Genomic DNA, 115343 nt, shown 5'->3' with positions numbered 1-115343 from the left:
CCTAGAAGATAACGTCAATGCACAGCGTGGCAAAGGGGTTTTTAACGCAAGCCTAGAGGGTTTGCAGCAGTTGAATGAGCTGGGTTATGGCATGGCCGGTTCGGATCTAGTGATTAATCTGGTGTATAACCCACAGGGGCCTGTGTTGCCGCCGCCGCAAGCGTCTTTGGAAATCGCCTATAAACAAGAACTTGAGTCCCGTTATGGTATTCAATTTAATCAGCTCTTTACGTTAGCGAATATGCCAATTCAGCGTTTCGGTAGCATGCTGCTGTCTAAAGGACTCTTTAAACCCTACATGGAGTTATTACGAAGTTCATTTAATGCGAGTACCTTAGATGGCTTAATGTGCCGTTCGTTGATTTCGGTCGATTGGCAGGGCTATGTATATGATTGTGACTTTAACCAGCAATTAAATATGCCCTTAGGAGATCAATCCGACGCTATTCATTTGTCTCAGCTGTTTGATCAGATGATGCAAGATCAACCTATAAAAATAGGTGATCATTGTTATGGTTGTACTGCGGGTCAGGGTTCTAGCTGTGGTGGTGCTTTAAGTTAAAGCGCGCTACATGATTGAGATGTTTTTATCTCATAGGAGTTGCCAATGAAACGCCTTGTTATTATCGGTTTGTTAGTCCTTGTTGGTGTGATTTGGCTTCAAGGGGGCTTTTCATTACTTACGCTTGAAAACTTAAAGGCGCAGCAGCTGGCGCTGCAAAGTTGGACAGATCAAAACTTCTTGGTCAGTAGTGCAATTTTCTTCCTTGTTTATGTGGCAGTTACGGCCCTGTCTATTCCTGGGGCTGTGGTGATGACTCTGGCGGGTGGGGCTCTGTTCGGGCTGCTGTGGGGAACGGTGCTGATCTCCTTTGCATCTACGGCAGGGGCTTCGTTAGCCATGTTGGCGTCCCGTTATCTAGTAGGTGATTGGGTGCGCAAGCGCTTCTCCTCACACATCAATACTATTGATGAAGGCGTTAAAAAGGATGGCCCTTTTTATCTCTTTACCTTGCGACTTATACCGATCTTTCCCTTTTTCCTTATCAATTTATTGATGGGATTAACTCAAATGTCTGTTAGAACATTTTGGTGGGTCAGTCAGCTGGGTATGCTTGCGGGGACGCTGGTTTATGTTAACGCCGGTACCCAGTTGGGTAAGCTTGAATCGCTATCGGGGATCTTATCTTTCCAACTGCTCGGTGCGTTTGCCTTGCTTGGGCTGTTCCCGTTTATTGCGAGAGGTATTGTCGATTGGGTCAAGAGCAAGCAGGTGTACGATGGCTGGGAAAAACCCCGCAGTTTTGATCGTAATTTGTTGGTTATAGGTGCCGGTAGTGGAGGGCTTGTTAGTGCTTATATCGCTGCCGCGGTCAAAGCTAAAGTCACCTTGGTAGAAAAGCATAAAATGGGGGGGGATTGCTTAAATACGGGTTGTGTACCCTCCAAAGCACTCATTCGTGCAGCTCACCAAGCTTATGAGATACGCCAAGCGCATAAGTTTGGTATTCAGGTGGCAGAACCGGAGATCGACTTTAAGCGCGTTATGGCTCGTGTGCATGAAGTCATTGATGCTATCGAACCTCATGATTCGGTCGAGCGCTATACCGGCTTGGGTGTTGAAGTTATCGAGGGTGAGGCCAGTATAGTTTCACCTTGGGAGGTTCGCGTGACGCGAGCGGATGGCAGTTCTGAGACGATTAGCGCCCAATCTATCGTTGTCGCTACAGGGGCAAAGCCGCGTATACCTAATTTGCCAGGGCTAGAACAGTCTCACTTTGTTACGTCCGATACTCTTTGGCAGCTGACTGATTTACCCAAACGGCTTCTGGTGCTGGGTGGTGGCCCTATCGGCTGCGAACTCGCTCAGGCTTTTCAGCGCTTGGGTAGCCAAGTATCACTGGTACAACGGCAAAATACTTTGATGCCTCGTGAAGATGCTGAGGCTCAACAATTGATCGAACGTCGTTTTGTTGATGAAGGTATCACGCTGTACTTAGGTAAAGAAGCAAAAGCGGTTGTTGTGCGTGAGGGCGTTTCGTACCTGCAAGTGTCAGGCAGTGGCGAAGAAGAAATCCCCTTTGATTGTTTACTGTTAGCACTTGGGCGTGAGGCTAATACAACGGGTTTTGGTTTAGAGAGCCTTAATATTGATATTCGTGAAAACGGTACGGTATCGGCGAATGCTTTTTTACAGACACGTTTCCCGAATATCTATGTATGTGGCGATGTAACAGGCCCTTACCAATTTACGCATGTAGCAGCACATCAAGCGTGGTACGCTGCTGTTAATGCACTCTTTGGAAGCTTTAAACGTTTTAAGGTGGACTATCGCGTGATTCCATGGGCGACTTTTACCGATCCCGATATCGCCCGAGTTGGGCTGAGTGAACGTGAGGCGAAGGAGCGACACATCCCTTATGAGGTTACCCGCTATGGCATCGATGATTTAGATCGGGCGATTGCTGACGGTGATAATCATGGTTTTGTTAAGGTACTGACAGTACCGGGTAAAGACAAAATTTTAGGGGTTACTATTGTCAGCCGGCATGGCGCGGAACTTATCGCTGAGTTTGTGCTGGCTATGAAGCAGGGCATTGGTATGAATAAATTGCTTGGGACAATACATATCTATCCAACCTTTGCCGAAGCCAATAAATATGCTGCGGGTGAGTGGAAGCGCGCTCATGTTTCCCCAAAAATACTACATGGATTACAACGTTATCATCAGTGGAGAAGAGGTCGTTAATGGATGAGTCCTTATTTCGCTTGGCGATTTTTGGCGGTGTTTTTCTACTGTGTATGGTAGCAGAATTCGCACGACCTAAGCGCCCTTGGCGGGAGTCAAGGTTGCGCCGTTGGCTGATTAACTTGGGGCTGATCCTCCTGAACACCGTGTGTGTGCGATTAACATTAGGTGCGTTGGCGGTTACCGCTGCGGTTTGGGCGGAGCAGGAGAATGTGGGTTTGTTTCGCTGGTTTGCACTGGAAGGTCCTATGGCCCATATATTGGGCTTTATTATTCTTGATGCTGCTATCTGGTTCCAACACTGGTTAAGCCACCAATGGTCTTGGTTATGGCGGTTGCATCGTGTGCATCATATGGATTTGGATTTGGATGTCACAACGGCGCTTCGTTTCCACCCCATTGAAATTATTCTGTCATTGCTTTACAAAGCAGCACTCGTTATTTTGCTCGGTGTTGATCCGCTAACTGTTTTGGTATTCGAAGCAGTGCTTAATGCGGCGGCTATTTTTACGCATGCAAACATCCGCCTTCCAAGCGGAGTCGATCGTGTACTTCGTTGGCTGGTGTGTACGCCAGATATGCATCGTATCCATCATTCAATCTATCCAAATGAGACCAACAGTAATTACGGATTCTTCTTATCGGTATGGGATCGGATCTTTAAAGTCTATAGTGTGGAGCCGAAAGACTCACCCGAAACCATGGTGCTGGGTTTAGAAGATTATCAGCACCAACAAGAGCTGGGTCTCAAAGCACTGTTGGTATCCCCATTCAACTTTGAGCTGAAAAAGACCTTACGTCGTGAGTGACCCCCAGCTTTCTATCATTATTCCTGTATTGAATGAATCAGCGATCATTGAGGAAAAGCTTGTTTCTCTTCAGGTATTACGCCCTTGGGCTGAAATCATTGTCGTGGATGGTGGGAGTCACGATAGCACACCTGAACTTGCTAAGCCTTGGGTTGATCACCTTGTTATCAGCTCACCGGGGCGTGCGCGGCAAATGAACAATGGGGCAGCCTTGGCAGCGTCTCCTTATCTGCTATTTCTACATATCGATACCCGCTTACCGTGCGATTTGAAAAACTTAGAGCGTGCCATGCAAGAGCAAGTGGTTTGGGGGCGCTTTGATGTGGTAATCCTCGGAAAACATCCTATGCTGAAGGTAATAGCTAAAATGATGAACGTCCGATCTCGGGTAACAGGGATCGCGACGGGTGATCAGGCGATCTTTGTAAAGCGCACGGCCTTTGCGATGGCACAAGGATTCCCTGATCAGCCTTTGATGGAAGATATTGAGTTTTCAAAGCGATTAAAAGCGTTGCAAAATCCACGATGTATTCGTGAACCGGTCGAAACATCTGGGCGGCGCTGGGAACAGAAGGGTGTATTAAAAACAATTTTTTTGATGTGGTTTTTAAGATTGGCTTATTGGATTGGGTGTTCTCCCAAAACATTAGCCATGCTTTATGGATACCGGGTAGATGAAGAAGGAGATTCTGAATGTCGACGCCTTTAATCATCTTTGCTAAGGCACCCGAGCCTGGTCATGTGAAGACCCGCTTGATACCTGCAATTGGGAAAGAGAATGCAGCTCGGCTGTATTGCGAACTCTTAGACTACACTCTGTCTGAAGCGATGAGCTCGGATTGTTTTCCGGTTTATCTATATACGGCGGGAGAGCATAACCATCCTTTTTTAGATGAGATGATGCAAAAGTATTCCCTCATTCACCGTGAGCAGCAAGGTACTGGATTAGGCGAGCGTATGTACAACGCACTGGCTGAGGTGGGCGGGGGTGTTTTAATAGGCTCTGATTGCCCCGATATTACCGCTGACCTGCTGACACAGTGCGCTAATGTGCTCACGTGTAAAGATGGCGTGTTCTTGCCAACTGAAGATGGTGGTTATGCCTTGGTCGGTGTTAAAAAACCACATAAGGCTCTCTTTGAGGGTGTTCACTGGAGCACTGATAGAGTAATGATGCAAACCAGAGAACGACTCCGCCTCCTTAACTATACTTGGAAGGAACCTAAGGTACTTTGGGATTTGGATTGTCCTGAAGATCTGGAACGCTACATTAAGTCCCGCCAGTCATTCACAATGTCTTAGTCGATTTTTGCGTTAAAAAGTGAAGATGTAATCTGTTTATTCTTGCTCTGTGGACTAGACTAGTTAAGAGAAAACAAGAGAAGTGGGATCATATATGGATATTCGTTCGAGACTCTCATATGTATTATGGTTGAACATTATTATCGGTTTTTCCATGATCGCTTTCTCTGCGACTGCCTCAGAGAAAAAGATTTCAGATTTACAGTTTCGTCAGTTAGTGTCCAGCTTAGATCGAGCTGCCACTGAGCCTTTAGGTGAGCCCGTTCGTATAGCGATTATTTATCCGGGTTTACAAGAGTCGGACTATTGGCAGCGTAGTATTAAGGCACTACGAGGGCGATTAGATGATCTAGATATTCCGTATTCATTGGATATTCGTTTCTCCAAACCCTACGTGGAGTCGGATCTTCAGGAAACACAAATTTTAGAAATACTTGAGAAAGACCCTGACTATCTTATCTATACCATCAACAGTCACCGCCAACAGCGTATTGTTGAGTCTCTATTAACGCGCGCGCGCCCCAAGCTCATTATTCAGAACCTAACACAGCCTATCGCAACATGGTTTGATATTCAGCCACTTATGTACGTGGGTTTTGATCATGCGCAAGGTGCTCGTTATCTTGCAGAACACTTTAAAGCTACATTCCCCCAGAACACGCCTTATGGAATTTTGTTTTGGGGAGAAGGCGTGCTCAGTGAGCAAAGAGGCGGAGTATTTGAAAACAATATCGGCGATTACCACGATTTAAAAGTTAGTTATTTTACGGATGCCAGTCGGGAAAAAGCGAAACATGCGACGCTAAATATGCTGGCCGACTACCCCAGTATTCGGTACATCTACGCCTGCTCAACAGATGTCGCTTTGGGGGCACTGGATGCTTTGCAAGCAATTGGGCGTGATGACGTATTCGTTAATGGTTGGGGTGGAGGAGAGGCTGAACTGAAAGTGCTCAAGCAGGGAAAGCTAGATATCGTTTTGATGCGCATGAATGACCAAAGCGGTATTGCAATAGCGGAAGCGATACGACTTGATATGCATAATGTTCAAATCCCTCAAGTCTTTGCGGGGGACTTTCATATTATAACGACAGATATGCCGACTAAGACTATTGATCAGCTAATAGAGCAAGCTTTTATCTATTCAGGGAAACCGGAGCTTTGATGATTCGATTCAGAACGCTGATCTTTCTGGTCTTTTTGGCAGCCATTATGGGATTTCTCTCCATTTTTGCTTTTAATGCCTATATGTCTAGCAAAGAGATTCTGAAAGATGAATCCCAACTGTTTCTGTCTCGAAGCGCACACGCTATCGTTAATGAACTGGATGCCCACTTACGCCTCATGGGTCAAGAACTGCTTACGTTGAGTACAAAGGACAATGTGCTCCGTGCTCTAGAAAAGCAGTCGGAAACTGAGCTGAGAGAGTGGGTAATGAATAGCACTGAAGCTGCTTCGCAGAGCCGCTATCAATTTGCGTTGTTTATCACGCTTGATCGCCAACATTGCTATTTAATCAGAAGTCGATTGGTTGATATTGGCCCTCAGCTCTGTCGCCAACTTTATGAAAATTATCAATTAGCCGCTTCGGGTAACTGGCGATTATTCAGAAATGGTGGGCAGGTATTAATGGCAAAGGATTATCTGCTCAGCGATGATAATCACGAAGTGATAGGTCGTTTAGTTGGTGGAATCAAATTATCGAATAACACGCTTCTACTCAATCAGCTTGTGAACCGCTCAACTCAAGCCATTTCAAAAACGACGCTGATCTATGAAGGCATACCTATCACAGAATATCATCCCAAGCAGACTAGTGAGGGAGATGAATACCAGTCCTTACCTGTATCGATAGACAAGTATGGAAAAGGGTTAATACTGCAGGTTGAATCTGAAGGCGATAGCCTTCGCTCATTAGCTCAGCAATTATGGCAGTTGTTAATGGTCGGTGTGCTAACGGGTTTGCTTGTCAGTGGCTTAGCTGCTGCCTACTTATCGTCTGTTTTAGACAAGCATCTACAGCGCTTCATTAATGGAGTGCAAAACTTTTCGTCTAAGGGGCATGCAACCCAGTGGCAACCAAGCCGGATTAAAGAGGTAAATTACCTTAGAAAAGAGATTGATATCATCGTGGATGAGTTGCTCAAGCGGCGATCTGACCTGAAAGATGCTAATCAGCGGTTAAGCAAAGCACTTGATGAAAAGCGTCTTATTTTACATCAGTTGATTAAAAGCCAAGAGCAGGAGAGAAGCCATCTTGCTCAAGAGCTCCATGATGAACTTGGCCAATTGCTGACTGCTGTCAGGGTTGAGGCGTTTTTATTAGAACAGGAGTCCCCCGAAGGTAGCCCTTCTATAGCCCATAGCGCGAAAATTAAAGCGCTGGTGGCTGATATGTATGAAACGGTGTATGACCGAATAATGGCATTGCGCCCAGTAGAGTTGGATACGCTGGGTTTATCGCAGTCTATCCAACAAATACCGACATTAAATAGTTTACGTCAAAGCGGTGTTGATGTTTGTTTGGATATAGAGGAGGTGAATATGCCTATAGGGACTGATATTCATCTCTACCGTATTGTTCAAGAAGCATTAACGAATGCCTTAAAACATGCTATGGCTAAGCGTGTCTCAGTGAGTTTGAAGAAGCATAAAGAGGCTATTGATCTGGTTATTTCAGATGACGGCCAAGGGTTTCCTTTAGATCAACTAACCAATGAGGCTCATATTGGTTTTGGGTTGCTAGGCATCAAAGAGCGATGTGAATATATGGGTGCACAACTAAAAATCACCTCAGAGCAGGGTGTGACTATTCACTTACGGATAACGTTAAAAGGCTGAGATTGTCTATTTTTTGATCTAAAACAAGTCGCATTTTTAACTATTAAGGTAGGATTCCTCAATCAAAGAGAGGCCTCATGACTAAAGAGGTCTTTTTTATATCTAAAAATTTATATAATTTTAAGATATAAGTTAATTCCTAAAAGCTTAGAGGTGCCCTTTGGACTTTGAATTTCTCCTATCGCGTTTTGGTGAGGCTGGCACAACGGCATTGGGTGGTTTGGTATTAGGCGCTTTATTTGGTGTATTTGCCCAACGTAGCCGATTTTGTTTAAGAGCGGCTGTTGCCGAGTTTGCTCGGGGAAAAATTGGTGAAAAGGTTGCGATCTGGTTGCTGACTTTTTCAGCAGCCGTTGCGGGCACCCAAGCACTGATTACGTTAGGGGAGTTAGACATATCGGATTCAAGGATGTTAGCCAGTTATGGCAGTTTATCCGGTGCGGTTCTTGGCGGGTTAATGTTCGGTGCTGGTATGGTGCTGGCACGCGGTTGTGGTGCTCGGTTGCTAGTGCTAGCGGCAACGGGTAATTTGCGAGCGCTCTTTTCTGGTCTTTTATTTGCGGCAGTAGCCCAAGCTTCTTTGCGTGGGGTGTTAGCACCTGTCAGAGATAATTTAGCGGGAGCATGGTTACTGCATAATGATGGAGGTTTAGAGCTTATCTCTTTTTTAGGGTGGGGAACTTATACCGGTATCTATGTCGGCTTGGCATGCATGCTCGTCGCTGTTTTTTATGGTATTCGAAATCGTTTGCGCCTATGGGCCTGGGTTGGCTCTTTAGGGGTCGGTACGATGGTGGTGGCTGGCTGGTGGTTTACTTATCACCTTTCTTATCAGACATTTAATCCCACCCAAGTTGAAAGTATGACTTTTACAGGCCCATCAGCAGATACGTTGATGTATCTTTTAACGCCCGGCGGAGCTGACCTCGACTTTGATGTTGGCTTAGTACCGGGCGTGTTCCTTGGCTCTTTCTTAGCAGCACTGTTTTCTAAAGAACTGAAACTGCAAGGTTTTCAGGATGGGAAGAGTATGGTTAGGTACATTGTAGGTGCAGTTTTTATGGGTATGGGAGGTATGTTGGCAGGAGGTTGCGCAGTAGGGGCAGGATTAACAGGAGGTTCTGCATTTTCTATTACAGCATGGATTGCCTTGGCGGCTATGTGGGCAGGGGCTGCATTAACCGATGCTATTGTGGATCGTGAATTACTTCGTAAGAAAAATAGACAGGCTGAGGATAGCCACAGTAGCCAATCAGTCGGCTCGATTGCTACACACTCAGTAACTTCTTGAAGGCAGCCAATTGACATTTTTGTTTGAGCCTTTAAGCTAACCATCAACATCACGGATGATGGAGAAAAAAATGTTCAGGATGATGGTTTCCCTACTTGTCTTATGTTGGTCTGTTCAGGCCTTTGCGCTTCGTTTATCAAATGGTCAGTTGCTCTCTTCTGGTGATGAGGTCTCAAAAGTTTATGAGCATCTTGGTAAACCGATTACAAAATATAAAACGAAGGCTCGTTGCGGATCAGGCAGAACGTGTTCTGTGACCCGCTTAGTCTATCGATTCGATGGCCGAAAGTGGTTTATAGATACCAAAAACGGAACGGTAGTGAATATCAAGTGGACCTACCGTTAATGTCCTAGTAGCTTTTTGAGTGCTGCCTGTTCACTTTCGATCATTTGCTGCACGTAGGTACGGCCGCAAAACGTAGCTAGAAATTGCGAAAGCTTAGGCCAGCGAGCGCCGTCTAGTTGCTCCCCAGAATGCTTAAATGAAATTAGCTGGCTAGCAATGGCTATATCCGCGAGGGATAAGCTGTTACCAACAAAGTGGTTGCCAGATAGCTCCTCTTCTAAATAGTCGAATAAGGGAGGAAGCTTTAAATCGACCGCTTTGCGAATGCGTGTTTCATCAGGCTCACCGCCAGAAAGTCGCGTCAGTACGCGCTCCTTGAAAGCTGTAAACGTGGTTAAGGGAGCTAGCTCATAGTCAGCATATTTCTCGAACCACGCGCAACGGGCTCTTAAGTAGGCATCTTTGGGTATCAACGTTGTTTCAGGGAATTTATCCTCAAGAAAGTGGCAGATAACCGCAGAATCAGCGAGTGTTTGCCCATCAAACTCAAGAGCGGGAACACGCCTCAGTGGGTTAAGTGCGCTGTAATCATCAGGTGTTGCGTAGGGAACGATCATTTTACTATCGTACTCTACTCCTTTTGTCTCCAAAAAAAGGCGGACTTTACGAACGTAAGGAGAGAGTGGAGCACCATAAATTTTAGGCTTCATAAAAGATCCAAATGTTTATTATTTTTTCTATGGTAGGTGTTTTCCTTTATCCTGACTAGATGCCTCAGGAAGATTATCGGGATCATTGAGTTCGGTATTAGCCTGCTCGGGATCGGCAGAATCTGGTTGCTCAGAAGGTTCAGCGATATTGTCCATATGTGTGCGCAGCTCGTAGAGTTGCCGGTCAAGCTGCTGTCGATAGTCCAGTTGTTCCAACGCATTTAAGCAGTTCTGGTATTGATATAAAGCGACGCTTGCACCGCGAGTTTGCTCACACTCTATTGCATCAAATAACATGCCTTCGATTTTGAGCTTTTCATAACAAATTTTTGCATATTTGAGTTGCTCATGTATGACTTTTTTGTTGGTTTGGGCAGACTGTTTTAATAACCCATTTAACCACTTAGCGAGTAGTTTGATGGCTGAAGTCGCTTTTAGCGCGGCCGCCCTATCTGAACAGAGTGTCAGAGATCCAGCTGGATAGTTATAGTTTGCAGGTGGAGAGGACATCGCTTGCTGACAGGCTTGTAAACTGGTTTGGGTATGGGAGGAGTGATCTAGCTCCAGAAGTCGTTTCCATTGCAGCAACATATACTGATGAAGAAAGCGATAGAGTGACTCAGTCATGAAAGGCCCTGTTAACCCCTCAACTAGCTCCTGAACTGTTCTGATTTCTGATCGGATGGCTTGAGTTATGGCTTTCTTTTGCTGGCGTTGGTTTTCTAATCCTTGAATGACGAATGCAGTACCTGCAAGGGCTCCGATTACTGCAACGATAAGCATGCCGGTTTCAGCTGAGGTCATATTCAGTACACTTAACTCATAAAAATAAAGTAATTGATTTTATAGGAAAAAGGTTTGAAAAAAACGCTTGACGATCTTTTTAATCGAGCATATTATACGCCCCGCATTTGAGGCAATGCCTCTTTGTGATTACGTCCCATTCGTCTAGTGGTCTAGGACACCGCCCTTTCACGGCGGTAACAGGGGTTCGAACCCCCTATGGGACGCCACTTTCTTAAAGAAAGTATTGCGGGAATAGCTCAGTGGTAGAGCACAACCTTGCCAAGGTTGGGGTCGCGAGTTCGAACCTCGTTTCCCGCTCCAATTCTTATACGTCCCATTCGTCTAGTGGTCTAGGACACCGCCCTTTCACGGCGGTAACAGGGGTTCGAACCCCCTATGGGACGCCATTCTTTAGCAATAGTTACATATTCGCGGGAATAGCTCAGTGGTAGAGCACAACCTTGCCAAGGTTGGGGTCGCGAGTTCGAACCTCGTTTCCCGCTCCATACTTGGGTTGATACAACTGTCATTTCGCACATCTGCCTGATTTTTATCTATACTAATCCAACGAGTTCAGAGTGTTTGCTATGGAGTAATGGTGAGATTAGTTCAGTTTTGTTTATATTGGGTTTTATTTTGCATTGTCTCGCAGGCCCATGCTGAAAATATTTGCTCAACTTCAGGAAGCTCTGCTAACACTGGATATTTATACGACTCCGGCGGAACTACTGCAAATTATAACAATAATGAAAGCTGTGGCTTTCTGATACAGCCAGGGGGGGCTGGCACGGTTACATTAACTATTTCTGCGGCCTCAATAGAAACTGGATATGACTACCTTTATCTATATGACGGCACGAGTGCCGCTGCACCACTAATCGCTCAGATCACAGGTACAACGACAGGTACATACTCTGCTTCTTCCGGAGCTATGTATATCCGTTTTGTTAGTGACTACATCATTACTGCACCGGGATTTAGGTCTAGCTGGGCATTTACGCCTTCTGGCCCAGTTGTCATACCCGCCCCTAGAGCTGATTGGCACCTAGATGAGCTATCTTGGACCGGCACACCCGATGAAATTAAAGATTATAGCGGTAACTCCTTTCACGGTCAGGCAGGAACGACCCTAAATACTGATGCTGCAGGCGTTGTGTGTCGAGCAATAGATTTCACTCCGGACACATTAACTGATTTTATCTCTTTAGATTCTGCTGCTTTTCATGGTCAAGATGAGATGTCATTCTCTGTTTGGGGTAAGACATCTGAACGTAATACACAAGCATTGCTCTCAGCTTTTGGGCCGGATCATGGTAATGAGTTGCTGCTATGGTTTGATAGGAGTAACTATTTCCAACCGTTGGTGAAAAACGACTCTTTTAGCATAGGCGCTAACGGTTTTGCAGTCACAGACTTTGCTGATAACCAATGGCACCATTTTGTCTATACCAGACGAGCGGATAAAAACTGCCTCTATATTGATGGTGCACTTCAAGGTTGTAGATATGGCGTTGCTCAAGGTCCATTAAATCTGTCCCCTGGCAGCGTTGTGATGGGTCAAGAACAAGATGCATTGGGTGGTGGTTTTGATCTAAGTCAGGACTGGGATGGTTGGATTGACGAGCCCATGCTGTTCTCAAGTGAACTTAACACGCAACAGATTGCCGAGATTTACAATAATCAGCGAGCGGGGAATAACTATGATGGAACCCCGAGACATTGCATTCTTCCGGCCCCTGTTGTCAATTACCACATGGATGATTGCAACTGGTCCGATAATCAGGATGTTGTAGATAGTGGGCCTAATAGTTTGGATGCATACTCTGTCAATGGTGTGATATCTACAGTGGGAGGTCAAGTATGCGGTCTGGCTCAGTTTGATGGTGTGGATGACTTTATTCGTTTACCGGATAACGGGCTGCTTGATTTATCAACGAGTCTCACTGTGACAGCGTGGGTCAAGTTAGATGCAATCCCGACGGAGCTAAAAAGCTTCATATCTAAAGATACAAACTATGAAATTCATATCAATCAAAATCGCCAAATATATTGGTGGTGGAATGATAGTAATGGTGTGACACGAAACTTAACGTCTAGCGCTCAAGTGAGTGTTGGCCAATGGCATCATGTGGTAGTGACCTATCAACCAGATCAGCAAATCATCTATTTAGATGGGGTTGAAGTGGCTCGTCAATCATATCCCGATGGTTTGGTCATAAATAATCGGGAGTTGCAGATTGGCCAAGATCAAGGTGTTGCTGCGCGCTTTTTCAATGGTGATATTGATGAGGTTAAAGTTTTTGATGTGGCGCTAACTCCCTTTGAGGTCGAAGATATTTTTGCTAATGAGCAAGCAGGAAGAAATTACGATGGCAGTGTCAGGCCCTGTAATTGCACACCGCCACCATCAGTTGATCATTACTCCGTGTCTCATAGTGGTTCTTTAGTGAGTTGTTTAACTGAGCATGTGACCTTTACCGCTCATGATAGTGGAGACTTAGCCGTTGATGCAGAAGATGCGTTACTGCAAATTTCGACGAGTACAAGTAAAGGGCGATGGTTGTCCGTTATAGCGGGTAGTGGAGTATTAACGGACTTAGGTAATGGGCAAGCGACCTATCAATTCCCGGATAATGGCGAGACAAGCGTTACTTTGGCGTTCTCTTACCCTTCTCTGGCTACTGATCCAGAGTTGGTTAATTTTGATGTAAGCGATGGCACAGCAACCGATAAGCGCGATAGTAATCATGCTGAAGATTTGAATTTAAGTGTTTCCGATTCAGGCTTAGTGTTCGATGTGCCGGATACGGAATCTTGTCAATCATCTGTGACGGTTAATGTGAGTGCGGTCAGAACTCAGCCGGAGACATTGAGTTGCGGCAGTGCCGTTGCAGGAAGTCGAACAGTTAACTTTTATAGTCAATATCTGCAGCCTAGCTCGGGTACTGAGCCGGTGCAAATAACAAGCAGTGGTAATAGTTACATCGTAGCAGGTACTGCTCCTGGTACGCCAGTTACGATGAACTTCAATGCACAAGGTGTTGCATCTATGACGGTGCGTTATGCAGATGCAGGCCGTATGGGGCTTTATGCATCGCTAACCGCAGGGCAAAAAATCCTGACAGGGTCGGATGATTTTGTAGTCTATCCAGCACAATTGACGGCGCAAGCGACAACGCCAAGTGGTGCGCTTTTGCATAATGGAAGTAGTGTCGGAGGGATCACTTGGGCTGCGGCAAATCCTTTTAACTTAAAAGTATCCGCGCAGTGTGCGGATGGGCGGCTGACGTCTAATTATCAGCCCTCCCAGGCAGAAATAGGTGCCCAGTTGCTTTTACCTACCCTAGCTGTTGGTGGGAGTTCTGGTAGTCTGAATCTGGCGGCTTCAAGCTTAACTGTGGCCGATAGTGCTTCTTGGCTCAATGTCTCTACCGACTTTAGTGGAGGGGAGTTACTCGATACTGCGGTGACGTACTCAGAAGTAGGGAGTCTGCAATTATTCACACGAGATACCAACTATTTTGGGCATTTGATTGCAGTGATGTCGACCCCTTTGGGGCGATTCATACCTTCGCATTTTGGGCTGGCAGCAAATTCACCGCAATGGCAATCTCATTGTGGTATGAATCAATTTAATTATCTGGACAAGCGTATTGCCTATCAAGACGATCCTGAATTGACGGTGACGGCTTTTAACGCATCAGGTGTACGCGTTAACAACTACGGGGCGGCTTTATGGAAGTTGTCACCTCAATGGTCAAGTAGAGCTTACATTGATAGGAGTACTGCAGCAGCAACCTTTAGTGATGTTATTAATGCGACAGGGGGAAGCTGGGGTAGTTCTGATCAGAATTATGATGGCATTGGTCTGAATCGCTTATCGGGTGATGAGATTATTTATCAACGCGTGGCGCTAGAGGCTCCTTTCAGTGGTATAACGGATTTATTGGTTCCTTCTCCTGACTTAACAGACAGCGATGGTGCTTGTTACCGAGTAGATTCAGATGGTGATGGTGATTGGCTAGAAGAGAGTTGCAGTGATTACACGGTCAGCAGTATACCGGTGTGGGAGCTGCGATTTGGGCGACTTCATCTATCCGATGCCTATGGTCCAGAAACCCAGATTCTGCCAGTGCCTTGGTCAGTGGAATACTATGATGGTAATGACTTTGTAACGAATACTCTTGATAGCTGCACTTCGTGGCTAAATAGTGAAGTCAGTTTTATTGATCAAATGGGGTCGTTGATGGCTGATGGAAGCACGTCACCATCCTTTGCCTATCCAGCAAGCGACTTTAGGGTCGATGTTGGGGATGCTGGTTTACAGATGAGTGCGCCAGGGGAGGGTAAAAATGGGACTATTGGGCTTGGAGTAGATCTATCCCGCTTACCTTATTTGCGCTATGACTGGAATGGTCTTGGTGGGTTTGATGATGATCCATCTGCAGATATTTACTTTGGGAAATACCGTAGCCACGATAAGGTGATTTTCCAGCGACATCAGTAACTTTTTTCTTGACAGCTGAAGGTCGAATCAATAATATTTGCGCCTCCTCAATGAGGTACAGCGTCCCATTCGTCTAGTGGTCTAGGACACCGCCCTTTCACGGCGGTAACAGGGGTTCGAACCCCCTATGGGACGCCACTTTCTTAAAGAAAGTATTGCGGGAATAGCTCAGTGGTAGAGCACAACCTTGCCAAGGTTGGGGTCGCGAGTTCGAACCTCGTTTCCCGCTCCAATTCTTATACGTCCCATTCGTCTAGTGGTCTAGGACACCGCCCTTTCACGGCGGTAACAGGGGTTCGAACCCCCTATGGGACGCCACTTTCTAAATTTTCCAAAACACTAGCCCATATTTAGATCTTTCCTATACAATAGTACGCTAATATACTGACACAATTATGCAACATCACGAGGGAGTGTAGTGGCGCATAAACTTTTCATTTTTTTATCACTCGTTTCTTTCACGTTGGCTTCCGGCATTCGAGCAGATGTAATCATCGCTAATAAGGATGTGGTATCTGGACATTTGTCACGTGAGTTTCTTCGTTCAGTATTTACGCTGCGCTCGACTCATTGGGATGACTCAAGTGCTATCCAAGTGTTTGTTATGCCGGATAATCACCCGTTGCACCGCTCATTTGTAAAAAAACATTTATGTATGCTTCCGTACCAATTAAGAATGATTTGGGAGCGTTCTACATATAGTGGCTTGGGTCGTGCACCTGCGCTCGTTGAGTCAAGGGAGGAGATGTTATTAATGATTCGGACAACTCGAGGAGCTATTGGTTATATAGACTCCATCGGTATGCCGCTACCTGAAGGGATAAAGGTTATTGAGGTTGATTAGGTTACGTTTTTTTGTAGGTATATTTAAATGTGCGCTAAGCTTCGTTCTCAGAATGAAATGACCTAAACTAACCGCCATACGATGCTTTTCTGAACGGGTCATTTGTAAATTTGGTGTGACGTGTCAATAGAGCTATAACGTCTGTATATTTAAAGCGCTTTTGCTCTAACGGGAATTTAGGAGGGTTGATGAAAAGAGCTTACTTTGTCAGCCTACGGCACAAAATCTTTTGGCCTCTGATTAGCATCATCTTTATTTCACATATGTTTATTTACACCGCTTTGTCGAGTCAAATCGATCAACATTTTGCTAATACACAATTAGAGTTACACAAGCGCAATCTCAAAGCACTTAACGGTGCAATGACGACTTCGTACCACAAATTATTGGAAGTAGCTCAGACGATCTCCCTCTTGACTCAGGCGGTTGGGAAGGACCAGTTCCCCCGTCATATTGAAAAAGTTCTGGAAAGTAATTTCTCACTATTTCAGGCTCAGGGCATGCTTGATAGCGCAGCCTTATACGGGGCTGATGGGCAACTTATTTATGCCTGGGGGGATACGAGCGAACGGGAAACCTCTGCCATTCGTGCAGTGCTGGAAAATGAGTTTCCTGTCAGGGGTATGGGGTGTCAAAGCCACTGCTTCCGGTTTCTTGCTATTCCTCAACTGACAGATGGTAAAGTGAATACGGTAATGGTCCTTGGGCGGCGTATGCATGATATGTTGCTGGATTTTAAGCAACTGACCGGGGTTGATATTGGAATTGCAAAAGCTAGTCAGGGGTCTTGGTCTGATGTTTCAGGATGGCAACTGAATTTTGGGCAGATGACACAACGAAACAGAAATCTTCAAATTCTCAATATCCTGAGTAAAGATGTTGTGGGCTTTGAGATGGATAGTTTATATAGCGTAGAAGCATTTGGTAAAACTTACGATCTGTTTTTTACGGTGCCAGAGAGTGTACAAAGTAATGAGTCGATATGGGTACTGATATCAGAGCAAATCTCGAAGCCGAGCTTTTTCTACTCTCCTTACGGCCGATTGCTGTTTGTGTTACTGCTAAGTGCTTTTATATTGGGTTTATCTGCTTATTTTTTGTCATGTTATTTGGTGCGGCGTATTAATAGAGTCCAACAGCTGGCTCTAACTCATAACGTATCTGAACTATCTCTCAATAAATATCTTGATGAAACGGATGAACTTTTAGATAACTTAGCGTCGATTTTTGCTCAAACAGAGGTGTTACATCAGAGAGTATCTTCAGCTGAAAGCCGATTTGAAGACACGTGTAGCGCCCTGAATAAAGAACAGGAACTGCTCACCAATTTAATGGACAATACTCAAAGTATTGTTCTGACTCAAAATGCTTCTGGACATATCGTATCTTGTAATGAGTTTGGTGTAAGGGAATATGGTTGCCAAGGTGAGATAGTGGGTAGCTCCTTTAGTGAGCTATTTCTTGCTGGTGAATATAACAGCGTAACGAAAACACTATTAGAACAATTCTACCTTGGCCATGACACACTCATACGACAAGAAAGCCGAAGTTTGTGTCGTGAAGGCGAGTATCATTATCTCTCGTGGATTCACTCTTTCGTACATTCTGATGATGGCAATAGACAGCCTTTAATTTTATCGATTGGAATTGATGTTACTGAGAAGCGAAAAGCCGAAGAGCGCTTAGCTTGGCTGGCTTTTCATGATCCGGTTACCGCCATTGCAAACAAGCGGCTTTTTTTGGAGCAATTGCCTGAAATGTTGCTGACCAATGGTGAAAGTGGCCGGTCTCTTGCGGTGCTTTGTTGTGACTTTGAGGGTTTAAGGGACTTTTCAATGCCGCTTAGTGCTTCCGACGGTGACCATCTAATGAATAGTGTTACGAAGCGTTTAGCGGGTTGTCTTCGCGATAGGGACCTTTTGTCGCGTTTTGCAGATGATCTGTTCATGATTGTATTGCAAGAGATGAAATGTGTTGAGAATGCTTCACTCGTCGCTCAAAAAATACTATCGGCCTTTAATGAGCCTTTCGTCATATCGGATAAACGGATAGCTTTCGATGTTTGTATTGGGGTGAGTTTGTTTCCTGAGCATGGCAAAACGGTGGCTGAACTTGTGAATAGCTCAGAGGTAGCTATGTATCACGCCAGACAGGGTGGTAAGCGTGGATATCATATATTCACCTCCGATGCTGAAAGCTCCGAAAGTGATCAAAGCTCTTTTATTATGGACTTTTCGAATGCTTTAGAGGCTGAACAGTTACAAATAACCTACCAGCCAGTAGTGGATATGCAATCAGAAAAAGTTGTTGCGGCTGAGGCAAGGGTCTATTGGCAGCACCCTGCAAGCGGCACGCTCGATTGCAACGAGTTTATAGATCACGTATTTGATGCCAGCATGGGGTCTCAGCTGAATGAAAGCATGCTTTTTGAGATCTTTAAACAAAGAAGCCTTTGGCAGTTTGGTCGAAATAAGTCACTTAGAATGGTGATACGGCTGAGTCGTCGACAGTTACAAGATCCAGCCTTGGTTACTACGTTCAGGCGAGGGTTGGCTCTTTATCAGTTGCCAACTGAATCGATTGAAATACGATTGGATGGTGAAGATGTACTAAGCCAGCGGATGCTTTTTCAAGATCTAATTCGCCAAATAGCAGCATTAGGACTTTCGATATCTATTGATAGCAGTAGTCATGAGATTTTGGGCTCTTTTATTGACTCAGGATGCCATAACAAAAGAGTAAGGGTGTCGGTTGATACGCTATTAAACGGTGATAAAAAACAACAAGACTTTGTCAGAAAACTCGTCCTTCTAGGGCGAGAGATGGACATGGTTTTTGTAGCTTCAGGCGTAGTTTCGTCAGAGCAGGTTGCTGAGCTCCTGAGCATAGGATGCACAGAGGGCGTTGGAAGCTATTACTCAACAGCCAGAACGCCAGCGCAATTTTCCGCTTATGTTGAGAGCTTAGACATGTTAGTAACCCCAGAGGCTTAATGGAGTAAGCCTAAGATCAAAGCCCGCTCCCGTGAGTATTCAAACGTTTTTCCACAGCTCTCTGCCTCATATCGCTTCTCGTCGAGTCGCTGAAATTGCTCGATTTCTTCATCGGGCATGTAATGTAAACAGTCCCCTCCAAAAAACCAAAGCAGATCCCTTGGCATTAGTGGTACTAATTCTGGGTAATTTCTAATCCACCGATTAAGCAGTGATTGCCCTGCATCGATATAATTATTCGAGGAGTCACTCATAGATGCAATAAGCGTTCGAAATTGGGTGAGAAACTCATCATCTTCAAAGGCCAAGTCTTCTTTTGTGAAAGGCGAAAACGCTATCAACTGATTATAGGTTTGTTGTAAAAGTTCGAGATGGAACTGGAGGTAATTGTTAGTCATACCGAATAACTCTGTTGTGCTACTTAAACCGCCTAGTTTAACTGATACAATAGCGTCGCAGTGAAAATTTTCTGTGTACAGATTCATCCGGTCAGGTAGGGAGCAGTATGTCGCCACAAGCGCTTTCGGTCACAGGGTTACGCAAAGTTTATGGAAATGGTTTTGAAGCTTTAAAAGGTATTTCGTTTGAAGTGCATCAAGGAGACTTTTTTGCACTTTTAGGCCCTAATGGGGCTGGCAAATCTACGACACTGGGTATTGTGTCATCGTTGGTCAACAAAACCAGCGGTGAGGTGAAAATCTTTGGTTTTGATTTGGACAAGGAGCAAGCGGTAGCCAAGCGTAGTTTAGGTGTTGTGCCTCAAGAATTTAATTTCAATATGTTTGAGAAAGTCGGCGATATTGTTCGTACGCAGGCTGGTTACTATGGTATCGAACCAAAGGTTGCGAAAGAACGCGCTGAATATTACCTACGAAAGTTAGGGCTGTGGGATAAGCGGGATGAGCGGGCAAGGATGTTATCTGGAGGGATGAAACGACGTTTAATGATTGCACGAGCGTTAGTGCACGAGCCAAAGCTGCTTATTTTGGATGAACCAACAGCTGGCGTTGATATTGAACTACGTCGCTCGATGTGGTCCTTTTTGCAAGAGATCAACGCAGCAGGCACAACCATTATTCTGACAACCCATTACTTAGAAGAAGCCGAAAGTTTGTGTCGTAACATAGCGATTATTGATCATGGGCAGATTGTTCAAAATACGTCTATCAAAGCGCTACTACAGCAGCTTAATACGGAATCATTTATCTTGGATATAAAACCGTTGCAGCAGTCAGCTCCGAGCGTTGAAGGATATAACGTTATCCTACAGGATGATCATACCTTAGTGGTGGAGGTTGAAAAGGACAAAGGCTTGAACAGCTTATTTAGCCAGCTGGCAGAGCAGGGTATTGATGTGACCAGTATGCGCAATAAATCTAATCGCTTAGAAGAGTTATTTGTGTCCATGGTTGAGAAAAATCTGCAAGTGGAGAAAGTATGAGCTATCGTGAACTTTGGATCGCATTCACGACTATTGTGATTAAAGAGATACGTCGTTTTACACGTATTTGGGGGCAAACACTGTTGCCGCCTGCGATTACCATGACGCTTTACTTCATCATTTTTGGCAACTTGATAGGCAGCCGAATTGGTGAAATGGGAGGCTTCAATTATATGGAGTTTATCGTTCCTGGTCTGATCATGATGTCAGTGATTACGAACTCTTATGGAAATGTTGTCTCCTCTTTTTTTAGCACAAAGTTTCAGCGCAATATAGAAGAACTATTGGTTTCGCCTATCCCTAATTGGGTCATCTTGTCTGGGTATGTAGTTGGTGGCGTCTCACGTGGGCTAGCCGTTGGGTTGATTGTGACTTTGCTATCATTGTTTTTTACGCAACTGCAGATTCATAACTTATGGGTGACGGTTGCGACGGTTGCTTTGACGTCGGTTCTGTTTTCATTAGGTGGTTTTATTAATGCGATCTTTGCCAACTCGTTCGATGATGTATCGATTATCCCAACCTTTATTTTAACGCCACTTACCTATTTAGGCGGTGTATTTTATTCAATTCAACTATTGCCTGAATTTTGGCAGATGGTATCTCAACTGAACCCAATTCTTTATATGGTGAATACGTTTCGCTATGGAATACTGGGGGTCAGTGATATCAACGTGGCGTTTGCCTTTACGATGATCTTAATATTCACCGCTTTGCTATTTTTTGTTGCGCTAAAACTGCTTAATTCTGGCAGAGGAATCAGACAGTAATGAATGAAGAACAAGCTTTACATGCCTCGCCGTTAGGCAGTGATACCAGTTACGTAAACGAGTATGACCCTAGCCAGCTGTTCCCAATTGAGCGTTCTTTGAATTGGAAAAAGCGGGGAATTGAGCGCAGCTCATTACCGTTTTATGGTGTGGATATCTGGAACGGTTACGAGGTCTCATGGCTGAATTCCAAAGGGAAGCCCTTGGTGAGAATTGCAGCATTCATCATACCGGCAAGCTCTCACAGCATTATCGAATCGAAATCATTTAAGTTGTATTTAAACTCCTTCAACTTGAGTCGTTTTGAGTCAGAAGCGCACGTGATTGCCTTAATGGAAAAGGACTTGTCGCAGGCCGCAGGAGGTACTGTGAAAGTAGAATTTTTTGATCCTGACTCACTGAGTGAGTTCTCTCGCTTTGAAGGAACGTGTTTGGATGATCTGGATATATCGATTGATCAATACGAGCCTGATACGGCACTACTCAAAACAGGCGCGGCCGAGAAAAAAGATGAATCGCTATATAGCCATCTACTTAAATCCAACTGTCCTGTAACGGGGCAACCTGATTGGGCGAGCATTCATATAGGCTATTCGGGAAAAGAGATTGATCAGGAAGGCTTGTTGAAGTACCTGATCTCTTACCGAGAGCATGGTGATTTTCATGAGCAGTGTGTCGAAAATATTTTTATGGATATTTGGAACCACTGTCACCCTAAAAAACTGACAGTCTATGCTCGTTATGTGCGACGGGGTGGTTTGGATATCAACCCCTACCGTAGCAGTGATCAAAACGAACCGACAAACTTACGTTTAAGTCGCCAATAATAAGGAAGCCCTATGACAGCCTTAGAGCTTTTACAAAATCGAGTTTCTTGCCCAGCTTTATGTGGGCCTGGCCCCACGAGTGAGCAGCTGCATGAAATGTATAAGGCTGCGATGAGAGCCCCTGACCATGCTTCGCTTAGGCCATGGCGATTTTTAGAAATAAAAGGAGCTGCACTAGAGCGTTTAGGAGAGCTGTTCGTTAAGGCGGCTAAACATCAGGATGCGGATCTACCTGAAGAGCAGGAGGCGAGGCTTCGTAAAATGCCTGTTCGAGCACCGATGATTTTGGTTGCTGTCGCCAGTATACAAGAGCACCCTAAGGTGCCTGAGTTTGAACAACTGATTACCGCAGGTTGTGCAGCCCATGGCGTTATTCAAGCTGCCTACGCTCAAGGCTTGGGCGCTATGTGGCGTACGGGCGATATGGCTTATGATCCAGTTGTTAAAGCGGGATTAGGGTTGAAAGCCCATGAGCAAGTTATTGGTTTTATCTATTTAGGCAGTGCTTTGCGGTTTCGTGAAGCTAAACCACTTACTGAAAAGGATTTTGTGTCTGAATGGAGATAGTGATATGGCTATAGAGCAGGATCCAAAGGTATTTTTGGAATGGCTAAAAGCAGAGATCCCTTTGTTAAATCATATGGGCATTGAAAAACTGAATTTTAATGGCGAATCGTTAACGATGGCTGCTGCTTTGTCTCCGAATGTTAATGATAAGGGTACCGGCTTTGGTGGATCTTTAGCCACATTAGCAACGATATCAGGTTGGTCGTTGACGACGTTATTGTTAAGAGAGAGAGGCCTTAATTGTGATGTGATGATTCGCGACTGTCAGTTAAATTTTCAGGCACCTGTCACAGATGATTTTATCGCGAAAGTGAGTTTACCCTCGGAATTAGAAGTGGAAGGGTTTCTAGCCAGATTAGCTGAAAAAGGCAAAGCCCGCTTGGGTCTTAACATCGCTATTTTACAGTCAGAGCAGAGCAAATTACTGATGGCAGCCAACTATGTAGCGGTTACACGCACATAGGCACCTAGCTTATCAAGCATAGGTGCCTATCTTATGTCTCTACTTATAGACGCGATGCTTTAGTAATCAGAATGGGTTCGGCAGGCACGTCACGGTGGCGATTTTTAGACGTAGTTTTAACTGTGGCAATGCTATCAACTACATCAAGCCCTTCAATGACTTGACCAAAGACCGCATAGCCTGGATTTCCGCCAGTGTAATTAAGGTTTAGGTTATCAACAAGATTGATAAAGAATTGACTGGTTGCACTATCGGGCACGCGTGTACGAGCCATAGCGATAGTACCTCGTTTGTTACTGATGAGATTAGATGCCTCATTCACAATGGGAGCGCGCCCACTTTTTTGTTGCATATCAGCAGTAAACCCACCTCCCTGAACCATGAAGCCTGGGATAACTCGGTGGAATTGAGTTCCTTCATAGAAGCCCTCGTCTACGTAGGCTAAAAAGTTCTCTACGGTGACAGGAGCCTTCTCAGCAAACAGCTCGATTGTAATATTACCTTGAGATGTTTCAAGGATAACCCGAGGATTATCGGCAAGTGCTATATGGCTAAATATAAACAGTACAGCAGCCATAAATGCAGATCGTAACTTAAAAACCATCGTTCTCTCCTATGAAGTGGTGTTATTTAAAGGCCGAGTTTAAAAGAAAAGTTACGTTTTCGATATAACTAACCGATTTACATCAAATGTAAGTACGCTGTGCGGTATTTTTTCAGATCTCAACTATAGTTAATAGGAGAAGGGAATACAGTCAAGGGCGTTTTTAACGTTGAATGGCAAAGAAAGACTTCGCTTCTAATGTCATGCACCGGTAGGTTGCGACATCAGGTAGTGGTGTCTCGAGTCAAGGTCGATCAAACATAATAACTTAATCTGAGGCCTTCTAGATGAGTAAACTCAAACTCAAACACAAGATGCTTTTGTTGACTATTTTACCCCTTGTCATATCAACAGTTGTTGTCATGTTGGTGGTCAGGCAGCAGCTAGTGGACTTGGGTAATACCGAAATTTCTCATACGCGCTCGGCTATGATGCTATCTAAGCAAGAAACCCTGAAAAACTATATGGATATGGCCTACTCCGCGGTTATGCCGCTTGTTTCAGCTGCATCAGATCCGCAGTCCGAGGAAGTTAAAAAGCAAGCAGCTAACATACTGCGTGAACTCAGCTATGGTGAGAAAAAAGATGGATATATCTTTGCCTATGATTTTGATGGCGTTGGCTTTGCCAACCGACCCAAGCCTGCGTTGGAAGGTAAAAATCTGATCGGGCTTAAAGATACAAATGGCGTTCTTATTATCAAGGACCTCATTGATGCAGCAAAGCAAGGTGGGGGATTTGTAACCTACGTTTGGAATAAACCCTCAAAAAATGCAGATGTTGAGAAACTGAGCTATGCGTTAGCCGTTCCAGGTTTAAACTGGATGATCGGGACGGGGTTTTATATTGATGATATTGACGATGCGGTTGCTGCGGCTCAAAAACGTATCGATGATGAGGTATCCTCTACCATGGTGGTCATTGCTCTGATTGGTTTGGGGATATTGATCTTTTTCGTTTTAGCTTCTCTCTATATTGCGTCTAAAGTGACAAACCCGCTTCGTGAAACGGCAGATGCTCTGATCGATATTAGCCAAGGTGAGGGCGACCTGACCCGACGTTTGGTCGTTAGCACTTCGGACGAGGTTGGAATGGTGGCTCAGGGGTTTAATGATTTTGTTATTAAAATTCAGAATCTCGTTACGGAACTAAAAAGCGGTGTTGAAGATTTATCTCGCTCTACTGGGAAAATGAGTGGGGTGGTTGATAAAACCCACTCAGATGTACAAAGCCAGCGACATGAAACGGCTCAAGCGGCAGCAGCAGTGCACCAAATGGCCGCCGCCGCGCAGGAAGTTGCGGGCAACGCGGTGGGTGCGGCATCAGCAGCCCAAGAGGCTGACGATGAAACCAACAGCGGCCAAAAAGTCGTCGAAGAAACCATTGATGCAATTCAGAAACTCTCTAATGATTTGAACCGGGCCTCAGATGTTATCGGGCAATTGGGTTTGGACGCCGATAAGATTGGTACTGTGGTGAATGTTATTAAAGAGATTGCCGATCAAACAAACCTGCTTGCGTTAAATGCAGCAATAGAAGCTGCACGTGCTGGGGAATATGGGCGTGGTTTCTCCGTAGTGGCTGATGAAGTACGCACGTTAGCTAATCGAACACAGCAAAGTACCCAAGAGATTCAAAATATGATTGAACGGCTTCAGGCGGGTGCTAAAGAAGCGGTAGGGGTGATGGAAACCAGTCGCAAACAGGGTGAATCAACGGTGGAAAGGGCTGCGAAGGCGAGCGATTCACTTAATGTGATTACAGGATCAGTGAGCACAATCACACAGATGAACACTCAAATTGCCAGTGCTGCAGAAGAACAAACGGCCGTGGCAGATGAAATCAGCCAAAGCGTTCAACAGATCGCAGATATAGCCGAGCATGCCGCTGCAAATGCTGATGATTTGTCTCAAACAACTAACGAAATGTCTATGTTGGAAGGACGGCTCAAGCAGATTGTGAGCCAGTTTAAAGTCTAATAGCGACCCCATCAAAAAGGCCAATTGAGTATTTGCTTCAATTGGCCTTTGTGTGTCAGGCTTTAGCAAATAGTCGCGTTAGAAGGAAGCTAAACAATGATGCAGTGGGATAAACTGCTAACTATCAAGCGCCATGGTCATGAGTTAGTAGGACTGCCCGAAGTGGGGCGCAGTCATTTTCATAAGGATCATGATCGGATTGTGTTTTCCAGTGCATTTCGTCGTTTAGGGCGAAAAACGCAAGTTCACCCACTCGCTTTGAATGATCACATTCACACACGTCTGACCCACTCTATCGAGGTAGGTAGTGTCGGTCGGAGTTTAGGTATTCGGGTGGGCGAGTTGTTAGCTGAACGATTGCCGCCTTGGGCGAACTCACATGATATGGGGATGATTGTTCAGTCAGCCTGTCTTGCTCACGATATTGGTAATCCTCCTTTCGGACATGCAGGTGAGTATGCGATTCGAGATTGGTTTAAGCAGCCTCAACATACACGTTTTTTGGAGCCTCTTTCTCCTTTAGAGCGCTTAGATCTTGAAACCTTTGAGGGTAATGCACAGGGTTTTCGGGTTGTAACTTGCATTGAAAACCACCTATATGACGGTGGGCTTCGTCTTACGTATCCAACGCTGGGTACGTTGCTTAAATACCCTTGGACGGCTACGCATGCTACGGGAAAAGGTAAATTCAGCAGTTACCTTACAGAAGTAGAGACCTTAGATAAACTAGGTCGCGAGCTAGGTTTGGTGTCTTTAGGCCAGCACCATTGGTGCCGTCACCCCTTGGCCTACTTGATGGAGGCTGCGGATGATATTTGCTATACCATTCTTGACCTTGAAGATGCGATAGAACTGAACATTCTTACGTTTGACTCGATTAAGCCTATTTTGCTGCAGCTATGCGGGGATGAAGAGTTTGAGGATGCTATCTTCCACTCTCAAGCATCGGCCCGTCGAAAGATCTCGGCGCTTCGGGGTAAGGCTATTGAGAATATGGTTAACTCGGCAGTGAGTGCATTTATTGGCAACTATGATGCGATTATGTCCGGTGACTATCAAGGTGAGCTGTTAAGTGATGGTGATAAGGGTGTGAAAGAAGGGGTCGGGGCGGCTAAAACATTAGCGAAAATGAAGGTTTTCCCCGATACGCGAAAAACTGAATTGGAAGTTGGTGCTTACAGTTGTCTAGGGACTTTATTAGAGGCATTCTGCCACGCCGTTTATGAGCAGCATCAAAAGGGTGGCAGCGAAGATTTGAGCTATCGTAGTGAAAAAATTATCAGCTTAATGAGTATTCATGCCCCAGATCCGAGTTGGTCGTTGTATCATGCTTATATGCGCGCGTTGGATTTTATCAGCGGTATGACAGATAACTATGCTGCCTACTTAGCGAGGCAAATTGGCGGCTTATCACGGTAGAGAAAGGAACAATGGCATCATTACAGGATCAACTTAGTCGATTGGTTTACTCCACAGAGAATGGCGATACGTGCCCAGACTGTCGCCAGGCCAAAGATCGCTGTTGTTGTAGCGAAAATGCTGATGAGGCGCGTCTTGCTTCATTAGATGGTATTGTCCGGATTCGTAGAGAAACATCAGGCCGCAAGGGTAAAGGCGTGACGACGGTGTCCGGTGTGCCATTAGACTCGAATAAGTTGAAACAACTTGCAAAGCAACTCAAGCAACATTGTGGTACGGGTGGGTCTTTGAAAGAAGCTGTTATTGAGATTCAGGGAGATCATCGAGATACACTTAAGGCGTTTCTTGAGAAGAAAGGATATAAGGTTAAGCTGGCGGGAGGCTAGTAAATGCAAAAGAAAAAATGCAAACGTTGTCAGCAAATCAGGGTAGTCGCTATCCTGTTTTGCATGATAGCAGTGTTATTGCTACTCATGATGGGTAAGGCTCAGGCGGAGATTTACCATTACACGGATAGTAAAGGTAAGAAGATTTATGTAGGTAGCTTAAGTAAAGTACCGAGGGAGTATTTGGATCAAATTAAGTTACAGAACCCGTCGGCACAGGTCAGCAATACCAGCCAATTTTCTGAATCTAACAAGAAAGCCTCCTCCTCACTAAAAGGACGGTCTGATCTGCGCCGTTTACAGCGCATGTTAAATATGATGGAAACACCGGTGGTTATTAAGAACAATCAGGTTTTGGTGCCTGTTTCAGTAACCTACCAAGGAAAAAGTACAGATGTGACGCTATTAATGGATACCGGAGCCAGTGGCACGGTGTTTCATCGAGACGCTTTAGAGCGTTTAAATGCGGACAGCGAGTTTTCGGGGTACGCGAGAGTAGCTGGTGGAGGCGTGATTAAGGTCAGTAGTCTTGAACTGGATCGTATCAAAGTAGGGCCTTTTCAGGCGAAAAACATCCGCTCATCGGTGATCGATAATAAAGCACCTGGCGGCGCCTTTGATGGTCTGCTGGGAATGGATTTTTTGATGAATGTTGAATATGAGCTAGATAAGCAGCGGCAGGTGATCATCTGGACACCCAAGCGATACCAAGAGGTATCCGATGCGCTGCAGAAGCTCAGCAGCGCTCAGGAATAGTTACATTAATAGATTTAGAGGGTTTGCTCAGCTAACTTGAGGTCCAGTGTTGCCTTCAGGAGTTTAAATAAACGAATGGAGGCATCGATCTCATCTTTACGATTAGTCAAACTCTCTATATTCAGACCCAATGGAATACCTAGAGGTAAGCAAGCTTCAAGGATTTGCTCCAGATTGCTTCGGCAAACCCGAATAGACTCAGCAAGAGGGTTATGCGCATCCAGAACCCGATAGCGTGTCGCTTCTGGGACAGAGATCCCCAGCCACTCCATAAATTCCAAGGTTTTCGCACTTCCGCAAGGAGTAAAGGTGAGAATCACACGGCGCGGTTCAACCTCTCTTTCTTTGCACTCGCGAGCGTACCGGCTCAGCATATCAATCGTGGCTTGCGCATTGTAAACGGCTTGGGAAACAAAAAAAGTACAGCCTTGATCCCCTTTTTGCATTAAACGTAGATGCTCATCCCCTTTTTTTGCATGGCGTTCTGCAATGGTGACACCACCAAGATTGTAATCGGCACGATGTTCTGCCAACGCTTTATAGGCCTCATTGAGTGATAAACGCACCTCTCCGTCAGATGATGGGCTACCGACCATGACAATATCTCGAATACCATAATGTTCCCATGCCTCTTCTAGCCAGTTATCGAAATCAGCTCGATCTCTTTGTGAGACGCTTTTGTAAGTGATCACTGGATGTTGGGATTTCTCACGAATGATGCGCGAGTATTCACGGGGATCATAGGTTTTCATGAATGGGAAGGGGCGAGGCTTATCCGTGCGGCTGCTCTCATCCTGAATATCGTAGACAATCATACCGTCATAGTCGATGGCTGATAGACGCCCTAACAGTTTATCGGCAATATCACTGACATTCTCCTGCGATGTATTGTCTTTAGGAGGCGTTGTACCCACGAAGTAGACGCCGCGGGATGGGTCAGAAAAACGAGATTTAAGCGTAGGGTTCATAACGAGAAGGCCGATGTCTGAAATTAGATTAAGGTTATTCTAACAGTGAATACTATTCATGTGTTTGTTGATGGAGGTGAAATTTTTTTGATTTAAGTTGAGCTTTTTTAATGAAGATAAGATGATGTTCACAAAGAAAAGAGGAGTGCCCCTAATGAAGCTGGATAAACCGACATTTGATTTTACTCAAGTGAGCCGACAGATAGATGAGGCTTCAGGTAAAGGTCATCCCCCCTTAGATAAATGGAACCCTGAATTTTGTGGCGATATTAATCTTCGCATCAAACGAGACGGAACATGGTTATATGAAGGTACACCGATTGGTAGAGCCTCGATGGTTAAACTGTTTTCGACGGTTTTGTGGAAAGAGGGTGACGCGTATTTTTTAAAAACTCCTGTAGAAAAGGTAGGTATACAGGTTGATGATGTGCCTTTTCACTTCATACATATGGAAGTGTGCGGCTCAGGTGATGATCAGGTACTGTTATTTACCAGCCAAACAGGAGATCGTATTGAGGCGAGCAAGCAGTTTCCTCTACGAGTCGAGACGAGCACTGAGAGTGGCGAGCCCTCCCCCTATTTGGCTGTACGTTATGGTATGGAAGGGCTGATTAACCGTACCGTTTTTTATGAGTTGGTGAGTTTAGCTCAAGAGGAAGAGGTAAACGGGATCTCCTGCTTAGTTGTTCACAGCCATGGGGAGCGCTTTATCTTAGGGCAGAATGAATAAATAGCTCCGTTACCGGGCCAGTTTGGCTAACAAACGATCAAGCTGGTTCGCAAATTCACGCCTATCTTGTTCGCTAAAGCTTTTAGGTCCACCGGTATCCACACCGCTGCTTCTTAGCGTATCTAAAAAGTCGCGCATAGACAGCCGTTGTCGAATGTTTTCTTTTGTATAAAGCTCCCCTCTGGGATTGAGAGCAACGGCTTTTTTGTCGACAACTTCGGAGGCCAATGGTATGTCAGCGGTAATGACCAAATCCCCAGGTTGGGCTTTCTGTACTATATAGTTATCAGCCACATCAAAGCCTGCTGCTACTTGTACTGAGGTGATAATTGGGCAAGGTGGTGTTGATAGAAACTGATTGGCGACCAATGTCATGGGGGTTTGGGTACGCTCCGCGGCCCGAAATAAAATATCTTTAATGACCCGTGGACAGGCATCGGCATCAACCCAGATATGCATAATTACTCCTGAGATCTATTGGTATCTTATGGCAGTGTGATCGAGGTGACCTATTCCGATTGGGAGAAGTGTTGGTACACGTTCAATAACTCATCCTCGGTAAAGGTCACAATAATGAGTTGTTGACCAGGAGAGATCAGGTTCGGGTTCTGCCCGAGTAAACCCTGTCGGTAGTTGTAGATGTAAGTGGTTTCTACTTTATCATGTAGGAGTTTACCCAGATATGAACTTTTTCGGTTAGCTAAGACTTCATCCGCTTCTATCGGTATGTTTGCGGTTACCACTTTCTCATTTTGGGGAAGTTTAATACCCCTAGCAAACGTTTCGGTAAGGCCGCTCTGTAGGATACCCCAGATACCCTGCTCGTCGTTTGGCTTCACAGCATGTATGTAGAAAATTCGCTTGCCATCACCATCCGGTTGGTCCAATAGTTCCTGTAACCTAACCAGAGAGCCCGATGTGGCTTCTCCTGACTGAATGGAGGCCCTAATATCGGCTACCTTGTTAACTTTTGTCGACTTGTCTTGTGAGTAGAGGTTATTGAGAGACACTGCAAATGTCTTAGCGCTACCCGGTTGTTCACTGCTGTCAGAGTTGACGATTTCAGTCGAGGTTGCTTCGTTGCTTAGGGCAGGGAGTTTGAGCAGTTGGTCTTTTGTCACAAAGTGGCTGGCGGTCGTTGCATCAAGGGTTGAATCAGGGTTGGACGTGATCTCACTGATATGTGCTTTAGCATTTGCCAGTTCATGCTCAGTCAAGGGTTTAGATTCTACAAGTGAATGCTCTGGCTTTATTGGCTGTTGCTGGTCGGATATGTTCATAGAGGTGGGCGATAAGTAGAAGTAGCCCACAGCCATGAGTATTAGAATAAGAATCACTAAAATCGCCCGAACCATAACCTTCGCCTCAATAATTTCCCTCTATCATACGACTCTAATGCAGATTTGATGTTGAATAAAGGGTGAAAATCATGAATAGTCATTTTCAAGAGACCTTCAAAACTTTTGCTTGGAATTTTCATTATGATCACTCAAGAAAGTAGCTTTTTGGATGAGATGAAGCAGGAAGGTGTGAAACCTATTAAACACAGTAGCCATCGAGCCCGGCTAGCGAGGGGTGAGATCGATAGTGAAACTTTTATTGAACGTCGAAGGGCGGCTACGGACGGAGATGATAGTGGCTTGTCTCTTGCTCCTATACCTATGCTTAACCCTCTTGACCCGGTTGGGTGGCGGCATGATGGTGTTCAGGAGGGTGTATACCGGAATCTACGCTTAGCCCGTTATGCGATTGATGCGCGACTGGATCTACTGGGGAAAACTCCGATGCAGGCGAGGGATGAATTGACCAACTTCATCGATGAATGCTTGCGTTTGAACATCCGTTGCTTCGTGATCAATATAGGGCGCGGGCGATCACCTACCTCTTCAGGTAATCAGCTAAAAACTTATTTAAACGCATGGCTACCCCAATTGCCGTCAGTCATGGCTTTTCACTCAGCCCAATCACAACATGGCGGAACAGGGGCTTTGTACATAATGTTAAGAAAAAGCGAACAAGCGCGTTTAGATAATCTAGAAAAACACCAAAAACGACGGTAATCAGAAACGGTATCCCTGAGGGGGAGAGATGAGAGCTGAAATAGACGAAATACTCTTTTATTGGTTTGGTGAGTTAGAAGAGGGCTTTCCGGCCACTCCCAAGGAGGGTTTGTGGTGGCAGGGGAGTGAAGCACAAGACAGAGACATTGAACGATTGTTTGGTGCACAAGTTCGCTCAGCCTTGCGGGGTGAGCTGATGGATTGGAAAGAGACGCCAAGGGGTCGTTTAGCCTTAGTGTTGTTGTTGGATCAATTTACACGGAACATCTATCGCGGAACCGCTGAGGCGTTTAGTGGTGATGGTTTAGCACTTAAGCTGGTGAAAGAGAGTTTGCCGCTGCAGCATGATTGTGCGTTAGAGGCGAGTGAGCGCTGCTTTTTCTACATGCCCCTTGAACACTCAGAGTCGCTAGTGGATCAAAATACCTGTATTTCGTGCTTAGAAGGGCTATTAGCTGAAGTGCCAAAGGAGCACCGTCATCGTATCGATAATGCATTAGATTTTGCAGTACAGCATCGTGACATCATCCAAGCTTTTGGTCGTTTCCCTCATCGCAATGATGTGTTGGGGCGCGAGTCAACAGAAGAGGAATTAGCTTATTTGAATCAGTCTCACGCTCGTTGGGGACAATAATCTACGTTATACTTTGATTGAAACAACCGGTTGATTGAGGAAAGAGTATTGGCTACGAAGCAAAATACATCGCTGACACACATCTTATGGTTGGCTATAGGTCTGTGTGGGTTGCTTTTTGTGTCGCTGGTTCTGCCTTATGTAGTCTATCTACCCAGCAACATAGGGTTAGTCATCAAGGTTCTGGCTTTTTTAGGCGCTGCTACATTGGTTGTTTGGCTTACCCAATTTACATATCAACAAAGCACTAAAGTCCCAGTTGATAAAGGGACGGATATGGCTACAGGTTTACCCGACAATAGCAAGCTTCTCTCGAAGTTGGAGTTAGAGTGTCGTCGCTGTGTGAGAGAGTTTGTACCTCTGACCGTTATGCTGGTAGGCACCCCTAACCCATTAGCCCAAAATGATCTTTCAGCACTGGCCCAACACTTAAAACAAAGTGTGTGTCGTCCGGGAGATGTCGTGGCTCGCTTGAGTGATACAACCTTCGCCCTCTTACTTCCCTCCACGAATGAACTGGTTCAGCAGTTGGCAGATCGTTGCCTGAGCACGATCAACGAGCTGAATCTTGGTGAGCCTGTGAGTATTGGCGTTTGTACTTTGCAGCCGACAGCCGAGCTGACGGTATCATTCGCAATAGAAAAAGCACAATCCCAACTGAATAAAGCGCTGCTTGAAGGCGGTGTTGTCTGCTTTGAGGCTCAGGAACATACCGACCCTTCTGTGACTTACTCCTACTGATTTGGGGTAGAGATTGAGCATCGTTAGCCATTTAATCGATCAGTACAGACAAGATCTGCAGTTGCCTTATGTTCGAGGTTTGGCCTGGATAACAGGAACCGCAGATTGGTGTTACGAAAGTGTTTTGGCGTACTTAACGCAGCATCCATCGGCTAAGAGCATGGTTGTTTCAGAGCGCGATTGGGATAGCTTGTCCGTATGCTCTATTCGAGGGGCGAAAGGCCTGTTAGGCCAAGAGTTTGATATTCTTGTGTACGACGGCTTTAGTGGTATTAACCCTGATGCCCTTGGACAAGTATCCGGTCTGATTAAAGGTGGTGGTGTTTGCATATTTATCTCCTCACCAGCGGATGCTGATACGTTTTTTGATGACCCCCAAAAAGAGCACCTTAAAGTACTGCCTTTTGCCTTGTCAGCGGTGGGTAACTACTTTTTAGAACACCTAAAGCGATGCCTATTGGCATCGTCGCATATCTTGTGGATTGACCAGAATAAAGGTTGTTTATCTCTGCCCAAGCCTAGTCACGCTCGACCATCTTTACAAAGTGCATTGTTAGCTCAGCAAACAGTGGTAGATCAGATTTCGGCCAGTTGTCTATCTCAAGTATATTCAGCAGCGGTGTTACTCGCCCCCAGAGGGCGGGGAAAGTCGACAGCATTAGGCAAAGTAGCAGCCAAATTAAATGAAGCGGGGTTGAGCGTTCAAGTAACAGCACCCACCAAATTGGCTGTTCATCCGCTCTTTGAGCAGGCTGGTGATACGCCGCACTTTGCGTTACCTGCTGATGTTCCCTTGCATAAGGACTGCGCTGATGTACTTATTATTGATGAAGCGGCGGGTATATCTGTCAACTTGCTAGAAGCGTTTGCGCTGCATTACCGCCATGTTGTCTATGCGACAACGACAGAGGGTTATGAGGGAACAGGGCGAGGGTTTGGCTTGCGTTTTATGGCTCGTCTAGTTGATTTACGCCCAGAGCTGGATCGCTATGACCTAGAGAAGCCGATTCGTTGGTCGGATGGTGATCCTCTAGAGGCGCTGCTTAATCAAATATTGCTACTGAAACATACCCCGACACAGTACGCTTTTATGGGTAATACCCATTATCGTGAGATAAGCCCGCAAGAGCTGATTGATCATCCTGAGAAATTATCGGCACTGTTTGGGTTGCTTGTAGATGCGCATTATCGAACAACGCCAGGTGACCTTCGTATTTTATTAGATAGTCCCAACACCACTATTTGGTTGGCGGAAAATAATCAACAGATTGTAGGAGCGCTACTTATTGCCATTGAAGGGGAGTTAGACGAGGCGCTAACAGAACAGATATGGCAAGGCCGTCGTCGGCCCCGAGGGCACTTGATTCCACAATTGCTGGTTGCTCAAGAAGGACACCGTAGTGCGGGTGCTTTAAGGTGTTTAAGGGTGGTGAGAATTGCTGTGGTTGATGAGTACCGACGGCAGGGTGTGGCGATGGCACTTATAGACCATGCAGAAACGTGGGCAAGGGAGAAAGGTGTAGAACTCATGGGCGCGGCTTTTGCGGCAGCGCCCCCTCTACTGTCCTTTTGGCAAGCCAATGGATATCAGGTTGTGCGTATAGGTACGCAGCTGGATCCTGTTAGTGGATCATATGCGTTATTGGTGCTTAAAGGTATTTCACGCGTAGGACAAGAAGGTGTGGAAGAATGGCGGCAGAAATTTTTTCACGATTATCCTTATATTCGAAAGGGTTGGTTGCACAAAATATCGTCATCAGTCGAAACGTTGCTTTTCAACCAAGCACCTACGACAGTGCCGGATCACTTGTCTGAAGATAGATTATGGCAAAACCTTTATGGCTTCGCTTTTCATCATAGGCCTTACGAAAGTACAGCGCCCACTTTTGCAAGGCTGGTTGAAGTATACCCCGAGTTGTATGAAAAGATTTCTAGTCATTTATCGCGTTCGTTAATTGAAACACGTGTGATACAGCAGCAGCCTGAAGAGGCCGTTATGGTTAACCATGGCCTTGCCAACCAGAAAGTGTTAATAGCTGAGCTACGAAAAGCGACTCAGCAATTTTGTCTAATTAAAGATAGCCTGCTAATCGATAAAAAATAGTGTGAGGGGGGGCGTCACACTATATCTTCCGATCATCAACTGAGCTACGCTCGCAGCCGTAACTGTCAGTTTTGTTTCTTCTTCATTCGAGAGGAGCTTTTAAATGGATAGGGTTACAGCTATCTGTCTTTGTAAAGAGTTTGAGTTTCGAAAACTTTCTGAATTTTTCATTCGTGAACACGAAGGTTTCGTCTATAGAGGGGCTTTAACGGGGCGGTATGATGGTCATTTAGTCGTTGTTTTTGATTTTGGATGCCTTGTCACTTGGGGACATACTCCTCAACAGCTTGAAGCGATAAAGCAGCTGGTTTTTCCTTATATGAACACACCGTTATCCCAAATTGTTGTCGATGAATTCTCTTCTGAGACAACAGACTTGGCGATGATAAAGAATGATCATATTCGCTTAGCCGGTGGAGATGATCTTGAAAAGCTAGCGTTTTCATTTGGATTAGCGCAATCGGTCAAATTGGATGAGTTTGAGCAGCGGGCTGAGCAAACGATCTCTGATACTTACCATATTCCAAAGCGTATCGCTGATCATGGTGTCAGTGGCTTGAGTCGAAGGGAAATTGCTCAGTTAAGAGGCCGTTTATTCGTAGCGCAATCGGATATTAATTTAAAGTTCGATTTGCTGGATACACCCGAGTTTTTTTGGGAGTTTCCTGAGCTAGAAGATCGCTACACCATGAGTTCAAACTATCTGGATGTAAAGCGACGAATCGATGTGTTGAATAAGCGCTTAGAAGTTATTCATGGCATTTTAGAGATGCTGGCGGAAGAGCATAATCATAGTCACTCGGCGACGCTAGAATGGATTATTATCTGGCTAATCGCTTTTGAAGTTGTTGTATTTTTTGCCCATGATATTTTCAAATGGTTTTAAAAATATAGATTTCGCCGTGAACAGGTTGATCATGCTCGCTTCTAATAACACAGGGCTCGTGATGCAATAGTTGAAAATGATGCGCTTTTGCCAGTGTGAGCACATGTGACAGGCTATGCTGGAAACGACCGCTGGGTGTTAGTTGCCAGTCGTTGTCGCAGGCTTCGGTGCTAAAAGCGAATATACCCTGTTGGGTTAGGCAGTGGCTGACCTGTTTAAAGAGGGGAGAAAGCGCTCCGATGTAGATCAATACATCTGTGGCTAAGATGAGATCAACTTTTGGACGAGTGTGTAAATAGTCGAATATATCCTCTTGAACCAAGTGGGAATAAACCCCAGTCAGTTCAGCTTGCTTGAGCATTTGTTCAGAAAGATCGACACCTATCAGGCTTTTTAGTTGAGCATGGATACCCAATTCTTGCCCAGCAAGGCCTGTTCCGCAGCCTAAGTCGAGTACATGAATAGGGGAGGAGGGTAAGAAACTCGCCAAACGGGTGGCTAAGCGTTCAGGTACACGATACCCCAGAGTATCTAATAATCGCTGATTAAACTGTTCGGCGTGTTGGTTATAGAGTGAAGTAACATACTCCCTAGGTGCACGATCTGAAGGTATGCCAGCCAACGAATGGTAAGGGTGCAGTAGGCGTTGGTTATCAGGCCAACGTTTTAGTAGCGCTTCATAAAGTTGGCAGGCAATGCCAAGATCGCCTTGCTCTGCTGCATAGTCGGCGATGCCAATGAGTAACTCTTGTTTGGTTGAGGGTTGTTGTGATATCCAGTCTAGTGCTCTTTGGGCGTTACCGGTAAGACAGCAAAGTAGCACCCACTCATTGTGCCAGTCAGGCTCATGCAACGGGTGAGCATCAAGTAGATTGAGGGCTTCGTTGAGTCGCTTTTGTTTTCTTAGGCACACAGACAAGCTAATGATGGCTTCTTCAATCTCTGCATCTATGGAAAGTGCTTGCTGTAAATCTTCTTGCATTGCGTGCCAGTTTTGTAATTTCTCGTGTAGGTTGGCTCGGTTGCAATAAAAAATGGCTTGAGTTGGTTTTATAGCAATAGCTTCATTGATTGCTTGTAGCGCATCATCAAGGCGATTCGTACTACTTAGGGGTAACGACAGATTATTAAGGGCTTGCACCTTTTCAGTAGCTGTCCTAGCTGTCTGCACGGCAACTTGAAGGAGAGGAATAGCTTGTTCATTATCACCTAGTTTTAGGTAAATGACTCCCAGAAGCAGGTTAGCTTGGTAATGCTTGGGAGACTCTTTTAAAATCTTAGTGGCGATCGCTTTTGCCTGTCCAAGCTTACCTTGTGCTAGCAAAGCCATTGCTTTACTGATCCACTTTTCGGAGTGTTTCATCATCTTTGTTATCATTCAAAATAGCAGCGGTATTTTATCCATTTGCAAAGGGAAAACAACGATAAATTCATGAATGAATTACAACCTCAGCAGCTAAAAAAAATCGCAACGATGAAGATGCCGTTTGGCAAATATGCCGGCCGTATATTGGTGGACCTTCCCGAACCTTACATCTGTTGGTTTGAGAAGAAAGGGTATCCAAATGGTGAGTTGGGAGCATTGCTGAAAACGCTCTATGAAATTAAATTAAACGGCTTAGAAAGCTTGTTAACACCTTTACGAGAATCTAATAGAGGCGATTAAATATCATGACACCCGCAGTACAAGCCGCCAAAAAAGCAGGGATTGCCTATAAGCTGCATGAATATGAACACCATGCAGAGAGTACCTCTTATGGTGAAGAAGCCGCTAGGTTGTTAAATCAAGATCCTGGGCGCGTATTTAAAACACTAATGGTTGCCTTAGAGGGAGACCAAAAACGGCTGGCAGTTGGTGTGGTACCCGTGTCGGGGCAGCTTAACTTAAAAGCGATAGCTGCTGCGTTAAAAGTTAAAAAGGTGTTGATGGCAGATCCAGCAGCGGCAGAGCGAAGCAGTGGCTATATTGTCGGTGGAATTAGTCCTTTAGGACAGAAAAGGCGCTTGCCGACAGTGGTTGATGAGACCGCTTTAGCTTATCCGACTCTCTATATGAGCGCGGGTAGAAGAGGGTTGGAGATAGAGATGTCAGCGGCTGATCTGCAGCAACTGACATCTGCGATTTTTGCACCTATTGGGCGATAAATCTTGGCACTATGCGCGTAGTTTGAGCTCTGTAGGGGGCGCTTCTTTTACTTTTGTTTTGGGTTTATATTCTGCTGCTTCAATATTATGGCGATTGAGTAGTTTATAGAAATCAGTGCGATTTCTCTGAGCGATGCGTGCAGCATGAGTTACGTTCCCCTCTGTGACTTGCATCAGCTTTATCAGGTAGCGTTTTTCAAAGTCGGCGCGTGCTTCGCTGAAAGATGGGATGACCAATTCCTGATTTGATAGGGCATTGGAGATCAAGCCTTCAGAGATGACAGGGCTGGTGCTAAGTGCGACAACTTTCTCTATCACATTTTGTAACTGACGGACATTGCCCGGCCATGCAGCCTGCGCCAACAAGTGTAATGCACCAGGAGAAATATTACGTACTTTGCGATTATGTTGTTCAGCTGCTTTTGCTAAGAAGTGTCTAGCCAAAACAGGAATATCTTCAGGTCTTTCACGCAGAGCGGGCAAGTCGATATTGACAACATTTAAGCGATAATAAAGGTCTTCACGGAAGTCTTCGCTGAGCATCGCCTGTTCAAGGTTACGGTGAGTCGCGGAAATAATACGCACATCAATAGGCTGGCTTTCAACAGAACCAACCGGGCGAACAAGGCGTTCTTGGATGACCCGTAACAGCTTAACCTGTAACGCCATTGGCATATCGCCAATCTCATCTAAAAATAAGGTTCCACCTTGTGCTGACAGGAATAAACCTTGGTGATTTGCAATTGCACCAGTAAATGCCCCTTTTGTATGGCCAAAAAGTTCTGATTCGAGCAGTTGCTCGGGTAGTGCGCCACAATTAATTGCCACGAACTTACCTTTTGAACGGGAGCTTGCCTGATGGATCGCTTTAGCCATCAGTTCTTTACCACTACCACTTGGCCCGGTAATAAGGACGCTGACATCCGACTCAGCGACTCGATGGGCTTGATCCAGAACGTGCAGCATTGCAGGGCTTTTCGTAATGATATTGTCGCGCCATTGGGTATCGCGACGCTTTTCGGCAGAGACAAGTGCGGCTTTTACTGTATCCAGCAATTGCACTTTGTCGATAGGTTTGGTTAAGAAACCGAAAATGCCTTGCTGAGTTGCCGTGACAGCTTCGGAGATAGAGCCGTGGGCAGTAATGATAATCACTGGGAGCGCTGGCCAGTTTTGCTGAATATGCTTAAAAAGAACCAAGCCACTCATTTCGTCCATGCAGAGATCACTAATGACCAAATCGACGGGTTCTGTTGGGAGAATCCTTAAAGCTTCAGGGCCGCTTGTAGCCGTCAGTACTTGGTAGCCAGAGGCTTCCAAGCGCATCGATAGTAAAGACAGGACGCCATCATCATCATCGACCAGAAGAATTCGGGATTGTTGTGTCATTACTCAGTGTTCCTCACGTTGACGGGTAATTGCCTGCTCAAGCTGAGTAAGTGCGTCAATCTGTTGTTGCTGCTCACTGATGGTTGTGTTTGCAGCATTTAACTGTCGGTTGAGCGCAGCTAATTCGTCGAGCATCTGTAAGTTTGCCTGAGCTTGCCTGAACCTTAGATAAAGATAGCGATCGCTACTACAACTTTGGTTGGGTAATAGAGGCAACTGTGCATATATACTTAACGCTTGCTCTTTAGCGCTACGATCTGTGGTAATTGAACTTAGCAGGTTAACCAGCCGCGCTGGCTTATCTTTAACATCTTGCAACATCTGCTTTCTTAAAGTGTTGTCTGATGTCAAAAAACGTTGCTCTTCTTCAACCAGATCTTTTAGCAGGGAGGCTGGAAGAAGGCAGTTAGGTTGTTGATGGCTGTCGAGCGCTGTTAGCGATTCCAATGTTTGGCATCCACTACTGATGAGCAGTGTGCATACGAGTAAGCTAGTAGGTATTAGACGAGTCATTTGAGTTCCAATGGAAGTGTCAGGCGAAATACGATATGCCCTTCCTTATTAGTTAACAACGTCAGTTTACCATGCATTGCTTTGGTTGCTTCATGAGCAATGCTCAAGCCAATGCCTGTTCCTTTTAGCGGCCCTTGTCGTTTTTTACCACCTTGATAGAAGGGTTCAAAAATACGTTCTGCATCTTCTGCTGAGATAGGGGTGCCGCTATTTTCTACATCCACGATTAAGCTCCTTCCTTGGGACTGGGTTGCAACGGTAATAAATCCAGATTTATCCGTGTAATAAATCGCATTTGAGATAAGATTGTTGATGACTCGTTTTAACATATCAATATCCTGTTCTATCACAGGGTATTTATCAGGCAATTTAAGATTGATCTCTTTTTCAGAGATCACAAGTTGTAGTGGGCCAATGGCTTCGCTAATGAGCTTTTTCAAGTCCACGCGCTGAGGTTTTAAGACGTTGGGTTGTTGTAACCGGTTGTAATCTAATAGTTGCTCTATTAGCTTTTGCAAATTAATACTACTGCTTTGTAGCAGCCCAACAACATGATGCTGGCGATCGTTCAAAGGACCAGGAACCTCTTCTGCCAGTAGGTCTGCTCCTTCTCTTAAGGTGGTCAAGGGAGTTTTTAATTCATGAGAAATATGTTGAATAAAGAGCCCTTTGTGCTGCTCAAGTTCAGATAGATGGTTATCAAGCCACAGCAATTGCTTATCCAGCTCAACTATTTCACCTGGGCCTCGCAGTGTTTGATAGGTTAGCTGTTCTCTGCGGCCAATTGATTTAATACGTCGAATTAGTTCAGCGATAGGGCGGGTGATGACCGATGAGAAAAACAGCATTAGCCCTAATGTTGTCATGACAAGAAGTGCTGTTTGCAGCCACAGTGCTTGTCGGGTTTCCCCTGCTTGTTTCTGCAGACTTTGCAGTTCGCCAATCATCTTTTGATGGCTGGTTTCAGCAAGTTCCCGGGTCAACATGGGGAGGGTATTGATCTCTTCACTCAACGGTGTTTCTCGTAACTGACTAATAATGGATATCAACTTAGCCTTTTGAGTATTTTGCTCACTGATAAACATCTGTACCGCAAGTTGGTTTTGGTAAGCTTCAACCTGCTCAAGCAATCGGGTTGCGATCGCTTCCTGTTTTACAATGCGGTATTGGCTGGCAGATCTGACAATGTCCTCCGCTAGTCTCTCGAGAGTATTGTTTTGCTGGTTTAGCTCCAAAGCTGTTTGGGTTTGGTTGTAGCTCTGCTGTAATTGCTGCTCAAGTACGATACTGGTTTTATACAGCATGAAGCCAATGGGTGTGATAATCAGTGTAAAGGCGATAAAAACTAAGTGCCTCAGTGAGTTAGGTCGCCACGACTTTGGGGCTGGCATCATGCGCAGGATACTCTGTTAAGTGAGCGGGCAGTGTTATGTACTTTAGTTTAAGCGAGCCGGGTCTGGCTCGCTAGGGAAATGGTTTAAATAGATCTTATCAGATGTGTTGTAGTGATGAGAGTGTCAGCATGACTTTTAGCCGATTAGTACTCATCTGTTTAGTAATAGTTAACTCCTCTTTACTTAAAAAACCATCACGGTTTGTGTCACGCTCGATAAATTTATCAGCAATCTCTACCTCAATCATGGCTTCCATATAGCCTAAGCGGCCATCCCTGTTTTTATCTAACCGACGAAGTATCTCATCAGCTTCAGTCGCTTCAATAGCGCCTTGATAAGGGGGTTGGATAGGCTCTGCGTTAGCCGTTGCCGTGAATAGTACTATTAGAAAGGCTGATAGGTAGGGCAGTACTCGCATAAATGCTCTCCACTTCTGGTACACAGATAGTAGACATCAAGTTTTATGCCATGATAATTTTCATCTTATAAATCAATGAAGTAGATTTTTTCTTTAATAAAGTTTGCTGTTTTAAGACAGTTTTAAGTATGTTTTGTCTTTTTTTGGCGACAGTCTGCCTTGGCTTAGTAATAAGTTCTTATAAAACAAAGCGCTGGAGTGTCTCTTTTTTGCGACTCGTGATTAGTGTATTGCAGGAATGGCTGACAGGAGGTGGCTGACAACCCCTGGGTAGACACTCGGATCAGGGCGGGTTGTACTGAGCACACGTAAGCCCCAAATGCCTGTCATAAGCATTTTAGCAAGGCTTTCAGTGTCAGTATCCGGTTGTAATTCGCCGTTAAGTCGGCCTTTTTCTAGAGTCAGATAAAGGTGGTGCTCAATTTGGTTCAGGTACTGAGTAACTCTCTCGCGAACCTCATCATCCTCAGTGGCAAGCTCCAGTAAGGTATTGATCATTAAACATCCCTTACCGATGGTGTCGCAGGATATTTCTTCTGTCATTCGAGAGAAGAAAAGATGGATCGATTCAATAGCGGAGTCACGTTGCTCCATACAGTGTTGGATCCGTGTTAAGCTATTGTTCGCATAAGCATCGATAACTTCTAGAAATAAGCCGCGCTTACTATTGAAAGCACCATAGATGGAACCTGGTTTTAAGTCGGTTGCGTTGACCAAGTCGGTTACAGATGTAGCAGTGTAGCCCGTTCGCCAGAACACCTTCATGGCTTTATCAAGGACTTCTTTCCTGTCAAACTCTGCAGGCCTGGCCATTGTTGCTGCTCCGTTAGTACGTATACGCCTTGGTGCGCATTTTTATTTTCAAAGTTTAGTTATGATACATATAAAGGATTTAGTCAACTATGCTTCCCCATAATGCATTGTCTTTGTTCATATTTTTTTCTACTTTTTTGTTTTTGACTGGATGCCTAGGCGTTAAAGATACAGCGGATTCCTCCCGGCAACTGATACGTGGTGCTGTGAACTATTCTCAGGGTGAATTCACGATTACGCCTTGCTATAGCCAAGAGCGCCGCAAGCTGCAAGATAAGCGTGGGTTGGTAAAAAAGCGTTATCGCGAGCAAACCCCTGAGGGGAGCTTGCCAGTTTATATGGAACTACGTGCTTCACCGCTTACCGATTTAAGCTGGGACGTTAGCGATGTTCAAGTTGCTGGTGGCGGCAGCAATGCTTGTGAATTTGATCTTATCGGTATTCAGTATAGAGCTGCAGGAAGTGACCCCTTGTGGATTGCCGATGTGTTGACTGATAGTGTTCGGGTGCAGTCATATGACAACTTACGTACCCTGACATTTCCATTAAGTCTCTCTTCGGGGAGTGGTGGTATTTGGGAAGGGGCACTTAAAAGTGTCAAGAACCGTACCCACCGGTTTCGTTTGGAAATTCTAGATCAGTCTTGTCGTGATAAGCATAATGCGTGGTATCGTTGGACAGCATCGCTCGACTTAGATGGTGATCTTTTCTATGGCTGTGCACGGGAGGGGGATTTAACCTCTCGCTCTGTGAAGGGGCGCTACAGCAATGACCTAACTCAAGAAAATGTGTTTGTTGTATTAGATCTATTAGATGATCAAAAGGCTAGCATGCTGCTGGACTACCGCAATGGACAACCGCTGATCGTTATGAACGGTGTTTGGAAATGGAAAAGCAGTGATACGCTTTTGCTGGAATTTAGTGAGCAGGATGGGCGCAGACAGCAATCCTTCCTGCTGTTACGCAGAACCGTTAACGGGTTTGTTCAGCAAGGTTTCTCATCGGAGTTTGGACGGGCAGGGCTGTCTTTAAGTCGGTCTGAGTAGTTACCGTTTTAGTAAACAAGCTCTAGCTTCGTTCAATTGAGCGGCTAGATAGCTGTTACCACCGTGATCGGGATGAAACTTCTGCATCAGTTTGCGATGAGCGAGAATGATTTCCTCATCCGAACAACCCTCTTCAAGCCCAAGAACTTTGAGCGCTTCAGTACGTTGCATGTGTTGATTGTTAGGCGACGGGGGTTGTTTTGCTTTAGCGTGAGATTTGAATAGTTTTCCTAAAAAGGGTATGGCTTTTAACAAAAAACCGTATTTTTTATAGAGTAAAAAAACACCGGCAAAGAGTGCGCCAATCCAATGTATACGGCCAGTGACGGTTAAAATAACTAAGGCAGCAATCAGGGAGAGGATTACTAGCTTAATAACGGCAGGGCCTCGTCGATGAGGCGGTAAAGCTTTTAACCAAAGCATACCTGCCATGAGCAATGCACCTAGTACAATGATTACGAAAGGGCTCATTTCATACTCTTTTTAAAGTGTTCAGGAAAGAGTAGCTGTACCCGAGGCGGATGTGAAGTGCCTATTTCGTATTGACGTGCTTCCCAACATAGCGATGATATTTCTTCTCTTTAACAAACTGCATATCTACCATCACGAGCCCGTCTACACAGAAATTAAAGTCCGCATCCACACCAAAATCGAGAAAGCGTACACCACCCTCTTCACAGAGTTCGCTGTATTGTTTATAAAGCGTAGGGACAGAAACACCAAGGTATTCCAGTTGTTCTTTGAGCACCCTAAAATCTTGGCGATAATCTTCGCCGCAAAAGAGGGCCTCTAATCCTGACTGCTCTTCATGGGTCAATTTGTAAGGTACGTTGGCTTTGGCGAGCTGATCTACATCCTTGAAATAATGTCTGTAAAACCAGACAAGCATGTTCTTAGCGGGTTTGGGGTAGCTGTTGCTCAAACTAACCGGTCCAAACATATAGCGGACATGAGGATGCTGTCTTAAATAAGCACCAATTCCATACCAAAGATAATCTAAACTCCGTTTGCCCCAATATTTCGGTTGAACAAAGCTTCGGCCTAGTTCGATACCTTGCTCAAAAAAAGGCTGCATCTGTGGGCTAAATTGAAAAAGTGTCTGGCTATACAAGGGGCTGCTTTCATCATGAACGAGGTTGAAAGACTCAGCCAACCGATAAGCGCCGGCAATTTCAAGATCCTCTTCATCCCATAAAATTAGATGGCGATAATAGCGATCGTACTTATCTAGATCTTTTTTCTGTCCAGTACCTTCACCTACACAGCGAAATGAAACTTCCCGTAAGCGACCGACTTCTTGCATAACAATTGAATCAGGGCGGTAGTCAAACAGGTAGATTTTCTTACCATCTGACGTTTCTCCCAAGAGCTGCGAATCTTTAAGCTCAAGCTTGATGCTCTGCCGGTCTTGGGGGTGGCTAATTGTTTTCTCTGTTACGAATAACGGACTTTTGCGCTTAGCGATGCGATACAAATGCTTACGCAGTAGTTTGGTTTTTTCATTCAGTGTTAGTGGAACAGCATCAATATGGCTGAAAGGGATCGGCTCGCCGATACGGACAGGGATCGTAACCGAGCGCTTATTAAACATCTCTTGGACTAACAGCAGGCCAGACATCGATTTGTTCAGATAGGACATGCCGTAAAACAGCGATGAATTTTTACCGCCGAGGTAAACAGGAAGTATGGGGGCATTCGCTTTCTTAGCAAAACGTAGAAAACCGCTGTTCCACTTGCCATCTTTGATACCTGTCATACCTGCTCGGGAAACCTCGCCGGCAGGAAATACAATGACCGCTTCTTCGTTGTGTAACGACTCCACAATGCGACCAATATCGCGTTTGCGGGTGCTACGCCCCAAATTATCCACGGGAAGAAACAGTGAGCTCAGCTGATCCACATGATTGAGTACATCATTCGCTACGATACGAACATCCCTGCGTACCTCACCAACCAGCTTGAGTAACGCCAGCCCATCCAATGCGCCTAGAGGATGGTTGGCTACGATAACCACACGACCTGATGCAGGAATATTCATACGATCAGTGTGGCTCAGGCTGTAACTGAAGTTAAAGTAATCCAAAACACGATCAATAAACTCAAAACCCTTAACTTCCTTATTTTCTGCAAGGAAATGATTGATCTCATCTTCATGCACCAGACGTCTCAAACAAAAAATAGCTGAGCGACGAAGAGGGGCGGGCTTAGAGGAAAAAGACGGGAATTTGTTCGTCAAAACTTGTTCAACATTGATCACGCGGGCTACCTGTATCTGTAGATATTATCTAACAGAATATGGCAACTACATGACACTTATTTGAAAGACGGGTGACAGATAGATGACAAGTTTGTCATTGGTAAGGCGCGTGCTATGTGCCGCCATAATGCTAGTCATGATTTGATAAGTTAATCTTCCATTCAGGGAGTGACTAAGAATCACCTTTATGGGATACTTCGGGCGCTTTGGCTTCTTATATTGTTAGTTTGCTTGAGCACTAAGGATTCAATTAGATCATTGTTATCTGATTGATGTATATATTCGTTTGCTTTCTGTAGATTGGATTGCATGTGAGTTTTAACAGGGAAGTGCGACGCTTTTGCTCAATATTGAGTGAATCAATTACTAGCTTCCCCCCTTGTTAACAAGTAATGGATGTTAGTACCTCATGGTTAAGTTTTTCCGTAATGCTGCATTGCTCCTTTCCCTTCTAGTTACCTGCCAGGTTTCTGCTCAAACTGATAGCCAGCCGTCTGTTGCCATTAAAGAGCCGACCGTTGGAGAGGGGGTATCCTCACGAGCCGGTAAGGATCTGAATTTAGGGATTCTTTGGGATGAGATGGAGGCCTCTTTTAGAGCAACCCGCAAATTTCGTGTTTTAAGCCGTAATAAAGCCGATTTAGCTGCTGTTTTAGAAGAGCAGGATTTTGCAAAGTCAGATCTGGCTAAAGGCGATGCAGCAGCATCAGGCCAATTAGATAATGCTAATTATCTAATCCTTCCTACAGTACAGGATTTTAAGTTCTATAGTGCCTACAGCAAACTGCCTAACTTTGATGACAAGTACAAACGTTCAGATGTTGGCTTGTTACAAGTTAGTGCAAAAATGATTGATACCTCCTCAGGTCAGATTGTTACCACGTTTAGCTTATCGAGCAAATTTCATCTCAATCAAGGTGTTGTGAACGGACGCGGTGGCAAGCCTAGTAGTAAACGCTTTACGCAGCTCTCTAATGAAGTTTCAGCGCAATTAGCAGATCAGTTTGTCAATGCTGTTTACCCTATGAAAGTGGTTAAGCGAGATCGACGCGGTGATGTCGTCATCAATCGGGGTAAAGATGGTGGTTTAAAGGTTGGCCAAGTATATGAAGTTTTCTATGCCGGTGAAGAGATGATAGACCCGGATACAGGTAACTCACTCGGTTCTTCAGAAGAGTATGTGGGTAAAGTAAAAATCAGCCGAATCAATCCCAAGTTTACGATTGCTAAAGTCATAGAAGAAGTGGATGCCACCAATGCGCCGATTAACACGGGCGATATTCTAAGAGCGCCACAAAAATAATCGCGGTTACAGGAAGTTAGCTGATATGTATAACCTATCAAAACGAGCAGGATCTCAGGTTCTGCTAAGTCTATTTTTATTACTTTCATGGGCTTCTAATAGTGCGGCCGCTCCTGCTGCACTATCTGAAAAGACTAATGCTGTTTCTATTGCGGTTATGGGAGAAAACGACTTTGTACCGGATGCCGTTACCAATGCCGCCCAAGGTGGTGTCCCTGAGGCATTGGCAAGCCGTTTGATACAACAACTTGATCGTAGTAAGCGTTTTAATGTCTTGGATAGGACCGTATTAAGGCGATCTATTTTGGAGCAACGCTTCGGGCAAGAGCAGAAAGCGTCTGACCTTGATCGAGTACTGGATAAAGCGGTCGATGAGATGCCAAATGTCAGCGGCATCACTGTTGCCGCATCCGGTTTGTTGGGAGCAGCTAACGACTCCCTCAAAGACTTTAAAGACTTAGGTACGGCCACAGGGGCCGATTATATAGTGTATATGAAGGTTGAACGTTTGGAGTCTAGTAGCCAGACTACAAAGCGCCCTTACAGTGACACCGGCGAAACGATCAGGAAACAAGAAACTAACGCCGTTTTATCCATCCGTATTATCGAAGTCGCAAACAGTCGCGTGGCTGGCGCCACAAACGTTAGTACACGTTTAGTTGAGCGCAATGCTCGAACCCCAACGGCCACAGTACTTGCTGCTTATGACAGTGCTGCGGCGGAAGCTTCTGATAAAATTATTGATATCATTTTTCCTGCCAAAGTCGTTGGGAATGACCCATGGGTTATTAACCGAGGCGCTAATGATCGAGTCAAAGCTGGGGATCAATTTGAGTTAGTGCGTAATGGCAAAGAGATTAAAGATGAGTCTGGTATTGTTATTGGACGTATTCAGATACCGGCGGGAAAAATTAAGCTAACGAACGTTCAAGATAATTTGAGTTTGTTTGAAGTGATCTCAGGAGAGCCTCAAAAAGAGGATCTTCTTGTCAAAAAGGGTACAACTACCACTGCAACAAATAAAGTAGGTGCGACGGCGACTTTAGCTTCACCGAATAGCGTTCCCCAGAGCCGTCCTAAAGTCGCCATTGGATTAGTTAAAGCACGATCGACTGCAACGACTGGATTAGATGCGTCTGCACACATTCCAGCATTTACAGACTCCCTCATGACACGCTTGGTGCAAACGAAGCGCTTTACACTGATTGATCGCCAAGAGGTTGACCAGTTGCTCAATGAGCAGCTAGCGCAAGCCCTGACTGACAACCAAGAGCTGCCATCGGATATGGGGCAACTGCAGGGTGCTGATTATTTGGTATATGGCAGTGTTTCCAGCTTTATGTTCAAAGAAGAGCGCCTGCGTCTACCTGGCTCCAGCCAAACACTGCTCAAAAAAGTGGGTATGGTTGAAGGCAACATGCGCATCGTAAATGCGCTCAGTGGTGAGGTGATGGCCTCTCGTAAAGTGAGTGTCAAACAAACCGTAGAAAATGATATCTCAGAGGCGCGTCTTATTACTCTATTAGCCGATGCCTATGCAGAGCAGGTGACCATGGAGCTGATGCATGCCGTTTACCCTATCAAAATAGCGGCACTAACCGCAGACGGCACGATTTATCTTAATCGAGGCACTGATGGTGGCTTATCTGAGCAAGAGACTTTACTCGTTTACCAGCAAGGTGAAGCCGTCGTAGACCCAGATACAGGGATTTCATTAGGTAAAACAGAGCTAAAAATTGGTGAAGTGACGCTTACCGAAGTGGAAGAGTCTCGCAGTAAAGCGCGTTCTGAGCAGCTTGCTAGCCTGCAAGTTGGGATGTTACTAAAACGACTACCTGAAAACACCCAGAAAAGAGGGGCCGCAAACGCTCAGCAGGCAACGGCTCGCTCGGGTGCAGAGATGCAGAAACAAAAGGGTAAAGCGACATTGGCAATTGGGCAAATCAAAGTGAACCCTGCCGGAAAAACGCAAAACTTATCGCCGGCGAATGTGGAGCGAGTCGTCAACGATCTCTACGTGAAGCTGACTCAATCCAACCGCTTTGATGTGTTAGAACGCAGCCAAATTGATCAAGTACTGGACCAAAAAGCGTTTACAGCAATCGCACAAGGTCAAGATATTGATCCGGCCCTAGGCGAGTTGTTAGGTGCTGATTATCTTATTCATGCCACTATTGATGATTTTTATATCGAAACTGAAAGAAAGCAGATAAGTGCTGTAAACCGGACCCAAGTTAAGCAGACCGGGAAATCCAATGCCACCGTTAGAATCATTGATGTGCATACGGGTAAAACGGTATCGGCGGATAAGATTGTTATGCAGAATCTTTTAAACGATACCGCAGATCAACAGCAGGTTTTTAATGAATTAATAGAGAAGCTTAGCACGAAAATGGTGGCTGGGGTCATCAATCACATCTACCCCATCAAAGTGTTAGGAGCGACGCCTGACGGTAAAATCTATATCAATAGAGGCAGTGATACAGGGATAAAAGTTGGAGGGCGTTTTAATGTCACCCGTCCTGGGGCTGATTTGGTTGATCCGGATACGGGTATTAGTTTTGGAAAAACAGAAACCGAAGTAGGTGTGGTCGAGATTCAATCGGTAGAAGTTGCTCGCTCAATTGCCAATGCCGTATCGGGTACAGGATTCGCCGCCGGTGATATTTTGCGTCCAGTGCCGAAAAAAGTGACCACTCAAAAACAGGTCAAAAAAGTGAATAAACCGACGTTTTAATTGAATATTTAACACAGCTCCATGGTTCATATTTATTAGCCATGGAGCACTCGAAGGAGCGAATTTGATGTCACTTTTAAAGAGCAAAGTAACACCACTTTGTTTAAGTACCGCCTTAATTGCTATCTCCTCCACCGCATTGGCTAACCCGCTATCGGGTTTAATTAACAACCTCAATCAACTTCAGTCACAACCTGCCCAAAAAGAGGAAGTAAAACCTGAAGCACAGCAAGCGCAGGTTACAGCGGAAGGCGGTGAAAAATACGCTGCGGGTTACAGCCAAGCGTTTTATCCTGTCAAAGAGCAATTAAAGTCAGGGGCTTCAGAGCAGGCGCTTAAAACCCATAAAGAAGCTTTTCTGGATAAAGACGCTAGCTTCTTATCTCAGGTAGAGCATGGGGTTGTAGCACTGGATACTAAAAACCCTGAAGTGGCTATCGAGGCGTTTGCCAAAGCTGAGCGCATTTTAGGGGAAGAGTACGCAGGGTCTAAAATTGGCAGTATGCTGGCAGGCTCTTCCAAAAATATACTATCGATGATTACCGGTGCAGGAGAGTTGACTGATTATCCGGGCGAATCATTCGAGCGCATTTTAATGCTTAACTACAAGTCGATAGCCTACATGTTACAAGGTGAGCGAAAGGCATACAACGTCGCACGTCGTTCTATCGATTGGCAAAACATAGAACGAGACCGATTCAGAGCCGAAGTTCAAGCAGCGAAAGAAGAACTTGAAAAGCAAGTTGCCGAGCAGGAAGAGAAGGGAAACGATCTTACGGGATTTGGTTTCACTGACACCATGAATAAATACTATGGAGAGACTAAGAAACAGGCCACACAACTGCCTAGTGCTTATGTTAATCCATTTGGTTTTTACATGACTGGCATGGTACAGGAGTTTGATAGTTATGATGATCGCTCCCTGCGTGATAATGCTCGCATCTCCTATAAAAAAGCGTTGGAGTTAAACCCAAAAAGTAAAGTGATTCAGGCGGCTGCTGCCGCGATGAAAAAGGCCCCCCGTAAAGGTCGGCGACTTGTTCATGTTGTTGTAGCCGATGGGTTTGCGCCTGAGAAACGCACGGTAAGGTTTGACTATAACGTGGGTGGAGTCATGTTACCGGTGAAGATTCCGGTTTATGAGGCGGAAACATCACCAATCTACCGATTTGAGATCCAAACCGTGTCGGGTAAACGTCTATCTCGTGTTTATCCAGTTGCTGATATAAACAGCATCGCGCTAAGACATCAATACGATAGTCTACCTTTTCAACAGCTGAATATGACGGTATCGGTTATCCGTAGCTATTTTGAAAACCGAGCGCTCAACAAGCTTGGCTTTATCGGAAAGATGGTCAGTGATAAACGCCAAGAAGTTGCTAATCCGGATATGCGCTCATGGATATCCCTACCCGAAAAGTTTTTGGCGGCGCGTTTAGAGGTTCCGAAAAATTTAGATCGCATTCGTATTAAAGGGTATGACAAGCGGGGCCGTACATTGGTGAATGAAGTGGTGAAACTAAACAAGCAAAGCCATAACTTTGTTTATGCCCGCAACATTGGCAAAACAATGAAAGTTTCTTCCAATACCAACAAACTATGGGCGCCTGTGCGCTAAGGAAAGCATATGATTCGTAAAGCTAAGCTACTCATTTTCAGTATTCTCTCTGTTGTGGTGCTCACTGGCTGTAATAGCGTAAGAACCCCAGATGAAACCCAAAGAGCTTTGGTTAACTCAGATCATCCTCGTGCCCAGTTAGTGTTAGGTAATAAAGATCTGCTGGATAATGTCATTTTTCGTGATGTGATTTTTGGACAAGTGGGTAACTTCACCCGTGCTCAATTTCAGCTAGAGAACCTCAGTGATCAGCGTATGAGTCTTGAATATCAGATCAACTGGTTAGATAACCAAGGGTTCACGGTACTCAGTAACAATGCTTGGCACCGTTTTACTCTTGGGCCACGCCAAGTGAAGACGCTGCAGAGTGTAGGTAAATCAGAAAATGCATACAAAATCCAAGTCACGGTTAGATACCCAGATGACTTGTTCATAGAGTCACATAAACTTGAAAAAGCTAAAAAGTAATCTTGAAACGAAGGGACATACCTAATGAATATCAAACAACTTTTTTCCGTTAGTCTGATGGCTGTAGTATTAGCAGGGTGTAATACCATGCCGGGTAAAGGTGGGCAGGCTGGTGTCTCTGTGATGGACCCAAATAGTCGTGCTCATTTAGATACTGAACTCACCATGGCTGACTACACAGCGTTTGCAGAAAACGTGACTAATAAAATGCTGAGCTCTCAGCTGGTACAAAAATGGGGTTCTAAAAAGCCACGTCTTATCGTTTCTCGACTGCAAAATAATACAGATAACGAAAACATCCGTATGCAGGATATTCATGACCGTATTACAGAGACTATCCTGAACTCAGGCGTTGCTCGTTTGGTTGATACCTCCGCTACGCGTTTTGACTATGTCGTGCGTACCGAACTCTCATCTACACGCCAATATGGAGCGGACGGTGCAGAGCTGGCTTTCTTTAAACTAGAATTTAAAATGTTCAAAATAGATGGCGAAATGGTAGGCCAATGGTCTGATGTTCTGCCACTAGGCCGCGCACAGCAGAAGTTCCTGTAACAAGTTAAAAGCCCGGCTAAGCTTTTGTTAGGCTGGGCTATTCAACTCTATTTGACCAACCATCGTGTAATTAATCAGTGTCTCACCTCTTAATGTAACCTTGTTTACCTGAGTTAAAAGAAAACCTTCTGACTCAAAAAAGTGTTTGGCTGGCTTGCTGGCCTCCACATACAATGAACCAATGTTTCGCTCTTTTGCCATTCGGCGCGCATATGTTAAAAGCGCACTCGCTATACCTTGGCCTTGAAATAAAGGGGCAACATATAGGCAATCAATATGGCCGTCCTCTTCCAGCTCAATAAAACCGACTAGCTTACCTTTGTTCTCTGCAACAAAGGGGCGTTTTGTGTTACAGCGGAGCTGCCAGAAATCATAATCAGGCGGGGTAGGTGCCCAAGCTTCTCGTTCAGCGTCTGTGTAATCATCGGAGGAGATGGCATGAACAGCGTCATGAAAGAGAGTGGCTAGTTTGGCTGCATCGTCGGGATGATAATTACGAATGAGAATGGCTAGTTCCCTCCCTCTCTACACTTTTTCTTGGATGGCGGTAGATATGCCACTGTGCACCCCGAAAGGGGACTTCCTCTTCAAAGCATGCGCCAATAGCCTTTGCTAATTGTATGGATGCATGGTTATCTGCATTAATAAAACTGATCAGAGAGATGTGGGGTAAAAAATCCTGTCCTGTTTTCTGAACCGCTCTGGCGGCCTCACTCGCAAACCCTTTACCCCAATAATCAGGCGCCAATGCCCACTTTATTTCAGGGCTTGGCCAATCGTTAGGAAACCAAAAACCGGCGGTTCCTAGCACTCGCCCACTCTGTTTTTCCTCTATAGCATAGGGGCCATAACCGCGAATTTGCCAATGGCCAATCATGCTACACATTGTTCTCCAGGTTTCACCCTCAGTAAAGGGCCTACCTACCGTAAACTTAGTAGCTGCGTCTGAAGAATAATAGTGATGCAGGTCTTCCCAGTCCGATTCTGTAAACTGTCTAAGAATTAGGCGCTTGGTCTCAACTTTATTTGGCACGAGAAAAGTCATAGTGTTCAGCTCTTGGATTAATCAGAGTAGGTTATGAAACCTTAACATAGCGACATTAGAAATTTAGTTACTGCACTGAGTACGCATAGAGAATTAGTTATTGCTTAATAGTACTTCAAGCCAGTTTAGAAATGTAACGATATGTCTGTGGTCGTAATGTTCTTTATCTGGCACGTAGTAACACAGCTCAGATTGGACCGACTGGGTTCCAAATTGTTGCAATAAATTAGCTTTTACGAGTCTTTGTGTAAGCGTAGTGGAGCAGAAGACCAGCCCGTTTTCTGTCATGGCCTGCTGAATGCCAAAAAGCTCCTGATCAAACTTCTTAATAATAAAGTTTTCCTCGCTGAGTTTATTGGCCTGTAGCCAAGCAGCCAGTGGTGGTTCTGGTAGTTCCTCGTTTTTCCATTCGGTAGTAAAAAGGGAAATAGGGGTGGTTGACCAAGACCCTGGATTCACTTCACGGGCCCCAAATATATCAAAGGATTCGTGCTTGAGTATGCTAGAGGGTTCGACTGTTGTTGAGTTACCAAAACGTACAGGTAGAGTATATGCATGATTGTCGACCGCTTCTCCCGTTGATATTTCCACGGAGATATTGGGGTTAGACTGCGAAAACTCTTGCATAGAGGGGATCAGAATCATGGCAGCTAAAGATGATGTGGTCGTCACCCTGATCAAAGAGTCGGCGGTTCTTAACTCCGCCAAGGCGCTTTCTATTCTCCGAAAGCCATCAGAGGTTCCTCTGGCCAGTTGTTTTCCTGCTCGGGTAAGCACAATTTTCCTTGTCTCCCGATGAAATAAATTAACATTCAGCCTGCTTTCGAGATTGCCTATATGGTGTGAAATAGCTGTTGGTGTTAGCGAAAGCTCTTCAGCAGCCAGTTTAAAACTACCAAGACGAGCAGCAGCCTCGAACGCTTTTAATGCTTGCAGAGATACTTGCACAGTAAATTCCTTTTTTTAGAAAGGTTATCTATAGATAAGTATAGCTCATCTATAGATGTGCTTTTATCGTTTGTTCTACTCTGCATAAAATACGCAAAATATACCGAGTATTTAACCAAATCAGGTATTGGCAAATGAGTAAATTATTACATATAGATTCAAGCGTAAGGGCTATTAATAACCTAAACCCAGAGCATAATTCGCTTTCAAAGAGCATAGCACTACGCTTTGTAGATGTGTGGAACGATAAACGGCCTAAAGATGAGTATATCTATCGTGATGTGGGAGTTAATCCGCCAGAGTTTATCACCCAAGATTGGATTGGCGCGGTGTTTACGCCTGACGAAAAGAGAAGCGAAGATCAAAAAAGCATACTAGCATTGTCGGATGAAATGATAGACGAAGTGTCGTCTTCAGACATTATTGTAATATCTTCTCCCATGTATAACTACGGCATGCCGGCTCAGTTAAAGGCATGGTTTGATCAAATCGTGCGTATAAATAAAACCTTTAGCTTTGATCTATCCAGAGGGGACTTTCCATTGCAACCGATACTATCGGGGAAAACGCTAGTGACGATCACATCGAGTGGGGAGTTTGGTTTTGAAAAAGGTGGAGTTAGAGAAGGCTCTGGTCATTTGGCACCTCATCTGCGAACCCTTAGTAAATATTTAGGGGTAGAGACAACGTATGAAATTGCATGTGAATACCAAGAGTTTGGTGATAGCCGGCATCAAGCATCTGTTGCTAATGCGCTTAATCAGGCCGAGGTACTTGCATCCGAATTATCAACCAGCATTTCCACGCTTTAAAATAAAGCGCTCTTATTGCTAAAAGCGTGTGTAGGGCTTAGCAAATACTTGATAATCATCAAAATAGACAATTTTTCCAGGGTTAGTCGTTGTAATCTGATCTACAACGACACCCCGGTTCTCGAGCAGAGAGGATAGCTCTCTGGCTTTTGCAATATGGTTTGAAGCAGAGGCTTTAAACCAACTAATAAATACATCAGATTTCCTTGCTTTCTGTTTATTCAGGTAATCCAAAGGGGATGCTAAGTTATCATCAAACCAATGCATTACATCATCCACATGACTAAGCTCGTAGTCATAGAGATGGCCTTCGTTTTTCAGGCAATATACTGCCTGAAAAATCCCTCTTCGTTGGTTAGAGTCCTCATCTAGCTCATCAATAACAAATCGGATGTACATCTATTTAAGCCCACTTACAGACCATAATAGTTTTTGATACCTGACAAAATACTGGTGATCGCAACGGCTGATAAAATGATCCCCATAATACGACTGATCACGCTGGCGCCGCTTTTACCAATCAACTTATCGATCCAGCTAGCACACAGAAGAAGAATCAATACGACAACAAGCACCAGCAGCATGATAAACGCGGTTTGTAGTTGCTCAGTAACATGAAAGCGGTCTTTCTCGGTTAGCATGATGGCGGCAAGAATTGCCCCGGGGCTGGCAATTGAGGGGATAGCTAAAGGGAAAATTGCTTTTTCAGTACTGCTGTGGGTAAGTTTAAGCTCCTCCTCTGGCTTACCGTCCCCAAAGATCATCGTTAAGGAAAACAAAAACAATATTACTCCGCCTGCAACTTCAAAGGCTGAAAGTGGTATGCCTAACGCGGTTAGAATGAGTTCGCCAACGACAATAAAGAAGAGCAAAATAACGGCTGAGATCGCAGTTGCCTGCAATGCAATTTTACGTTTCAGCTGCCTGTCATAGTGGGCTGTAACCGCTAAAAACACAGGTACCGTGCCGATAGGGTCAATTACGGCAAAAAAGAAAATAAAGGTCGAAGCAAATTCATCCATCAATCAAAGCCTCGTACAATGAGTACAGCAGAGTCAGGCCTTACGAGGCCTATAACTGAGTTTGATCAGGAAATAACAACCACCAAGGGCAATGATAATGATCCCTAAACCGATGATTGCCAAAGGGTCATACTTTTCTAAATCTAGCAGAATTACCTTACGTGAAACCGCTATCACGGCAACGAGTAGCACGACCTCTGCATGGATAACATTCTCTTTGAAATACATCTCCACGGTTTCTATCAGCTCAAAACCAATCAAAATGATAAAAAAGAAACCAAAGATTCTAAAAAGCTCATCAATCTCAAGAAACAAGACATCATCGGTCGGATCAAATAGATCTGTGTAGAGCAGAATGCCTAATTCAACAATTGAGATGGCAACAATGATGGTCATTAGAATCAGAACAATAAACGACATCAACCGTTTTACCGAATGCACTAATGACACGGCTTTATTGATTTCTTCACCCATAATGTGACGCTCCCCATCTGCCGTAAGATCCCTAAACACGAGCCACCCATGGTAAGGGATCTTAACAGCCAGCTTCAGACAACGGAAGCGGTTGTTTCTATAGCGCCGCAGAGTTCTTCCAGCGATACTCCATCTGGGTTGCTGTCTTTTCAGCCAGTTCGCGAGAGGCGAGTTTGCTCACCAAAAACAGACTCATATCGATACCCGAAGAGATGCCGCCTGAAGTGACAATGGCGCCATCCTCAACCCAGCGTTGCTTTTCCAGTACATTCAATGCAGGGTAGGTACTCTTTAGATCAGGTATATCTTCCCAGTGTGTAGTTACCTGTTGATGAGTGACTACACCCGCTTCTGCTAGTAAAAAGACACCGGTACAAACGGATGCTGTCAGTTGAGTCTTGGATGATGTACGTGCTATCCAATCCAGTACAGGCGGTTTTTTGAGTTCTTCTGTATGCACGCCCCCGACGACGACTAGCACATCAAGCGCGGGTGCATTCGCTAAGGTGAAATCAGCCTGCACAGTAAAACCTCCACGGGCGATAACGGTTGATTCCTGAGCGATCAGGCTCACGTTCCAGTGATCAGCTCCCAGCCTTTTGGCGGTACTAAACACCTCAAAAGGGCCAGCAAAGTCGAGCACTTCTGCGTTGTCGTAAAAATAGATGCCAATATTCATCATGAACTCCCATCGTTATAAGATCTAAATCAGGCAAAGAGCAGTCTAGGTTGTGCGTCAGCGAAGTGTGACCTCAGGAATCGGGTGTGCCTGACACTAAAACGAAGCCCTCGTCTATCCAGCCGGTGACACCACCGATCATCTTCTTTACGGGACGGCCCAGCTTGGCTAAGCGAATAGCGGCTTTCTCTGTGCCATTACAGTGGGGGCCTGCACAGTACACCACAAACAATGTATCGGCAGGGTAGCGTGATAAAGCGGCTTCGTTGATACGCGGATGAGGCAAGCTTTCGGCGCCTTCTACATGGCCCTTGGTAAAACACTCAATACTACGTACATCGAGCAATACAAAGTCTTGGCGACCGTTACTGATCGCGTGGTGTACATCCCAGCAATCGGCCTCAAAACGTAATAAGCCTTCAAAATGGCGTAATGCTTCTTCACTGCTGGCGGCAGCTACGCGAGATACGGCAGATGACATAACAATGACTCCTTTTCGATATGTATGTCATGCCAGTATCGAGCAAATAGGCTGTTCATACTGCTGGCTTAAAAGACATATATCGTTAACTTTAAGCCAAAGTGTCAATTACTCAGATTCTCTCTTACGATTTAATAGCACAGGCCCTGAGCCTTCAGCTGCCAATTTATCGTCTTCGTTATATAAGGGGCAGTTTTTCATCGATAAACAGCCGCAGCCGATGCACCCCGTTAATGAATCACGTAACCTCTCTAAATAGTGAATACGCTGCTGCAACTGATGATTCCATTGTTTAGACAGCTGCTCCCAGTCGTGTTGGGTGGGGGTGCGATTATCTGGCAAACTGGAAAAAGCCTCACGGATTTCCTCTAACGTCACCCCCAGCTTTTGCGCTGCTTTAATCACCGAAATACGCCTAAGTACCTCTGGAGAATAACGCCTTTGGTTGCCCGCATTGCGATAGCTAAATATCAGACCTTTGCTTTCATAAAAGTGCAGGGTGCTTACCTTTACACCTGCACGTTTTGCTACTCGGCCTACGGCCCATTCACCCATTGTCATACTCTCTATAAAAAAGTTAAAAAAATGCTTTACCTCAACTTAACTTGAGGTTTTAACATGCCCTGCATCTTGAATCAAACACTGTTAAGGAAACACGATTATGATGCAGCTAGAACATATAAACCTTGTGATAAAAGACCTAAGCGCGTCGTTAGCGTTTTACCAAGCAGCCTTTCCCCATTGGGTGATCCGCGACAAAGGCCATGGTGAATGGTACGGCAAACCAAGAACCTAGTTACACTTTGGTGATGACTTCCAGTACTTGGCGCTGAATGAATATGGTGAAGGGGAGAATAGAGACCACACAGGCCACCAAGTCGGGTTGGCACACTTTGCATTTATCACCAATAATATTGATGCCATGATCGCCCGACTAGAAAAAGCTGGTTTTAGCATCAGTAACCCAGGGGCAAAAAACACCCACCGGCGCAATGTTTACTTTACCGACCCCGATGGGTTTGAAGTGGAGTTTGTACAGTATCTCAGTGATGCACCAAGTGAAAGGAATCTAACAGAGGGGTAAATCATTCTGTAGCTTAGTGACGCCTTGTGATACTGCTTAGTTGAGACTATAATGACCGATATAAAGACCACTTAAGAGACCTATTGTATGACCACTAGGATTTTGGCCGATGTTGCAGCCAGTATTACAGAGCTAAAAGCTAACCCTATGAAAGTTGCAACTAGCGCTTATGGTGAACCTGTAGCTGTATTAAACCGAAATGAACCAGCGTTTTATTGCGTGCCTGCTGAAGCGTATGAATTGATGCTCGACAGACTCGAAGATCTTGAGCTGCTTGCTATTGCTAACGAGCGTGAATCTGAAGAGAGCATATCGGTAAATATTGATGACCTGTGAAACGCCCTGTGCGAACCTGCATGTAGGGAGTTGTGGGGGCTGAGGGTTATTAGATCCGATTATAAGCCGCTTACAGGCCACCACGTTATTGCAACGATAATAGAGGGTATTAAACAAGCAATGAGCCGATGCCAGATTGTTCCAGACAAAAACAGCAATGATTTATATCGATTACGGCCAATGAAATTGTAGATGTGCTCTGCTTGGAACATGACAAAAAATACTGATACTAACCAAAATATTGTAGGCACCTGCTCGTAAAATTCGTATGAAAACCAAATATAGAGAAACATCGAAGCAACTACCATCAAACCGCTGCTCATATATCTATCAATTAACGAGTTACTTGTCATTGCATATTCTCATTCGATTCATTAACTCTATCTATTTTACCAGTAGGCTTAAAAAAAGCAGGAGTATCTGTGCTTAAGCTTGACAGTGGGAGTCATACCAACGCTTTGTTAGGTGTGTTTTTTTTCTGATATCCAAAATTTGTGTTTGCTATCTAGAAACACTATATAGAACGTACTCTCCGAGATGAAACCTGCGACCCTCGGTTTCCCTCCTATGCCTTCTATAACAGCCCACTCGACATTTTCCTCAACGTGTTGTGGATGAAAAAAATCAGTCTTATTTTTGGGTGGAAAGTCACCATAAGGCTTTATTTGGTGCTGATTAACCGCCTCATCTCTGGATAGTTGCGAAATCGCTGAAAGTCTATTTATAAGAGGGTTGAGCAATTCTAGCTCTTCCCATAGTGCAATAGTTTCAGGTTGTTTAGAAGGTTGTGTTTGATCCAAATACTTGAAACTAAAAGTCATGAGTTCTCTATTTTGGATAACTTTTCTTTCGTTTCTTGTATTTTCTTTACGTGACCTATCTTTTCTTCCGCTTCTATCACGCTTAGCCATTCAGGATTTCACCTAAATCATCTATGGAACCGAAAAGAGGGATGGCGCCATACTTTCCTGAAAGGTAATCTTTACTGTAACTGCCTTCTTTCCTTGTGTAGTGTTCTTTGTATTCAACAAGCGAATATATTTCACTTTCATTAAGGGGGGTTTTTTCAACAAACCAAATTTGATCTCTTCTAAATAACTCTTTAGTTAACAGGTTTGTATCATGACAGGTTACAATTAGCTGGCTAGCTCCTTGATTACTTTTATGATAAAGATCAATAATAAATTTACATAAAAGGGTATGGAACTTATTGTCAAACTCATCGACAATCAAAATCTCTTCATTTTTAATCACATCATACAACGGACCTAGAAGATAGATTAATTTCTTTGTACCTTCGGATTCTAACGAGAGTGGAAAAGAATAAAACTTTCCAGTTTCAGGGTTTACCTTAACAATTTTAATCAGTTTCTTTTTTATCTTATTTTTTTCTATGAAGCTATGAAGCTTGCTTAATGCATCATCAAGATCGGAGTCATCTAAAGAACCTTTCTTAAGTAAAGGAAGGTTTTCTTCGGTCTCATCGACAATAATATCTTCGATTTGAAGAGATTTTAGGATTTCAAGAGACCATTCTTTGAATTCACTATTTTCTTCGAATAAGTCAATGGTGAACTCTTTAAATCCATAGTCATCTAGTCCAGAAATAACGTTTAGTTTTTGAAACCAGTCCGTCACGACAACTGATTTTTTGCCATTGAACTGGGATAATACAGAAACAAATGGAACAAACGGTTTTGTTTTTTCAATATTCCAAGAGTCACCTTCCTTATGAACAAAGGATTTTGCTTCACTGAATGAGCGTTGGTTGAAAACTACCTTTTGCCCTTCTCTATGAAATAATTGAGTCTCTCTTGATGTTTTAGTCCAGTAGAGCCACTCTTCAGAAATTACCCCTTGCTCGATAGATATACCATACCGATACATGTTATCCATTGCTAAGAATGTAATCTCAAACTCCGTCGGTTTGTCAAAGAGATTTTCTTTTAGTAGAAATGGAACGACTTTCTTTACTGTCTTATCATTAATCGAATCTAGAGATTCAAGAACAAGGCTTTTTAATGTGTTAAGCGCAGCTGCGAAATTAGATTTTCCAGAAGCATTTGCGCCGAAAATAGATGCACTTTTTAAAAGGCTATTAATACCATAAGCATTAATTTGTTTGGTGTTATTTAGATTGTAATTCTCTTTGGTTGAGGTAGACGCGAGCATACTCAACTCTTGTTTCGAGTTGAAGGAAGAGTAGTTTTGCAAGGAAAAATCTATAAGCATTGTTTATGCCATATATTGAAAATTATATAAGCTTAACTATATCACTTAACCATGATCTTTGCAAAAATAGCACGATAACGAAGCTTAAGTGCATGATTTTTGCGGGCAGATGGGGAGCACCTAACGCTTCAAACAGGGGCGTGCATTAGCGCGTCCCGGCCCGAAGGGCCCTTGCTGCTTTGGTTTGTTAAGTGTTTACCCCAGCCCAGACCTACTACATACGATGAAAGCAACGAAAAACCTATGCTAAAAAAAGCTAGTGATTCAACGTAGTCTTGGTTCGCGTGAGCGAGGACGAGCGACAAAACCACCAGCGGCAGACTTAGGAAAACTGCACATACCAATACGGCATAAATTGGTTTTACTCCATTTACTTTTCCGTACCACAAGCCAACAAAACAACCTGCAATTAGTCCAGACAAACAAATAGCATCTTGACCGGAGTATGTTCCTGCCAATTTATAGAGGCCTATAGTTCCCAAGCCTACGAGGAGAAACATCAATACTAAAATAGTTAGGATGTGCTTGATCATATTTTTACACTTAATATTTTATTCACCTGCGTGAGTGATATCATTCCTTACTTAAAGGTCAGAAACCGCTCTAACACATTATTTTTTAATAAGCTTTTTGGAAGGAGTTATCAGGTGGCTTCCCTGTAAATGCGCATGCGCAATATCATTCTGGCGTGTGCGCGTTATCTTCCTTGAGCTTGTTTCTATTTACTTGATTGTAGTGGAGTTGTAGGGGTTGTCCAGCAGAATAGTGTGCACTGGGGTTAGACAAAGTGCGCATCTTTTTTGACTTTTGCTAAATATGCTGTATAAAAAAACAGTATTAATCTTGTGTGGTGGGAATGCAGCGGTGAAGTGGTGCGATGCGTAAGATCATCCATTGTGATTGTGACTGTTTTTATGCGGCGGTCGAGATGCGCGATTTTCCTGAATATCGGGATATTCCGTTAGCGATTGGTGGCAGTACCGATCGGCGGGGTGTGATTGCAACTTGCAATTATGCGGCGCGTGCGTTTGGGGTGCGTTCGGCGATGGCGACGGCTCATGCGCTTAAGTTGTGCCCGCAACTTAAGGTGATTCCGGGGCGTATGGGGGTGTATAAGGCGGTATCGGTACAGATTATGGCGATCTATCAGGAGGTCACAGCGCTGATCGAGCCATTGTCACTGGATGAGGCGTATTTGGATGTGTCGGATACGGAGTTGTTTCAGGGCAGTGCGACCCGTATTGCGCAGATGCTCAAGGCGAGGGTACAGGCCGAGACCGGTATTACGATTTCGGCGGGTGTTGCGCCGAATAAGTTTTTGGCAAAGATTGCCAGTGATTGGCAAAAACCGGATGGACTGTTTGTGATTACACCGGATCAGGTTGATGCGTTTGTGTTGTCGCTTCCGGTGGATAAGCTGCACGGGGTAGGGGCAAAAACGGCTGAGCGATTGCATGCCATGGGCGTGATGGTGTGTGCTGATTTGCGCCGCCAGCCGCTGAGTTTACTGATCGAGCAGTTTGGCCGTTTTGGTAAGCGTTTGCATGAGCTAAGTTTGGGGATTGATAACCGTGAGGTGTCGAATCACCGTATTCGTAAGTCGGTCAGTGTTGAGCATACCTTCCCTAAGGATTTAGCAACATTGGCGGCGTGTTTAGCGCAGATTGCCCCTTTGTATGCGGAGCTACAGGCGCGTTATAGTAAGCATAAAGCGTCGTTGGGTATCCAAGGGGTGTTTGTAAAGTTGAAGTTTAATGATTTTACGCAAACCACGGTGGAGCAGCATGTGCAGGGGGATCAACCGGGGTTGTTTCCGATTTTGATGGAGCAGGGTTTTTTGCGCGCAAATAAGCCAGTGAGGTTGTTAGGCTTGGGTTATCGTTTACAGCCTGGGGGTGTAGAGGTGGCCGAGCAACTGCCGTTATGGCCAGCTAACCAAGGAGTCAATCCGCATGACATTGACTGATTTAGCCGCCCGTGTCGCGGGGTATGTGATCCATCCGGATTTTAGGGATGAGGCGTGTGGTTTACGTTGTTGTGAGTTGGCGCTTGCAGCTTTGCGAACGGGGGATTATGGCGTCGGTGCGGTGTTGCTGGATGCTGCGGGAAATACTTTGATCGAGGCGCAGAATCAGGTGTTCTCAGGGGGTTATTGTTCGTCGGGCCATGCAGAGATGCGATTGATAGATCGTTTTGAGTCTGAACTGGCCGGCCAGTTGAACCCCGATGATCTGAAGCTGGTGGTCTCTTTGGAGCCTTGCCCCATGTGTTTGAGCCGGATTCTGTTAGCTGGTTTTGGGGTCGTTAAATATATGGCGGAAGACCCAGCGGGAGGGATGGTATCTCGGTTGGATGATATGCCGCCTGCGTGGCAAAACTTAGCGAGTTTACAATCGTTTTATCATGCGCATATCAGTGATGCACTTCGCCAATTGGCACAAGACCTTGCACAATATGGGGTCGCCGAGTTACGCAAAAATTTGCTGGCGCAACGCCAGATCTCTTCTTCATAAGGGTTGATGGGTTTTATTGAATTGTCACGCTGGTGTGTCAGCATGGGGTGATTTCTGTTAAAATCCGGCACTTTTTTAACCCCGTTCAAACTGTTTAACACACATCCCATTTCGGAGTGATGAATGTTTCAACTGCTCGTTTCTAAAACTCAAAGTATGAAAAATGACCTGCTGTCGGGTTTGACAGTGGCGCTGGCCCTCGTGCCGGAGGCGGTCGCCTTTGCTTTTGTCGCTGGTGTAGAGCCGCTGGTTGGCTTGTATGCGGCCTTTATGGTGGGCTTAATTACGGCGGCGATTGGTGGTCGTCCGGGTATGATCTCGGGTGCTACGGGTGCGCTGGCGGTGGTGATGGTCAGTTTAGTGGCGCAGCATGGTGTGCAGTATCTGTTTGCTACGGTGGTGCTGATGGGTATTTTGCAGATCCTTGCGGGGGTGTTTCGTTTAGGTAAGTTTATTCGCTTGGTACCCCATCCTGTGATGTTGGGATTTGTGAATGGTTTGGCTATCGTTATCTTTTTGGCGCAGTTAAAGCAGTTTAAATTCACGGATGATAGCGGCCAATTACAGTGGCTGCAGGGTAGTGATATGGGCATGATGCTCGCTTTGGTGGCATTAACGATGGCGATTATTCACTTTTTGCCTAAGTTTACCCGTGTGATTCCCTCATCATTGGCGGCGATTCTGACCGTGACTTTATTGGTGATCGGCTTAGATCTGGATACCCGTACGGTGCAGGATGTGTTGGCGAATATGACCGGTAACCCTGCTGCGACAATTGCGGGTGGTTTGCCTGATTTTGCGATTCCGATGGTGCCGTTTACCTTAGAGACGCTTTATATCATCTTTCCGTATGCGGTGATTTTAGCGGCAATTGGTTTGATTGAGTCGTTGCTGACGTTGACCTTGATTGATGAGGTTACAGAAACCCGCGGGCGCGGTAATAAAGAGTGTGTAGGGCAGGGTGTTGCCAATGTCGTGACAGGTTTCTTTGGAGGTATGGGCGGTTGTGCCATGATCGGCCAGAGCATGATTAATATTAACTCGGGTGGCCGTGGTCGTGCATCGGGTATCTCTGCGGCGCTATTTTTGTTGGCGTTTATTTTGATTGGCGCCAGCTTGATCGAAATTATTCCGGTTGCTGCGCTGGTGGGCGTGATGTTTATTGTGGTGATTGCGACCTTTGAGTGGGCGAGCCTGCGTTTGTGGGGCAAGGTGCCAAAAGCAGATCTGTTGGTTGTACTGACGGTGACGGTGGTCACGGTAATGACCGACTTGGCGATTGCGGTGGTCGTGGGTGTGATTATGTCGGCGCTGATGTTTGCATGGAAACATGCTAAGCATGTGGAGTTTGAAACCTGGACCGAGAATGAAGGCAACACCAAGGTTTACTTATCCCATGGGCCGCTGTTTTTTGCGTCTGCGCAGAGCTTCCGTGATAACTTTCAACCTAAGAGTGATCCGGATGATGTGATCATCGATTTTAAAGATTCTCGTGTGATGGATCATTCGGGTATTGAGGCGATAGATGCGGTGGCTGAGCGCTATCTAGCAGCAGGTAAGACGTTGCATCTGCGCCACCTTAGCCCTGAGTGTGTGTCTTTACTTCAAAAAGCGGGTAGTTTGGTTGAGGTCAATCTGATCGAAGATCCAAAATACAAAGTAGCAGACGACCAGCTGGCGTAAGCCGCCGGTCGTTGGTTTAAAGGGCGCTTACTTGCGGGTAAGTGCCTGACCTTCAAAAGTAATACCTGTCCAGCCATCTTGCATAAAGTTGCGAATATTGGCGTGGTCATTTCCCTCTGGCGTATTGAGTACGTCTTGATAAAAGCGCCCGAAGCAATGCAGGGTTTGTTGCTCGTTCAGTTCCATGAGTTTGGCAAACGCAAAGATCTTGCATGATCCTTCATTTTGTCCTGCCCCATTGATCGCTTTGCTATCGCTTAGTCCATTGGTGAAGGCGGTTGGGGTGTAGTCGAAATGCTCGCTAATAACGGCGATGCTGTCTTCAAAGTCGACTTGAGCGGGGGTGTTGAGCTGTTCGCAAAAAGCTTCGGGTGTCATAGCTGTCCTTTTTTCTTGGTTACGTTTAGGGAAAGCTTTTTAACATGAATGATTGAATAGTTCACGGCTGGTATAAAAAAAGCGGCCAAAAGGCCGCTTAAGCTTGCACTTCCCGATCAATGCTGAAGAATTTGGCTCAGGAATAGTTGGGTACGTTCGTGCTGCGGATTGTTGAAGAACTCGTGAGGCTCGTTCTCTTCAATAATTTGGCCGGCATCCATAAAGATAACGCGGTCAGCAACGGTTTTAGCAAAGCCCATCTCGTGCGTTACACACAACATGGTCATGCCGCCTTCATCGGCTAGCTCGATCATAACGTCCAGTACCTCTTTGATCATCTCGGGGTCGAGTGCAGAGGTCGGTTCGTCAAACAGCATCACATCGGGGTTCATACACAGGGAGCGGGCAATAGCCACACGCTGTTGCTGTCCACCCGATAGCTGGCCTGGGTATTTCAGGGCTTGATCCGGAATTTTAACGCGCTCAAGGTATTTCATGGCGGTTGCTTCGGCTTCAGCTCTAGGGACTTTTTTCACCCAGATAGGTGCTAAGCAGCAGTTTTCCAACACGGTCAGGTGAGGGAAAAGGTTAAAGTGCTGGAACACCATACCGACATCTTTACGGATCGTTTCGATGTTTTTAAGGTCGTTGGTTAGCTCGACACCATTAACGATAATGTCACCTTTTTGGTGCTCTTCTAATCGGTTAATGCAACGAATCATTGTCGATTTGCCAGAGCCTGAAGGCCCGCAAATAACGATACGCTCACCCCGTTGCACCTCAAGGTTAATGTTTTTTAGTACGTGGAATTCGCCATACCACTTGTTGACATCTTTTAACTCGATCATCAACTTTTCAGAGTTTTTCTGTGCTTCTTGTGTGCTCATAATAATAGGTTCTCCACGTCGTCTTAGCGCGTGTTATGGCCAGTCTGTAAACGTCTTTCCAGTCCCATGCTGTAGCGGGACATGCCAAAACAGAAGATCCAGAATACAAAGCCAACGAAAATATAGCCTTCGGTCGCAAAGCCAAGCCATTCAGGGTCGCTGTTAGCGGATTGAACAATAGCCAGTAGATCAAACAGGCCGATGATCAATACCAGACTGGTATCTTTGAACAGGGCGATAAAGGTATTAACGATACCGGGAATCATCAGTTTTAAGGCTTGGGGAAGGATAATAAATATCATCGATTTCCAGTAGCCCAACCCCAGTGCGTCTGCTGCTTCATATTGGCCTTTAGGGATGGCTTGCAAGCCCCCGCGGACAACCTCGGCAATATAGGCGGACTGGAAGAGTGTGATACCGATAAGGGCACGAACCAGTTTATCTAATGTGATCTCTTCGGTTACGAACAGTGGCAGCATTACCGATGCCATAAAGAGTACGGTAATCAGCGGTACGCCTCGCCAAAACTCGATATAGATGACCGAGAACGAACGAATAATCGGCATGTTAGAGCGTCGTCCCAGTGCGAGCACGATACCCAGAGGCATGGCCGCTACGATACCGATAACGGCTAGCACCAGCGTCAGGCTTAAGCCGCCCCATTTATGGGTTTCGATAACCTCTAATCCAAAGCTACCACCATAAATCAGGAAGAAAGCAATGAATGGGTAGATCAACAGCGTAAATGCGGCGACGTAGCCTTTATAAGGTGTCTTTTCAATAACCAGCCAAGCGATACAGGCCGCAAAGATGATAAAAGCCGCATTAATACGCCAGTAGCCCTCTTCTGGGTAGAAGCCATACATAAACTGATCAAAGCGATGGGTTATAAATACCCAGCAAGCACCACCCGATGTGCAGGCTGCTTTGGAGTCTCCGAACCAGTCAGCGTCTATAAACATCCACTTTAGGGCAGGCCCTAAGGTCATGAGCAAAAAGTAACCCAATACAATCGTAGCGGCTGAGTTGATCGGCCCATTAAACAGGTTGCGCTTCATCCAGCCCAGCACACCGGTTGTGTTCGCTGGTGGTGGAAGAGTAGGTTGTAATTCGTATTTCATATCTACTCCCTATCTCTCAATCATCGCGCTGCGCTTGTTATACCAGTTCATGAACATCGAAGTGAGTATGCTCAAGGTGAGGTAAACAGCCATCGTCATAAAGATAATCTCAATCGCCTGGCCTGTTTGGTTCAGGGTTGTGCCCATGAATACAGATACCAGATCTGGGTAACCAATGGCGGTTGCGAGTGAGGAGTTTTTTGTTAGGTTGAGGTATTGGCTTGTCAGTGGTGGAATAATGACACGCATCGCCTGAGGAATAATGATAAACCGGAGGGTGCGCCCCCGTGGTAAGCCTAGTGCGCTAGAGGCTTCTAATTGCCCATGGGGAACGGCAAGTATGCCACCACGAACTATCTCGGCAATAAACGCCGCTGTGTAGATCGTGAGTGCCAGCCATAGGGCGATTAACTCAGGAATAATAGTAATTCCGCCCCGGAAGTTGAACCCTTTAAGCTCAGGGTACTCAACGGTCATAGGAGCACCTGCCAGTAAAAAGACAACCAGCGGTAAGCCTACGATTAAGCCTAGGGCTGCCCAGATTACTGGAAAATCCTGGCCCGTTTCATCTTTGCGTTTTGCAGCCCAGCGGCCCATGAGCCAAGCGCCTACAAAACCGATTATGATCGCGAAAATAACCAAGCCAAAGCCGCTTTGAGCAACAGGTTCGGGTAGATATAAGCCGCGGTTGTTTAAAAATGTCCCCATAAACTCGAAACTTTGTTTCGGTGAGGGTAGGGGTCTAAGTACTGCGACATACCAGAAGAAAATCTGTAGTAACAAAGGTATGTTACGGAATATTTCGACATAAATGGTACAGATTCGAGAGATTAACCAGTTCTGTGATAAACGGCCAACGCCTAATAAGAAGCCTAAAAAGGTGGCTGCAATAATACCTAAAATCGAAACTATTAATGTGTTCAGTAAGCCGACGAAAAAAGTGCGTCCATAGCTATCAGCTTCTGTGTAAGGAATAAGAGACTGAAGAATCCCAAAGCCAGCCTCAACGCTCAGGAAATCAAACCCTGTCGTTATACCGCGTTGCTCTAGGTTGCTCAGCGTGTTGTTAATAATGATGAGGAGAAAGGCTGCAAGACCCAGTACCAGTAAAACCTGGAACAGCAAAGCGCGCTTATCTGGATCATTCCAGAAACTGGTGCTTTTTTTTGCGGCCTTCTCCGGGGTTGATCGATTTGATGACGACATCGAACTCTCCACGGGCACAAAACAGAGGAGCCTAAGGAACAGGCTCCCACAATCACTTTAAATGTGGGAGAAGCATGCTTCTCCCACTATTTATGATTAGCGCATTGGTGGTGCGTATTGAAGACCACCGTTGCTCCATAGAGCATTGATACCACGGGATACTTTCAATGGTGAGCCTTCACCCACGTTACGATCGAAAGATTCGCCATAGTTACCAACCTGTTTGACCACTTGGTAAGCCCAATCGTCATTTAGACCTAGACCGTTACCTTTTGGACCTTCTAGGCCGATTAAGCGACGAACGTTAGGATCACGAGATTTTTTCATCTCTTCAGCGTTTGCTGATGTTACGCCTAGCTCTTCGGCATTCAGCATTGCATTGTGAGTCCACTTAACGATGTTAAACCATTGGTCATCACCTTGGCGAACCACAGGGCCTAGCGGCTCTTTGGAGATCACTTCAGGTAGTACCATCGCTGCATCTGGTTTCTCTAGTTTGATGCGTAGTGCATAAAGCTGAGATTGGTCAGAGGTCAGTACGTCACAACGACCTGATTCAAACCCTTTAACTGTCTGGTCTGAAGTGTCAAATACCACAGGTGAGTAGCTCATACCGTTGAGACGGAAGTAATCCGCTAGGTTCAACTCCGTTGTTGTACCTGCCTGGATACAAACCGCAGCGCCATCCAGTTCTTTGGCGCTTTTAACGCCTAGGTTTTTAGAAACCATGAAGCCCTGGCCGTCGTAGTAGTTCACGCCAGCAAAGTTAAGACCCAGCTGAGTATCGCGTGTCTGAGTCCAAGTGGTGTTACGTGGCAGAATATCAATTTCGCCAGACTGCAACGCCGTAAAACGCTCTTTAGCCGTTAGCGGGATATACTTAACTTTAGTGGCATCGCCAAGTGTTGCAGCAGCAACCGCACGGCACATATCAACATCTAAGCCTTTCCAGTTGCCTTTGTCATCTGGGTTCGAAAAACCAGGCAGGCCTGTACTCACGCCGCACTGAATAACACCACGGGCTTTAACCGCATCAAGTGTTCCTTCAGCCATTGCGTGGCCAGCGAATCCTACAGACAGAATGGCAGCAGTTATTAAGCTTTTCTTCATCATTAGGGTAATCCTCCTGGGATCAGGGAAGTTGTTGTTATTGTGGTCTGTAATATGTTGCGTTTGAGGAGCAACATCCGGTGGAGAACTATGCAAAGGGTATACCTACTTTTAGTTTTTTATTATTTTCGGCTTTTTCTTCACTGCTGACGATCAAATCAGCATGTATAAGATACTAAACAAGGTTTCCAAAAATGCACGTTAATTTCAATGTTGAAACTACGTAGGGGAAATTGCCTATTAAGTATCTCGTTGATATACAAGAAGAGTAGTAAAAGTTGACTTCAAGTACAAGTTTGGTGCGTCACCGCCCGACACTGGTGCAGTTAAAACGAAAAAAGGCCCACTAGGGGCCTCTTATTTTTGCAAACGTCGCGGTTATTTAATCCGCATTCCGGGCTGGGCACCTTCATGTGGTTCCAGAATCCAGATATCTTCACCACCCGGGCCGGCTGCTAGTACCATACCTTCGGAAACACCAAATTTCATTTTGCGTGGTGCGAGGTTGGCGACCATCACTGTATGCTTACCGACAAGCTCTTCTGGCGCGTAAGCTGACTTGATGCCTGCAAAGACATTGCGGGTCTCGCCTCCTAGATCCAGTGTTAACTGAAGTAGCTTGTCGGCACCTTTAACATGCTCTGCTGCGGCAATTTTGACAACACGTAGATCCACTTTCGCAAATTCATCAAAGTTGATGGTGTCTGCGATTGGTTCCTCTGTAAGCGGTGTCGAGATAACGGGCGCTGTCGAAGCCATTGTTGCTTTGCTGTCTTCGATCATGGCGTTGACTTTATCCTCTTCGACACGTTGCATCAGGGGCTTAAATTTATTGATGCGGTGGTCAAGCAGAGGAGACTTAATGTCGTCCCAATTCAATGTCTCTAAGTTGAGGAAGGCTTTCACATCTTCAGCAACTTGTGGGAGTACCGGGGCCAAATAGGTACAGATCACGCGGAACAGGTTGATACCGATAGAGCAGCAATCCTGAACTTCTTGCTCTTTACCTTCTTGCTTTGCCAGTACCCAAGGTTCAGCGGTGTCGATGAATTGGTTGGCTTTATCGGCGATCGCCATAATTTCGCGCATCGCTTTGCTGTATTCACGGCTTTCATAGGCTGCGGCGATGGCGTCGCCCGCTTCGACAGCTTCTTGGTAAAGCTCAGCATTAACTAAAGTGTCTGATAACTGACCATCAGATAACTTTTTGATGAAGCCTGCGCAACGTGAAGCGATATTGACCACTTTGTTAACGAGATCGGCGTTCACGCGTAAGCGGAAGTCTTCTAAGTTGAGGTCGATATCGTCGATACCTGAGCCAAGCTTCGCCGCAAAATAATAGCGTAAATATTCGGGGCGAAGGTGGTTAAGGTAGGTTTCGGCCATAATAAAGGTGCCGCGGGACTTGGACATTTTTTGTCCATCAACCGTTAGGAAGCCGTGACAGAATACCCCATTGGGTTTGCGGAATCCTGCGCCTTCGAGCATGGCTGGCCAGAAGAGGGTATGGAAGTACGCAATATCTTTGCCAATGAAGTGGTACAGCTCGGTATCTGAGGACTCATTCCAATACTCATCGAAATCGACACCGTTTTTTTCACACCAGTTTTTAAAGCTGGCCATGTAGCCGATAGGTGCGTCCAGCCATACGTAGAAGAATTTGCCCGGTGCATCTGGGATTTCAAATCCCCAGTAGGGTGCATCGCGGGAAATGTCCCAGTTTTGTAGGCCGGATTCAAACCACTCATTGAGTTTATGAATCATTTGCGCTTGCACATGGTTATCGACCCAATTGCGCAAGAAGTCCTCAAAGTCACCCAATTTAAAGAAGTAGTGCTCCGACTCCTTCTCAATGGGTTTTGCGCCAGAAACTGCTGAGTAAGCATTTTTTAGCTCTACAGGGCTATAGGTTGCGCCACATTTTTCACAAGAGTCGCCATATTGATCCTGAGCACCACATTTAGGGCAGTCACCTTTGACGAAACGATCCGGTAAGAACATCTCTTTCTCTGGGTCGTATGCCTGTGTGATCGTTTTGCGGGCAATATGGCCCTTATCGCGCAAGCGTGTGTAGATCAACGATGCAAAGTGCTTGTTTTCTTCGGAATGGGTAGAGTAGTAGTTATCAAAACCCACCATGAAGCCAGAAAAATCCCGCTGGTGCTCTTGGCTGACTTGGTCAATCAGAACTTGAGGCGAGATGCCCATCTGATCTGCTTTTAGCATGATAGGCGTACCGTGGGCATCATCTGCGCAAACATAGGTGCATTGATGACCGCGTTGTTTCTGAAACCTGACCCAGATATCTGTTTGGATATATTCGACTAAATGGCCGAGGTGAATCGGGCCATTGGCATAGGGTAGGGCGCTCGTAACTAGAATTTTTCGCTGATTTTCTGACATGATTACAAATAACGGCATTAGTGAGTAAGAATGAGTCTAGTTTACGGTGTTAAGCAAGGTTAATGAACATAATTCACATAAAATTAGTGGACAGTTCCCATTGGATTGACTAAAAGTTGTACTATAGTGAAGTTTATATTCTGTTAAGGGGGCTCAGTCATGGATGCCAAAGCGAAGCTCGCACTACATGAAAAAAGCATACTGGTTTGCCGCTCGGCTTCCATCAGGGACGAGGTTATCAATACCGTTGCCGATCTTAATCACTGGTTTGTGGAGCGAATAGACGACGAAACAGCGCTGGTGGAGCGAGTACAGTCCTATCGCTATGATGTTTTGATCGTCGGTATTTCTGATAACCCGGACCGTACGTTGTCTGTCCTTTCTAAAATGGTTGAGCTGAGCCCGGATACTATTCGGATTGTGGTTGCGGGAGGTTTATCTCCCTCTCATGCGGCACGTGTTTCTGAGCTGTCACACTCCTCATTACCTGAAGAGTGTTCAGACATTCAAATCTCTATCGCTGTAGAGCAGGCTTTAAAGGTTGGCGGGCTGATTAAAAAGCCCGAGATAAAAGCATTTATTGGTAGCGTAGAGCGGCTACCTTCGTTGCCTGATATTTATGAAGAACTCAATCTTGCATTGGTTTCTGGTAAGGCGAGTGCTCGGGATATTGCAAAAATTGTTGAGCGCGACCCTGTGATGTCAGCAAAGGTGCTGCAGTTAGTTAACTCCGCTTTTTTTGGCCTTGAGCGTCATATCTATCGTTTGAACGAAGCCGTAACTATTTTAGGGGTGAGGTTAATTCGAGATTTGACCTTATCCTCTCACCTGTTTGAGGCGTTTCCGCAAAGCGCTGAGTGGACAAGTTTCTCTTTTGCTCAGATTCATAATCGTTCCATGTTAGTCGCTCGTTTTGCTCAGGATATCTGTCGTAGTGTAAAAGCAGACCGACATATTCAAGGACAGGCATTCTTAGCAGGCCTTCTTCACGACTTCGGTATGATCGTCTTAGCGGCCAACGACCCGGGTGAATACCGAGAGGTGTTGAATAAAGCCGCTGAACTGAATCAGCCGCTTTATGTGGTGGAGAAAATGACCTTGGGTGTTTCCCACGCCGAGGCCGGTGCTTATCTGCTGGGGTTATGGAATCTCCCACCAAAAGTCATTGAAGCCGTGTTATTCCATCATTTCCCAAGTAGTTGTCCGGCGGATGACTTCCAACCACTCACTGCTGTGCATGTGGCCGATGCTTTGCTGCCTTCGGTTGATAACGTGATGGGTTGCTCAATCTCCAGTGCACTGTCGTTAAAGTACATTGAGCGTGCAGGTTTTAAAGAACATCTTAAACAGTGGGAGATGATGGCAAGTGAGTACAGTCAGCGGATAGCTTCTCATTAGTCATTTGTTCATTTTATTCACCCATTTTTAAAAGAGGCGTTAGCCTCTTTTTTGTTTACATTGACCTGATGGGTTGGGCTGATAAAATGCGCCGCTCAGTATTTATCCAGCGTTAGTGAACGATCATAAGACTTCGAGGTTTTCAATGGCACTACCCAATATCCAGCCAGAACGTTATGAACAGCTTTTGGCTGATAAAGTCGCCGGAGTAAAAGCGCAATTTGTTGACTTTACTCTGCCGGATATTGAGGTATTTGATTCTCCTAAAACTCATTATCGTTTAAGAGCTGAGTTTAGGGTCTGGCACGATGGCGATGATCTTTACTATGTCATGTTCGAGCCGGGTGATAATCGTAACCCGGTCAGACTAGACGAATGTGAAATGGTCTCTCCTCGGATTCGTGAAGTGATGTTCGAGCTACTTGACCTTATTCGAGAGAATCCAGCCCTGCGTTTTAAATTATTCCAGGTCGATTTTTTGAGCACGTTATCCGGTGAACTGCTTGTCAGCATGCTATATCACCGCCCTATTGATGAGACATGGGCAGAAGAGGTTCAGGTGCTGCGGCGTCAATTTAATATTGATATCGTGGGGCGCTCGCGAGGCAAGAAATTGATCGTTGAGCGGGATTTTGTGATAGAGAAGCTAACGATTAATGACCGAGTGTTTGAGTATAAGCAGGTTGAAAATAGCTTTACGCAACCGAATGGGGAAGTTTGTAAAAAGATGATTGGGTGGGCGTTGGATGTCACTCAAAACTCGGAAGGTGACTTGGTGGAGTTCTATTGCGGTAATGGTAATTTCACCCTTCCGTTGGCACAGAACTTTCGACGTGTGGTTGCCACCGAAATATCAAAAACCTCGGTGCGTGCGGCAGAATATAATATTGAGGTGAATGGTATTCAGAACCTAGATGTTTTGAGGATGCCTTCAGAAGATCTGACGCTGGTTCTGCAGGGCAAGAAAGAAACACGCAAAGTGGCGGGCTTAGCATTGGAAACGTGCCAGTTCTCTACTGTACTGGTTGACCCGCCGCGCTCTGGTTTGGATGATGAGACAGTGCAGCAGGTCTGCGCCTATGATCATATCGTCTATATCAGTTGTAACCCCGACACCCTATTGGAAAACCTTCATACTATTACAAAAACACACAAAATTGAGCGTTTTGCAGTGTTTGATCAGTTCCCTTATACCCACCATCTTGAGTGCGGTGTCTATCTAACGAAGTACTAGTTTCTTCATGTAAAGCCTAATAGTGGGTTTTATTAGTTGATAATTGAACGGTGTTTAATTATATTGTTTTAAACGATGTTTAATTGCATGGAAGTTTTATTATGGCTAGACGAAATGATCATACCCGAGAAGAGTTGCGGGCGTTGGCATTAGCTGCAGCAGAAGACATTATTTCAACGCAAGGTCTATCTGGGCTATCTGCCAGAAAGGTCGCTGCAAATATAGGTTATTCGGCTGGCTCCTTGTATCAGGTTTTTAGAAATATTGACGATCTTTGCTGGCAGATCAATGAAAGAACGTTGGCGCAGCTATTATTAGTTTTGCAAGAGAGAGCCCCTCTTGCCGCACGGTTTCGTCTTGCTGCTTATGCATCGGATTATTTGGCTTTTGCTCGACAATATCCGCAAAAGTGGGCTTTGCTTTTTGAGCATCGAAGTTCTGGAGATCAACAGGTTCCCGAACACTTGCAGAATCAAATAACTAGGCTTTTCCAATATGTTGAAAAATCATTACACGAATTGAACCCACGCTATAAAGCCGAAGAGGTTGAGATTGCGGCAAGAGCGCTTTGGAGCGGTGTTCAAGGTGTTACCGTCTTGATGATGAATGATAAGCTGTTTGTAAAACAATCTGCGGGCGAGGAGTTAATGTTGAGTTGTTTAATTGATAATTTCTTGTGCGGTTGGTGTGGTGAGTCCAAGGAGCAGGCAGCATGTTAAGTTTATTGAAAATACGTGGATTCTTGGCGTTTGTTGCGGTGGCTTTCATCAATGCCTTTGTCGATCTTGGTCATAAAATTATTGTCCAAAATACGCTATTTAAATCGTACGATGGACCCGAGCAGGTTATCTTAACGGCTATTGTTAATGGCTTGATTTTACTGCCCTTTATTCTACTTTTATCCCCAGCGGGTTTTATCTCCGACCGCTTTGCTAAACCCGCAGTTATGCGCTGGTCTGCCCGTTTGGCTGTGCTAATAACCTTGATGATTACGTTGAGTTATTACCAAGGTTGGTTTGAAGTAGCGTTTGCGATGACCTTTGTGTTGGCGGTACAGAGTGCGATCTATTCTCCGGCCAAATATGGTTATATTCGGGATCTGGTAGGCACTGATAACTTAAGCGAAGGGAATGGCTGGGTACAGTCAGCAACGATGGTCGCTATTTTATCGGGTATTGTTGCTTTCTCGTTAATGTTCGAGTCAATGCTAAGCGCTACGGACGTATCAGCCATGGCCCCCTCGCTGATTTTACAGCAAATAGCGCCACTAGGTTGGTTGTTAGTCATAGGCGCTGTTGTAGAAGCAATTTTTGCGCAGCGCTTGCCAGAGTTAGCCCCTGCCCATCAGGAAAAAGTATCTTTTGATTGGCAGGCGTATCGAAAGGCAGGGCTACTACGTGGCAACCTACGGGTTATCTGGAAGCGTCGCCCGATACGCCAATCGATCTTTGGTTTGGCAGTCTTCTGGACGATTAGTCAGGTGATGTTGGCGGTTTTCCCTTCCTTTGCCGAAAGCACGCTTGGGGAAAGTAATACTTTTGTTATCCAAGGTGCGATGGCTCTGGCAGGGGTGGGGATTATGGTCGGTTCTATGTTGGCTGGCCGTTTATCCCGCCACCATATCAATACAGGGCTGATACCGTTAGGCGCCATTGGTGTAGCGCTTGGTTTATTTTGGCTGCCTCAGATCCCTTCGTTGTTTTGGTCTGCGGCTGATTTCTTTCTGATTGGCCTAAGTGGTGCGCTCATGACCATCCCACTTAATGCGCTGATTCAGTTTCATGCACCAGACGATAAGTTAGGTAAAGTGCTGGCCGGGAATAACTTTATCCAAAATATCGCCATGATCACGGGGCTGTTGCTCACCGTTGTGTTTTCGATGTTATCTCTGAATGAAACCTGGTTGCTTTATGGCTTAGTGGGCATTGCGGTGATAGGGGCCGTACAGGCGATACGAACGCTTCCTGAAGCGATGATTAGAGTCATTGTCGCTTGGGTTATGAAGCGCAAATATAACCTACAAGTATTGGGCTTTGAGCATATCCCACCAGAAGGTAAAGGAGCTCTACTCCTTGGCAACCATATCAGTTGGCTGGATTGGGCGATGATTCAGATGGCGTGCCCTCGGCATATCCATTTTGTGATGGAACGCTCCATCTATGAGCGTTGGTATTTAAAGTGGTTTCTTGATCTATTTGGCGTGATTCCGATTGCAGGTGGCAAAAGCCGTCAAGCACTTGAGCGGGTTAATGAATTACTAAGGGGAGGAGCGGTGGTTTGTCTTTTTCCTGAAGGTGCGATTAGCCAAACAGGTCAACTAGGTGAGTTTAAACGAGGTTTTGAGCGTGCCGCAGCAGATAGTGGTGCAGAGATTATTCCTTTCTACCTTCGCGGCCTATGGGGGAGTCGCTTCTCTCGGTCAGGTACTCGATTACAAGCGAATACTGCCACGGGTATCAAGCGAGATGTGATCGTTGCCTTTGGGGAGCCGCTAGGCTGCTCTGCTGACGCCGCAACGGTGAAGCAGCATGTGTTTGAACTATCCATTACGGCTTGGGAACGCTACACCGATTCGTTACCGTGCTTAGATGCAGCGTTTATCAGAGCGATGAAGTCTGCATCAGGTGATTGGGCGATAGCGGATGTTGAGGGTGATCCTGTGGGGCATCACCGTTTATTGACGGCTGTATTACTTTTTAGAAAACGGATGCGGCGTTTATCTGGACAGAATATCGGTTTATTACTGCCGACATCTTCGGGTGGGGCGATCGCTAACCTGGCGGTACTGATGGCAGGGAAAACGGTCGTCAATCTTAACTATACAGCATCTCCTGAGGCACTGACTTCTGCGGCTAAGCAAGCACAGATAGCGTCTATTGTGACATCTAGGCTGTTTATTACCCGCTTAAAAGCGCGGGGAATTGACCTTAGTGGCCTGTTGGAAGGAGTCGACATCCTTTATTTGGAAGATGTTCGGGATGCAATCGGCCAATTTGAGCGCCTATCAACGTTACTGGTGGTCAAGGCTTTACCGAGTATCGTGCTACAAGCTTTGTATTGTCGATCTGCTCATTTAGATGATACGGCGGCGATCCTGTTCTCATCTGGCAGTGAGGGTGCGCCCAAAGGTGTTATGTTGAGCCATCGCAATATGATGGCTAATCTCAAGCAGATTTCAGATGTGCTCAACATGCAGGAAGATGACACGATTATGGCGAGCCTTCCTTTATTTCATGCCTTTGGTTTGACGGTGACATGCTATCTGCCTCTAATTGAAGGGGTGCCTGTTGTTTGTCATCCCGATCCTACCGATGCGCTTGCCATTGGTAAGGGCGTGGCTAGATACCGGGCTACGGTTTTGTGTGCTACGGCTACTTTTCTGAGGCTCTATACCAAAAATCGTAAGTTAGTCCCTATGATGTTTAGTAGCTTACGTATTGTGGTAGCGGGTGCAGAAAAGTTGCAGGCCGATATTCGGGAACAGTTTGAGCAACGTTTCCGCTTGCCTGTGCTTGAAGGCTATGGCTGTACCGAAACCACCCCTGTTGCCAGTGTGAACATCCCGGACTTTCTGAATACTCAATGGTGGACGGTCCAGACGGGTAATAAACCCGGAACGGTCGGCATGGCCTTACCTGGGACTATGTTCAGGATAGTGGACCCTACAACGTTGGAACGTCTGCCCACAGGTGAAGCTGGTTTAGTCTTAATAGGCGGTACCCAGATTATGAAAGGCTATCTGGATAACCCTAAAAAAACCGCCGAAGTAATCACAGAGATAGACGGTGTGCGTTGGTATAAAAGTGGTGATAAGGGTTGGTTAGACGAAGATGGGTTTTTAACCATTGTTGATCGATATAGCCGCTTTGCCAAGCTGGGTGGGGAGATGGTGAGTTTATCGGAAGTTGAGTCTTGCGCTCGCTCGGTCTTGTCGCTAGATGATCGGCCTCTGGTGGCTGTGAATCTGCCAGATAGTAAGAAAGGGGAGAAAATTATCCTACTCATTGAAGGAGAAGAGCCTGAAGAGCTTCAAGATCCGCGTCGGATGCTGCTTGATAAAGGTATCCCGCCTTTAATTATACCGGCGAACGTGTGTTGGGTTGAGCAAATCCCCGTGTTGGGAAGCGGTAAAACAGATTTTGGTGCATCCAAACAGTTAGCATCTAGCTTACTAGACGTGCAGGTTTAATTGGCACAAGGGCAGAACGATGACATAATAGCTGACAAGTTTACTTGGTTATTGCGCTATCTGTTTATTAGCGAATGCCCACACAACCAACCACTGATTGGAGAAAACTATGCAGTCACCGGCTCAAACATCGAGTCTTGCAGGGGTGAAACATGTCATCGCTGTTGCCTCAGGTAAAGGGGGAGTGGGGAAATCTACGACAACTGTGAATTTGGCTTTAGCTCTGGCCGCAGAGGGTGCGCGGGTCGGTGTACTCGATGCTGATATTTATGGCCCAAGTCAGGGCATGATGCTAGGGATTAAATCGGGCACCCGTCCTGAGCCTGTGGGCGAGAACGGGATGCGACCGATTGACGTATTAGGCTTACAGGCTATGTCTATCAGTCTGCTGATTGATGATACGACACCTATGGTATGGCGTGGTCCCATGGCGAGTGGTGCACTACAGCAGCTCATTACTCAAACGCAATGGGACAATCTTGACTATTTGATGATCGATATGCCGCCTGGCACAGGAGATATTCAGCTGACGCTATCACAAAAAGTAGCGGTGGATGGGGCTGTTATCGTGACAACGCCTCAGGATATTGCTCTGTTAGATGCTAAGCGTGGAATTGAGATGTTCCGTAAAGTCGGCATTCCGGTTTTAGGCGTAGTGGAAAATATGAGTACGCATATCTGTAGCCAGTGTGGTCATGAAGAGCACATCTTTGGTGAAGGTGGCGGTGAGCGTATTTCCCGTGACTACGAGACGCAACTATTGGGCGCTTTGCCCCTGTCCTTAAGAATTCGGGAAGAAGCTGATTCTGGTTTGCCAACGGTTGCCGCCGATCCACAAGGTGAGATCAGCTCCATTTATCGGGGTATAGCGCAACAATTGATGGACAAGCTAGCTGCTGCGGATGACAGCGCTAGAAAAGGGCCACTGATCAGTATTGTAGAAGACTAATCTTGTCACCAAACACCGCATTTAATCCTTAGATAAATGCGGTTTTTTTCTTTAGAAAACGCTATAATGCTGCCCTTTGAAATTTATATCTGCGGAAGGTGTGATGGGCATTAAATCAGATCGCTGGATTCGTCGTATGGCGCAAGAACATGACATGATCTCGCCGTTTGAAGCGAATCAGGTACGTAACACGGACAGAGGCGCCATCGTCTCTTATGGTACCTCAAGCTATGGTTATGATGTCCGCTGTGCTGATGAGTTTAAGATATTTACGAATATCAACTCTTCGATTGTCGATCCTAAGGACTTCGATGACGGAAGCTTCGTGGATGTGAAGTCGGATGTTTGTATTATTCCGCCGAACTCATTTGCTCTAGCACGTACTGTTGAATACTTCAAAATTCCCCGTGATGTTTTGACTATCTGTTTGGGCAAAAGCACCTATGCTCGTTGCGGTATTATTGTGAATGTCACACCGTTAGAACCCGAGTGGGAAGGGCATGTTACCTTAGAGTTCTCTAATACGACGCCGTTGCCTGCTAAAATCTATGCCAATGAAGGTGTCGCTCAGATGCTGTTTTTAGGCGCAGATGAAGTGTGTGAAACATCATATAAAGACCGTAATGGCAAATACCAAGGCCAGACTGGCGTTGTTGTTCCGCGTACATAATGATGCATCAAGAGAGAATACAGGCTTTTTGGCAGCGTGTAGAGCTGACGATTGATCAGTTGCTTCACAGCCGACAGGATAATCAGTTCGATGCTGATGCGCTGCTATCCGAGTATCGGGAAACCTTGCAGAGCATTGATGAGAACCTGACATTTCATTTTGAAAAAGATGAAGATGAAGGGCCGATTGAAATGATTTTCGGTTGCGATGGCTATCCTGAGTCTATTCACTCTGTTTTAACACTTGTCGGTGCAGCGCCTGACCTTAGCGGCATTCGTTTTAAAGCGTTTAATCATCGTTACGATCCTATTCCACATTTTATTAATGTGGCTGACGAAGTGTGTGAAATCGCTGATTTCTGGTATTCATTACGTTCTGTAGAAAACAAACTGCATTTGGCCATTTATATGGAAGATGCGCCGTCCTTGTTGGATATCGACCCACGTGTAGAGGCGGTGATGATCTTTCTGGATGCGCTGATTGGCGAGTATGAGTTAATGACCCGCGTCTGGTCATTAGATTGGTTTGAAATGCCTGCTGACCCTGTAGATTTTGGTTTAAAACCGTTGGTTGAACTACGGGAAGGGTTTGATCTTCTTAAACATGCTGTTTCACCTATTGGTATCACGGTCCATTAGTACAAACATGTACGAGTGGAACTGACTGTAATCTTCTTAACATCCTACCGCTTGCATGCTTCAATATTGCCGTAGGCATAATCTTTTTGGGTAACTGTGAATGAGTCCGACGCTATCAGACATTCTTGTGTCATTGAAGAGCGAATATCAGCAACGCATGGAGGCGAACCACTATCAGCTTCCTTTTCTGACGGCAGAAACGCTTTGTCATGAAAAGCTGTACCTAGAAACCGACCTGTTATCTCGAATTATCGACGAAGATCCAACCCTTTTGGCGGCTCGTGCCAGCGATTTAATCGCAGATACCAACGAGCAGCAAAACCCATCAGTTGGTGCGATTATATCAAGTAATATTGTGATGGCGGCGCTTGAAAACTTACTGGCAATTGCGGTTGAAAGTGGTTGGTTAGATGTTGATGATGAGGGTCATATCCTAGTGGATGAGAAAGAGCTTGATCCCCAGCGCGAATATCCTGTGACAGCAAACTATAGCCAATCAGAGCTGGCGCAAGCCAATTTATCAAAAAGAACTACCAGTCTGTTAACAAAAATTTTTCAAGCAGCAGAGCAAGAATATCTGGATCAACTGGATAGTGAGGCCCACGATGCTTATCAGTTAGCGTTGCAGGTTTCAGGGAACCACGCCATCTTTGCACCAGAAGATATTGCGCCGCTGGTCGCGGAGAATCCGCTTTTGTTAGGGTTACGCTCTGATGATGTATTAGATGAGGAGATGTTCTCTGGAGATCCTCCTGCTGGCATTATTATTAGTGGTCATCTAACGCATATTCTACTGGATCAGTTACTGGAGATTGCCGAGAGCAAGGGCGCTTTAGCGCATGATGGAGAAGGGCATTTGATTCTCCCTGAAGGGGATGATGATAACCCTGTTATTCATTAATATAGAGGGCTCTTAGCCCAGCAAACGCTCATAAAAAAGCCCGGTACACACCGGGCTTTTTTAGACCTAAGGCTTTCTTTATTAAGGTTTAATGAGCCACTCATCCAGCCCGTATAAGTCATCTGGATTAAGCGTGCCTAACTGTTGTTTAAAGGTAAACAGGTTTAATACGTAATCTAGGCGGGCGTTAGCGTAGTCACGTTGTGCAGCGTACAGTGCCTGCTCAGCGGTAAGCACATCCACCACGTTACGAGTGCCAACATTAAAGCCTTCGCTGGTGGCTTCTAATGCGGCTTTGCTTGATACGATGCTTTGCTGGCGTGCTGCAACACTTTGCACATTTGTTTTGATATTGCGCAGCAAGCTACGTGTAGCTTGAGTGACGCCGCGGCGCGCATCATCATAAGTTTGAGTTGAGGCATCCATCTGAGCGTACGCCTGACGGGCTTTGGAGCTGGTAGCTCCTCCCGAAAACAGTGGTACACTCAATGTTAGCCCGACAACTTTTGATGTATTCCAGTCATTGGAACTGGGGGTGCCTTTGTCTCTATCGTAAGTGGCGCTCAGGTCAACGGTTGGGTAATGACCCGATTTGGCGATTTGGGCACTACGGCGAGCCACTTCAATACTCGATTGCGCGAGTTTAAGGCCTAGGTTATCTGTCAGCGCTTTTTCCAGCCACGCATCTGGAGTTGCGGGTTCCACGCCTTCGATGGGATAGTCTTCACTCAGCGAGTCGATCTCTTGAGTAGATAGGCCGGTGAGCCTTTCCAGCGCCTCATAGCTGTTATCTAGTGCACCCTCGGCTTCGATTAAGGCAACACGGGCATTGTCGTAAGAAGCTTGAGCTTCGTGCACATCCGTAATGGCAATCAGGCCGACCTCAAACTGTGCATTAACCTGATCAAGGCGGCGGCGAATCGCTCTTTCCTGTGCTTCAGCAGTTTCGAGGTTGCTTTTGGCGCGCAGAACATTCAGATAAGTCTCAACCGATCTGAGAATGAGGCTCTGCTGTGCCTGATCAAATTGAAGTTGTGCTTGCTCATCCAGTGTTTTGCCCTGTTGATAAGCAAACCATCGTGATGCTGAAAAAACGGGCTGTACCAGACTGACAGAGTAGCCGTGGTTATTAAAGTCCACTTGGTCTGAATCGGTGTAGGTTGTGCCTGCTTGTGCATTAACGCTCGGTAGTAAACCCGCGCGCGCTTGAGGTAGGGCTTCTTTATTTGCACGGAACGTCGCCTCAGCAATTTTTAGCTGCGGATCATTTTGCAGTGCCTGATGGTAAATCTCTTTTAAAGAACCCGCACTTGCCTGAAACGTTACAGCGCAGAGGCTGGTCAGGACGATAGAACGGATAGCATACGGTAGTGGTTTCATTGACTATTCCTTACTGGCTGTAGCGATTCAGCATATTCCTGCTCGACTGTGTTTTCACTGCGTTTCCCTAAGAAACTATAAACTGTGGGTATGACAAACAGCGTCATCAAGGTGCCAAATAGCATCCCCCCAACAATAACCCAACCAATTTGCTCTCGAGACTCCGCTCCGGCACCTGTCGCCCAAGCCAGAGGAAGGGCCCCGAGTACGGTGGCGCCTGTTGTCATCAATATGGGTCGCAAACGCAATGTGGCAGCTTCCATGATAGCATCTTTTACGTTGCTACCTTGCTCTTGCAATTGGTTAGCAAATTCGACAATCAGAATACCATGTTTAGCAATCAGGCCGATGAGTGTAATCAAGCCGATTTGACTGTAGATGTTAAACGAGCCTCCCGTAATAGACAGAGCAAAAAGCGCGCCGAAAATTGCAGGTGGTACTGAAAGCAAAATAATAAACGGATTACGAAAGCTCTCAAACTGCGCGGCCAGTACTAAGAAAATAAAGATCAGCGCCAGTGCAAATGTCATCTGTAGACTGTCGCTGGATTCTTTAAACTCTCGGGATTGTCCGCCGTAGTCGTAGCTTGCTTCTGGCGCTACCTCTTGCAAAGTGGTTTCAAGGAAGCTTAGCGCTTCTCCAATGCTGTAGCCGGGCGCTAGCATCGCTTGTAACTTAACCGCTTTCACTTTATCGAAGTGGTTAAGCTCACGAGGTGCGACTGTCTCCCTGACCGTTGCGACATTTGACAACTGAACCATGTCACCGCTGTCACTTCTGACATACAGGTCAGATAGGTTAGAAGGTGAGCTGCGCTCCTGCTTATCTACCTGCACAATCACATCATACTGATCGCCCTCTTTTTTGAAGCGAGTTACTTCACGGCCCGCAATGTAGCTTTCTAGCGTTCGGCCGATCCGTTCCACTGGGACACCAATATCGGAGGCTTTACTACGATCTATATCAATTTGAAGCTCAGGCTTATTCAGTTTGAGATCTGTATCCGGCTGAACAAACATTGGGTTTTGATAAACCTGCGCCATGACTTTATCGGTAATGACTTTTAGGTCGTCATAGGTGCCATTCGACTTGATAATAAACTCCACAGGGCGCGAGATGATACTCTGGCCTAGTGAAGGTAGATTCATGGCAAAGGTCATATTTCCGGTAACGCCACCAAATAGCTGTGGCGTTAACTCCGCCGCAATTTGCTGTTGCTTGCGTTCACGTTCATCCCAGGGTTTGAGACCGAGGAAGGCGAGAGAGTTGGTTTCAGAAGGGAAACCCACCACAGTAAAGTAACGGTTATGCTCTGGTACATTGGCGATAATACGCTCAACTCCTTTGGAGTAGCGATTGACGTAATCTACCGAAGAGCCATCGGGGTTAATCGAGAAGCTCATAATGGTGCCTCGGTCCTCAACGGGAGCCAGCTCTTTGGGTAGTTTGTCGTAGAAGTACCAAGAGCCTGCCGCACTGCCTACCATGATAATCAGAGCCAATAGGCCGTTACGTAGCAGTTTGTTTAGCAGGAATTGATAGGCTGATGTGATGCTATTGAGCATGTTCTCGATGAGATTAAAGAGCCATGAGTGCTTTTTCTCATGGCGTAACATTTTAGAACTCATCATGGGGGATAGCGTCAGCGCAATAAAACCTGAAATCAATACGGCACCCGCCAGTGTTAAAGCAAACTCGGTAAACAGTTTACCTGTTCTGCCAGGGGTTAAGGCCACAGGTACATAAACCGCAACCAGTGTTAAAGTGGTCGCTACAATGGCAAAGCCTACTTCTCGGCTACCGACAAAGGCCGCTTTTACCGGGGAAAGCCCATCCTCCACGTGGCGATAGATGTTCTCCAGCATAACGATCGCATCATCAACAACCAAACCAATCGCTAATACCATAGCCAGTAGGGTTAGGGTGTTTACTGAGTAATCGAGCAGATACATAATCGCAAAACCGCCGATCAGCGATAATGGAATCGTAACGACAGGGATCAATGTGGCCCGAAGGTTTCTTAAAAAGAAAAAGATAACCAAAACAACCAGAATACCGGCTTCTGCCAAGGTTTTGAAAACAGAGTCGATAGAGGCTTGAATAAAGATAGAAGAGTCATATGCCACGTTGACCTGCATCCCTTCGGGCAGGATTGTTTTGATACGCTCTATCTCCGCTTTGATCCCGTTGGATACATCCAGCGGGTTTGCCGTGGATTGTTTAACAACCCCCATCGCGACGGCATTTTTACCGTTATAGCGACCAATGATTCGTTCGGATTCGGGTGCGATTTCAATACGCGCAACATCACGAATGCGAATAGGGTAACTATCGTCATTACGTACGATAACGCTACCAAATTCATCCGTTGTATTCAGATCAGTATTTGTCAGCACGCTGAACTCGCGCTGGCCGCTTTCGATTCGACCTGCGGGTACCTCAATGTTTTGGGCGCGTAGGGCGCTTTCGACATCGTTCGGTGTTAATCCATAAGAAGTTAAACGGTCGGCATCAAGCCAGATTCTCATCGCATAACGGCGTTCACCCGCAATCATAATGCTGGCAACCCCTGAAACCGTTTGTAGAGGGTCTTTTACGCGTTTATCTGCAAAAGCGGAGACTTCTAATGGCGAATGTCGATCAGAAGAGAATGCCAGCCAGATAATTGGCTGGGCATCGGCCTCGGATTTAGCGACGATAGGCTCGTTGATATCATCGGGTAATGCACCACGAACACGGCCTACGCGATCACGTACATCACTGGCAGCTGCATCAGGATCGCGATCCAGTTTAAAATTGATCGTTATCTGGCTTTTTTCAGAGCGGCTGATAGACGACATGAAGTCGACCCCTTCAATCCCTGATAGCGAGTCTTCGATGATCTGGGTGACTTGGGTTTCGATAATAGACGCACTTGCACCTGGATAGCCTGTCTCAACAGTGATGACAGGTACATCTATTTTTGGGTATTCACGCACGGTCAGGCGGTCATAAGCGATGATGCCGATTAATAGCAGCATCAGGCTCATCACGGTGGCCAATACGGGGCGGCGAATACTGAGATCAGAAAGTACCATACTTTAATTAACCTTCCTGTTTTGCGTCAGCCGTTTGAGGCTGAGGGAAAATGGGGGTGATGGGCATACCGGGGCGTAGCTTTATATGGCCCGCTGTGACGATAACATCATCTGCATTAAGGCCGCTGAGTATCTGGACTTGATTATTTTTTCGATCCCCTAACGTAACCGGAACCATACCAACGGTATTTTTCTCATCCACTTTCATGACAAGAAAGGTGTTGTTGTTAGGGATGATGGCTTCTTCGGGAATCAGTAAAGCCTGATCATTTTTGCCAATCTGCACGCGGATGTTGGCAAATAGGCCCGGGCGCAGTAATCCATCAGGATTCTGCACACGGGCTTTAACCCGAACACTATGGCTGCGGGGGTCTACCAAGGGAGAGATGGCAAAAACTTCACCTGTAAAGTTTGTATCAGGATAGGCGGCGACAGAGAGCTGAACCTGCTGCCCATTACTGATTTGACTCAGAAACGTTTCTGGGAGGTTAAACTCTACCTTCATTTCGTCAATATCGGCCAGAGAAACCAACGCCTCACCCGACGTGACATAGTCACCAGCGCTCACATTACGCAGACCCAACACCCCACGAAAGGGTGCCTTGATTGTCATTTTGTTAAGCAGAACTTTGGCAACTTCCAGCTGTGCTTCATCCACACGCAGTTGGGCGAGGGCGTTATCACGATCATTGGCTGAACCAACCCGTTTCTTTAACAACTGATCGGCGCGTTGATACTCATTCTGACTGAGGCGAACACGGGCCTGCGCTTGAGCGACTTCCGCCTTATAAGAGTCAGCGTTTAATTCAAATAATGTCGCGCCTTTTTCTACCTTCTGCCCCTCAGTAAACAGAATCTGTGTAACCAGACCGCTTTGCTCTGGCCGTATAACGACCTGCTCGGATGCCTCCAACGTGCCCACGGCATTCAGCTCATTAACGAGTATGCTGGTTTGTACTTTTACCACCTCAGCGGGTAGACCTTGGGGCTTTTTATCCTCAGCTGCCTGCGAGGTTAAACTGGTTGAGAGTAATATTAGGCCAAGGCTTAATGTTCTCATATTAGGTTGCATCCGCAGTCTCCTTGTATTGAGGCGGTAAAATCGTATTCCAATAAAGTTCGATAATATCTGTGAGAGGCTGGGTAGAGCGCTCTACCTTCATACGAAGCAAAGCACCTTGCCAACCATCCCAAAAGAGTTTTGCCAGCGTTAGCGCATCAAGGTCGGTACGCACATCGCCCTCTTGCTGGCACACAATGAGATCATCTTCTATTGACTTGATCACCTCTTGAGTTGCGTTATAGATTGCCAAGCGAAAGGGCTCTGATGCGTTGCCCACTTCTCCTGCAAAGTTGGCAAGCAAGCAACCTACGTGATCTCTATCCTCTTTAAAGCAGAGAACTTCACGTTCCAACAGTAAGCGGATACGTTCAAAAAGGGAGCCTTCGAGCTTATCGAACTCAGTTTGCCAACGATCAAACTCCAACGCGTGATAATGCTCGATAATCTCAACAGCAAATTGCTCTTTACTGCCAAAAAAATTGTAAAAAGAACCCTTAGGGACTTGGCACACCTTAAGGATCTGCGTCAATCCTGTGGCGTGATAACCCTGTTCAATAAAAAGCTCTAAGCCCTTTTCGAGAATCTTTTCCCGGCTGTGCTCGGGATGTCTACCTTGTACCATTATTAACTAGACCGGTCGTTCTAAAATTATTGCCTATTCTATGGATAGCATAAAGAACTGCAAGTAAAGAAGTGTTAAGGATTGTTCTATTTAAGAAACAAACTGTTTCGAGAGGGGATAACAATACCAACTTCTAAACACAAAAAACCGGGCATTGCCCGGTTTTAGATAGAAGGTGTTTCCAGAAAAGACTACTTAGCTTTGTAGTGCTTTTTTGATGCGGCTTAGGGCGTCTTCTAATACGGATAACCCAGTAGCGAAGGATAGGCGCATGTTGCCTGGTGCGCCAAACGCAGAACCAGGAACAAGAGCAACGCCAGCTTCATTCAGTAAGAATTCTGCAAGGGCGATGTCATCTTCAAAGCGTGGGTCATTATCAATAAGCTGTTGGAAGCTTGGGAACGCATAGAAGGTACCATCAGCAGGGATGCAGTCTACGCCATCAATCTCATTAAGGGCGGCGACAACAAATTCGTGGCGTTCCTTAAAGGCGACGACCATTTTCTCCACACACTCATTGCCACCTTCCAGTGCTGCCTGAGCGGCTACTTGGGAGATAGATGTAGGGTTGGAGGTACTTTGCGACTGTACTTTTTTCATCGCGCCAATCAGTTTGGCAGGGCCTGCGGCATAGCCTATACGCCAGCCTGTCATGGAGTAGGCTTTGGAAACACCGTTGAGTACGATCGTGCGATCGTATAGTTCTGGGCAAGCATTCAAAATGTTGCAAAACGGCAGATCGTTAAAGCGGATATGTTCATACATATCGTCTGTTGCGATCAGAATGTTGGGGAATTTTTTCAGTACTTCGCCCAGTGCGGCTAGCTCTTCTAGCGAGTAAGCAACGCCGGTTGGGTTGGATGGGCTGTTAAGTACCACAAGGCGTGTTTTGTGAGTGATCGCTTCTTCCAGCTGAGCTGGTGTCATTTTAAAGCGCTGTGCTTGTGTTGTCGTAACGATAACAGGCTTGCCGTCGGCAACCAGTACCATATCCGGGTAAGAAACCCAGTAAGGAGCAGGGATGATCACTTCATCGCCAGGGTTTAGCAATGCTAGCGACAGGTTAAAGAAGCTCTGTTTACCACCACATGAGACAAGAATTTGGTTGGCTTCATAATCTAGGCCGTTTTCTGTCTTGAATTTGTTAATAATCGCTTTTTTCAAACCGGGGGTGCCATCAACAGCGGTGTATTTGGTGAAACCGTTGTCTAAAGCATGAATAGCGGCATCTTTAATATGCTCAGGGGTGTCGAAGTCAGGTTCACCTGCACCCAAGCCAATAATATCTTTACCCGCTGCGCGAAGTTCTGCTGCACGATTGGTGACAGCTAAAGTAGGCGAGGGTTTGATGCTGTTTACGCGGTCTGAAAGTTGAACGTCCAATTCATAGTCCTCTATGAAGAAAAATTAAGTAAAGACGCTAGATTTAAGCGGGGAAATTATAACGGAATCATTTTCGTTGAGACATCATTAAATAGGTGAAATCCGGCCCTGCATCAAAAAAAACGGTTGCAAAAATTGAGATCAGTTTGGGCAAGGGGCAAGACGTGCTTCAGAAGACGTCGTATACTCATCCGCTTGCTTTAATTTTTAGACCAGGTGTTAGTTTGACAATGAAACAGCGTTTTCGTGTGCATTCCCATTTCAAACCGGCAGGTGATCAGCCGAGCGCCATCAAGGGGTTGGTTGAAGGGATTAATGCCGGATTGGCCGCGCAAACCTTACTTGGAGTAACAGGCTCGGGTAAAACCTTTACGATTGCCAATGTGATTGCAGAGGTACAGCGCCCGACCATCATTTTGGCGCATAACAAAACGTTGGCTGCCCAGTTATACGGTGAGTTCAAGGAGTTCTTTCCGGATAATGCGGTAGAGTATTTCGTATCCTACTATGACTATTATCAGCCGGAGGCGTATGTGCCTTCCTCTGATACCTTCATCGAGAAAGATGCCTCCATCAATGAGCATATTGAGCAGATGCGCTTGTCAGCCACTAAAGCGCTGTTGGAGCGAGAAGACGCTATCATCGTTGCTACGGTATCCTCTATTTATGGCTTAGGGGACCCTCAATCTTACTTGTCGATGATGCTGCACTTGGACCGAGGTGAGCAGGCCGATCAGCGACAAATTCTACGTCGTTTGGCGGAGTTGCAATACACCCGTAATGATGTCGAACTGCACCGAGGTACGTACCGTGTCCGAGGAGATGTGATTGACGTCTTTCCGGCTGAGTCGGAGCGCGAAGCGGTCAGAATCGAGCTGTTTGATGACGAAGTCGAAAGTTTAAGTTACTTCGATCCGCTAACCGGTGAAGTGCTACGTAAAGTCCCGCGTACGACGATCTATCCTAAAACTCACTATGTCACACCCAAAGATATTTTGATGAATGCGGTTACGCAGATCAAAGAGGAGCTGCACGAGCGCTTGGCTCAACTAAAAGAAGCCAACAAACTGGTTGAATTACAGCGCTTAGAGCAGCGTACTTTGTACGATATGGAGATGATTACGGAACTGGGTTATTGCTCGGGGATTGAAAACTACTCCCGTTACCTGTCAGGTCGTGAGCCTGGTGGTGCCCCCCCCACACTGTTTGATTATCTCCCTGATGATGCCTTGGTGGTGATTGATGAGTCTCATGTAACGATTCCTCAGTTGGGAGCCATGTATAAAGGGGACCGTTCTCGAAAAGAGACGCTAGTGGAGTATGGCTTTCGTTTACCTTCTGCCTTAGATAACCGACCCCTTAAGTTTGAAGAGTGGGAGAAACTCGCCCCTCAAATGATCTTCGTATCAGCAACCCCTAGCAAGTATGAAGCGGCTAATGCGGGGCAGATAGTTGAGCAGGTGGTACGCCCAACGGGGTTAATCGATCCTATAGTGGAGGTGCGCCCTGCCACTACACAGGTAGATGACCTATTAGGTGAAATCAACAAAGTCGTGGCTGATAAATGCCGGGTTGTGGTTACAGTGCTTACCAAGCGGATGGCAGAAGATTTAACGGAGTATTTAGCAGAACATAATGTACGGGTGCGCTACCTGCATTCGGATATTGACACCGTAGAGCGTGTAGAAATTATCCGCGATTTAAGAATCGGTGAGTTTGATGTGTTGGTGGGTATCAACTTGCTTCGAGAAGGGATCGATATGCCAGAAGTCGGGCTGGTCACCATTCTGGATGCAGATAAAGAGGGTTTCTTACGTTCAGATACTGCTTTGATTCAGACGATTGGTCGAGCGGCGCGTAATATTAATGGTCGGGCAATTCTCTATGCTGATCGCATCACAGGCTCTATGGAGAGAGCGATGGCCGAAACGGAGCGTCGACGCGAGAAGCAGGTAGCTCATAATGAGGCTCATGGAATTACGCCTAAGGGTATTACCAAGTCGGTTGCCGATATTATGGAAGGGGCATCGACGATTCCTGGCCGAAAAGCGGCAAGAACTGCTAAAAAAGTGGCTGAGCAAACAGGTGACTTGCATATCGACCCAAGTACGCTGTCGTCTAAGCAACTGGTCAAAGCGATGGGACAATTGGAAGATAAAATGTATGAAGCGGCTAAAAATCTGGAGTTTGAATTAGCAGCACGCTATCGCGATGAACTTGAGAAACTAAAACACGCGGCAATATAGCTAGGGGTGAGTGTGGCTATCTAATGTGGGGAAGTCTTTTGCATAGCGCAGAATCCACTCACTGGCGGCATCTTCTTGGCTAAGGTGTCGTCCTTCTCGTTGTTCTACCTCTTTACGGTATTGCTCTATGTGGCAGACTTGCTCAATCATTCTGACGGCATAGGCGGTATCAGGATCATCAAAAACCAGACCTGTTCGAAAGCGGCCATCGCGTTCAGGAATACACCACGCAACATGACCTGAAGCAATAAAATCAGTCTCGGTTAAGCGAATGCGAATCTCAAGCGCAGTACCAATCGCATAAAAGTGATCAGTATAAAGGCTTACGCCAATATTGCCGGATGAACTCTCGGTATTATGGGAAAAAGCAGACCTAGAACAGAGTGAAATCTGAGTAGGAATCTCACTGGGGTGACGAATATAACCTTGCGTTAAATCAGAAGCCATTTGCGTTACCTGTACGCTGACTATATGAAAAGTATAGCCAATCAATTGCGCCTGTACTAAATACTCTCGGCCATTGTCTTTGTAACTTAAGTGTATTCATATACTACCTAAGCTTAACGGGTGATGAGTATGGAAGGATAGGCTAAAATGCTGTGGGAACTACGTAGCTCCCATCCCGATTACTACGCATAAGGCATCGTTAAAGTGGAAGTTGACCAAAAGCTACGGCACGATGTGCTGAAATCCAAGCAATCAGTCTACATGATGCCGCTCAAACTCAAAATACTCACACTAGCACTTTTACCGTTATTACTCGTAACAGGCATTATTACGTTGGTGAGTATTAAGCAGGCACAATCGCTTTCTGAATTAGAGATCGCTACGTTTGAGCAAAACTTGCTGGCATCTAAAAAAGCCGAACTGGAACACTATGTGAGTCTGGCACTTACCTCAATTGAGCCGGTTATGAATACCCCTTGGCTTAAAGATTTTGAAGCGCAAGAAAAAATAAAGCGGATTCTTACCGGGTTAACCTATGGTGAGGATGGCTACTTTTTTGTTTACGACGCGGATGGCATTAATTTGGTGCATCCCGCCCAGCCTGAACTGGTAGGGCAAAACTTGATCAGCCTGACAGATGACAAAGGCGATGCGGTTATCAAAAACTTATTGTTATTGGCTGAGCAAGGAGGCGGTTTCCACCGTTACGTGTGGAGGAAACCTTCCAAAGGAGGCAACGAAGACAAGCTTAGTTATGTGATCCAGCTACCCAAGTGGGGCTGGATGATGGGAACAGGCCTCTATGTCGATGACATTGCGAAAGAGGTGGCCAAAACACGGCAGCAAGTCACCCACAATATACGCAATACCTTTTTTACTGTTTTGGTGATCACCTCTGCAACGGCCATCATTATTGTCATGATTGGGATTGCGATTAATGTCCATGAAAGTCGTTTGGCCGATGCTCGCTTAAGAGAGCTGGCTCACAAATCGGTACAGTTTCAAGTAGGACAAAGGCGTCGCTTTGCCAGAGAGCTGCATGATGGCATCAATCAATTAATGGTATCCGTGAAGTTTCGGGTAGAACTGGGCCTGAATAAGATTCGTAAAGGGGATAAAACCGCTGAAGAGGATCTGTCTAAAGGCGTGGATGTTCTGAATCAGGCGATCCAAGAGGTGCGGCGTATATCCCACGATCTACGGCCAAGCCTGCTGGATGATCTGGGGCTCACCTCAGCCCTGAAAAGCTTACTCGATGAATATGAAGCCCGAACGGGCATTATCGTAGAAACGCAACTGGATTTTCCTGCACAGCGTCTGCCCGAAGATATAGAGATCACGCTGTACCGAGTCGTCCAAGAGGCACTTTGTAATGTCGATAAGCATTCGGGAGCGGATGAAGTACGTCTTAAAACCTGGGTACAAGGCGGCTATATCTGGACCACACTCAAAGATAATGGCTGTGGCTTCAAAGCTAACCAAACTTTGGGGGAGGGTATTGGTTTACGTAACATGCATGATCGCATTGAGTTGCTCAGTGGCGAGTTTTTACTCACTTCCGAACCGGGTAGTGGCACTCAGCTAACGGTTAAACTACCCTTAGCCTAGATGCGTACAGAGGAAGCAAAATGATACGAGTGTTATTAGTGGATGATCACCCATTGGTATTGGACGGCATTAATGCTTGTTTATCCAGTGAACCTGGGATTGAGGTCGTAGGGCAAGCGAGTAATGGGCTAGAAGCGCTTGAACTGGCTGAAAGTTTATCCCCCGCTGTTGTACTGATGGATGTATCCATGCCGGTGATGAACGGCCTTGAAGCAACAAAAGAGATGCAGTTACGCTTTCCTGCTTGTCGTGTACTGATTTTATCCATGCATGAAAACCGTGAATATATCCTGCAACTGATGCAGTCTGGCGCAGCGGGCTATGTCCTCAAGGACGTCGCATCAGAAGAATTGGTAAGAGCGATTGAAGTGGTCAACCAAGGAGGAACCTATTTCAGCTCACGGGCATCCGAGGCGCTTGTAAAGCAGTTTGCTCCGGATAATAAACATTCATACAATGAAGATCGTCCCTGCCTGACTAAGCGAGAAGAGAGCGTGCTGAAGCTCTTAGCAGAAGGCGGCAGTAACAAAGATATCGCGCGCAAGCTGGATATCTCCGTTAGAACAGTCGAAACCCACCGTCAAAACATCAAACAAAAGCTCAATATCCAAACGGCTGCTGGCCTTGCGAAATACGCAATCGAAAACAATATCGTTTGAAAAATACAAAGAAAAAATGACGAGAGGGCTTGCGCAAACCTTCACTACGATATTATTCACCCCTTTACAGTTTTTTTTAGACTAATATTGCGAGCGAGTTACTTGGCCTATGTTTGAATATAGGCCTGAGTATCTAGATGTATTAATACGCCTAATATCAGAATTAGACTTCAGATTTTCCTATCGTTTTTAAACACTACCAATTTGGCGTTAGATGTTAGATCAAGTGGCACTGTATGTCGGGTTGCTTTGGATGGCGAATGGTAGCTTATATGTAACTTTTGGTGTGCTGATTTACCTATCTAGGGTCAAGTCCAATAAAAACCGATACTTTGAATAAAGCTCTGGTTTTTGAAAACTGAGATTCTCTTTGCAATGCATAGTGCCCTACTTTGCAGGGTTGGTGGTTCCGATAAGGTGATCTTGCTCATCAAAAGCGATTGAACTCAAATAAATATAATAATGAGGTCGCAACATGCGAGATATTGCCATTGAGCAACGAAGAGCTGTATTGCTCTCTGTTGTTAGTTTGGGTGCATTACTCTTTTCAAACGTATCCCACGCAGTCCAGCTCCCTTTTAGCAGTGATAGTGAGCTAACTGGGAATTTGGATGTTACGTTGGGTTATGCAACATCGATCCGTGCTGAAAATAAACAAGCTGATCCTAATGCGCTAGGTTTGAACGAACTTACTGAGCTTCGGGTGCCAAATGCTGGGGATCAATTCAGTAATATATACAGCGCTGGATTGGATCTCGATATGGGTTGGCGTAACTACGGTTTAATTATGTCAGCTGCCTATCAATATGATTCTAAGATTATGGACTCGGGGGCTATAGATCCATTGTCTACGGTGTTGCTCGGCGGCAATGGATTAGGATCGGCTGGGCGTTGGTCTAATGCGGCAAAGGATTACGCTGGAAACACGTTCAATCTATTGGATGTATATGTATACGGTGAGTTTAATATAGGAGAGAAACCTCTTGAAATTAGACTAGGGAAGCAGGTTATAAATTGGGGCGAGGGACTTTTCTTTCTTGATGGTGTTTCAACTCAAACTCCTCTCAATATTAGCAAGTTAACTACACCTGGGACTGAATTTAAGCAAGCATTTGTAGGGACTAACACGCTTTATGGGCAGCTAGGTATAGGTGATACCGGAGCACTGTCCGCTTATTATCAAGCAGAATGGCTCCGTTCAGAAATGCCAATTGCTGGTACTCAATATGGTGCTGATCCACTATATCGTGGTAATTCTGAGACTATAGTGAGGTCGGGGGCATTTCTGGGATTACCCAATGATATTAGTTATGTTGATAGTGAACGTACTCCTGACGATACGGGCCAATGGGGTATTTCATATCGCGGATTGATAGGGGATGACTATGAGTTTGGGGTTTATTATAGCCGTTATCATGAAAAACTAGCTTTCTTTGAGTCTACAGTAGATCTTTCCGCGCTAAATGCTACTAATGGTGGCGCTTGTTCATTTACTTCTTTGCTTTGTGCGCGCCAGTTCTGGCCTGAAAACATTGATATGTTTGGCGCTAGTTTAGCCACCACCATAGGCGGTATAGCGATTGCAGGAGAAATTGCGTATAGGCCTGACCGTCCTTTGATGAATTTGAATAGCGGCATTGGTGCTTTTGGTGCTGCTCCTGGGTCTTTGGGGGTAAGCAAACACGATACGCTTAATCTAACGGTAAATACTCTCTGGGTTGGAGGGAAAGGCTTTTTAGGTATTGATTCCCAACAGGTGCTTACTCAATTTGGTATCGACTATCTCAGTGGAAATGCGCGTAATGTAACAGTCCACCAATCGGTTACGCGAGACGGGTCTAATAACCTTATTGGTTCGACTCAATCGGCAGATAATATTTCCTATGGCGTTGCCGGCCAATGGACCGGCACATGGTTTTCTGTCCTTCCAGCCGTAGACCTATCACTAACGGTGTTTTTGCAACACGACATTGAAGGCTACTCTCACTTCTATGGCAACTTTGCTGAAGGCCGAACGCAGTTGTCCACAACATTGAAAGCTAATTTCAGTAATGAATGGGAAGCATCACTGGGTTACAACCGCTTTGATCAAGAAGAGTCTGATTATGAAGATTTGGATAGCTACCAGTTTTCTATCAATTACAAGTTTTAATACGAGTGTTCCGAGAGGTTAGTATTATGTGTAAGCAAAAAGTTTTAGGCATTTTGGTAGCTCCTTTTCTTCTAGGATGTTCAGTTGTATTTGCAGCGGTAAGCCCTGAAGAATCAGAGAGGTTGGTTACTGATTTAACTCCAGTAGGGGCAGAGAGAAAGGGAAACGCTGATGGCTCCATCCCAGCATGGACAGGTGGTTTAACAAGCCCTCTTCCAGGATGGCCTAATGAAGAGTTTGATCGTCCTAACCCATACAGCCAAGACAAGGTCGTGTTCACGATTACATCTGCTAATTACAAAAATTACGCAGATCAGTTAACTCCGGGAACAAGAGCCTTATTTGAAATTTATCCTGATGATTTTCGAATGGATATTTATCCCACACGTCGTACGGCAGCTTTTCCAGATGCCTTTTATAGTGCAACTAAAAACAATGCTACGTCAGCTAAGTTAGTGGATGAGGGCAAAGGTGTTGAAGGCGCCGCAGGTGGTATACCGTTTCCAATTCCCAAGTCTGGAAGTGAAGCAATATGGAATTACTTGTTAAGTAATCCAAACTCTGCAGTCCGAAGTGTAACCGCTCAGGAAGCGATTATCTTTAACAATGGTCAGCGTCAGGACTGGACATACGAAATGATGATGTACAGTCCCTTCCAAGATTTGGCTACAACATCTAAGAACGAAGATGTTCTGTTCAAAACATCGGTTCAGTATACACAACCAGCGCGTGATGCGGGAGAGGGGGTTGTTGTTATCGATAGTGTCAATGCATCAAAAGCACCGCGTCAAGCATGGAGCTATGATCCAGGCGAAAGACGTGTAAGAAGGGCACCTAGTTTGAAATTTGATACGCCAGATAGAGCTTTAAATGTTATTGATGATGTTGACGTCTACAGTGGCTCTCCCGAGCGTTATGACTGGACATTAATTGGCAAGAAAGAGATGTATGTGCCGTATAACAATAACCGGCTTAACTCACCTAAAAATAAAATAGCGGATATTACAACAACTCCATATATCAACCCTGACTTAATACGCTATGAATTACACCGGGTTTGGGTTGTTGAAGGCACTGTTAAGGAAGGTCAGAGGCATTTATATCAGAAGCGAATAAAATATCTTGATGAAGATAGTTGGAGAATTCTAGCCTCTGAACGCTATGATGGCAGCGGTGAACTCTGGCGTATTGGGTACTCTTATCCTGTTGTAGCTCCGGAAATTCCACTTGTTTCTGCAGGTGCATATACCAATATTGACCTGAAGGAGGGGGGGTATCATGTAATTGGCCTTCCCGCTGAAGGAATAGGATATAACTTTGCGGCCACTCCACCTAATGCGTCCTACTTTACTGCGGCTGCGCTTCGTCGTAGAGGGCGCTAAACCGCTCTATAGGGGGCACTCTTTGTCCCCCATTTTATTCGCTCAAGAAGAATATTAAATGTACTATTCAACTTTCAAACACAGTATAAATCAATTAGCCCTGAAGATATTTATTTGCTCACTGCTGAGCTGTTCAGCGTATGCTGAGTATCAAGACCCGCTAGATATCGCGCCCATCCCGTCCTCTATCGCTAAATATGCCTTACTTTTGGATATCGTTACTATTCCTACACGAACAGTATGTGTTGGTGAAAGAGGTATCATCATTTATTCAGATAACCGGGGGCTATCATGGCTTCAAGCGGATGTGCCCTCTAGCACACACTTAAATGCGGTGTTCTTTCCGGATGGTAAAACAGGTTGGGCTGTTGGTGAAGATCAAGTCATTTTAAAAACCAATAATGGTGGTCAGAAGTGGATACATCAATACGATGCTAGGGCAGGTGAATCAAAGGGGTCACTGTTGGACGTTTGGTTTCAGGATATTCAGCAAGGCTATGCGGTAGGTGCCTTCAATACATTACTTCGTACTTCCGATGGCGGGCATACATGGGAAAATTGGCAAACACATATAGATAATGATGACGAATGGCATCTTTTTTCTATAGGAGCCGGCTCGAAAGGCAATATTTACATCGCATCTGAGTCCGGTTTGATTTTCAGGTCAACTGATCATGGCGAAAACTTTCAAGCACTTAGGACTTCTCATAAAGGCTCATTTCATGGACTGATTGTGCAGGGGAATGAAGCCGGTTCAGACAGCATATTAGCATTTGGTGTCGGTGGTGTGCTGATGTTGTCTGAGGATAACGGTGAAAATTGGACACAAATAGAGACAGGAACGCAGGCGGGCCTGAGTAGTGGAGTTTGGTTAAATGAAAGAAGGGCACTACTTTCTGCAGCGGATGGGGCTGTAGTAGTCGTTGATTTAGATACAAAACTGTCCAAATTGTCCTCTTCTGAAACAGGGCTTCCATTGAGTGGTATAGAGCTACTAGATAAAGAATTAATTGGGATTGTAGGCTTAGGAGGGATTCAGATTATATCGGTAAGCTCATTAGGTACGCAGAGGAAATAGTATGAATAATCTATATATTTATAAGTTTTCTGTACTCACAGAGCAGCTTTTTAAACACCGATTTTTGTTTCTGATCGCAACTACTATTTTAACAATATTTTTGGGGTATAGAGCGTCTTTTATTAATGCTGATACGCGGTTAGAAAGACTCCTGCCAGCAAGCCATGAGTTTATAGAAAATTCTAAAAAATTTAGAGATGATAAAGTTGGAGGTAGTTTTATTAGGATAGCGGTGGCAAATCAGGGTAGAAATATTCTTGAGTATGATTATCTACTTAAACTCCAAAAGTTGAATGATGAAGTTTCTTTGCTAAAGGGGGTTGATACTGCGGGTTTAAAGTCACTTTGGGCTCCTAATATGCTTTGGTTTGGTATTACTCCAGAAGGGTTTGATAGCGGTCCTGTTCTTGATAATAATATTTTAGTTGATAGCCCCGAGTCTATGGTTAAAATCAGAAACAATATCCTCAATGCGGGGATTGTTGGTAGCTACGTTGCAAACGATTTTAAATCCTCTATGATTAGTTTTGAGGTGCTTACGTACAGCCCAACCACAGGCGAACGACTAGATACACATGAATTTACTGATCATTTAGACCATATTCGAGAAAAATACCAAGCCCTAGGTTTGGATATTTATGTTATTGGAGAGCTACAAAAAATATCTGATCTTGTTGATGGATTTGAACAAGTCGCTATTTATTTCTTTATAGCAGCATTTATAACCATGGTGTTGCTGTATCAATACTCTCGTTGTCTAAAAGCAACATTGGTCCCTATTATGTGCTCTATCATTGCGGTCATCTGCCAGCTTGGAGTACTTAATCTGCTTGGGTTTGATCTTGGGGTTTACTCAATCCTTGTTCCTTTTCTTATTTTTGCAATAGCCGTAAGTCATGGTGTACAAGTTATTAATGCATTTTCTCATGAAGTTGCCAAAGGACGCTCGAATATAGATTCTGCGAAAGTATCATTTCACTTATTGCATAAGGCTGGATTGGTTGCGTTAGTGAGTGATGGTATTGGCTTTGCAATGCTATTTATAATTGATATAGGTGCAATTAAAGATCTTGCTATTGTTGCATGTATGGGAGTGGTAGTTGTTATTTTTGCAAACCTTGTATTGCTGCCTATTATTATGTCTTATGTTGGAGTAACTCAGCAGTGTGTAGAGCATGCTCAATACAAACTCGAGCAGAAAAACACGTTTCTGGCATGGTTAGGGCGCTTTGCAGAACCCAAAAGGGCACAAGTTGTACTCTTGATTACGTTAGCCGCGTCTCTAATTGGGTTTGAATATAGTTTACAAATTAAGATAGGAGATTTACAACAGGGCGCCCCAGAATTACGAAGTGATTCGCGCTACAACCAAGATAATCTTTATATAACCTCTAATTTTTCCACCAGCACAGACATTCTAAATGTATTTGTTGAAACACCAATTGGACAGTGTGAGACATTTAAGGTGATTGAGTTGATAGATCGGCTCGGTTGGGAGTTGCAAAATGTTGAGGGTGTCCAAAAAGTTTCTTCACCAGCAACTCGTGCCAAAATAAGCCGGTATTTGGGCAACGAGGGTAACCTTAAAATGATGGCATTACCTCGTGATGAACGTGTGCTTAGTCGTGCTGTGTCGAATATCGGATTAGCTGTAGTTTCGGATAGAGGTAATTGCTCAAAGCATATAATCACAGTTGAATTAAGTGATCACAAACAAACTACACTATCGGCAGTAGTCGGTGTGGTTAGGCGTTTTGCAAACACTCATAATGATAATGATATTTGGATTCGTCTAGGAGACGGTAGCGCGGCGTACGAGGCAGCGACAAACGAAGTTATCGATCATGCGCAATATGAGATGCTTATTTATGTATATATTGCTGTGGCTGCAATGTGCTTACTAATGTTCGGTTCATGGCGTGCAACAATGTGTATTGTCTTGCCCCTTGTTTTAACTTCTATTCTCTGCCAAGCATTGATGGTCGCGATGGGAATTGGGGTTAAAGTAGCGACGCTGCCAGTTATTGCATTGGGAGTAGGTATAGGCGTAGATTACGGAATATATATATTCAGTCGGCTACAATCCTATCTCAAGTTAGGGCACTCAATGAAAATGTCGTATTTAGAGACACTAAAAACAACAGGAAAAGCTGTTTCTTTTACAGGTATCACTCTTGCTATTGGTGTGGCCACTTGGATTTTCTCTCCCATCAAATTTCAAGCTGATATGGGTGTGTTGCTAACTTTTATGTTTATTTGGAATATGATAGGAGCATTAACAATTCTACCTGCACTTGCGGTTATTCTATACGGTCCACAAGAAAAAACTAATAAGTAAAATCTCTAAGGTGAGGGTTTCTATTGAAACACTCACCATTTTTATTACAGAGTAATGAAGTTTTTTACATCTAATTAGTATTATATTTTTAGTTTTAACATTGCTTTTAGTATAAAATCAAATCGCTTTCCGTAAGGGGGGTAGAGTAATTCAATGCTGGAAAACTTTGCTTGTTTAAAAATAGGTTTTAGCTTGGAAAATTCTTTAAAGCCTTCATGCGCATGATAGTGTCCCATTCCACTTTCGCCTATTCCACCAAAAGGCATATCATGCTGTGCAACTTGTAGTGCACAGTCATTAATGGCGATTGCGCCAGATAGTGTATTGTTTAAGAAATAATTTTGAAATGACTTTCTATGGCTAAAGACGTACAACCCTAAAGGGTTTGCGTGTGAATTAATATACTTGGATACAGTGGACATATCTTTATATGTTTTTATAGGCAGTAATGGACCAAATATTTCTTCTTGCATTATTGAAGAGTCATCACTCATACCTATGACAATATGAGGAGCTAATTTTTTTTTACCTACTATACATTCTGTTTTACTATCTCTCATGAGATTATATACTTTTGCTCCTTTATTTTTTGCATCATCTATATGGTTTTGAAGACGGTTTAATGCCTCTTCAGAAATGATACTTGTATAGTCTAACCCTTCAATTGAGCTGTAGCGATCTTGAGTGGCTTTCTTACACTGATGGATAAATTCATTCAATTTATCTTCATGAACAAAAACGTAATCAGGTGCAACACAGGTTTGCCCTGCATTCAGTGTTTTAAAGTACATGATGCGCTTAGCGGCAATAGAATGATCATAAGAGGAATCGACAATGCAGGGTGATTTTCCACCTAGTTCTAGTGTTATCGGTGTTAGATTTTTTGAGGCTGCTGCCATGACGTAACGTGCTGTACTAGCCGATCCGGTAAATACTAAGTGGTCAAATGGTATTTTAGTAAAATCACTGCCTGAAATATCAGGTATGATAGCAAGTGTTGCTGTATCAAAGTAATGATCAACTAAGTTTTTTAAAAGTTTTGAAAGATTAGATGATTCTTTTGCCATTTTAACCATACATCGATTTCCAGCTGCAAAAGCTGATGTAACAGGGCTAACAAAAAGAAACAGAGGGTAATTCCATGGGCTAATAACCCCAACAACTCCTTTGGGTTGAGCAATAAGTGTATTCTTTACTCCCAAAAACCAAATGGAGTGACTTCTTTTTTGTGGCTTAGTCCATTTTCGGAGATTTTTTTTTGCATAACGTATTCCGTCGACAGCAGTGAAAACTTCCGCAAGCAATGTTTCGTGAATAGATCGATTTCCGTAGTCCTTATTTAAAGCTATAGCAATCTCTTGTTTATTTTCGAGGAGTAAATTCTCAAGCGTGTTAAGGTTACTTAACCTCTCCTCTAATGGTGGATTCAAAGACAATAAATGTGATGCTTTTTGTAGCTTATGTATTTCTAAGGCTGCTTCTAAATCAAAATTTCTATGATTTGAAGATATATTGTTATTCATTATTTACCCTTTTTATTATAAATTTTTTGAGTACTAACTCATGCATGTTTATAATCTAGGGTCGTCTATAATTTCTCGCGTCATATGGAGTCATATTTCTGGTCAATTGATGCCAGAAGAGAAAACTAAAGAATAAAATTGATACACTATAAGTGAGGTAAGAATTGCATTAGTAGTGAAGTTTCTTACGATACTGCCCTGGTGTTGAGCCTGTCCAGCGCTTAAATGCACGGCTAAAGGAGCTTGCTTCTGAGTATCCTAAAAGTAAAGCAATGTCAGTTAGGCAACACTGTTTCTTTGTAATATAATGAAGCGCCATGGATTTCCTAAGCTCTTCAATATGCTCTCCAAATTGAATATCTAAAAGAGCCAGGCGTCTTTGTAATGTTCTAGTACTCATTGCCATTTCTTCTGCGACTCTAGGGAGGTTTGTTCCCCCATTGCCTAGCTGTCTTGATATAACAATATTTAATTGGGTTATAAAGTCTGAGGTTGTGCTCCGTTGCTTATGCAGCTCTTCTATATAAGATTTAAGTGCATCTAAAATGACGTAATTACTAGTCTTTAATTGGAAATCTAGCACATTATTTTTATAAATAAGGCAGTTCTTGGGTTGCTTAAAATAAACAGGTCGTTCAAAAAAATCTTGATGTTCTATGATGCTTTCAGGGCGGTCGTGAGTGAAATCTACACGGATAAGCTGCGGCTTTTCTTGAGCTAGCTCTAATATTAAAGCATGGATTGCAGCGATAGAAAATTCTGTATCTTGCCTCTTTTCTATGATCGAAGGATCATCTATTTGGTAGCTAATGCTGCATCTTTCATTAGATATGTTAAAGGAAATACTCGAGGATTGTTGATGGATGACAAAATATTTATCAAGCCATATAAATATATCGCGAACGGTCTTATGACTACGGATAACTTGCCCTAAAACACCGAAGTCAGTTGATAAAACCTGCCTTCCAAACTGGAGACCCAGATTATTTCTTTTTAGTTTCTTAGCAGCAACTTCCAAGAGAGCAACGTGCTTAGGTAAGGAGCACTCATAATTTGGATCTTGAAAAATATCAGGGCTAATCCCAACCTCATCTAAAAACGGGAGCAGGCACTCTCTATATTTTTTATCGAGTAGTTCGAGTCTAACCGTACTTAACTCAGAGCTAGTGTTTATCATTGTTCTCTAATTTATTATTTGAATAGTCGGAACGTATAGAAGCATAGTAGCTAATGTGGAGGGGTTAGGGAATAGCGATTCTCGTCAGAAGAGATGAAGAAAAATGTCATAATGAGGGGGTAATCCTCCCATTTTTAACTGCCGTTAAAAGTAGAAGTTAAGCCGCTTTCATCGGCGGCCTGCCGCCATTGGCTTTGTGTGGCCGTTCATGATTGTAAAACCATAGCCACTGCGTTGCATAATCCTGAACCTCTTCCAAGGTTTCGAACAGATGCTTACTTACCCAGCTATATCTCGCTGTGCGGTTAAAACGTTCGATATAAGCGTTCTGTTGCGGCTTCCCTGGTTGAATATACTCAATCCGGATTGAGTGCTTACGAGCCCACTCCGTAAATTCATGACTGATGAACTCAGGGCCGTTATCGCAGCGGATAACACTCGGTTTTCCTCGCCACTCTATCAGCTGGCTCAGAGTCCTGATAACTCTTATCGCAGGCAATGAAAAGCCTGCTTCAATCGCTAAACCCTCACGTCGGAAGTCATCCAGTACGTTGAAGAGACGGTATGTACGCCCATCCGAGAGCTGATCATGCATAAAGTCCATCGACCACACCTGATTCTGACGCAGAGGCTGCTTTAGGGGTTCAGGCTTATGCCGATTTAACCGCCTACGAGGCCTCACTCTGAGATTTAACGCCAGTTCACAGTAAATGCGGTAAACCCGCTTATGATTCCAGACAAATCCCTTCTCGTTGCGAAGATAGTCAAAGCACAGACCAAATCCCCAGTCGGACTCCTGTTCTATCAGCTTGATCAACCAGTCTGCGATCTCCGCATTTTCAGAGTCGAGCCTCGGGTGGTAACGATAACAGTTTTCACTGATACCAAAGGCATCGCATGCCAACCGGATGCTGATACCTCGCGTTACTACTGCCTGTTGCGCCATCTCCTTACGGCGAGACGGCTTTACCACTTTTTTTGCAAAGCCTCTTGGACAATCTCTGCCTTAAGGCGCTCCTCCGCATACATCTTCTTCAAACGGCGGTTTTCTTCCTCAAGCTCCTTCATGCGAGCCATCAAGGAAGCATCCATGCCTCCATACTTGGCGCGCCACTTATAGAATGTAGCTGAGCTCATACCGTGTTCACGGCACAGCTCAGGCACTGGTGTGCCTGCTTCGGCTTGCTTCAAAATCGCCATGATCTGGCTGTCGGTATAACGTGACTTTTTCATGCAGAATCTCCTGCGCTTAGGTTACGAGAATATTCTACTTTTGAGGACCGTTAGTTTTCGGGGGGATTACCAGGGCCCCTGCTTTCAGGGGGCTCTCAGTTCTTGCGAGTAACTATAGACAGGAGGCAGAAGTACAGCCTTACTTCTACCCTCAAAAGTTGAATAATGCTTTATTCTAATTCATTCAGAATATAATTTGAGATCGCTTTTATCGTTTCTTCCCCTAGGTACGCTTGCGGGGGCATCTCAGGAAAACCATCTCGTTTACGTATTGGTGATATAATGTACTTAGAAAGCTCAGAAGGTTTCTCTTTGTATAAGGCTTGGATTGAGCGTATAGATGGGCCGTGTAAGACTCCCTCATATGCATGGCATCCTGTGCAAACTGCTAGGTACGTAAGGCGCCCCTTTTGCTCAAGAGTGTATTCCGGGGCAGGTGCAGGTTTTGGCAGCATGGCTGTTGAAATATCTGCTTTACTCATGCTTTCATGGCATTTATCCCAACGGCGGGTGCCTATGCTATCAAGGTTTTCTTGTGGGAGGATGCAGCTCTTCTTTTCTTTTCCTGTCGCTATGACTTCATATCCTTTGTTACCAGTAGACTCAATCAGGTCCTTCATAACACCTTGAGGGTCTTCGCCGTTATTAGTCCATGAGTTTTTCATTACCTTAATTTCGTCGGGATAAGGTTCTGTTTGAGGGTCCGTTGCAAGGCCAAACGTCAGCATATCAGCAATAAATGCGCCTGCTCCTGCGTTATCTTTGATTATGTTATTTTCAATAGTTACATCATCTACGCCTACTACAAGTAGCCCCAAGCCTGAGGGAACATTTGCTGCAATTGAACTGGGTGGCGCAAAGTTTGGCAGGTTATTGTTGGTTATTTCATTGTCTTTTACTATCAGGCCTCGTGCAGTTTTAACCGGTAGTCCTGGAACTAGAGTGAGTGCAATGCCTGCTGAATTATTAAAAACCCTGTTATTACGCATGAGTGCGTTACGGGTATTCTCGAACTCTAGTCCCATTACATTCTCAAAGGCAGTATTGCCTATTACATCAATATTGTCGCTCATCCCAACATAAATTCCTGCATCTTCAGCTCCGCTTACTGTATTACCGGCGACTAATCCATTTTTTCCAAATTGAGGGAAGATCCCATAAAAAGCACCTTCCACGACGTTATTCAGAATTTTGAAATTATTAGCGCCTTGAGTCATTATCGCATTGCCTTTATATCTTCTGACCTTAAACCCATCGATGATACTGTAGTGACCAGAGGATATGATGCCGTCATTTAGAATACCTTTACCGTCGAGTGTGGCGTACTGGTTATCTATAATTTCACCTTTCAGGGTGATGTTAGGCTTATCGATATATACTGTTTCATGGTATAAGCCTGGTTCAACAAGTATGGTATCCCCTGGTTGGGCTTGTTTAACGGCATCTTGGATTCGTTGATCTGCATAAACTCTTAATTCGGCAGAGTGTGTAGTAGATGCCACCATGGCTACTATTGCTGTTACTAAATATGTTATTTTTTTCATTATGCTAAATGCTCCGTTTATTACTTATAGCTCGTCAGAATGCTTACCGGTAATTGGGTTCTCTCCGCCATGGCCCAGAGAGGCGGCTTCTTGGCGCTGTTGAAGAGCGGGGTTTTGCTCTAAAATTAGTTTTCGTTGGTACTTTAAGTAACCGGCTAGCTCTTTCTGCTCTAGACTAAGTGCAAAACCGACCAGTTCTTTGAGTGTGTCACTGTGATCCTGAGGGTGTTGATGAGACGCTGAAACAAGAGCTGCTTTTTTTAGTGCATCTATGGCAAGCTCCGGCTCTCTTTCAGCTACGTATGCTTCTATAAGCCAGCGGTGTAAATTGAGATTTTGAGGCGATAACTCAATTCCCTGCTTTAGTACTTCAATCGCACGGATTGGATCACCGCCTGTAAACTCTGGTAATGCCAAAAGAGTTTGTCCAACGATAAGAGGTGCAAGGGCATCAAGGGCTTCTGGTTTTTTTTCCAGTATTTCATTGAGCTCAGATAGAGAGCTTTGGCTTTGTCTAATAAAGTCCTTATGCTCCGTCAAATGTTGTGTTGCTGAAAGTATGAAGGCGTGGCTTAGTAGCTTAAATTCTGTCAGCCACCACCAATAGGGTTCTAATCTTGAAATGATTGCCATACCGGCTGCGCGGTTTTTGTCCCAGCGCATGTCCAGTTCTGCTTTAATTTCAGGCGGTACGTATAGCGTTGGATAACTTTTGTGAATGACGGAAAAGTATTCGGTGAGATCTCCGAGAATTGTTAACTGTTGCTCTATCTCTAAAAAGTTAAAAAAGCCCGACTCCGCCAGCTCAGCGCCATACTGGACACCACATCCCATGCTGGATAAATCCCATTTTGCATTGCGCAATTGCTGATATTTATCTTCTAAATCATTTTCGTTATTTATTGGTAGGCACTTTATCTTTTTATTAACCTCTTGATTTATTTTTTCTAATTGCTCAGGCGTTATCTGTTGTGCTTGTACTGAAATAGATTTTTTAGGGGGGGAATCTGATAACTCTAAAGCAGATGATTGCCCAGATAATAGCGTCATACTAACAATAGTAAAAATTGGTAAGAGGTTTTTATTGAAAATCATTTATTGTTGTCCTTTTTATGGTCCTGATAAATAGGAGAAGAAAGAGAAGGAATCAGTGGTAAGCCTGAGGGTAGTTTTTGCGGTATAATCGGCGTGTTTTTTTCATCCTCCAGTGAGTGTAGAAAAGCTACAATGTCATCAATATTTTGCTTACTAAGCTTTGGTCCATCAGTCATATGAATATGCCAATGTAGCTTCAGTTCTTGCCCCTTGGGGGCTTTGTGACCGCGTGTGTTATTATAAAAACTTACAACATCTAGTAAGTTGTTAAATTGTCCACTATGAAAATAAGGTGCTGTCTTTGATATATTTCGTAATGTAGGAACTTTGAAAGCCCCCTTCAAAAAAACATCATCAGATAAAGCACCAGCGCCATCATCTACATATTCTTTATCATTGGCTGGAGCACCAATAACTGCCAGTTCACTGTCGGTAAAGAGTGGTGGGACGTGACACTGAGAGCACCGAGCAACAAATCCCCTGAAAGCGTTATAACCTCTAATTTCTTGCTTATTTAGTGCATCTTCACCACCATGAGCATATCTGTCATAGCGGCTATTAAAGCTAATCAAAGAACTTTGAAAGGCGACCAATGCTGAGGTAATGTTTTCGAAGTTAGGCTGTTCCCGGTAGGCTAAAGAAAATAACCGACTATACTCTGTTGAGGATTGTACTGAGTTGATAATACCGTCACGGTTATTTCCCATTTCAAGAGGTGACAGTAAGGGGATGGCTGCTTGAGAGAGAAGAGTATCTGCCCGTCCATCCCACATAAAACGCTTTAGAAAAGCTACATTCCATAGTGTGGGCGTGGAGCGTGTCAATTCTTCTCTTTTTACACCTAAAACTGTGCCTAGCGAGCGCTTTCTACCGTCACTTAAGCCTTTGTCCGGTTGATGACAGCTTGCGCAAGACATATCTTTGTTAATAGATAATATAGGGTCAAAGAAAAGGTATCGGCCTAAGTCGATTTGTTCAGGTGTGTATCGATCATGTAAGAGGGGTAATTTTACCTTTACACCCCCATGTTGGGGAGGGGAGTCATAAAAGTCATATAAGGTTCTGAGTTTGCATGTTCCGTCCGTCAGCTTTTCAAATGTCGGAGGGCATTGATCATTCAGAATGAAATCTGAAGCTTTAGATTCAATAGAAATGATAATGATGGCTATGATAATTAATTTCATATACATACTTACTTACCTAAGGAAGATATATAGTTGACGAGCGTTTCTATGTCGTCTTGTCCTTTTATATCTTTTGCCATTGAATTCATTTGAATGCCAAAATAATCTTTATTATCTGTGCCTCTTAAATCCGATCTAAATTTCTCCAATTGTTTCTTTAGGTACCATATATGCTGATTAGAAATCCTGGGTGTATCTAAATTTTTATTACCCTCCCCATTAGGCCCGTGACAGCTTGAGCATCCTGAATATAAGCCGCGACCTCTAAGACTAATTGGTCTATTTTCTTGGATAAGATTATTTATAGGTATTGACTGAATATACTGAGCCAGTGATCTAATCTCACTTTCAGAAATAGTTTGTGCAATGCTACTCATTGCTTGAGCATAACTGTCATCATTTTTATGCCCTCTAATGCCATGCTTGAAGTTATTTAGTTGCCTGACAATATAAGACTTATCTAGCCCGGCTATAGCAGGCGCCTGGCTGGCCTCACTACCTTCGGCTTTGGCTGAGTGACAGGAAGTGCACCTTTGTTCATAAAGAGGTTGAGATGAAATTGCATAATGAGGTAAAAATATAAAAAAAAGACTCGATAGCCTTATTGATAAGCTTACTTTTTTTACGTAGACCATTTTAGGTTCAGCCTTATGGTTTTATTTATTATCTCCTTAATCTAATGCATGGTTTGTTCTATGAATTGTCATTTTATGACAAAAAAAATGACCTTAAGATAGGGCTCTTATTTTTAGCAGCTCCTGCTTTTTCTTTTTTGAGGACAGATGTACACCTTCGTAAAGCAAAGATCTTCATACGCTATAGACCCATCAGACTGCTCTAATGCACGATGTTGTGTTGAGCAAGTAATCAGTGCAGCTAATGGGGTGGTATCCACATAGGGTATTTCCAGACTGAGCGTAATGGATTCTGACTAATCTGATTGATTAACAAGGGAGGCATGAAGCCTTTTGAGAATATCTATCAATCAAACAAAATTCTATGGGTTTGGGTATTGAACAGATTGATGAAGGCTGTATAATGCGTCGCACTTTAGGACTATAGCTCAGTTGGTTAGAGCGCTACCTTGACATGGTAGAGGTCACCAGTTCGAATCTGGTTAGTCCTACCAATTCCATGACCGTCCGGTCGCCGTACAAACTAACCCTTTTTAATAAACTTTAACGATATCGAGTTAACACAGTGACGTGTGTTTTTGGGCGTTATTTCCTCACCTTCAAAAACATGACCTAAGTGTCCGCCGCATTGGGTACAGACGATTTCTGTTCGGCGGCCATCGGCATCAGGGACGCGAGTGACAGCTCCTTCGATCTCATCATCAAAGCTGGGCCAGCCACATCCTGCCGAAAACTTATCGGTAGAGCGATATAAAGGGGCGTCACACTGCTTGCAGATAAAGGTGCCGTTCTCATTAAAGTCATTGAACTCGCCAGTGAAGGGGTATTCCGTCCCTTTGTGTAAAATGACGCGTTGCTCATCTGGGGTTAGTGAGTTGAGGGTCGGTTTCTGCTTATCGCTCATTGTGTAATGCCCATAGAAAGAGGTATGGGTGTTTGATCATAATTCGTGATCAAACACTAACTGTTCAATAATATGCTTCATTACATCATAGGATAGCGGTTTTGCACACAAGGCAGACACGCCTGCACTTTGGATAGCGGCTAGCTGGTTTTGGTTTTGTTCTGATGTAACCATCATGACAGGGATGGTGGGTTGTTCACTATGGGTGCGAATGTGTTCAACCATTTCCCGGCCATCAATGTTCGGCATGTTGTAGTCAGAGATGATGAGGTCAAAAGCATTATCTTTAAGAGTCTCAAGGGCTTGTGCACCATCTTCAGCTTCGGTGATGACTTGAATACCGATATTTTCGAGCACTTGGTGAAGGTATTTTCGAGATAGTTTGCTGTCATCAACAAGGAGTACACGTAGGTTTTCGAACTCTTCAGTGGTATGTTCTTCGACTGCATCTGATATGTAGTGCAACGTGCTCTGTAGTGCTCGACTGAGATCTTGCACGCTAAAAGGCTTGGGCAGAATAGCGATAGCACCGGCTTGTCGAATCGGCTCTAAATAGCGATAGTGCGTTTCTGATGAAACCAGCAAAAAAGTGATGTTCTCAAGCTCAGGGTCTTGGCGCATCGTTTCTACAACTTCTGTCCCCGTCATATCGGGCAGATGCATGGAGGATAGAACAATATCAGGGATTTGCAGGTGCATCGCCTCTAACGCAGCTTTCCCGGTGTCATATTCATCTATTGTTCCAATCCCGAGATCACGAAGATGGTTCGTGATAATGGTTCTTTGTACTTTAGATGGCTCGATGACTATGACAAATAGTTCTTCTAAATTCATAAATACTTCTCTTTTCACCCAACTTAGTGACGCTGAATAGATTCAGTGTAACACCCGTTTTTAAAATCTGCGTATGAAGAGGGCGTTAAAAAGGTAAAAAAATATTGCAGCGTGCTATCTAGACGTTGACTTAAATCAACGGAAGGAGGAACTGGGCTAGGGTAAATTAGCGCAGCAATTTAATCTAGCTAGCTTTATAGGGTTATTTCGGATTTCGTATGAGTTCAAGAGAAGATGCCGGAAAAACAAAGCAATTGATTGTGCGCACGGCTCTCCTGCTGGTGTCTGAGCAGGGCATGTCTGGCCTGACGGCGGCTAACCTAATCAAACGAGCTGGAATATCTAAAGGTGGTTTATATCATCACTTTAAGCAGATGGATGAGGTGGCAAAAGCTGCCTTACATCTACTGATTGATGAGATGCTGGAGCAGATGACGCTAGAGCCTGCTATCAGCGTTGAACACCTGCTGGAACATTTAGAGCGCAATGTTTTCCGTGCCTTTACGGGTAACCCTTCTCAAGTAAAAGCGTTATACAGTTTTTTGGCGATTGCGATGTTTGAGCAGATTTATCGCCAAGAGATGAAGCGTTTTTTTGAGCAGTTACGGATCTATCTTCGAGAAAACCTCCATGCTTTTCTGGGACGCAAGCTATCTCAGGATAAGTTAGATGCCGTTGTGCAGGTTCTCTGCACACAGGTTTATGGCTTAGCTATCCATCAGTATATACACGATGAACAGGAGAGCCGGAACTCTTGGCGTGCTTTTCGAGACTCTATTCATATCTTATTAGCTAATCCTCAAGTGAGCTTATCGCGATGAGGTAGTCGCGGTTATAGCTTTATAACGTTTAGATTGTGTAGCGCTGTTTTGATGTTCATACTGTGATCTTTTTTGGTTGCAGGGATTTGTTATGAACCGCAGTGTGATTCTTCTCTCACTTTGTCAGGCCTTACTCGGAACGGGCAATGTCTTGTTGATAGCTGTTAATGGCTTAATTGGGAAGTCTCTTTCACCGACACCTGCGCTGATTACATTGCCGATTGCCATGCAATTTGTAGGTTTAATGTTGGCGACCATTCCCGCATCGCTCATTATGCAGCGGATAGGCCGACGCAATGGTTTTTATCTTGGTAACTCCGTCGGAATTATTGGAGCGCTTATCTCTGCGCTGGCATTGGTCTATCAGATGTTTCCACTGTTTTGTTTTGGCACCTTGTTGCTCGGTGTGGGGATTGGGTTCGGTACGCTTTATCGGTTTGCTGCGGTAGAGGCTTGTCCACCAGAAGAAAAGAACCGGGCGATCTCATTAGTGATGTTAGGTGGGGTGTTAGCGGCTGTGGTTGGCCCTGCCTTGGCGGTTGAGAGCCGCTACTGGGTCAGTGATCAGATGTTTGTGGGGTCATTCCTTGGGCTGGTGGGGCTCTATGTGTTGGCGTTGTTGCTACTGACGGGTGTAAAGATCCCTAAACCACAGGTGTTAACGGAGGCTGAGGGTATTCAGCGTAGCCTTTTAGAGATCGTTTCGCAGCCCATCTTTATTGTGGCGGTTGTGGTTGGGATGGTGAGTTATGCGGTCATGAACCTGCTGATGACAGCAACCCCGCTCGCAATGGCTCGATGTGGTTTCTCTTTTCCGCAAACGGCTTGGGTAATTGAGTGGCATGTATTAGGAATGTTTTTGCCATCATTCTTTACTGGCCGGTTAATTCAGCGTTTTGGAACGACCTTTATGATGCAGCTGGGTGGTGCGTTGATGTTGTTATGCATCGCTGTGAATTTAAATGGTCAGAGCGAATGGCATTTTTGGAGTGCTTTGTTCCTTCTGGGCTTAGGTTGGAATTTTATGTTTATCAGCGCTACCAGCTTGGTCACAGGAGCCTATACCGAATCGGAGCGAGCAAAAACTCAAGCAACCAATGAGTTTTTAGTGTTTGGAATGGTGACTCTATCGGCCTTAAGCTCGGGGTGGCTTGAGGTGAGTTTTGGTTGGGAAACCATGAATTGGCTCATGGTTCCCGTGGTGTTGTGGGCAATGCTGACCGTGTTGGTCTTTTCGGCGAAACTACAGGCTGTAAAGCGAGCATAATCGTTGACTTATAAACCCAAGGCTTTGAGCTTACGGTTCAGCATTTTTCTAATCTCTGCTTCGTCCTCTGCTTCGTTCGCTTTTTGCAGTAGACGGAGCATATCTTCTCGTTTGGTTTGACGGATAAGCCATTTGATTTTCGGAATACGATGGGCGCTCAAACTTAACCTGTCATACCCCATGGCAATC

General features: G+C 45.0%; 107 protein-coding genes and 8 tRNA genes (2 of these 115 cut by a window edge). 67 read left to right on the top strand and 48 right to left on the bottom strand.

What is annotated here, in order from left to right; genetic code table 11:
• The 9 genes from arsS to F0U83_RS11615 all read left to right on the top strand — a co-directional run.
• Nucleotides 1-562: the 3' portion of an arsenosugar biosynthesis radical SAM (seleno)protein ArsS gene (gene arsS / locus F0U83_RS11655; protein WP_138987046.1), read on the top strand. 398 nt of this gene lie to the left of the window's left edge; only the last 562 of its 960 coding nucleotides appear in the window; its start codon lies off the left edge, out of view; the stop codon is at nt 560-562.
• A 45-nt stretch (nt 563-607) separates the two neighbouring features.
• Nucleotides 608-2749, top strand: coding sequence for an FAD-dependent oxidoreductase (locus tag F0U83_RS11650; protein ID WP_138987047.1), 2142 nt, complete (start codon nt 608-610; stop codon nt 2747-2749).
• Nucleotides 2749-3558, top strand: coding sequence for a sterol desaturase family protein (locus tag F0U83_RS11645; protein WP_138987048.1), 810 nt, complete (start codon nt 2749-2751; stop codon nt 3556-3558). The genes F0U83_RS11650 and F0U83_RS11645 overlap by 1 nt, the downstream gene beginning before the upstream one ends.
• Nucleotides 3551-4267: a TIGR04283 family arsenosugar biosynthesis glycosyltransferase gene (locus tag F0U83_RS11640; protein ID WP_138987049.1), complete on the top strand. Its 717-nt coding sequence runs from the start codon at nt 3551-3553 to the stop codon at nt 4265-4267. Before F0U83_RS11645 ends, F0U83_RS11640 begins: the two co-directional genes overlap by 8 nt.
• On the top strand, nt 4252-4860 hold the full coding sequence (locus F0U83_RS11635; protein ID WP_138987050.1) for a TIGR04282 family arsenosugar biosynthesis glycosyltransferase: 609 nt from the start codon (nt 4252-4254) through the stop codon (nt 4858-4860). The genes F0U83_RS11640 and F0U83_RS11635 overlap by 16 nt, the downstream gene beginning before the upstream one ends.
• A 94-nt stretch (nt 4861-4954) precedes the next feature.
• The gene (locus tag F0U83_RS11630) at nt 4955-6025 is read left to right on the top strand and encodes a substrate-binding domain-containing protein (RefSeq protein ID WP_138987051.1); all 1071 of its coding nucleotides are present in this window, start codon (nt 4955-4957) and stop codon (nt 6023-6025) included.
• Entirely contained in the window at nt 6025-7701 is a 1677-nt protein-coding gene (locus tag F0U83_RS11625) for a sensor histidine kinase (protein ID WP_138987052.1), read from the top strand. The genes F0U83_RS11630 and F0U83_RS11625 overlap by 1 nt, the downstream gene beginning before the upstream one ends.
• A gap of 160 nt (nt 7702-7861) precedes the next feature.
• Nucleotides 7862-8992, top strand: a complete 1131-nt coding sequence (locus tag F0U83_RS11620) for a YeeE/YedE family protein (protein ID WP_138987053.1) — start codon at nt 7862-7864, stop codon at nt 8990-8992.
• Nucleotides 8993-9062: 70 nt separating this feature from the next.
• On the top strand, nt 9063-9338 hold the full coding sequence (locus F0U83_RS11615; protein ID WP_138987054.1) for a hypothetical protein: 276 nt from the start codon (nt 9063-9065) through the stop codon (nt 9336-9338).
• On the opposite strand, the gene F0U83_RS11610 is transcribed toward F0U83_RS11615, so the two are convergent.
• Both F0U83_RS11610 and F0U83_RS11605 read right to left on the bottom strand, forming a co-directional pair.
• Nucleotides 9335-9988 carry a glutathione S-transferase family protein gene (locus F0U83_RS11610; RefSeq protein ID WP_138987055.1) on the bottom strand — a complete coding sequence of 218 codons (654 nt, stop codon included), beginning with the start codon at nt 9986-9988 and terminating at the stop codon, nt 9335-9337. The two genes, F0U83_RS11615 and F0U83_RS11610, sit on opposite strands and share 4 nt — an antisense overlap.
• Nucleotides 9989-10015: 27 nt before the next feature.
• Complete coding sequence (locus tag F0U83_RS11605) at nt 10016-10792, bottom strand: hypothetical protein (protein WP_138987056.1); 777 nt, start codon at nt 10790-10792, stop codon at nt 10016-10018.
• 133 nt (nt 10793-10925) lie between these two features.
• Between F0U83_RS11605 and F0U83_RS11600 the strand changes: the two genes are divergently transcribed.
• The 10 genes from F0U83_RS11600 (at nt 10926) to F0U83_RS11555 (ending at nt 19118) form a co-directional block, all read left to right on the top strand.
• Nucleotides 10926-11001, top strand: a tRNA-Glu gene (locus F0U83_RS11600).
• A 19-nt stretch (nt 11002-11020) separates the two neighbouring features.
• Nucleotides 11021-11095, top strand: a tRNA-Gly gene (locus F0U83_RS11595).
• 10 nt (nt 11096-11105) lie between these two features.
• Nucleotides 11106-11181, top strand: a tRNA-Glu gene (locus F0U83_RS11590).
• Between the two features lie 24 nt (nt 11182-11205).
• Nucleotides 11206-11280 (top strand) — tRNA-Gly (locus tag F0U83_RS11585).
• A 92-nt stretch (nt 11281-11372) separates the two neighbouring features.
• Nucleotides 11373-15281 carry a DUF6701 domain-containing protein gene (locus F0U83_RS11580; protein WP_170247531.1) on the top strand — a complete coding sequence of 1303 codons (3909 nt, stop codon included), beginning with the start codon at nt 11373-11375 and terminating at the stop codon, nt 15279-15281.
• Nucleotides 15282-15343: 62 nt separating this feature from the next.
• A tRNA-Glu gene (locus F0U83_RS11575) sits at nt 15344-15419 on the top strand.
• A 19-nt stretch (nt 15420-15438) separates the two neighbouring features.
• Nucleotides 15439-15513 (top strand) — tRNA-Gly (locus F0U83_RS11570).
• 10 nt (nt 15514-15523) lie between these two features.
• A tRNA-Glu gene (locus F0U83_RS11565) sits at nt 15524-15599 on the top strand.
• A 100-nt stretch (nt 15600-15699) separates the two neighbouring features.
• On the top strand, nt 15700-16125 hold the full coding sequence (locus F0U83_RS11560; RefSeq protein ID WP_138987058.1) for a type 2 periplasmic-binding domain-containing protein: 426 nt from the start codon (nt 15700-15702) through the stop codon (nt 16123-16125).
• A gap of 188 nt (nt 16126-16313) precedes the next feature.
• Nucleotides 16314-19118 (top strand): EAL domain-containing protein, encoded by a 2805-nt coding sequence (locus tag F0U83_RS11555; RefSeq protein WP_138987059.1) that lies wholly within the window; start codon nt 16314-16316, stop codon nt 19116-19118.
• On the opposite strand, the gene F0U83_RS11550 is transcribed toward F0U83_RS11555, so the two are convergent.
• Nucleotides 19115-19516, bottom strand: coding sequence for a PA2817 family protein (locus tag F0U83_RS11550; protein WP_138987060.1), 402 nt, complete (start codon nt 19514-19516; stop codon nt 19115-19117). The genes F0U83_RS11555 and F0U83_RS11550 overlap by 4 nt on opposite strands.
• A gap of 107 nt (nt 19517-19623) precedes the next feature.
• Between F0U83_RS11550 and F0U83_RS11545 the strand changes: the two genes are divergently transcribed.
• Genes F0U83_RS11545 through F0U83_RS11525 form a run of 5 tightly spaced genes read left to right on the top strand, consistent with a single transcriptional unit; the run spans nt 19624 to nt 23186 of the window.
• Nucleotides 19624-20559 carry an ABC transporter ATP-binding protein gene (locus F0U83_RS11545; RefSeq protein ID WP_138987061.1) on the top strand — a complete coding sequence of 312 codons (936 nt, stop codon included), beginning with the start codon at nt 19624-19626 and terminating at the stop codon, nt 20557-20559.
• A complete protein-coding gene (locus F0U83_RS11540; RefSeq protein WP_138987062.1) occupies nt 20556-21329 on the top strand; it encodes an ABC transporter permease in 774 nt (257 codons plus the stop codon). The genes F0U83_RS11545 and F0U83_RS11540 overlap by 4 nt, the downstream gene beginning before the upstream one ends.
• The gene (gene queF / locus F0U83_RS11535; RefSeq protein ID WP_138987063.1) at nt 21329-22156 is read left to right on the top strand and encodes an NADPH-dependent 7-cyano-7-deazaguanine reductase QueF; all 828 of its coding nucleotides are present in this window, start codon (nt 21329-21331) and stop codon (nt 22154-22156) included. Before F0U83_RS11540 ends, queF begins: the two co-directional genes overlap by 1 nt.
• Before the next feature lie 12 nt (nt 22157-22168).
• Nucleotides 22169-22723 (top strand): nitroreductase family protein, encoded by a 555-nt coding sequence (locus F0U83_RS11530; RefSeq protein ID WP_138987064.1) that lies wholly within the window; start codon nt 22169-22171, stop codon nt 22721-22723.
• Nucleotides 22724-22727: 4 nt separating this feature from the next.
• Nucleotides 22728-23186 (top strand): YiiD C-terminal domain-containing protein, encoded by a 459-nt coding sequence (locus F0U83_RS11525; protein WP_138987065.1) that lies wholly within the window; start codon nt 22728-22730, stop codon nt 23184-23186.
• A gap of 43 nt (nt 23187-23229) precedes the next feature.
• Here the strand turns inward: F0U83_RS11525 and F0U83_RS11520 are convergent, their stop codons facing one another.
• Nucleotides 23230-23790 carry a peptidylprolyl isomerase gene (locus F0U83_RS11520; RefSeq protein WP_211343642.1) on the bottom strand — a complete coding sequence of 187 codons (561 nt, stop codon included), beginning with the start codon at nt 23788-23790 and terminating at the stop codon, nt 23230-23232.
• A 287-nt stretch (nt 23791-24077) separates the two neighbouring features.
• Between F0U83_RS11520 and F0U83_RS11515 the strand changes: the two genes are divergently transcribed.
• From F0U83_RS11515 to F0U83_RS11500, 4 genes are all read left to right on the top strand, one after another.
• Nucleotides 24078-25769, top strand: coding sequence for a methyl-accepting chemotaxis protein (locus F0U83_RS11515; protein ID WP_138987066.1), 1692 nt, complete (start codon nt 24078-24080; stop codon nt 25767-25769).
• 96 nt (nt 25770-25865) lie between these two features.
• Entirely contained in the window at nt 25866-27188 is a 1323-nt protein-coding gene (locus F0U83_RS11510) for a deoxyguanosinetriphosphate triphosphohydrolase (protein ID WP_138987067.1), read from the top strand.
• Nucleotides 27189-27199: 11 nt separating this feature from the next.
• Nucleotides 27200-27574, top strand: coding sequence for a translation initiation factor Sui1 (locus tag F0U83_RS11505; protein WP_138987068.1), 375 nt, complete (start codon nt 27200-27202; stop codon nt 27572-27574).
• A 3-nt stretch (nt 27575-27577) separates the two neighbouring features.
• The gene (locus tag F0U83_RS11500; protein WP_138987069.1) at nt 27578-28330 is read left to right on the top strand and encodes a retropepsin-like aspartic protease; all 753 of its coding nucleotides are present in this window, start codon (nt 27578-27580) and stop codon (nt 28328-28330) included.
• A 14-nt stretch (nt 28331-28344) separates the two neighbouring features.
• Here the strand turns inward: F0U83_RS11500 and F0U83_RS11495 are convergent, their stop codons facing one another.
• Nucleotides 28345-29298: a methylenetetrahydrofolate reductase gene (locus F0U83_RS11495; RefSeq protein WP_138987070.1), complete on the bottom strand. Its 954-nt coding sequence runs from the start codon at nt 29296-29298 to the stop codon at nt 28345-28347.
• A 154-nt stretch (nt 29299-29452) separates the two neighbouring features.
• On the opposite strand from F0U83_RS11495, the gene F0U83_RS11490 reads away from it, so the two are divergent.
• Nucleotides 29453-30028: a DUF1285 domain-containing protein gene (locus F0U83_RS11490; protein WP_138987071.1), complete on the top strand. Its 576-nt coding sequence runs from the start codon at nt 29453-29455 to the stop codon at nt 30026-30028.
• Between the two features lie 9 nt (nt 30029-30037).
• Here F0U83_RS11490 and F0U83_RS11485 read toward each other — a convergent pair whose 3' ends face one another.
• Both F0U83_RS11485 and F0U83_RS11480 read right to left on the bottom strand, forming a co-directional pair.
• Nucleotides 30038-30487 (bottom strand): YaiI/YqxD family protein, encoded by a 450-nt coding sequence (locus tag F0U83_RS11485; RefSeq protein WP_138987072.1) that lies wholly within the window; start codon nt 30485-30487, stop codon nt 30038-30040.
• A 50-nt stretch (nt 30488-30537) separates the two neighbouring features.
• Nucleotides 30538-31383, bottom strand: coding sequence for a hypothetical protein (locus tag F0U83_RS11480; protein WP_138987073.1), 846 nt, complete (start codon nt 31381-31383; stop codon nt 30538-30540).
• Nucleotides 31384-31509: 126 nt separating this feature from the next.
• Here F0U83_RS11480 and smrA point away from each other — a divergent pair, with 126 nt between their 5' ends.
• From smrA to F0U83_RS11455, 5 genes are all read left to right on the top strand, one after another.
• On the top strand, nt 31510-32088 hold the full coding sequence (smrA, locus tag F0U83_RS11475; protein ID WP_138987074.1) for a DNA endonuclease SmrA: 579 nt from the start codon (nt 31510-31512) through the stop codon (nt 32086-32088).
• A gap of 28 nt (nt 32089-32116) precedes the next feature.
• A complete protein-coding gene (locus F0U83_RS11470; protein WP_138987075.1) occupies nt 32117-32722 on the top strand; it encodes a DUF924 family protein in 606 nt (201 codons plus the stop codon).
• A gap of 48 nt (nt 32723-32770) precedes the next feature.
• A complete protein-coding gene (locus tag F0U83_RS11465) occupies nt 32771-33463 on the top strand; it encodes a GGDEF domain-containing protein (protein WP_138987076.1) in 693 nt (230 codons plus the stop codon).
• A gap of 13 nt (nt 33464-33476) precedes the next feature.
• Nucleotides 33477-35567 (top strand): tRNA(Met) cytidine acetyltransferase TmcA, encoded by a 2091-nt coding sequence (locus F0U83_RS11460; RefSeq protein ID WP_138987077.1) that lies wholly within the window; start codon nt 33477-33479, stop codon nt 35565-35567.
• A gap of 103 nt (nt 35568-35670) precedes the next feature.
• Entirely contained in the window at nt 35671-36453 is a 783-nt protein-coding gene (locus tag F0U83_RS11455) for an RMD1 family protein (RefSeq protein ID WP_138987078.1), read from the top strand.
• On the opposite strand, the gene F0U83_RS11450 is transcribed toward F0U83_RS11455, so the two are convergent.
• On the bottom strand, nt 36440-37819 hold the full coding sequence (locus F0U83_RS11450; RefSeq protein WP_170221763.1) for a tetratricopeptide repeat protein: 1380 nt from the start codon (nt 37817-37819) through the stop codon (nt 36440-36442). The two genes, F0U83_RS11455 and F0U83_RS11450, sit on opposite strands and share 14 nt — an antisense overlap.
• A 66-nt stretch (nt 37820-37885) precedes the next feature.
• Here F0U83_RS11450 and F0U83_RS11445 point away from each other — a divergent pair, with 66 nt between their 5' ends.
• On the top strand, nt 37886-38119 hold the full coding sequence (locus F0U83_RS11445; protein ID WP_138987080.1) for a DUF3820 family protein: 234 nt from the start codon (nt 37886-37888) through the stop codon (nt 38117-38119).
• A 5-nt stretch (nt 38120-38124) separates the two neighbouring features.
• A complete protein-coding gene (gene ybaK / locus F0U83_RS11440) occupies nt 38125-38598 on the top strand; it encodes a Cys-tRNA(Pro) deacylase (protein ID WP_138987081.1) in 474 nt (157 codons plus the stop codon).
• Nucleotides 38599-38607: 9 nt separating this feature from the next.
• Here the strand turns inward: ybaK and F0U83_RS11435 are convergent, their stop codons facing one another.
• From F0U83_RS11435 to F0U83_RS11415, 5 genes are all read right to left on the bottom strand, one after another.
• Nucleotides 38608-39987, bottom strand: a complete 1380-nt coding sequence (locus F0U83_RS11435; protein ID WP_138987082.1) for a sigma 54-interacting transcriptional regulator — start codon at nt 39985-39987, stop codon at nt 38608-38610.
• A gap of 3 nt (nt 39988-39990) precedes the next feature.
• Nucleotides 39991-40500, bottom strand: a complete 510-nt coding sequence (locus F0U83_RS11430) for a hypothetical protein (protein ID WP_138987083.1) — start codon at nt 40498-40500, stop codon at nt 39991-39993.
• Complete coding sequence (locus tag F0U83_RS11425) at nt 40497-41894, bottom strand: sensor histidine kinase (protein ID WP_138987084.1); 1398 nt, start codon at nt 41892-41894, stop codon at nt 40497-40499. The genes F0U83_RS11430 and F0U83_RS11425 overlap by 4 nt, the downstream gene beginning before the upstream one ends.
• Before the next feature lie 97 nt (nt 41895-41991).
• The gene (locus F0U83_RS11420; RefSeq protein ID WP_138987157.1) at nt 41992-42312 is read right to left on the bottom strand and encodes an EF-hand domain-containing protein; all 321 of its coding nucleotides are present in this window, start codon (nt 42310-42312) and stop codon (nt 41992-41994) included.
• A gap of 222 nt (nt 42313-42534) precedes the next feature.
• Entirely contained in the window at nt 42535-43125 is a 591-nt protein-coding gene (locus F0U83_RS11415; protein ID WP_138987085.1) for a TetR/AcrR family transcriptional regulator, read from the bottom strand.
• An 89-nt stretch (nt 43126-43214) separates the two neighbouring features.
• On the opposite strand from F0U83_RS11415, the gene F0U83_RS11410 reads away from it, so the two are divergent.
• Nucleotides 43215-44171 (top strand): hypothetical protein, encoded by a 957-nt coding sequence (locus tag F0U83_RS11410; protein ID WP_138987086.1) that lies wholly within the window; start codon nt 43215-43217, stop codon nt 44169-44171.
• Here F0U83_RS11410 and F0U83_RS11405 read toward each other — a convergent pair whose 3' ends face one another.
• Complete coding sequence (locus F0U83_RS11405; protein WP_138987087.1) at nt 44172-44642, bottom strand: J domain-containing protein; 471 nt, start codon at nt 44640-44642, stop codon at nt 44172-44174. It lies immediately after the preceding gene.
• Nucleotides 44643-44703: 61 nt separating this feature from the next.
• On the bottom strand, nt 44704-46428 hold the full coding sequence (gene olsF / locus F0U83_RS11400; RefSeq protein WP_138987088.1) for a bifunctional ornithine lipid synthase OlsF: 1725 nt from the start codon (nt 46426-46428) through the stop codon (nt 44704-44706).
• Nucleotides 46429-46837: 409 nt separating this feature from the next.
• On the opposite strand from olsF, the gene F0U83_RS11395 reads away from it, so the two are divergent.
• The 5 genes from F0U83_RS11395 (at nt 46838) to F0U83_RS11375 (ending at nt 53109) form a co-directional block, all read left to right on the top strand.
• Nucleotides 46838-47731 (top strand): hypothetical protein, encoded by an 894-nt coding sequence (locus F0U83_RS11395; protein ID WP_138987089.1) that lies wholly within the window; start codon nt 46838-46840, stop codon nt 47729-47731.
• A gap of 25 nt (nt 47732-47756) precedes the next feature.
• Nucleotides 47757-50468, top strand: a complete 2712-nt coding sequence (locus F0U83_RS11390) for a CsgG/HfaB family protein (RefSeq protein ID WP_138987090.1) — start codon at nt 47757-47759, stop codon at nt 50466-50468.
• A gap of 67 nt (nt 50469-50535) precedes the next feature.
• Nucleotides 50536-52086 (top strand): COG3014 family protein, encoded by a 1551-nt coding sequence (locus F0U83_RS11385; protein WP_138987091.1) that lies wholly within the window; start codon nt 50536-50538, stop codon nt 52084-52086.
• Nucleotides 52087-52095: 9 nt separating this feature from the next.
• Nucleotides 52096-52554 carry a DUF1425 domain-containing protein gene (locus tag F0U83_RS11380; RefSeq protein ID WP_138987092.1) on the top strand — a complete coding sequence of 153 codons (459 nt, stop codon included), beginning with the start codon at nt 52096-52098 and terminating at the stop codon, nt 52552-52554.
• Nucleotides 52555-52578: 24 nt separating this feature from the next.
• A complete protein-coding gene (locus tag F0U83_RS11375; protein WP_138987093.1) occupies nt 52579-53109 on the top strand; it encodes a hypothetical protein in 531 nt (176 codons plus the stop codon).
• Between the two features lie 27 nt (nt 53110-53136).
• Here the strand turns inward: F0U83_RS11375 and F0U83_RS11370 are convergent, their stop codons facing one another.
• The 3 genes from F0U83_RS11370 to F0U83_RS11360 all read right to left on the bottom strand — a co-directional run bounded on the left by F0U83_RS11370 (nt 53137) and on the right by F0U83_RS11360 (nt 55102).
• The gene (locus tag F0U83_RS11370) at nt 53137-53544 is read right to left on the bottom strand and encodes a GNAT family N-acetyltransferase (RefSeq protein WP_246077693.1); all 408 of its coding nucleotides are present in this window, start codon (nt 53542-53544) and stop codon (nt 53137-53139) included.
• 58 nt (nt 53545-53602) lie between these two features.
• The gene (locus F0U83_RS11365) at nt 53603-54154 is read right to left on the bottom strand and encodes a GNAT family N-acetyltransferase (RefSeq protein ID WP_138987094.1); all 552 of its coding nucleotides are present in this window, start codon (nt 54152-54154) and stop codon (nt 53603-53605) included.
• A 93-nt stretch (nt 54155-54247) separates the two neighbouring features.
• On the bottom strand, nt 54248-55102 hold the full coding sequence (locus F0U83_RS11360) for a LysR family transcriptional regulator (RefSeq protein ID WP_138987095.1): 855 nt from the start codon (nt 55100-55102) through the stop codon (nt 54248-54250).
• Between the two features lie 134 nt (nt 55103-55236).
• Between F0U83_RS11360 and F0U83_RS11355 the strand changes: the two genes are divergently transcribed.
• Nucleotides 55237-55914: an FMN-dependent NADH-azoreductase gene (locus F0U83_RS11355; protein WP_138987096.1), complete on the top strand. Its 678-nt coding sequence runs from the start codon at nt 55237-55239 to the stop codon at nt 55912-55914.
• A gap of 18 nt (nt 55915-55932) precedes the next feature.
• Here F0U83_RS11355 and F0U83_RS11350 read toward each other — a convergent pair whose 3' ends face one another.
• The 6 genes from F0U83_RS11350 to soxR all read right to left on the bottom strand — a co-directional run bounded on the left by F0U83_RS11350 (nt 55933) and on the right by soxR (nt 59125).
• On the bottom strand, nt 55933-56313 hold the full coding sequence (locus F0U83_RS11350; RefSeq protein ID WP_138987097.1) for a hypothetical protein: 381 nt from the start codon (nt 56311-56313) through the stop codon (nt 55933-55935).
• A 14-nt stretch (nt 56314-56327) separates the two neighbouring features.
• Nucleotides 56328-56936, bottom strand: coding sequence for a MarC family protein (locus F0U83_RS11345; protein WP_138987098.1), 609 nt, complete (start codon nt 56934-56936; stop codon nt 56328-56330).
• A gap of 33 nt (nt 56937-56969) precedes the next feature.
• Entirely contained in the window at nt 56970-57410 is a 441-nt protein-coding gene (locus F0U83_RS11340) for a phosphate-starvation-inducible PsiE family protein (RefSeq protein ID WP_138987099.1), read from the bottom strand.
• 97 nt (nt 57411-57507) lie between these two features.
• Entirely contained in the window at nt 57508-58092 is a 585-nt protein-coding gene (locus F0U83_RS11335) for a DJ-1/PfpI family protein (protein WP_211343643.1), read from the bottom strand.
• Between the two features lie 70 nt (nt 58093-58162).
• Nucleotides 58163-58570, bottom strand: a complete 408-nt coding sequence (locus tag F0U83_RS11330; protein WP_138987100.1) for a rhodanese-like domain-containing protein — start codon at nt 58568-58570, stop codon at nt 58163-58165.
• Nucleotides 58571-58678: 108 nt separating this feature from the next.
• Nucleotides 58679-59125, bottom strand: a complete 447-nt coding sequence (soxR, locus tag F0U83_RS11325; RefSeq protein ID WP_420813331.1) for a redox-sensitive transcriptional activator SoxR — start codon at nt 59123-59125, stop codon at nt 58679-58681.
• 106 nt (nt 59126-59231) lie between these two features.
• On the opposite strand from soxR, the gene F0U83_RS17370 reads away from it, so the two are divergent.
• The 3 genes from F0U83_RS17370 to F0U83_RS11315 all read left to right on the top strand — a co-directional run bounded on the left by F0U83_RS17370 (nt 59232) and on the right by F0U83_RS11315 (nt 59990).
• Nucleotides 59232-59366 carry a VOC family protein gene (locus F0U83_RS17370; protein ID WP_338036376.1) on the top strand — a complete coding sequence of 45 codons (135 nt, stop codon included), beginning with the start codon at nt 59232-59234 and terminating at the stop codon, nt 59364-59366.
• 27 nt (nt 59367-59393) lie between these two features.
• Entirely contained in the window at nt 59394-59654 is a 261-nt protein-coding gene (locus tag F0U83_RS17365) for a VOC family protein (protein ID WP_338036375.1), read from the top strand.
• Nucleotides 59655-59741: 87 nt separating this feature from the next.
• A complete protein-coding gene (locus F0U83_RS11315) occupies nt 59742-59990 on the top strand; it encodes a type II toxin-antitoxin system Phd/YefM family antitoxin (protein ID WP_138987102.1) in 249 nt (82 codons plus the stop codon).
• Nucleotides 59991-60451: 461 nt separating this feature from the next.
• On the opposite strand, the gene F0U83_RS11310 is transcribed toward F0U83_RS11315, so the two are convergent.
• Together F0U83_RS11310 and F0U83_RS11305 are read right to left on the bottom strand one after the other, a co-directional pair.
• A complete protein-coding gene (locus F0U83_RS11310) occupies nt 60452-60901 on the bottom strand; it encodes a hypothetical protein (RefSeq protein WP_138987103.1) in 450 nt (149 codons plus the stop codon).
• The gene (locus F0U83_RS11305) at nt 60894-62162 is read right to left on the bottom strand and encodes an AAA family ATPase (protein WP_170221765.1); all 1269 of its coding nucleotides are present in this window, start codon (nt 62160-62162) and stop codon (nt 60894-60896) included. The genes F0U83_RS11310 and F0U83_RS11305 overlap by 8 nt, the downstream gene beginning before the upstream one ends.
• A gap of 937 nt (nt 62163-63099) precedes the next feature.
• Here F0U83_RS11305 and dinB point away from each other — a divergent pair.
• From dinB to F0U83_RS11290, 3 genes are all read left to right on the top strand, one after another.
• Entirely contained in the window at nt 63100-64188 is a 1089-nt protein-coding gene (dinB, locus tag F0U83_RS11300) for a DNA polymerase IV (protein WP_138987105.1), read from the top strand.
• Nucleotides 64175-64735 carry a nucleoside deaminase gene (locus F0U83_RS11295; protein ID WP_138987106.1) on the top strand — a complete coding sequence of 187 codons (561 nt, stop codon included), beginning with the start codon at nt 64175-64177 and terminating at the stop codon, nt 64733-64735. The genes dinB and F0U83_RS11295 overlap by 14 nt, the downstream gene beginning before the upstream one ends.
• A gap of 123 nt (nt 64736-64858) precedes the next feature.
• The gene (locus F0U83_RS11290) at nt 64859-66418 is read left to right on the top strand and encodes a SulP family inorganic anion transporter (protein ID WP_138987107.1); all 1560 of its coding nucleotides are present in this window, start codon (nt 64859-64861) and stop codon (nt 66416-66418) included.
• Between the two features lie 27 nt (nt 66419-66445).
• On the opposite strand, the gene F0U83_RS11285 is transcribed toward F0U83_RS11290, so the two are convergent.
• The 6 genes from F0U83_RS11285 to metG all read right to left on the bottom strand — a co-directional run bounded on the left by F0U83_RS11285 (nt 66446) and on the right by metG (nt 73523).
• The gene (locus tag F0U83_RS11285) at nt 66446-66796 is read right to left on the bottom strand and encodes a HopJ type III effector protein (protein ID WP_138987108.1); all 351 of its coding nucleotides are present in this window, start codon (nt 66794-66796) and stop codon (nt 66446-66448) included.
• A gap of 116 nt (nt 66797-66912) precedes the next feature.
• The gene (locus tag F0U83_RS11280) at nt 66913-67683 is read right to left on the bottom strand and encodes an amino acid ABC transporter ATP-binding protein (RefSeq protein ID WP_138987109.1); all 771 of its coding nucleotides are present in this window, start codon (nt 67681-67683) and stop codon (nt 66913-66915) included.
• 23 nt (nt 67684-67706) lie between these two features.
• Nucleotides 67707-68804, bottom strand: a complete 1098-nt coding sequence (locus F0U83_RS11275; RefSeq protein ID WP_138987110.1) for an amino acid ABC transporter permease — start codon at nt 68802-68804, stop codon at nt 67707-67709.
• A 9-nt stretch (nt 68805-68813) separates the two neighbouring features.
• Nucleotides 68814-70010, bottom strand: a complete 1197-nt coding sequence (locus F0U83_RS11270) for an amino acid ABC transporter permease (RefSeq protein ID WP_138987111.1) — start codon at nt 70008-70010, stop codon at nt 68814-68816.
• 96 nt (nt 70011-70106) lie between these two features.
• Nucleotides 70107-71120, bottom strand: coding sequence for an amino acid ABC transporter substrate-binding protein (locus F0U83_RS11265; RefSeq protein WP_138987160.1), 1014 nt, complete (start codon nt 71118-71120; stop codon nt 70107-70109).
• A 378-nt stretch (nt 71121-71498) separates the two neighbouring features.
• Nucleotides 71499-73523, bottom strand: coding sequence for a methionine--tRNA ligase (gene metG / locus F0U83_RS11260; protein WP_138987112.1), 2025 nt, complete (start codon nt 73521-73523; stop codon nt 71499-71501).
• A 159-nt stretch (nt 73524-73682) separates the two neighbouring features.
• Here metG and F0U83_RS11255 point away from each other — a divergent pair, with 159 nt between their 5' ends.
• The 8 genes from F0U83_RS11255 (at nt 73683) to F0U83_RS11220 (ending at nt 83502) form a co-directional block, all read left to right on the top strand.
• Nucleotides 73683-74921, top strand: coding sequence for an HDOD domain-containing protein (locus tag F0U83_RS11255; protein ID WP_138987113.1), 1239 nt, complete (start codon nt 73683-73685; stop codon nt 74919-74921).
• A gap of 145 nt (nt 74922-75066) precedes the next feature.
• On the top strand, nt 75067-76155 hold the full coding sequence (trmA, locus tag F0U83_RS11250; protein WP_138987114.1) for a tRNA (uridine(54)-C5)-methyltransferase TrmA: 1089 nt from the start codon (nt 75067-75069) through the stop codon (nt 76153-76155).
• Nucleotides 76156-76256: 101 nt separating this feature from the next.
• Nucleotides 76257-76874 carry a TetR/AcrR family transcriptional regulator gene (locus tag F0U83_RS11245; RefSeq protein WP_138987115.1) on the top strand — a complete coding sequence of 206 codons (618 nt, stop codon included), beginning with the start codon at nt 76257-76259 and terminating at the stop codon, nt 76872-76874.
• On the top strand, nt 76868-80344 hold the full coding sequence (locus tag F0U83_RS11240; RefSeq protein ID WP_138987116.1) for an acyl-[ACP]--phospholipid O-acyltransferase: 3477 nt from the start codon (nt 76868-76870) through the stop codon (nt 80342-80344). The genes F0U83_RS11245 and F0U83_RS11240 overlap by 7 nt, the downstream gene beginning before the upstream one ends.
• Before the next feature lie 109 nt (nt 80345-80453).
• Complete coding sequence (gene apbC / locus F0U83_RS11235) at nt 80454-81293, top strand: iron-sulfur cluster carrier protein ApbC (protein ID WP_138987117.1); 840 nt, start codon at nt 80454-80456, stop codon at nt 81291-81293.
• Nucleotides 81294-81396: 103 nt separating this feature from the next.
• Complete coding sequence (gene dcd, locus F0U83_RS11230) at nt 81397-81963, top strand: dCTP deaminase (RefSeq protein WP_138987118.1); 567 nt, start codon at nt 81397-81399, stop codon at nt 81961-81963.
• Nucleotides 81963-82601: a hypothetical protein gene (locus F0U83_RS11225; RefSeq protein WP_138987119.1), complete on the top strand. Its 639-nt coding sequence runs from the start codon at nt 81963-81965 to the stop codon at nt 82599-82601. The genes dcd and F0U83_RS11225 overlap by 1 nt, the downstream gene beginning before the upstream one ends.
• 100 nt (nt 82602-82701) lie before the next feature.
• Entirely contained in the window at nt 82702-83502 is an 801-nt protein-coding gene (locus F0U83_RS11220; protein WP_138987120.1) for a hypothetical protein, read from the top strand.
• Between the two features lie 81 nt (nt 83503-83583).
• Here the strand turns inward: F0U83_RS11220 and F0U83_RS11215 are convergent, their stop codons facing one another.
• The 5 genes from F0U83_RS11215 to F0U83_RS11195 all read right to left on the bottom strand — a co-directional run bounded on the left by F0U83_RS11215 (nt 83584) and on the right by F0U83_RS11195 (nt 91027).
• On the bottom strand, nt 83584-84882 hold the full coding sequence (locus F0U83_RS11215) for a TolC family outer membrane protein (protein WP_138987121.1): 1299 nt from the start codon (nt 84880-84882) through the stop codon (nt 83584-83586).
• Nucleotides 84879-87959, bottom strand: a complete 3081-nt coding sequence (locus F0U83_RS11210; protein WP_138987122.1) for an efflux RND transporter permease subunit — start codon at nt 87957-87959, stop codon at nt 84879-84881. The genes F0U83_RS11215 and F0U83_RS11210 overlap by 4 nt, the downstream gene beginning before the upstream one ends.
• Before the next feature lie 7 nt (nt 87960-87966).
• A complete protein-coding gene (locus F0U83_RS11205) occupies nt 87967-89031 on the bottom strand; it encodes an efflux RND transporter periplasmic adaptor subunit (protein WP_138987123.1) in 1065 nt (354 codons plus the stop codon).
• The gene (locus F0U83_RS11200) at nt 89021-89644 is read right to left on the bottom strand and encodes a TetR/AcrR family transcriptional regulator (protein ID WP_138987124.1); all 624 of its coding nucleotides are present in this window, start codon (nt 89642-89644) and stop codon (nt 89021-89023) included. Before F0U83_RS11200 ends, F0U83_RS11205 begins: the two co-directional genes overlap by 11 nt.
• A 195-nt stretch (nt 89645-89839) precedes the next feature.
• Nucleotides 89840-91027, bottom strand: coding sequence for a pyridoxal phosphate-dependent aminotransferase (locus F0U83_RS11195; protein ID WP_138987125.1), 1188 nt, complete (start codon nt 91025-91027; stop codon nt 89840-89842).
• Between the two features lie 230 nt (nt 91028-91257).
• On the opposite strand from F0U83_RS11195, the gene uvrB reads away from it, so the two are divergent.
• Nucleotides 91258-93273, top strand: coding sequence for an excinuclease ABC subunit UvrB (gene uvrB, locus F0U83_RS11190; protein WP_138987126.1), 2016 nt, complete (start codon nt 91258-91260; stop codon nt 93271-93273).
• On the opposite strand, the gene F0U83_RS11185 is transcribed toward uvrB, so the two are convergent.
• Nucleotides 93274-93720 (bottom strand): hypothetical protein, encoded by a 447-nt coding sequence (locus F0U83_RS11185; RefSeq protein ID WP_138987127.1) that lies wholly within the window; start codon nt 93718-93720, stop codon nt 93274-93276.
• Between the two features lie 204 nt (nt 93721-93924).
• On the opposite strand from F0U83_RS11185, the gene F0U83_RS11180 reads away from it, so the two are divergent.
• From F0U83_RS11180 to F0U83_RS11155, 6 genes are all read left to right on the top strand, one after another.
• Nucleotides 93925-95328 (top strand): cache domain-containing protein, encoded by a 1404-nt coding sequence (locus tag F0U83_RS11180; protein WP_246077682.1) that lies wholly within the window; start codon nt 93925-93927, stop codon nt 95326-95328.
• Between the two features lie 20 nt (nt 95329-95348).
• The gene (locus F0U83_RS11175) at nt 95349-95987 is read left to right on the top strand and encodes a response regulator (protein WP_138987128.1); all 639 of its coding nucleotides are present in this window, start codon (nt 95349-95351) and stop codon (nt 95985-95987) included.
• 475 nt (nt 95988-96462) lie between these two features.
• Nucleotides 96463-98139, top strand: a complete 1677-nt coding sequence (locus tag F0U83_RS11170) for a DUF1302 domain-containing protein (RefSeq protein ID WP_138987129.1) — start codon at nt 96463-96465, stop codon at nt 98137-98139.
• 26 nt (nt 98140-98165) lie between these two features.
• Nucleotides 98166-99521, top strand: coding sequence for a DUF1329 domain-containing protein (locus F0U83_RS11165; RefSeq protein WP_138987130.1), 1356 nt, complete (start codon nt 98166-98168; stop codon nt 99519-99521).
• Nucleotides 99522-99579: 58 nt separating this feature from the next.
• Complete coding sequence (locus F0U83_RS11160) at nt 99580-100599, top strand: WD40/YVTN/BNR-like repeat-containing protein (protein WP_138987131.1); 1020 nt, start codon at nt 99580-99582, stop codon at nt 100597-100599.
• Between the two features lies 1 nt (nt 100600).
• Nucleotides 100601-102937, top strand: a complete 2337-nt coding sequence (locus F0U83_RS11155) for an efflux RND transporter permease subunit (protein ID WP_138987132.1) — start codon at nt 100601-100603, stop codon at nt 102935-102937.
• Nucleotides 102938-103017: 80 nt separating this feature from the next.
• On the opposite strand, the gene F0U83_RS11150 is transcribed toward F0U83_RS11155, so the two are convergent.
• From F0U83_RS11150 to F0U83_RS11120, 7 genes are all read right to left on the bottom strand, one after another.
• A complete protein-coding gene (locus F0U83_RS11150; RefSeq protein WP_138987133.1) occupies nt 103018-104460 on the bottom strand; it encodes an aldehyde dehydrogenase family protein in 1443 nt (480 codons plus the stop codon).
• Nucleotides 104461-104629: 169 nt separating this feature from the next.
• Nucleotides 104630-105637, bottom strand: a complete 1008-nt coding sequence (locus F0U83_RS11145) for an AraC family transcriptional regulator (protein ID WP_138987134.1) — start codon at nt 105635-105637, stop codon at nt 104630-104632.
• Nucleotides 105638-105794: 157 nt separating this feature from the next.
• Nucleotides 105795-106870, bottom strand: a protein-coding gene (locus tag F0U83_RS11140) for an IS3 family transposase (RefSeq protein WP_138989101.1) whose coding sequence is annotated in 2 segments (ribosomal slippage) — nt 105795-106621 and nt 106621-106870 — 1077 coding nt in all. Because the reading frame shifts where the segments join, the coding sequence is not laid out codon by codon here.
• A 170-nt stretch (nt 106871-107040) separates the two neighbouring features.
• Nucleotides 107041-108414 (bottom strand): parallel beta-helix domain-containing protein, encoded by a 1374-nt coding sequence (locus F0U83_RS11135; protein ID WP_138987469.1) that lies wholly within the window; start codon nt 108412-108414, stop codon nt 107041-107043.
• Between the two features lie 24 nt (nt 108415-108438).
• Complete coding sequence (locus F0U83_RS11130; RefSeq protein WP_138987470.1) at nt 108439-109509, bottom strand: tetratricopeptide repeat protein; 1071 nt, start codon at nt 109507-109509, stop codon at nt 108439-108441.
• Nucleotides 109506-110699, bottom strand: a complete 1194-nt coding sequence (locus F0U83_RS11125) for a cytochrome-c peroxidase (protein ID WP_211343657.1) — start codon at nt 110697-110699, stop codon at nt 109506-109508. Before F0U83_RS11125 ends, F0U83_RS11130 begins: the two co-directional genes overlap by 4 nt.
• A gap of 2 nt (nt 110700-110701) precedes the next feature.
• Nucleotides 110702-111328: a c-type cytochrome gene (locus tag F0U83_RS11120; protein ID WP_138987471.1), complete on the bottom strand. Its 627-nt coding sequence runs from the start codon at nt 111326-111328 to the stop codon at nt 110702-110704.
• Between the two features lie 417 nt (nt 111329-111745).
• Here F0U83_RS11120 and F0U83_RS11115 point away from each other — a divergent pair.
• Nucleotides 111746-111822: transfer RNA gene (locus F0U83_RS11115), tRNA-Val, on the top strand.
• Between the two features lie 29 nt (nt 111823-111851).
• Here the strand turns inward: F0U83_RS11115 and F0U83_RS11110 are convergent.
• Complete coding sequence (locus F0U83_RS11110) at nt 111852-112232, bottom strand: methionine-R-sulfoxide reductase (RefSeq protein WP_138987472.1); 381 nt, start codon at nt 112230-112232, stop codon at nt 111852-111854.
• Nucleotides 112233-112268: 36 nt separating this feature from the next.
• A complete protein-coding gene (locus tag F0U83_RS11105) occupies nt 112269-113066 on the bottom strand; it encodes a response regulator (protein WP_138987473.1) in 798 nt (265 codons plus the stop codon).
• A gap of 218 nt (nt 113067-113284) precedes the next feature.
• On the opposite strand from F0U83_RS11105, the gene F0U83_RS11100 reads away from it, so the two are divergent.
• Together F0U83_RS11100 and F0U83_RS11095 are read left to right on the top strand one after the other, a co-directional pair.
• Nucleotides 113285-113887 carry a TetR/AcrR family transcriptional regulator gene (locus tag F0U83_RS11100; RefSeq protein WP_138987474.1) on the top strand — a complete coding sequence of 201 codons (603 nt, stop codon included), beginning with the start codon at nt 113285-113287 and terminating at the stop codon, nt 113885-113887.
• A gap of 91 nt (nt 113888-113978) precedes the next feature.
• Complete coding sequence (locus F0U83_RS11095) at nt 113979-115154, top strand: MFS transporter (protein WP_138987475.1); 1176 nt, start codon at nt 113979-113981, stop codon at nt 115152-115154.
• Nucleotides 115155-115162: 8 nt separating this feature from the next.
• Here the strand turns inward: F0U83_RS11095 and ptsP are convergent, their stop codons facing one another.
• Nucleotides 115163-115343: the end of a phosphoenolpyruvate--protein phosphotransferase gene (gene ptsP, locus F0U83_RS11090; protein WP_138987476.1), read on the bottom strand. The gene runs 2069 nt beyond the window's last position; the window shows 181 of its 2250 coding nt (coding positions 2070-2250); its start codon lies beyond the right edge, outside the window — the gene reads right to left on this strand; the stop codon is at nt 115163-115165.

It is taken from the genome of Neptunomonas concharum, assembly GCF_008630635.1.
GTDB classification, from domain to species: Bacteria; Pseudomonadota; Gammaproteobacteria; order Pseudomonadales; family Balneatricaceae; genus Neptunomonas; species Neptunomonas concharum.
The sequence above is the reverse complement of the archived record's forward strand: the minus strand, read 5'-3'. Positions and strand labels throughout refer to the sequence as shown.

Bases quoted from the DNA above. Each gene is read 5' to 3' on its own strand.
- F0U83_RS11630 (WP_138987051.1), top strand. From the start codon at position 4,955: ATGGATATTCGTTCGAGACTCTCATATGTATTATGGTTGAACATTATT.
- F0U83_RS11170 (WP_138987129.1), top strand. From the start codon at position 96,463: ATGCGAGATATTGCCATTGAGCAACGAAGAGCTGTATTGCTCTCTGTT.
- F0U83_RS11345 (WP_138987098.1), bottom strand. From the start codon at position 56,936: ATGGATGAATTTGCTTCGACCTTTATTTTCTTTTTTGCCGTAATTGAC.
- uvrB (WP_138987126.1), top strand. From the start codon at position 91,258: ATGAAACAGCGTTTTCGTGTGCATTCCCATTTCAAACCGGCAGGTGAT.
- F0U83_RS11285 (WP_138987108.1), bottom strand. From the start codon at position 66,796: ATGACACCCGAAGCTTTTTGCGAACAGCTCAACACCCCCGCTCAAGTC.
- F0U83_RS11290 (WP_138987107.1), top strand. From the start codon at position 64,859: ATGTTTCAACTGCTCGTTTCTAAAACTCAAAGTATGAAAAATGACCTG.
- F0U83_RS11105 (WP_138987473.1), bottom strand. From the start codon at position 113,066: ATGAATTTAGAAGAACTATTTGTCATAGTCATCGAGCCATCTAAAGTA.
- F0U83_RS11435 (WP_138987082.1), bottom strand. From the start codon at position 39,987: ATGACACAACAATCCCGAATTCTTCTGGTCGATGATGATGATGGCGTC.
- F0U83_RS11145 (WP_138987134.1), bottom strand. From the start codon at position 105,637: ATGATAAACACTAGCTCTGAGTTAAGTACGGTTAGACTCGAACTACTC.
- F0U83_RS11330 (WP_138987100.1), bottom strand. From the start codon at position 58,570: ATGTCATCTGCCGTATCTCGCGTAGCTGCCGCCAGCAGTGAAGAAGCA.
- F0U83_RS11540 (WP_138987062.1), top strand. From the start codon at position 20,556: ATGAGCTATCGTGAACTTTGGATCGCATTCACGACTATTGTGATTAAA.
- queF (WP_138987063.1), top strand. From the start codon at position 21,329: ATGAATGAAGAACAAGCTTTACATGCCTCGCCGTTAGGCAGTGATACC.
- F0U83_RS11185 (WP_138987127.1), bottom strand. From the start codon at position 93,720: ATGGCTTCTGATTTAACGCAAGGTTATATTCGTCACCCCAGTGAGATT.
- smrA (WP_138987074.1), top strand. From the start codon at position 31,510: ATGATCACTCAAGAAAGTAGCTTTTTGGATGAGATGAAGCAGGAAGGT.
- F0U83_RS11240 (WP_138987116.1), top strand. From the start codon at position 76,868: ATGTTAAGTTTATTGAAAATACGTGGATTCTTGGCGTTTGTTGCGGTG.
- F0U83_RS11425 (WP_138987084.1), bottom strand. From the start codon at position 41,894: ATGATGCCAGCCCCAAAGTCGTGGCGACCTAACTCACTGAGGCACTTA.
- soxR (WP_420813331.1), bottom strand. From the start codon at position 59,125: ATGGGTGAATGGGCCGTAGGCCGAGTAGCAAAACGTGCAGGTGTAAAG.
- F0U83_RS11480 (WP_138987073.1), bottom strand. From the start codon at position 31,383: ATGGTTCGGGCGATTTTAGTGATTCTTATTCTAATACTCATGGCTGTG.
- F0U83_RS11120 (WP_138987471.1), bottom strand. From the start codon at position 111,328: ATGGTCTACGTAAAAAAAGTAAGCTTATCAATAAGGCTATCGAGTCTT.
- F0U83_RS11125 (WP_211343657.1), bottom strand. From the start codon at position 110,699: ATGTATATGAAATTAATTATCATAGCCATCATTATCATTTCTATTGAA.
- F0U83_RS11275 (WP_138987110.1), bottom strand. From the start codon at position 68,804: ATGAAATACGAATTACAACCTACTCTTCCACCACCAGCGAACACAACC.
- F0U83_RS11420 (WP_138987157.1), bottom strand. From the start codon at position 42,312: ATGCGAGTACTGCCCTACCTATCAGCCTTTCTAATAGTACTATTCACG.
- F0U83_RS11335 (WP_211343643.1), bottom strand. From the start codon at position 58,092: ATGATGAATATTGGCATCTATTTTTACGACAACGCAGAAGTGCTCGAC.
- F0U83_RS11245 (WP_138987115.1), top strand. From the start codon at position 76,257: ATGGCTAGACGAAATGATCATACCCGAGAAGAGTTGCGGGCGTTGGCA.
- F0U83_RS11615 (WP_138987054.1), top strand. From the start codon at position 9,063: ATGTTCAGGATGATGGTTTCCCTACTTGTCTTATGTTGGTCTGTTCAG.
- F0U83_RS11555 (WP_138987059.1), top strand. From the start codon at position 16,314: ATGAAAAGAGCTTACTTTGTCAGCCTACGGCACAAAATCTTTTGGCCT.
- F0U83_RS11525 (WP_138987065.1), top strand. From the start codon at position 22,728: ATGGCTATAGAGCAGGATCCAAAGGTATTTTTGGAATGGCTAAAAGCA.
- F0U83_RS11280 (WP_138987109.1), bottom strand. From the start codon at position 67,683: ATGAGCACACAAGAAGCACAGAAAAACTCTGAAAAGTTGATGATCGAG.
- F0U83_RS11100 (WP_138987474.1), top strand. From the start codon at position 113,285: ATGAGTTCAAGAGAAGATGCCGGAAAAACAAAGCAATTGATTGTGCGC.
- F0U83_RS11410 (WP_138987086.1), top strand. From the start codon at position 43,215: ATGCTTCCCCATAATGCATTGTCTTTGTTCATATTTTTTTCTACTTTT.
- F0U83_RS11495 (WP_138987070.1), bottom strand. From the start codon at position 29,298: ATGAACCCTACGCTTAAATCTCGTTTTTCTGACCCATCCCGCGGCGTC.
- F0U83_RS11220 (WP_138987120.1), top strand. From the start codon at position 82,702: ATGAGTCCGACGCTATCAGACATTCTTGTGTCATTGAAGAGCGAATAT.
- F0U83_RS11355 (WP_138987096.1), top strand. From the start codon at position 55,237: ATGAGTAAATTATTACATATAGATTCAAGCGTAAGGGCTATTAATAAC.
- F0U83_RS11150 (WP_138987133.1), bottom strand. From the start codon at position 104,460: ATGAATAACAATATATCTTCAAATCATAGAAATTTTGATTTAGAAGCA.
- apbC (WP_138987117.1), top strand. From the start codon at position 80,454: ATGCAGTCACCGGCTCAAACATCGAGTCTTGCAGGGGTGAAACATGTC.
- F0U83_RS11610 (WP_138987055.1), bottom strand. From the start codon at position 9,988: ATGAAGCCTAAAATTTATGGTGCTCCACTCTCTCCTTACGTTCGTAAA.
- F0U83_RS11165 (WP_138987130.1), top strand. From the start codon at position 98,166: ATGTGTAAGCAAAAAGTTTTAGGCATTTTGGTAGCTCCTTTTCTTCTA.
- F0U83_RS11350 (WP_138987097.1), bottom strand. From the start codon at position 56,313: ATGTACATCCGATTTGTTATTGATGAGCTAGATGAGGACTCTAACCAA.
- trmA (WP_138987114.1), top strand. From the start codon at position 75,067: ATGGCACTACCCAATATCCAGCCAGAACGTTATGAACAGCTTTTGGCT.
- F0U83_RS11295 (WP_138987106.1), top strand. From the start codon at position 64,175: ATGACATTGACTGATTTAGCCGCCCGTGTCGCGGGGTATGTGATCCAT.
- dinB (WP_138987105.1), top strand. From the start codon at position 63,100: ATGCGTAAGATCATCCATTGTGATTGTGACTGTTTTTATGCGGCGGTC.
- F0U83_RS11155 (WP_138987132.1), top strand. From the start codon at position 100,601: ATGAATAATCTATATATTTATAAGTTTTCTGTACTCACAGAGCAGCTT.
- F0U83_RS11255 (WP_138987113.1), top strand. From the start codon at position 73,683: ATGGATGCCAAAGCGAAGCTCGCACTACATGAAAAAAGCATACTGGTT.
- F0U83_RS11635 (WP_138987050.1), top strand. From the start codon at position 4,252: ATGTCGACGCCTTTAATCATCTTTGCTAAGGCACCCGAGCCTGGTCAT.
- F0U83_RS11510 (WP_138987067.1), top strand. From the start codon at position 25,866: ATGATGCAGTGGGATAAACTGCTAACTATCAAGCGCCATGGTCATGAG.
- F0U83_RS11270 (WP_138987111.1), bottom strand. From the start codon at position 70,010: ATGTCGTCATCAAATCGATCAACCCCGGAGAAGGCCGCAAAAAAAAGC.
- F0U83_RS11445 (WP_138987080.1), top strand. From the start codon at position 37,886: ATGAATGAATTACAACCTCAGCAGCTAAAAAAAATCGCAACGATGAAG.
- F0U83_RS11340 (WP_138987099.1), bottom strand. From the start codon at position 57,410: ATGGGTGAAGAAATCAATAAAGCCGTGTCATTAGTGCATTCGGTAAAA.
- F0U83_RS11530 (WP_138987064.1), top strand. From the start codon at position 22,169: ATGACAGCCTTAGAGCTTTTACAAAATCGAGTTTCTTGCCCAGCTTTA.
- F0U83_RS11160 (WP_138987131.1), top strand. From the start codon at position 99,580: ATGTACTATTCAACTTTCAAACACAGTATAAATCAATTAGCCCTGAAG.
- F0U83_RS11395 (WP_138987089.1), top strand. From the start codon at position 46,838: ATGGTTAAGTTTTTCCGTAATGCTGCATTGCTCCTTTCCCTTCTAGTT.
- F0U83_RS17370 (WP_338036376.1), top strand. From the start codon at position 59,232: ATGATGCAGCTAGAACATATAAACCTTGTGATAAAAGACCTAAGCGCG.
- F0U83_RS11415 (WP_138987085.1), bottom strand. From the start codon at position 43,125: ATGGCCAGGCCTGCAGAGTTTGACAGGAAAGAAGTCCTTGATAAAGCC.
- F0U83_RS11390 (WP_138987090.1), top strand. From the start codon at position 47,757: ATGTATAACCTATCAAAACGAGCAGGATCTCAGGTTCTGCTAAGTCTA.
- F0U83_RS11550 (WP_138987060.1), bottom strand. From the start codon at position 19,516: ATGACTAACAATTACCTCCAGTTCCATCTCGAACTTTTACAACAAACC.
- F0U83_RS11385 (WP_138987091.1), top strand. From the start codon at position 50,536: ATGTCACTTTTAAAGAGCAAAGTAACACCACTTTGTTTAAGTACCGCC.
- F0U83_RS11315 (WP_138987102.1), top strand. From the start codon at position 59,742: ATGACCACTAGGATTTTGGCCGATGTTGCAGCCAGTATTACAGAGCTA.
- F0U83_RS11605 (WP_138987056.1), bottom strand. From the start codon at position 10,792: ATGACCTCAGCTGAAACCGGCATGCTTATCGTTGCAGTAATCGGAGCC.
- F0U83_RS11110 (WP_138987472.1), bottom strand. From the start codon at position 112,232: ATGAGCGATAAGCAGAAACCGACCCTCAACTCACTAACCCCAGATGAG.
- F0U83_RS11505 (WP_138987068.1), top strand. From the start codon at position 27,200: ATGGCATCATTACAGGATCAACTTAGTCGATTGGTTTACTCCACAGAG.
- F0U83_RS11210 (WP_138987122.1), bottom strand. From the start codon at position 87,959: ATGGTACTTTCTGATCTCAGTATTCGCCGCCCCGTATTGGCCACCGTG.
- F0U83_RS11205 (WP_138987123.1), bottom strand. From the start codon at position 89,031: ATGCAACCTAATATGAGAACATTAAGCCTTGGCCTAATATTACTCTCA.
- dcd (WP_138987118.1), top strand. From the start codon at position 81,397: ATGGGCATTAAATCAGATCGCTGGATTCGTCGTATGGCGCAAGAACAT.
- F0U83_RS11470 (WP_138987075.1), top strand. From the start codon at position 32,117: ATGAGAGCTGAAATAGACGAAATACTCTTTTATTGGTTTGGTGAGTTA.
- F0U83_RS11450 (WP_170221763.1), bottom strand. From the start codon at position 37,819: ATGATGAAACACTCCGAAAAGTGGATCAGTAAAGCAATGGCTTTGCTA.
- metG (WP_138987112.1), bottom strand. From the start codon at position 73,523: ATGTCAGAAAATCAGCGAAAAATTCTAGTTACGAGCGCCCTACCCTAT.
- ybaK (WP_138987081.1), top strand. From the start codon at position 38,125: ATGACACCCGCAGTACAAGCCGCCAAAAAAGCAGGGATTGCCTATAAG.
- F0U83_RS11200 (WP_138987124.1), bottom strand. From the start codon at position 89,644: ATGGTACAAGGTAGACATCCCGAGCACAGCCGGGAAAAGATTCTCGAA.
- F0U83_RS11215 (WP_138987121.1), bottom strand. From the start codon at position 84,882: ATGAAACCACTACCGTATGCTATCCGTTCTATCGTCCTGACCAGCCTC.
- F0U83_RS11380 (WP_138987092.1), top strand. From the start codon at position 52,096: ATGATTCGTAAAGCTAAGCTACTCATTTTCAGTATTCTCTCTGTTGTG.
- F0U83_RS11130 (WP_138987470.1), bottom strand. From the start codon at position 109,509: ATGATTTTCAATAAAAACCTCTTACCAATTTTTACTATTGTTAGTATG.
- F0U83_RS11310 (WP_138987103.1), bottom strand. From the start codon at position 60,901: ATGGCTAAGCGTGATAGAAGCGGAAGAAAAGATAGGTCACGTAAAGAA.
- F0U83_RS11650 (WP_138987047.1), top strand. From the start codon at position 608: ATGAAACGCCTTGTTATTATCGGTTTGTTAGTCCTTGTTGGTGTGATT.
- F0U83_RS11485 (WP_138987072.1), bottom strand. From the start codon at position 30,487: ATGCATATCTGGGTTGATGCCGATGCCTGTCCACGGGTCATTAAAGAT.
- F0U83_RS11520 (WP_211343642.1), bottom strand. From the start codon at position 23,790: ATGGTTTTTAAGTTACGATCTGCATTTATGGCTGCTGTACTGTTTATA.
- F0U83_RS11365 (WP_138987094.1), bottom strand. From the start codon at position 54,154: ATGACTTTTCTCGTGCCAAATAAAGTTGAGACCAAGCGCCTAATTCTT.
- F0U83_RS11305 (WP_170221765.1), bottom strand. From the start codon at position 62,162: ATGCTCGCGTCTACCTCAACCAAAGAGAATTACAATCTAAATAACACC.
- F0U83_RS11225 (WP_138987119.1), top strand. From the start codon at position 81,963: ATGATGCATCAAGAGAGAATACAGGCTTTTTGGCAGCGTGTAGAGCTG.
- F0U83_RS11645 (WP_138987048.1), top strand. From the start codon at position 2,749: ATGGATGAGTCCTTATTTCGCTTGGCGATTTTTGGCGGTGTTTTTCTA.
- F0U83_RS11490 (WP_138987071.1), top strand. From the start codon at position 29,453: ATGAAGCTGGATAAACCGACATTTGATTTTACTCAAGTGAGCCGACAG.
- F0U83_RS11135 (WP_138987469.1), bottom strand. From the start codon at position 108,414: ATGAAAAAAATAACATATTTAGTAACAGCAATAGTAGCCATGGTGGCA.
- F0U83_RS11455 (WP_138987078.1), top strand. From the start codon at position 35,671: ATGGATAGGGTTACAGCTATCTGTCTTTGTAAAGAGTTTGAGTTTCGA.
- F0U83_RS11095 (WP_138987475.1), top strand. From the start codon at position 113,979: ATGAACCGCAGTGTGATTCTTCTCTCACTTTGTCAGGCCTTACTCGGA.
- F0U83_RS11545 (WP_138987061.1), top strand. From the start codon at position 19,624: ATGTCGCCACAAGCGCTTTCGGTCACAGGGTTACGCAAAGTTTATGGA.
- F0U83_RS11515 (WP_138987066.1), top strand. From the start codon at position 24,078: ATGAGTAAACTCAAACTCAAACACAAGATGCTTTTGTTGACTATTTTA.
- F0U83_RS11500 (WP_138987069.1), top strand. From the start codon at position 27,578: ATGCAAAAGAAAAAATGCAAACGTTGTCAGCAAATCAGGGTAGTCGCT.
- F0U83_RS11405 (WP_138987087.1), bottom strand. From the start codon at position 44,642: ATGAGCCCTTTCGTAATCATTGTACTAGGTGCATTGCTCATGGCAGGT.
- F0U83_RS11625 (WP_138987052.1), top strand. From the start codon at position 6,025: ATGATTCGATTCAGAACGCTGATCTTTCTGGTCTTTTTGGCAGCCATT.
- F0U83_RS11430 (WP_138987083.1), bottom strand. From the start codon at position 40,500: ATGACTCGTCTAATACCTACTAGCTTACTCGTATGCACACTGCTCATC.
- F0U83_RS11375 (WP_138987093.1), top strand. From the start codon at position 52,579: ATGAATATCAAACAACTTTTTTCCGTTAGTCTGATGGCTGTAGTATTA.
- F0U83_RS11175 (WP_138987128.1), top strand. From the start codon at position 95,349: ATGATACGAGTGTTATTAGTGGATGATCACCCATTGGTATTGGACGGC.
- F0U83_RS11265 (WP_138987160.1), bottom strand. From the start codon at position 71,120: ATGAAGAAAAGCTTAATAACTGCTGCCATTCTGTCTGTAGGATTCGCT.